Annotated in this window: 100 protein-coding genes and 2 riboswitches (1 of these 102 only partly in view); of the genes, 64 read left to right on the forward strand and 36 right to left on the reverse strand. The window is 74.2% G+C overall.

Translation table 11 applies throughout. The features are described 5' to 3' along the window. Positions 1-458 precede the first annotated feature (458 nt). Positions 459-638: a hypothetical protein gene (locus Cch01nite_RS10970; protein ID WP_203753368.1), complete on the reverse strand. Its 180-nt coding sequence runs from the start codon at positions 636-638 to the stop codon at positions 459-461. Between the two features lie 424 nt (positions 639-1,062). Between Cch01nite_RS10970 and Cch01nite_RS10975 the strand changes: the two genes are divergently transcribed. Together Cch01nite_RS10975 and Cch01nite_RS10980 are read left to right on the forward strand one after the other, a co-directional pair. Then, positions 1,063-2,307 (forward strand): hypothetical protein, encoded by a 1,245-nt coding sequence (locus tag Cch01nite_RS10975; RefSeq protein ID WP_203753373.1) that lies wholly within the window; start codon positions 1,063-1,065, stop codon positions 2,305-2,307. 39 nt (positions 2,308-2,346) lie between these two features. Next, positions 2,347-2,898, forward strand: a complete 552-nt coding sequence (locus tag Cch01nite_RS10980) for a hypothetical protein (RefSeq protein WP_203753376.1) — start codon at positions 2,347-2,349, stop codon at positions 2,896-2,898. Between the two features lie 66 nt (positions 2,899-2,964). Here the strand turns inward: Cch01nite_RS10980 and Cch01nite_RS10985 are convergent, their stop codons facing one another. Further along, entirely contained in the window at positions 2,965-4,449 is a 1,485-nt protein-coding gene (locus tag Cch01nite_RS10985; protein WP_203753379.1) for an HNH endonuclease signature motif containing protein, read from the reverse strand. Between the two features lie 138 nt (positions 4,450-4,587). Between Cch01nite_RS10985 and Cch01nite_RS10990 the strand changes: the two genes are divergently transcribed. The 4 genes from Cch01nite_RS10990 (at position 4,588) to Cch01nite_RS11005 (ending at position 10,735) form a co-directional block, all read left to right on the forward strand. Further along, positions 4,588-5,442 (forward strand): 3-ketoacyl-ACP reductase, encoded by an 855-nt coding sequence (locus Cch01nite_RS10990; RefSeq protein WP_203753381.1) that lies wholly within the window; start codon positions 4,588-4,590, stop codon positions 5,440-5,442. Beyond that, positions 5,442-7,622, forward strand: coding sequence for an FAD-dependent oxidoreductase (locus tag Cch01nite_RS10995; RefSeq protein ID WP_203753384.1), 2,181 nt, complete (start codon positions 5,442-5,444; stop codon positions 7,620-7,622). The genes Cch01nite_RS10990 and Cch01nite_RS10995 overlap by 1 nt, the downstream gene beginning before the upstream one ends. Before the next feature lie 80 nt (positions 7,623-7,702). After that, positions 7,703-9,034 carry an SGNH/GDSL hydrolase family protein gene (locus Cch01nite_RS11000; RefSeq protein WP_203753387.1) on the forward strand — a complete coding sequence of 444 codons (1,332 nt, stop codon included), beginning with the start codon at positions 7,703-7,705 and terminating at the stop codon, positions 9,032-9,034. A gap of 204 nt (positions 9,035-9,238) precedes the next feature. Further along, entirely contained in the window at positions 9,239-10,735 is a 1,497-nt protein-coding gene (locus tag Cch01nite_RS11005) for a pyridoxal-phosphate dependent enzyme (protein ID WP_203753391.1), read from the forward strand. Positions 10,736-10,817: 82 nt separating this feature from the next. Here Cch01nite_RS11005 and Cch01nite_RS11010 read toward each other — a convergent pair whose 3' ends face one another. The 5 genes from Cch01nite_RS11010 to Cch01nite_RS11030 all read right to left on the reverse strand — a co-directional run bounded on the left by Cch01nite_RS11010 (position 10,818) and on the right by Cch01nite_RS11030 (position 16,183). Beyond that, positions 10,818-11,345 (reverse strand): peptidoglycan-binding domain-containing protein, encoded by a 528-nt coding sequence (locus tag Cch01nite_RS11010; RefSeq protein ID WP_203753394.1) that lies wholly within the window; start codon positions 11,343-11,345, stop codon positions 10,818-10,820. A gap of 123 nt (positions 11,346-11,468) precedes the next feature. Next, complete coding sequence (locus Cch01nite_RS11015; protein WP_203753397.1) at positions 11,469-12,371, reverse strand: sugar phosphate isomerase/epimerase family protein; 903 nt, start codon at positions 12,369-12,371, stop codon at positions 11,469-11,471. Then, entirely contained in the window at positions 12,368-13,531 is a 1,164-nt protein-coding gene (locus Cch01nite_RS11020; protein WP_203753400.1) for a Gfo/Idh/MocA family protein, read from the reverse strand. Before Cch01nite_RS11020 ends, Cch01nite_RS11015 begins: the two co-directional genes overlap by 4 nt. A gap of 112 nt (positions 13,532-13,643) precedes the next feature. After that, entirely contained in the window at positions 13,644-15,119 is a 1,476-nt protein-coding gene (locus Cch01nite_RS11025; RefSeq protein WP_203753404.1) for a mannitol dehydrogenase family protein, read from the reverse strand. Then, positions 15,116-16,183 carry a LacI family DNA-binding transcriptional regulator gene (locus Cch01nite_RS11030; RefSeq protein WP_239070308.1) on the reverse strand — a complete coding sequence of 356 codons (1,068 nt, stop codon included), beginning with the start codon at positions 16,181-16,183 and terminating at the stop codon, positions 15,116-15,118. The genes Cch01nite_RS11025 and Cch01nite_RS11030 overlap by 4 nt, the downstream gene beginning before the upstream one ends. A gap of 182 nt (positions 16,184-16,365) precedes the next feature. Here Cch01nite_RS11030 and uxaC point away from each other — a divergent pair, with 182 nt between their 5' ends. The 3 genes from uxaC to Cch01nite_RS11045 all read left to right on the forward strand — a co-directional run bounded on the left by uxaC (position 16,366) and on the right by Cch01nite_RS11045 (position 19,695). After that, on the forward strand, positions 16,366-17,817 hold the full coding sequence (gene uxaC, locus Cch01nite_RS11035) for a glucuronate isomerase (protein ID WP_203753423.1): 1,452 nt from the start codon (positions 16,366-16,368) through the stop codon (positions 17,815-17,817). Positions 17,818-17,876: 59 nt separating this feature from the next. After that, positions 17,877-18,503, forward strand: a complete 627-nt coding sequence (eda, locus tag Cch01nite_RS11040; protein ID WP_203753427.1) for a bifunctional 4-hydroxy-2-oxoglutarate aldolase/2-dehydro-3-deoxy-phosphogluconate aldolase — start codon at positions 17,877-17,879, stop codon at positions 18,501-18,503. Positions 18,504-18,591: 88 nt separating this feature from the next. Further along, complete coding sequence (locus Cch01nite_RS11045; RefSeq protein ID WP_203753430.1) at positions 18,592-19,695, forward strand: sugar kinase; 1,104 nt, start codon at positions 18,592-18,594, stop codon at positions 19,693-19,695. Positions 19,696-19,776: 81 nt separating this feature from the next. Here the strand turns inward: Cch01nite_RS11045 and Cch01nite_RS11050 are convergent, their stop codons facing one another. Both Cch01nite_RS11050 and Cch01nite_RS11055 read right to left on the reverse strand, forming a co-directional pair. Next, the gene (locus Cch01nite_RS11050) at positions 19,777-19,965 is read right to left on the reverse strand and encodes a hypothetical protein (RefSeq protein ID WP_203753433.1); all 189 of its coding nucleotides are present in this window, start codon (positions 19,963-19,965) and stop codon (positions 19,777-19,779) included. Between the two features lie 125 nt (positions 19,966-20,090). Continuing rightward, positions 20,091-21,737 carry an altronate dehydratase family protein gene (locus Cch01nite_RS11055; protein WP_203753448.1) on the reverse strand — a complete coding sequence of 549 codons (1,647 nt, stop codon included), beginning with the start codon at positions 21,735-21,737 and terminating at the stop codon, positions 20,091-20,093. A gap of 100 nt (positions 21,738-21,837) precedes the next feature. Here Cch01nite_RS11055 and Cch01nite_RS11060 point away from each other — a divergent pair, with 100 nt between their 5' ends. Then, the gene (locus Cch01nite_RS11060) at positions 21,838-22,860 is read left to right on the forward strand and encodes a LacI family DNA-binding transcriptional regulator (RefSeq protein WP_203753451.1); all 1,023 of its coding nucleotides are present in this window, start codon (positions 21,838-21,840) and stop codon (positions 22,858-22,860) included. Between the two features lie 118 nt (positions 22,861-22,978). On the opposite strand, the gene Cch01nite_RS11065 is transcribed toward Cch01nite_RS11060, so the two are convergent. From Cch01nite_RS11065 to Cch01nite_RS11075, 3 genes are all read right to left on the reverse strand, one after another. Next, positions 22,979-23,707, reverse strand: coding sequence for a FadR/GntR family transcriptional regulator (locus Cch01nite_RS11065; RefSeq protein ID WP_203753454.1), 729 nt, complete (start codon positions 23,705-23,707; stop codon positions 22,979-22,981). A gap of 46 nt (positions 23,708-23,753) precedes the next feature. Beyond that, positions 23,754-24,623 (reverse strand): amidohydrolase family protein, encoded by an 870-nt coding sequence (locus tag Cch01nite_RS11070; protein ID WP_203753457.1) that lies wholly within the window; start codon positions 24,621-24,623, stop codon positions 23,754-23,756. Positions 24,624-24,766: 143 nt separating this feature from the next. Then, the gene (locus Cch01nite_RS11075) at positions 24,767-26,602 is read right to left on the reverse strand and encodes a gamma-glutamyltransferase family protein (protein WP_203753460.1); all 1,836 of its coding nucleotides are present in this window, start codon (positions 26,600-26,602) and stop codon (positions 24,767-24,769) included. Positions 26,603-26,794: 192 nt separating this feature from the next. On the opposite strand from Cch01nite_RS11075, the gene Cch01nite_RS11080 reads away from it, so the two are divergent. Next, positions 26,795-27,844, forward strand: a complete 1,050-nt coding sequence (locus Cch01nite_RS11080; protein WP_203753463.1) for a GGDEF domain-containing protein — start codon at positions 26,795-26,797, stop codon at positions 27,842-27,844. 122 nt (positions 27,845-27,966) lie between these two features. Here the strand turns inward: Cch01nite_RS11080 and Cch01nite_RS11085 are convergent, their stop codons facing one another. Then, complete coding sequence (locus Cch01nite_RS11085) at positions 27,967-28,431, reverse strand: tRNA (cytidine(34)-2'-O)-methyltransferase (protein ID WP_203753466.1); 465 nt, start codon at positions 28,429-28,431, stop codon at positions 27,967-27,969. A gap of 97 nt (positions 28,432-28,528) precedes the next feature. Here Cch01nite_RS11085 and Cch01nite_RS11090 point away from each other — a divergent pair, with 97 nt between their 5' ends. After that, positions 28,529-29,566, forward strand: a complete 1,038-nt coding sequence (locus tag Cch01nite_RS11090) for an aldo/keto reductase (protein ID WP_203753469.1) — start codon at positions 28,529-28,531, stop codon at positions 29,564-29,566. A 277-nt stretch (positions 29,567-29,843) separates the two neighbouring features. Here the strand turns inward: Cch01nite_RS11090 and Cch01nite_RS11095 are convergent, their stop codons facing one another. Beyond that, the gene (locus Cch01nite_RS11095) at positions 29,844-30,941 is read right to left on the reverse strand and encodes a LacI family DNA-binding transcriptional regulator (RefSeq protein WP_239070312.1); all 1,098 of its coding nucleotides are present in this window, start codon (positions 30,939-30,941) and stop codon (positions 29,844-29,846) included. Between the two features lie 257 nt (positions 30,942-31,198). Between Cch01nite_RS11095 and Cch01nite_RS11100 the strand changes: the two genes are divergently transcribed. The 8 genes from Cch01nite_RS11100 (at position 31,199) to Cch01nite_RS11135 (ending at position 42,436) form a co-directional block, all read left to right on the forward strand. Next, positions 31,199-33,634, forward strand: coding sequence for a beta-xylosidase/alpha-l-arabinosidase (locus Cch01nite_RS11100; RefSeq protein WP_203753472.1), 2,436 nt, complete (start codon positions 31,199-31,201; stop codon positions 33,632-33,634). Beyond that, complete coding sequence (locus Cch01nite_RS11105; RefSeq protein WP_239070315.1) at positions 33,631-34,716, forward strand: ABC transporter permease; 1,086 nt, start codon at positions 33,631-33,633, stop codon at positions 34,714-34,716. Before Cch01nite_RS11100 ends, Cch01nite_RS11105 begins: the two co-directional genes overlap by 4 nt. Beyond that, positions 34,710-35,663, forward strand: a complete 954-nt coding sequence (locus Cch01nite_RS11110; RefSeq protein WP_373309923.1) for a carbohydrate ABC transporter permease — start codon at positions 34,710-34,712, stop codon at positions 35,661-35,663. The genes Cch01nite_RS11105 and Cch01nite_RS11110 overlap by 7 nt, the downstream gene beginning before the upstream one ends. Before the next feature lie 76 nt (positions 35,664-35,739). Then, positions 35,740-37,404: an ABC transporter substrate-binding protein gene (locus tag Cch01nite_RS11115; protein ID WP_203753491.1), complete on the forward strand. Its 1,665-nt coding sequence runs from the start codon at positions 35,740-35,742 to the stop codon at positions 37,402-37,404. A 166-nt stretch (positions 37,405-37,570) separates the two neighbouring features. Further along, positions 37,571-39,613: a beta-galactosidase gene (locus Cch01nite_RS11120; RefSeq protein ID WP_203753494.1), complete on the forward strand. Its 2,043-nt coding sequence runs from the start codon at positions 37,571-37,573 to the stop codon at positions 39,611-39,613. A gap of 49 nt (positions 39,614-39,662) precedes the next feature. Then, positions 39,663-41,327, forward strand: a complete 1,665-nt coding sequence (locus Cch01nite_RS11125; protein WP_203753498.1) for a GH39 family glycosyl hydrolase — start codon at positions 39,663-39,665, stop codon at positions 41,325-41,327. 5 nt (positions 41,328-41,332) lie between these two features. Next, positions 41,333-42,025, forward strand: coding sequence for a DUF624 domain-containing protein (locus tag Cch01nite_RS11130; protein ID WP_203753501.1), 693 nt, complete (start codon positions 41,333-41,335; stop codon positions 42,023-42,025). A 78-nt stretch (positions 42,026-42,103) separates the two neighbouring features. Continuing rightward, on the forward strand, positions 42,104-42,436 hold the full coding sequence (locus Cch01nite_RS11135) for a hypothetical protein (protein WP_203753504.1): 333 nt from the start codon (positions 42,104-42,106) through the stop codon (positions 42,434-42,436). Positions 42,437-42,484: 48 nt separating this feature from the next. On the opposite strand, the gene Cch01nite_RS11140 is transcribed toward Cch01nite_RS11135, so the two are convergent. Next, entirely contained in the window at positions 42,485-44,515 is a 2,031-nt protein-coding gene (locus Cch01nite_RS11140) for an alpha-glucuronidase (protein WP_203753507.1), read from the reverse strand. Between the two features lie 34 nt (positions 44,516-44,549). Then, positions 44,550-45,905, reverse strand: coding sequence for a D-mannonate dehydratase ManD (gene manD, locus Cch01nite_RS11145; protein WP_239070319.1), 1,356 nt, complete (start codon positions 45,903-45,905; stop codon positions 44,550-44,552). A gap of 153 nt (positions 45,906-46,058) precedes the next feature. Here manD and Cch01nite_RS11150 point away from each other — a divergent pair, with 153 nt between their 5' ends. The 3 genes from Cch01nite_RS11150 (at position 46,059) to Cch01nite_RS11160 (ending at position 50,139) form a co-directional block, all read left to right on the forward strand. Then, positions 46,059-47,057, forward strand: coding sequence for a LacI family DNA-binding transcriptional regulator (locus tag Cch01nite_RS11150; RefSeq protein WP_203753510.1), 999 nt, complete (start codon positions 46,059-46,061; stop codon positions 47,055-47,057). Positions 47,058-47,380: 323 nt separating this feature from the next. Further along, positions 47,381-49,177 (forward strand): eCIS core domain-containing protein, encoded by a 1,797-nt coding sequence (locus Cch01nite_RS11155; RefSeq protein ID WP_203753513.1) that lies wholly within the window; start codon positions 47,381-47,383, stop codon positions 49,175-49,177. A 68-nt stretch (positions 49,178-49,245) separates the two neighbouring features. Next, positions 49,246-50,139, forward strand: a complete 894-nt coding sequence (locus Cch01nite_RS11160; RefSeq protein ID WP_203753516.1) for a prolipoprotein diacylglyceryl transferase family protein — start codon at positions 49,246-49,248, stop codon at positions 50,137-50,139. A gap of 46 nt (positions 50,140-50,185) precedes the next feature. Here Cch01nite_RS11160 and recQ read toward each other — a convergent pair whose 3' ends face one another. Then, the gene (gene recQ / locus Cch01nite_RS11165; protein WP_373309924.1) at positions 50,186-52,378 is read right to left on the reverse strand and encodes a DNA helicase RecQ; all 2,193 of its coding nucleotides are present in this window, start codon (positions 52,376-52,378) and stop codon (positions 50,186-50,188) included. 275 nt (positions 52,379-52,653) lie between these two features. Here recQ and Cch01nite_RS11170 point away from each other — a divergent pair, with 275 nt between their 5' ends. The 3 genes from Cch01nite_RS11170 (at position 52,654) to Cch01nite_RS11180 (ending at position 54,679) form a co-directional block, all read left to right on the forward strand. After that, a complete protein-coding gene (locus Cch01nite_RS11170) occupies positions 52,654-53,430 on the forward strand; it encodes an SDR family NAD(P)-dependent oxidoreductase (protein ID WP_203753519.1) in 777 nt (258 codons plus the stop codon). Positions 53,431-53,544: 114 nt separating this feature from the next. Beyond that, positions 53,545-54,120, forward strand: a complete 576-nt coding sequence (gene pyrE / locus Cch01nite_RS11175) for an orotate phosphoribosyltransferase (protein WP_203753522.1) — start codon at positions 53,545-53,547, stop codon at positions 54,118-54,120. A gap of 16 nt (positions 54,121-54,136) precedes the next feature. Then, positions 54,137-54,679: a GNAT family N-acetyltransferase gene (locus Cch01nite_RS11180; RefSeq protein WP_203753524.1), complete on the forward strand. Its 543-nt coding sequence runs from the start codon at positions 54,137-54,139 to the stop codon at positions 54,677-54,679. 14 nt (positions 54,680-54,693) lie between these two features. Here the strand turns inward: Cch01nite_RS11180 and Cch01nite_RS11185 are convergent, their stop codons facing one another. Both Cch01nite_RS11185 and Cch01nite_RS11190 read right to left on the reverse strand, forming a co-directional pair. Then, on the reverse strand, positions 54,694-55,467 hold the full coding sequence (locus tag Cch01nite_RS11185; protein WP_203753527.1) for an HAD-IIA family hydrolase: 774 nt from the start codon (positions 55,465-55,467) through the stop codon (positions 54,694-54,696). After that, positions 55,464-56,246: a DedA family protein gene (locus tag Cch01nite_RS11190; RefSeq protein ID WP_203753530.1), complete on the reverse strand. Its 783-nt coding sequence runs from the start codon at positions 56,244-56,246 to the stop codon at positions 55,464-55,466. The genes Cch01nite_RS11185 and Cch01nite_RS11190 overlap by 4 nt, the downstream gene beginning before the upstream one ends. A gap of 222 nt (positions 56,247-56,468) precedes the next feature. Here Cch01nite_RS11190 and Cch01nite_RS11195 point away from each other — a divergent pair, with 222 nt between their 5' ends. The 6 genes from Cch01nite_RS11195 (at position 56,469) to Cch01nite_RS11220 (ending at position 63,879) form a co-directional block, all read left to right on the forward strand. Further along, entirely contained in the window at positions 56,469-57,518 is a 1,050-nt protein-coding gene (locus Cch01nite_RS11195) for a LacI family DNA-binding transcriptional regulator (protein ID WP_203754359.1), read from the forward strand. 423 nt (positions 57,519-57,941) lie between these two features. Next, positions 57,942-59,309 (forward strand): ABC transporter substrate-binding protein, encoded by a 1,368-nt coding sequence (locus Cch01nite_RS11200; protein WP_203753533.1) that lies wholly within the window; start codon positions 57,942-57,944, stop codon positions 59,307-59,309. A 40-nt stretch (positions 59,310-59,349) separates the two neighbouring features. Beyond that, positions 59,350-60,300, forward strand: a complete 951-nt coding sequence (locus tag Cch01nite_RS11205) for a carbohydrate ABC transporter permease (protein WP_203753537.1) — start codon at positions 59,350-59,352, stop codon at positions 60,298-60,300. Next, the gene (locus tag Cch01nite_RS11210) at positions 60,297-61,217 is read left to right on the forward strand and encodes a carbohydrate ABC transporter permease (protein ID WP_203753540.1); all 921 of its coding nucleotides are present in this window, start codon (positions 60,297-60,299) and stop codon (positions 61,215-61,217) included. Before Cch01nite_RS11205 ends, Cch01nite_RS11210 begins: the two co-directional genes overlap by 4 nt. 102 nt (positions 61,218-61,319) lie before the next feature. Next, positions 61,320-62,861: an arabinosylfuranosidase ArfA gene (gene arfA, locus Cch01nite_RS11215; RefSeq protein ID WP_203753543.1), complete on the forward strand. Its 1,542-nt coding sequence runs from the start codon at positions 61,320-61,322 to the stop codon at positions 62,859-62,861. 316 nt (positions 62,862-63,177) lie between these two features. Then, positions 63,178-63,879, forward strand: a complete 702-nt coding sequence (locus Cch01nite_RS11220; protein WP_203753546.1) for a TrmH family RNA methyltransferase — start codon at positions 63,178-63,180, stop codon at positions 63,877-63,879. 141 nt (positions 63,880-64,020) lie between these two features. On the opposite strand, the gene Cch01nite_RS11225 is transcribed toward Cch01nite_RS11220, so the two are convergent. Beyond that, positions 64,021-65,583, reverse strand: coding sequence for an HNH endonuclease signature motif containing protein (locus tag Cch01nite_RS11225; RefSeq protein ID WP_203753549.1), 1,563 nt, complete (start codon positions 65,581-65,583; stop codon positions 64,021-64,023). A gap of 260 nt (positions 65,584-65,843) precedes the next feature. On the opposite strand from Cch01nite_RS11225, the gene fbaA reads away from it, so the two are divergent. Beyond that, complete coding sequence (gene fbaA / locus Cch01nite_RS11230) at positions 65,844-66,866, forward strand: class II fructose-bisphosphate aldolase (RefSeq protein ID WP_203753552.1); 1,023 nt, start codon at positions 65,844-65,846, stop codon at positions 66,864-66,866. A 61-nt stretch (positions 66,867-66,927) separates the two neighbouring features. Here fbaA and Cch01nite_RS11235 read toward each other — a convergent pair whose 3' ends face one another. Continuing rightward, complete coding sequence (locus Cch01nite_RS11235; RefSeq protein ID WP_203753556.1) at positions 66,928-67,374, reverse strand: STAS domain-containing protein; 447 nt, start codon at positions 67,372-67,374, stop codon at positions 66,928-66,930. Between the two features lie 171 nt (positions 67,375-67,545). Here Cch01nite_RS11235 and Cch01nite_RS11240 point away from each other — a divergent pair, with 171 nt between their 5' ends. Next, complete coding sequence (locus Cch01nite_RS11240) at positions 67,546-69,651, forward strand: SpoIIE family protein phosphatase (protein ID WP_203754371.1); 2,106 nt, start codon at positions 67,546-67,548, stop codon at positions 69,649-69,651. A 104-nt stretch (positions 69,652-69,755) separates the two neighbouring features. Here the strand turns inward: Cch01nite_RS11240 and Cch01nite_RS11245 are convergent, their stop codons facing one another. After that, positions 69,756-70,127: an STAS domain-containing protein gene (locus Cch01nite_RS11245; RefSeq protein WP_203753560.1), complete on the reverse strand. Its 372-nt coding sequence runs from the start codon at positions 70,125-70,127 to the stop codon at positions 69,756-69,758. A 255-nt stretch (positions 70,128-70,382) separates the two neighbouring features. Here Cch01nite_RS11245 and Cch01nite_RS11250 point away from each other — a divergent pair, with 255 nt between their 5' ends. Together Cch01nite_RS11250 and Cch01nite_RS11255 are read left to right on the forward strand one after the other, a co-directional pair. Continuing rightward, entirely contained in the window at positions 70,383-70,811 is a 429-nt protein-coding gene (locus Cch01nite_RS11250; protein WP_203753563.1) for a DUF3151 domain-containing protein, read from the forward strand. A 203-nt stretch (positions 70,812-71,014) separates the two neighbouring features. Continuing rightward, entirely contained in the window at positions 71,015-72,301 is a 1,287-nt protein-coding gene (locus Cch01nite_RS11255) for an adenylosuccinate synthase (RefSeq protein WP_203753565.1), read from the forward strand. Between the two features lie 78 nt (positions 72,302-72,379). On the opposite strand, the gene Cch01nite_RS11260 is transcribed toward Cch01nite_RS11255, so the two are convergent. Then, positions 72,380-73,669: an MFS transporter gene (locus tag Cch01nite_RS11260; RefSeq protein ID WP_203753568.1), complete on the reverse strand. Its 1,290-nt coding sequence runs from the start codon at positions 73,667-73,669 to the stop codon at positions 72,380-72,382. Between the two features lie 108 nt (positions 73,670-73,777). Between Cch01nite_RS11260 and Cch01nite_RS11265 the strand changes: the two genes are divergently transcribed. Genes Cch01nite_RS11265 through Cch01nite_RS11275 form a run of 3 tightly spaced genes read left to right on the forward strand, consistent with a single transcriptional unit; the run spans position 73,778 to position 76,197 of the window. Then, complete coding sequence (locus tag Cch01nite_RS11265; RefSeq protein WP_203753571.1) at positions 73,778-74,449, forward strand: winged helix-turn-helix domain-containing protein; 672 nt, start codon at positions 73,778-73,780, stop codon at positions 74,447-74,449. A gap of 51 nt (positions 74,450-74,500) precedes the next feature. Further along, a complete protein-coding gene (purD, locus tag Cch01nite_RS11270) occupies positions 74,501-75,760 on the forward strand; it encodes a phosphoribosylamine--glycine ligase (protein ID WP_203753574.1) in 1,260 nt (419 codons plus the stop codon). A 26-nt stretch (positions 75,761-75,786) separates the two neighbouring features. Next, positions 75,787-76,197 carry a hypothetical protein gene (locus tag Cch01nite_RS11275; RefSeq protein WP_203753577.1) on the forward strand — a complete coding sequence of 137 codons (411 nt, stop codon included), beginning with the start codon at positions 75,787-75,789 and terminating at the stop codon, positions 76,195-76,197. 1 nt (position 76,198) lies between these two features. Here Cch01nite_RS11275 and Cch01nite_RS11280 read toward each other — a convergent pair whose 3' ends face one another. Continuing rightward, positions 76,199-76,738, reverse strand: a complete 540-nt coding sequence (locus Cch01nite_RS11280; protein WP_203753580.1) for a P-loop nucleotide/nucleoside kinase family protein — start codon at positions 76,736-76,738, stop codon at positions 76,199-76,201. 64 nt (positions 76,739-76,802) lie between these two features. Here Cch01nite_RS11280 and Cch01nite_RS11285 point away from each other — a divergent pair, with 64 nt between their 5' ends. From Cch01nite_RS11285 to Cch01nite_RS11305, 5 genes are all read left to right on the forward strand, one after another. Further along, complete coding sequence (locus Cch01nite_RS11285; RefSeq protein ID WP_203753583.1) at positions 76,803-77,735, forward strand: phosphoribosylaminoimidazolesuccinocarboxamide synthase; 933 nt, start codon at positions 76,803-76,805, stop codon at positions 77,733-77,735. A 126-nt stretch (positions 77,736-77,861) separates the two neighbouring features. Further along, on the forward strand, positions 77,862-78,890 hold the full coding sequence (locus Cch01nite_RS11290) for an ABC transporter substrate-binding protein (RefSeq protein WP_203753586.1): 1,029 nt from the start codon (positions 77,862-77,864) through the stop codon (positions 78,888-78,890). Positions 78,891-78,955: 65 nt separating this feature from the next. Further along, positions 78,956-79,993 carry a FecCD family ABC transporter permease gene (locus Cch01nite_RS11295; RefSeq protein WP_203753589.1) on the forward strand — a complete coding sequence of 346 codons (1,038 nt, stop codon included), beginning with the start codon at positions 78,956-78,958 and terminating at the stop codon, positions 79,991-79,993. After that, positions 79,990-81,084, forward strand: coding sequence for a FecCD family ABC transporter permease (locus tag Cch01nite_RS11300; protein ID WP_239070323.1), 1,095 nt, complete (start codon positions 79,990-79,992; stop codon positions 81,082-81,084). The genes Cch01nite_RS11295 and Cch01nite_RS11300 overlap by 4 nt, the downstream gene beginning before the upstream one ends. Continuing rightward, positions 81,081-81,905, forward strand: coding sequence for an ABC transporter ATP-binding protein (locus Cch01nite_RS11305; protein WP_203753593.1), 825 nt, complete (start codon positions 81,081-81,083; stop codon positions 81,903-81,905). The genes Cch01nite_RS11300 and Cch01nite_RS11305 overlap by 4 nt, the downstream gene beginning before the upstream one ends. On the opposite strand, the gene Cch01nite_RS22720 is transcribed toward Cch01nite_RS11305, so the two are convergent. Next, entirely contained in the window at positions 81,879-82,892 is a 1,014-nt protein-coding gene (locus Cch01nite_RS22720) for a DNA/RNA non-specific endonuclease (RefSeq protein WP_239070327.1), read from the reverse strand. The two genes, Cch01nite_RS11305 and Cch01nite_RS22720, sit on opposite strands and share 27 nt — an antisense overlap. A gap of 53 nt (positions 82,893-82,945) precedes the next feature. Here Cch01nite_RS22720 and Cch01nite_RS11320 point away from each other — a divergent pair, with 53 nt between their 5' ends. From Cch01nite_RS11320 to Cch01nite_RS11375, 12 genes are all read left to right on the forward strand, one after another. Next, positions 82,946-84,421 carry an amidohydrolase gene (locus Cch01nite_RS11320; protein ID WP_203753596.1) on the forward strand — a complete coding sequence of 492 codons (1,476 nt, stop codon included), beginning with the start codon at positions 82,946-82,948 and terminating at the stop codon, positions 84,419-84,421. 161 nt (positions 84,422-84,582) lie between these two features. After that, positions 84,583-85,635 (forward strand): hypothetical protein, encoded by a 1,053-nt coding sequence (locus Cch01nite_RS11325; RefSeq protein WP_203753599.1) that lies wholly within the window; start codon positions 84,583-84,585, stop codon positions 85,633-85,635. Further along, complete coding sequence (locus Cch01nite_RS11330) at positions 85,632-86,009, forward strand: PadR family transcriptional regulator (protein ID WP_239070338.1); 378 nt, start codon at positions 85,632-85,634, stop codon at positions 86,007-86,009. The genes Cch01nite_RS11325 and Cch01nite_RS11330 overlap by 4 nt, the downstream gene beginning before the upstream one ends. Beyond that, complete coding sequence (locus Cch01nite_RS11335) at positions 86,006-86,371, forward strand: hypothetical protein (RefSeq protein ID WP_203753602.1); 366 nt, start codon at positions 86,006-86,008, stop codon at positions 86,369-86,371. The genes Cch01nite_RS11330 and Cch01nite_RS11335 overlap by 4 nt, the downstream gene beginning before the upstream one ends. Then, complete coding sequence (locus Cch01nite_RS11340; RefSeq protein WP_203753605.1) at positions 86,368-87,576, forward strand: hypothetical protein; 1,209 nt, start codon at positions 86,368-86,370, stop codon at positions 87,574-87,576. Before Cch01nite_RS11335 ends, Cch01nite_RS11340 begins: the two co-directional genes overlap by 4 nt. Before the next feature lie 42 nt (positions 87,577-87,618). After that, entirely contained in the window at positions 87,619-87,885 is a 267-nt protein-coding gene (purS, locus tag Cch01nite_RS11345; RefSeq protein WP_203753621.1) for a phosphoribosylformylglycinamidine synthase subunit PurS, read from the forward strand. Continuing rightward, complete coding sequence (gene purQ / locus Cch01nite_RS11350) at positions 87,885-88,580, forward strand: phosphoribosylformylglycinamidine synthase subunit PurQ (protein ID WP_203753624.1); 696 nt, start codon at positions 87,885-87,887, stop codon at positions 88,578-88,580. The genes purS and purQ overlap by 1 nt, the downstream gene beginning before the upstream one ends. Before the next feature lie 8 nt (positions 88,581-88,588). After that, entirely contained in the window at positions 88,589-89,590 is a 1,002-nt protein-coding gene (locus tag Cch01nite_RS11355) for a GNAT family N-acetyltransferase (RefSeq protein ID WP_203753627.1), read from the forward strand. Positions 89,591-89,831: 241 nt separating this feature from the next. Next, a complete protein-coding gene (locus tag Cch01nite_RS11360) occupies positions 89,832-90,998 on the forward strand; it encodes an LLM class flavin-dependent oxidoreductase (RefSeq protein WP_203753642.1) in 1,167 nt (388 codons plus the stop codon). 30 nt (positions 90,999-91,028) lie between these two features. After that, positions 91,029-92,429, forward strand: coding sequence for an NtaA/DmoA family FMN-dependent monooxygenase (locus Cch01nite_RS11365; protein ID WP_203753657.1), 1,401 nt, complete (start codon positions 91,029-91,031; stop codon positions 92,427-92,429). 42 nt (positions 92,430-92,471) lie between these two features. Further along, complete coding sequence (locus Cch01nite_RS11370; RefSeq protein WP_203753660.1) at positions 92,472-93,278, forward strand: DUF1684 domain-containing protein; 807 nt, start codon at positions 92,472-92,474, stop codon at positions 93,276-93,278. 97 nt (positions 93,279-93,375) lie between these two features. Continuing rightward, positions 93,376-93,855, forward strand: coding sequence for a pyridoxamine 5'-phosphate oxidase family protein (locus Cch01nite_RS11375; RefSeq protein WP_203753664.1), 480 nt, complete (start codon positions 93,376-93,378; stop codon positions 93,853-93,855). A 70-nt stretch (positions 93,856-93,925) separates the two neighbouring features. Here Cch01nite_RS11375 and Cch01nite_RS11380 read toward each other — a convergent pair whose 3' ends face one another. From Cch01nite_RS11380 to Cch01nite_RS11390, 3 genes are all read right to left on the reverse strand, one after another. Further along, a complete protein-coding gene (locus Cch01nite_RS11380; protein ID WP_239070340.1) occupies positions 93,926-94,567 on the reverse strand; it encodes a DUF1345 domain-containing protein in 642 nt (213 codons plus the stop codon). Between the two features lie 132 nt (positions 94,568-94,699). Beyond that, entirely contained in the window at positions 94,700-95,971 is a 1,272-nt protein-coding gene (locus Cch01nite_RS11385) for an O-succinylhomoserine sulfhydrylase (protein WP_203753667.1), read from the reverse strand. Continuing rightward, positions 95,968-96,387, reverse strand: a complete 420-nt coding sequence (locus Cch01nite_RS11390) for a rhodanese-like domain-containing protein (protein WP_203753670.1) — start codon at positions 96,385-96,387, stop codon at positions 95,968-95,970. The genes Cch01nite_RS11385 and Cch01nite_RS11390 overlap by 4 nt, the downstream gene beginning before the upstream one ends. 4 nt (positions 96,388-96,391) lie before the next feature. Next, a riboswitch (SAM riboswitch) is annotated at positions 96,392-96,492 on the reverse strand. Positions 96,493-96,610: 118 nt separating this feature from the next. After that, a riboswitch (SAM riboswitch) is annotated at positions 96,611-96,725 on the forward strand. 44 nt (positions 96,726-96,769) lie between these two features. On the opposite strand from Cch01nite_RS11390, the gene Cch01nite_RS11395 reads away from it, so the two are divergent. From Cch01nite_RS11395 to Cch01nite_RS11405, 3 genes are all read left to right on the forward strand, one after another. Then, complete coding sequence (locus Cch01nite_RS11395; RefSeq protein ID WP_203753673.1) at positions 96,770-98,185, forward strand: aminotransferase class V-fold PLP-dependent enzyme; 1,416 nt, start codon at positions 96,770-96,772, stop codon at positions 98,183-98,185. 181 nt (positions 98,186-98,366) lie between these two features. Then, positions 98,367-99,014 (forward strand): DUF2510 domain-containing protein, encoded by a 648-nt coding sequence (locus Cch01nite_RS11400; protein WP_203753677.1) that lies wholly within the window; start codon positions 98,367-98,369, stop codon positions 99,012-99,014. A 46-nt stretch (positions 99,015-99,060) separates the two neighbouring features. After that, positions 99,061-99,648, forward strand: a complete 588-nt coding sequence (locus Cch01nite_RS11405) for a GNAT family N-acetyltransferase (protein WP_203753680.1) — start codon at positions 99,061-99,063, stop codon at positions 99,646-99,648. Positions 99,649-99,811: 163 nt separating this feature from the next. Here the strand turns inward: Cch01nite_RS11405 and Cch01nite_RS11410 are convergent, their stop codons facing one another. The 3 genes from Cch01nite_RS11410 to Cch01nite_RS11420 are packed head-to-tail and all read right to left on the reverse strand — an operon-like array spanning position 99,812 to position 103,404. Continuing rightward, positions 99,812-100,708, reverse strand: coding sequence for a MaoC/PaaZ C-terminal domain-containing protein (locus tag Cch01nite_RS11410; RefSeq protein ID WP_203753683.1), 897 nt, complete (start codon positions 100,706-100,708; stop codon positions 99,812-99,814). Continuing rightward, on the reverse strand, positions 100,705-102,060 hold the full coding sequence (locus Cch01nite_RS11415) for a 3-oxoacyl-ACP reductase (RefSeq protein ID WP_203753686.1): 1,356 nt from the start codon (positions 102,058-102,060) through the stop codon (positions 100,705-100,707). Before Cch01nite_RS11415 ends, Cch01nite_RS11410 begins: the two co-directional genes overlap by 4 nt. A gap of 3 nt (positions 102,061-102,063) precedes the next feature. Beyond that, complete coding sequence (locus Cch01nite_RS11420; protein ID WP_203753689.1) at positions 102,064-103,404, reverse strand: acetyl-CoA C-acetyltransferase; 1,341 nt, start codon at positions 103,402-103,404, stop codon at positions 102,064-102,066. 90 nt (positions 103,405-103,494) lie between these two features. On the opposite strand from Cch01nite_RS11420, the gene Cch01nite_RS11425 reads away from it, so the two are divergent. Together Cch01nite_RS11425 and Cch01nite_RS11430 are read left to right on the forward strand one after the other, a co-directional pair. Next, positions 103,495-104,430 carry a TetR/AcrR family transcriptional regulator gene (locus Cch01nite_RS11425; protein ID WP_203753692.1) on the forward strand — a complete coding sequence of 312 codons (936 nt, stop codon included), beginning with the start codon at positions 103,495-103,497 and terminating at the stop codon, positions 104,428-104,430. Then, positions 104,427-106,520 (forward strand): acyl-CoA dehydrogenase family protein, encoded by a 2,094-nt coding sequence (locus Cch01nite_RS11430; protein WP_203753711.1) that lies wholly within the window; start codon positions 104,427-104,429, stop codon positions 106,518-106,520. Before Cch01nite_RS11425 ends, Cch01nite_RS11430 begins: the two co-directional genes overlap by 4 nt. Positions 106,521-106,609: 89 nt before the next feature. On the opposite strand, the gene Cch01nite_RS11435 is transcribed toward Cch01nite_RS11430, so the two are convergent. The 5 genes from Cch01nite_RS11435 to Cch01nite_RS11455 all read right to left on the reverse strand — a co-directional run bounded on the left by Cch01nite_RS11435 (position 106,610) and on the right by Cch01nite_RS11455 (position 110,621). Continuing rightward, entirely contained in the window at positions 106,610-106,987 is a 378-nt protein-coding gene (locus tag Cch01nite_RS11435; RefSeq protein WP_203753722.1) for a TFIIB-type zinc ribbon-containing protein, read from the reverse strand. A gap of 106 nt (positions 106,988-107,093) precedes the next feature. Then, positions 107,094-107,711 (reverse strand): dihydrofolate reductase family protein, encoded by a 618-nt coding sequence (locus tag Cch01nite_RS11440; protein WP_203753724.1) that lies wholly within the window; start codon positions 107,709-107,711, stop codon positions 107,094-107,096. Between the two features lie 76 nt (positions 107,712-107,787). Continuing rightward, positions 107,788-108,543 (reverse strand): 3-oxoacyl-ACP reductase FabG, encoded by a 756-nt coding sequence (fabG, locus tag Cch01nite_RS11445; RefSeq protein ID WP_203753727.1) that lies wholly within the window; start codon positions 108,541-108,543, stop codon positions 107,788-107,790. 38 nt (positions 108,544-108,581) lie between these two features. Continuing rightward, positions 108,582-109,370, reverse strand: coding sequence for a DUF2599 domain-containing protein (locus tag Cch01nite_RS11450; RefSeq protein ID WP_203753730.1), 789 nt, complete (start codon positions 109,368-109,370; stop codon positions 108,582-108,584). Positions 109,371-109,436: 66 nt separating this feature from the next. Continuing rightward, the gene (locus Cch01nite_RS11455; protein WP_203753733.1) at positions 109,437-110,621 is read right to left on the reverse strand and encodes a hypothetical protein; all 1,185 of its coding nucleotides are present in this window, start codon (positions 110,619-110,621) and stop codon (positions 109,437-109,439) included. 213 nt (positions 110,622-110,834) lie between these two features. Between Cch01nite_RS11455 and purL the strand changes: the two genes are divergently transcribed. From purL to Cch01nite_RS11470, 3 genes are all read left to right on the forward strand, one after another. Continuing rightward, positions 110,835-113,201, forward strand: coding sequence for a phosphoribosylformylglycinamidine synthase subunit PurL (gene purL, locus Cch01nite_RS11460; protein WP_203753736.1), 2,367 nt, complete (start codon positions 110,835-110,837; stop codon positions 113,199-113,201). A 90-nt stretch (positions 113,202-113,291) separates the two neighbouring features. Then, positions 113,292-114,014, forward strand: coding sequence for a hypothetical protein (locus Cch01nite_RS11465; RefSeq protein ID WP_203753739.1), 723 nt, complete (start codon positions 113,292-113,294; stop codon positions 114,012-114,014). Between the two features lie 144 nt (positions 114,015-114,158). Beyond that, a protein-coding gene (locus tag Cch01nite_RS11470; RefSeq protein WP_203753742.1) for a trypsin-like serine peptidase crosses the window boundary here: on the forward strand, positions 114,159-114,207 show its start. 1,517 nt of this gene lie beyond the right edge of the window; the window shows 49 of its 1,566 coding nt (coding positions 1-49); it begins with the start codon at positions 114,159-114,161; its stop codon lies beyond the right edge, outside the window.

The following is a 114,207-nucleotide window of genomic DNA, read 5'->3' on the forward strand; positions in this document are numbered from 1 at the left end:
CCGTGCCCTCCGCACGCCCGGCACGGCCGAGCAGCTCGCGACGGACCGCGAGGCGCTAGGGGGCGCAAGTGACGTGACCACCGACGCGACCCCGACGCACTGACGTCGGGGCCGCGTCGGTCGTGCTGGATGGACCTGCACGCACCGGGTCGCCCCGTGGGGACCGGCCCGCGCCGGGTCACCCCGCGGGGACCAGGCCGCGGCGGGTCGCCCCGCGGGGACCAGCCCCCCGCCGTCCGCACCAAGGTCGTGCGTGCCCGTGCGGGCACGGACGGTTCCCCATCGGACGGCCCGATGGCGCGCTCGCGCCTCGGTCCAGGACCGGAGAGTGGGTCCTGACGACCACCGAGCGGGGGACGGATGTCGCGTCACGAGGACCACGAGCCGTCCGCTCAGCGATCCTCCACCTCGCGACCCGACCCACACCTCGCGCTCGAGCGCGCGGCCCCCGACGGCACTCACGTCGGCACGGCGGCCGCCGCCGCCCACCTCGGCACGGCGCCCGCCGCAACCCAGGTCGACACGGCGGCCGCCGCCGCCCGGGTCGACATGGCCGTCGCCGCGGCCCACGCGCGCACGGAGTCCTTGTCACCGGTGGCCGACGCCCGCACGGCGTCCTTGTCGCCGGTCGCCGCCACCCGCACAGCATCGACGCGGACCGCCGCCACCCACACCCCGATGTCCAGCGTGCACGTGCTCGCCCTGCAGCGGGCGGTCGGCAACCGGCGCGTCGCCGATCTCGTCGGCCGCCGCGTCGAGCCCGTCGCACAGCAGGCGACCGGACCTGCCACGGACCCCGTGCTGGAGGCTGCGACCGAGCAGGTGACCGAGGTCCTGTCGGAGCGGATGGCCGAGATGGGCCCAGGCGCGGCACAGGCCGACCGTCCAGCGTCACCGACGTCAGCCACGTCAACCACGTCACCCAGGTCAGCCACGTCACCCGCGTCAGCCGCGTCAGCCACGTCAGCCTCCTCACCCGCGTCAGCCACGTCACCCGCGTCACCTTCGTCACCCACGTCGCTCGCGTCGCCGACGCCGGCAGGCCCGGTCGTCGTCCAGCGGATGCGGACGCTGCTGGCGGCCCTGCGCGCCGCCTTCTACGGCGCACCAGGCAACGCGCTCCGTGGCGGCATGGTCGGTCGCGCACGCGCGCCGGGTCCGGCGAACCCCGGCCTGATCGCACGGTTCTTCGGTCTGCTCGCTCGCCAGGTCGTCGGTCAGGTGCGTCAGCAGGCACTGCCCGCGCCTGGTCCGATCGCCGTTCCGGTTGCGGGGCCGGTTGCGGGGCCGGTCGCGGGGCCGAACCCGCTGACGGCCGCGATCGTCTCGACCGCGATCGTCGCCGCCGCCATGCGCTACCCCGCGCTGCGCCGCATGGCGATGATGCTGGGTCTTGACCCGGCGGCGGTCGCTCCGACGTTGACCGCCGCCCTACCCGGGGCCGCCGGGCAGCAGCCCGCCGGACCCGGCGCGGCGGGCCCGCAGGTCGCCGGCCCGGGCGCGGCAGCTCCTGGCGGCCAGCAGGTCGCCGGCCCGGGCGCGGCAGCTCCCGGAGCCCAGCAGGCCGCCGGCCCAGGCGCGGCAGGTCCCGTGGGGCAGCAGACCGCCGGCCCGGGCGGCACCGGCGGCGGGCAGAACCCGGCGCCGACGCGGACGGACGCGATCGTCCCCGGCCTCTACGCGAGCGTCGACCCGGCGGTCCCACCCACGGGCTGGACGTTCACGGACACCGTGATGCCGCGTCGCGCGGATGTCGTGAGCATCGAGACCCAGGTCGTCGCGCCGACGCGGGAGACCGGCCGCATGGTCCGGTCGTACAACCTGATCACCGGGAACCTCAGTCTCGACGAAGCGTTCCTCCAGCGGATCCCCGGCGACAAGCGGTGGCTGAACATCAGCCCGCCGATGGTGCCGGGCCGGGGGACGCCGCTGGAGACGTACATGACGATCCGCTGCATGAAGCTGTTCGAGAGCGTGGCCGGCGCGTCGTTCTTCGGCCGGACGCGGACCGTCCACATCAGCACGATCGTCAACAGGCGGTCGATGCTCCAGCTCGGGGCGGCGCGCAAGCAGGGCAGGTCGCTCCACGAGGCGGCGCGCACGTGCCACTCGACGACGTACGCGACCAACGCGATCGTCCAGAGCGGCGGGAAGATCGCCTCGGTGAGGTACTCGTTGGGCCAGGGCTCGTGGCTGCCCGCGAGCAGGGCCGTCAGCGACCCGGCGGAGCTCGCGAAGTACGGTCTGGTGCCGACCGACGAGGTCCCTTACTACTTCGACATCGACATCGACGTCGAGCAGGCGTAGCACGTGTCCGAGCGGGTCGGCCGGGGGAAGGGGGTGGGCATGGACGTCCAGAGGGTCGTGGTGGTCCCCGGCGGGGCGCGCGTCACGCGGGTCACCGACGCGGGGGTCGTCGAGGTGCCGCTGCGCGTCGAGCTGCGGCTCGACGACCTCGCCGAGGCCCTCGCCCGAGTGCTGGGCGCGACGGGCACGGTGGCGGACGACAACGCTCCGGCACCGGGTGCCGGCACGCTCGTCGTCGGATCGGTCGACGTGCTCGACGACCTCGCCGGGTCCGGCGCCGACATGGGGTGGGTCGTCGGACTCACGCTCCCGCGGCTGCGGGCGGTGCGGGTCACGTCGGCGTTCGGTCTCGCCGCCGGGGTGGACAGCGACGTCATGCACGCGTGGGCCGACGAAGGCGGAGGCGAAGGCGGAGGCGGAGGCGGAGGCGGAGGCGACGCCATCTACGGCCGTACCGACGTCCGGCTCCCTCGACCCGCCGTGGTCGCCGACGACCCCCTCGACGCGTTCGGCGCGTACGCCCGCATCACGCTCCCCGGCGTCACCGACCTCCCGACCCTGCTGGCCACCTACCTGACCGCCACGCCCTGACCGCCACGCCCTGACCGCCACGCCCTGACCGCCACGCCCTGACCGCCACGCCCTGACCGCCCGCACCTATCCAGGGCGCGGCGACGGCCCGACGGGCGCGACGACCCGCCCGTCAGCGCGGCTGAAGACATAGCTGTGCCCCGGAGGTGCCGAGGGGTCGGACGCACGGGTCGATCCGCGCCGCGGCGTGCCCCGTGGCGTCCCGCGCGCAGCGCCGTCCGGCGGACGGGGCGGCCGCCGGGCGATCGTCAGGTCCTGCCGATGGACCTCGTGGTGGTGGAACGAGCAGAGCGCGACGGCGTTGTCGACGCTGGTGGGCCCGTCGTCCCGGTCCCACCACGCGATGTGGTGCACCTCGCACCACCGGGCCCGCGCCCCGCACCCGGGCCAGCCGCAGCCGCCGTCGCGCACGAGCACCGCCCGGCGTTGCGCTCCTGAGTAGAGGCGAGCGGTCCGGCCGAGGTCGACCGGGACGTCGTGGGCGTCGACGACGACCCTGGTCAGCTCGCAGTCGCACAGGATCCGCGCGACCTCGCTCGCGGGCAGGGGAGTCCCGTCCTCGTCCGTCGGCGGCTCCACGCCGCGGAGCGCGTCCGCGATCGACGGGCGGTGACCGCCCCTGCCTCGCTCCACGACGTGCCGGCCGACCGAGGAGCTCGACCCGTTCTGCCCCGCGCTCCGCACCGGGTCGTTGCCTACCCCACCGGACGCGCGTGCTGCTCGCAGCGCGATCCAGGTGTCCTCCCGCAGCACGACCGACACGTGCGGCCGCACCGCCGCGCCGGGCGTCGTCTCCGGCAGACCCAGCACGGTGTCGGCGATCGCGACGAGGGCGTCGGCGCGGCGCTGGTCCGAGGACCGTTCGTCGTCCGCGGCCGGCCGGGGCGACGCCGCCTCGAGGGCGAGCAGGAGCCGGTGCCCGGCCACCCGGTCGAGCAGCCCCTTCACGTGGGTGCCGCCGGGGGAGTCGGTGACGTGGAGGAACCGTTCGGCTCGTTGCTGCTGGTGCGTGCGCTCGAGCCGGCCGGGGTCGACCTGGGCCGCCCAGCGCGCGACCGCCTTGCCGTAGGCGTCGGCGTCGAGCTGCTCGGCCATCGCGACGAGCTGGGCCTGGCCCTCGTCCGAGCGGATGCGCGAGGCGACCGCGTCCGACGCTGTCGAGGTGGCGCGCGCGACGACGTCGAGGTGGGGAGCGCTCATGCCGCCGGTGACGACCGCCTGCGCCACGCGCGGCAGCGAGGCGAGGGTGTCGGCCTGCCGGACCTGGTGCGAGGCCGCGCGGACGCCCGTGTGCGAGGTGCGGGCGTGCCACGACTCGAAGCTCCGGTCGCCCGACCCCGACCAGCCGTTCGCCGCGCGCTCGGCGACGAGGAGGTGGGACCGCGCCGCCGTCACGAGCGCGACCGTGCGTTCGAGGGCGCCGAGGGCCGCTCGCCGTTCGGGCTCGGTCCAGCCTGCAGCCGTCCGGGCGGTGGCGACCAGCCGCTCGGCCGACCGGACGAGCGCGTCGACGTCGGGCAGCACGGCCCGACCGTCTTCTGCGCGCTCCATCCACCCTCCTTGTTCGAACGTATGTACGAATCCTACCGAATCCAGCCCGCGGGCCACAAGGCAGGAAAGCGCTTGCCAAACGCCGGACCGGATGCCACGATCGACACAGGAACCCCGCACCACCACTGGAAGGCAACGATGCCCCCCGTCGCACTCGTCACCGGAGGGAACCGCGGCATCGGCCTCGGCATCACCCGCCGCCTGCTCACCGACGGCTTCGCCGTCTCGATCCTCGCGACCCGAGAGGAACCGGCCGACCTCCTCGCTGAGCTGCGTGCCGACGCAGGCGGCGATGACAGGGTCCGCTACGTCCGCGGCTCGGTCGCGGACCTCCACGACCACGCCCGCTACGTCGACGACGCGGTCGACGCCTGGGGCCGGCTGGACCTGCTGGTCAACAACGCGGGCGTGGCGCCGACGGTCCGGTCCGACCTGCTCGACGCGACGGCAGAGAGCTTCGACCGGGTCCTCGGCATCAACCTGCGCGGCCCGTACTTCCTCACGCAGACGTTCGCCCGGCGCGTCGTCGAGCTCCGCGACAAGGCCGCCGCGAACCGCGCCGAGGCGGGCGACGTGGTGCCCCGGCCGGAGGACCGGCCGGCGCCCGCGCAGGAGGAGAGCGCGCCGACGGCCCCCGTCGCGACGATCGTCAACGTCTCGTCCATCTCGGCCACCACGGTGTCCACGAACCGCGGCGACTACTGCGTCTCGAAGGCGGGCGTCGCGATGGCCACCCAGCTCTGGGCGGTCCGTCTCGCCCCGGAGGGCATCGTGGTCTACGAGGTCCGCCCAGGTGTGATTGCGACGGACATGACGGCCGGCGTCACGCAGAAGTACGACGAGATGATCGAGAACGGCCTGGCCCCGGTCAACCGCTGGGGGAGGCCGGCCGACGTCGCGGGCGCCGTCGCGATCCTGGCGAGCGGCCAGACCCCGTACTCGACCGGCGAGGTGTTCCACGTCGACGGCGGCATGCACATCCCGGTGCTGTGATGCGCGAGGAGACGATGCGCATCGGCGGGCACGACGTCCCCGTCGTCACCGTGAACACGGTGGTGGTCGGCACCGGCTCGGCGGGCTTCTGCGCCGCGGACCGGCTGTGGGAGCTGGGCCAGGACGACGTCGTCATGGTTGCGGACAAGGTGAACGCGGGGTCGAGCCGCAACGCGGGCAGCGACAAGCAGACGTACTACAAGCTCACGCTCAGCGGCGGCGACGGCGACAGCGTCCGGGAGATGGCGCAGACGCTGTTCAGCGGCGGCGCGATGGACGGCGACAACGCCCTCGCCGAGGCCGCGCTCAGTGCCCGAGGATTCCTGAGGCTGTGCGACCTCGGCGTCCCGTTCCCGCAGAACCGGTTCGGCGAGTTCATCGGCTACAAGACGGACCACGACCCGCGCCGTCGGGCCACGTCGGTCGGGCCGTACACGAGCCGCAGCATGGTCGAGCAGCTGGAGAAGAAGGTCCACCGCAACGGCACCCGGATCTTCGACGGGTGCCGCGTGGTCGACGTGATCACCCGCGCCGGAGAGGTCCAAGGAGTCCTCACGCTCAGGACGGACGTCCCCCACGACGGCGAGCGCAGCCCGTGGCTCCTGTTCCGCTGCACGAACCTCGTCTACGCGACGGGCGGCCCGGCGGGGATGTACGCGACGCGCGTCTTCCCGAACGGTCAGTGGGGTGCGTCGGGGGCCGCCTACCGGGCGGGCGTGCACGGCAAGAACCTCACGGAGTGGCAGTTCGGCCTGGCGTCGACCAAGCCGCGCTGGAACGTCTCCGGCACGTACATGCAGGTGGTGCCGAGGTTCGTCTCGACGGACCAGGACGGTGACGACGAACGCGAGTTCCTCACCGAGGCGATCCCCGACTACGGCCGGCTGATGTCCCTCACGTTCCTCAAGGGCTACCAGTGGCCGTTCGACATCCGGAAGGCTCGCGACGGGTCGAGCCTCATCGACCTGCTCGTCTACCGCGAGACGGTCCTGCGCGGGCGGCGCGTGTTCCTGGACTTCCGACGCAACCCGGTCCGCGACACGTTCGACGCCGAGGAGCTCGGCCCGGAGGCCCACGACTACCTGGAGCGGGCGGGCGTGCTGTTCGGCACCCCGATCGAGCGGCTGCGCCGCATGAACGAGCCCGCCTACCAGTTCTACCTGCACAAGAACCCGTACGTGGACCTGGAGCAGGAGCTGCTCGAGGTCGACGTGTGCGCGCAGCACAACAACGGCGGTCTCGTCGTGGACGCGTGGTGGCAGTCGAACGTCGCGGGGTTCTTCCCGGTCGGTGAGGCGGGCGGCGCGCACGGCGTGTACCGGCCGGGCGGTGCCGCGCTGAACTCCGGGCAGGTCGGCGCGACGCGGGCGGCGCAGTTCGTCGCGGCCCGACGGACGCAGGACCCCGTGCCGGACGACGAGTTCGCGTCGACCGCCGGGCCCGTGCTCGACGCGGCGGTCGCGCTGCTCGACGGCGCCGGCCGGCGCGCGGCGGACGGCACCCCCGACAACACGGGCGACCTCCTGCGCGCCGTGCAGGTGCTGATGTCCGCGAAGGCCGGCCCGGTCCGTTCCGCGCGGTCCATCGAGGAGGCGCTCGACGAGGTCCACGGCTGGCTCGCGCAGTACGACGGGTCCGTCAGCGCGGACCTGCGGTCCCGCCGGTCCGCCGACCGCACGTTCCTCGTCCGCGACATCCTCACCTGCGCGTACGTGTACCTGTCGGCGATGGCCGACTACGTCGCGCACGGCGGCCGGTCGCGCGGCTCGGTCCTCTACACCGATCCGTCGGGCGACCTGCCACGCGTCGGCCACGGCCCGCACGCGGACGACGAGCTCGACCTGCCGGACACGTTCCGCTTCCGGCTCGACGGGGGCGCGCTCGACGACGTCGTCCAGGAGTCCGCGTGGACCCCGCCGCGGCCCGACGCGCTCGACGTCACGGCCGACGGACCCGCGGCCGGTCCGTCGCGGCCCGACGCCCCCGGCGAGCCGAGATCCACGGCCGACGGACCCGGCACCCCGACCGGGAGCCCGTGGACCGCGGTCGTCGAACGCAAGCCCGACGACGCCGCAGGCACCCCGACCTTCCGGTGGCGCCCGCGGCGGCCGGTGCCGGAGGACGACGACTTCTTCGAGAACGTCTGGCGGGAGTTCCGCGAGCACGGCAACATCCACTGACCTGCACGCCCGCCTGCACCACCCGCCCAGCACCACCCGCCCAGCACCGCCCGACCTGCCACGCCCGACCGGGGAGCACGATGACGACCGGCACCATCCGCACCGCCACCGACGGACCCGCGACGCGCACCCTCCCGTTCACGGTCGCCCTGCCGAGCAGCCGGGTCGAGGTCCGCGGGGCGGCGTGGGTCGAGGAGACCGACCGTGGCGCGCTCCCGCACCGCCTCCCGGCGTGGACGCGTGCGCAGCTGCCCGACGACTTCATGGCGCTGTGCGACGTGCAGCCGGCCGGTGCCCGTCTGCGCTTCCGCACGGCGGCCACGAGGATCGCGCTCGACGTCGACGTGCTGCGCGTGGCCGTCGACCCGCAGCCGCCCGCGGCGGCCCAGAGGTGGGACGTGGTCGTCGACGGCGTGCTCGTCGACCAGGCTCCCGGCTTCGGCGTGGCCGCCGAGGCCGGCACGGTGGAGCTCGACCCGCTGCGCGGCACCACGGTCGAGCATCCCGGCCGGCCGACCACCGTCCGGTTCGTGCTCCCGATCGAGCCGATCGACCCGATCGAGCCGATCGACCCGGACGACCACCGCGACCCGGACGACCACCGCGACCCGGGCGACCGCGACCCCGGAGACCGCGACCCGGGGCTCCCGGCCGCGCCGAGGACCGTCGAGGTGTGGCTCCCGTACGCCGAGACGGTCCGCCTGCGTGCGCTGTCCGCCGACGCGCCCGTGCAGCCGCCCCGCCCGCTCCCGTCGTCGACCCGCCGCTGGGTGCACCACGGCTCGTCGATCAGCCACGGCGCCGCCGCGGACCGCCCGACGGGCACGTGGGTCGTCACCGCAGCCCGAGCGGCGGGCGTCGACCTGGTGAACCTCGGCTTCTCGGGCAACGCGGTGCTCGACCCGTTCGTCGCGCGCGCGATCCGGGACCAGCGGGCGGACGTCGTCACCCTCAAGCTCGGCATCAACGTCGTCAACCACGACTGCTTCCGCCGCCGCACGTTCGCCCCGGCGGTGCACGGCTTCCTCGACATCATCCGCGAGGGCCTGCCGACCACGCCGGTCGTCGTCGTCTCGCCGCTGCTGTGCCCGCTCGTCGAGGACACCCCCGGCCCGACGTCCATCGACCCGGCCTCGCCCGACGGGCAGCCGGTGTTCCGCACGCACGGCTCGCCCGACGAGGTCGCCGACGGCAAGCTCACGCTGCAGGTGATCCGCGACGAGCTGGCCCGGCTGGTGGCCGCCCGGCGCGCGGCGGGCGACGACGCGCTGCACTACGTTGACGGCCGCGAGCTGTACGGCGAGGACGACGCGGCCGCCCTCCCGATGGCGGACCTGCTGCACCCCGACCCGCCGGCGCACGCGCTGATCGGGGAGCGCTTCGCCCGGGTCCTGGGTGCCGTGCTGCGCTGACGGGCTGCGCCGGCGGGCACCACGGACGGGCACCACGGACGGGCACCACGGACGGGCACCACACTGCGAGACGACGCACCCGGGTCATTGACCGCGGCGGCCGACCGGTCCACGATCCGCGGCGTCACGGGTCCCCCCGGTCGGCTGAGCCGGCTGCCGGCGACGCTCTGCCCGAGCCCGCGCCGACCCGCACCGAGGAGCCCCATGGCCGCCTACGACTCCCTGCTCGACGCCGTCGGCGGGACCCCGCTGATCCGGCTCAACCGGTTGACCGCGGACCTCGCGCCGACCGTCTACGTCAAGCTCGAGTACCTCAACCCGGGTGGCTCCGTGAAGGACCGCGCCGCCCGGTGGATGGTGCTCGAGGCGATCCGGGCGGGCGCGCTGCGACCGGGCGGCACGATCGTCGAGGGCACGTCGGGCAACACGGGCATCGGCCTCGCGCAGGCCGCCGTGCAGCTGGGCTTCCCGATCGTCGTGGTGGTGCCGGACAAGACGGCCGTCGAGAAGATCGCGGCGCTGCGGGCCTACGGCGCGCGGGTCGTCGTCACCGGGTCGGGCTTCCCGCGCGAGCACCCGGAGTCGGTGCGGTCCATCGCGCACCGGCTCGCCGAGGAGCTCCCGGGTGGCTGGCTCGCGAACCAGTACGACAACCCCGACAACCCGCGTGCCCACCGGGAGTCGACCGGCCCCGAGATCTGGGCCGACACCGGTGGCCGGGTCACGCACCTGGTGGCGGGCGTCGGGACGGGCGGCACGATCACGGGCACGGGCGAGCACCTCAAGGAGGTCAGCGGGGGCCGGGTGACCGTCGTGGGGGCCGACCCGCTCACGTCGACGTACTCAGGCGGGGACGGCAGCCCGTTCTTCGTCGAGGCCGCCGGCCACTACCGCCACCCGGAGACGCTCGACGACGTGTGGCCCGAGTCGTTCCACCCGGCCGTCGTCGACCGGTTCGAGGCGATCGGCGACCGGGAGTCGGTCCACACCCTGCTCCGTCTGGCCCGGCTCGAGGGGATCCTCGTGGGCGGGTCGGCGGGGCTGGCGCTGGCGGCCGCGCTGCGCACCGCGCGGGACCTGGGCCCGGACGACGTCGTCGTCGCGCTGCTGCCCGACTCGGGGCGCGCGTACCTGTCGAAGTACCTGGACGAGGCCTGGCTGCGCCGGTTCGGGTTCGTCGACGAGCCCGTCGCCGACCTGCCGGGCCTCGACGACGGCCGCCCGCGGGTGCTCGACGCGCTGCGTGCCGCGGGCCGCGACGTGCCCGACGCCGCCCGCGCCGACGCCGAGCGGGTCCTCGTTCTCGACGAGACCCTCGACGCCGCCGAGGCCGCCGGGCGGGTCGAGCGGGCGCTCGCCACCGGCACGCTCGACGCGGCGGCGCCCGTCCCTGTCGTGCTCACCCGGGAGCGGCGGGACCTGGCCCCGGCCGTGACGGAGGTCCGCGGCGTCGTCGACCTGCCGGCTCTGCGCCGCGCGGCCGCCGGCACGACGGTCGGTGACGTCGCCGGCCCGGCCCTGCCGGTCGTCGGCACCGGTGAGGCGGTCGCCGACGTGCTGGAGCGCTGGCCGGACGGCGTCGGGCACGCGGTGGTGCTGCGTGACGGGCGCGCCGTCGCCGTGGTCGCCCGCGAGGTGCTCGCCCCGGCCGGCGACCTCGACGTGGTCCGGCCGGACCTGGTGGCGGCGACCTCCTCCTGACCCGGTGCCGGGCGACGGCTGCCGCGGGTGCCGCGTGGCCTGGCGGGTCGGGTCGGACGCGCCAGGCCGCACGGTCGGTCCGCTACGCGAGGTAGTGGCAGGGAGTCGTGAGCGCGTGCGACGAGGTCACCGTCGGGTGCTTCATCGCGGCGGACGTGTTGATGCCGTAGATGCCGTCCGCCCCACCCTTGGCGAACGTGATGGCCTGGACGCTCTTGACGGCGGCGGTGGTGTTCGCCCCGTAGATGCCGTCCACCGTGAGGTTGTAGCCGTAGCAGAGGTTCAGCGTCCGCTGGAGAAGACCCACGCCCGTCTCGTCGGGGCTGGTCGTGTAGACGTTGCCGGTCCAGTCGCCCTTCTGGTTGGTCCCGATCGGGATGTTGCAGCCGATGGAGCCGTAGTAGCTCGGCGCCGCGACCTGGACGGGACCGTCCAGGGCCGCCATCGGGTACGGGGACGTGAAGAAGTTCCCCCAGCCGTGACGGCAGATCGGGGGCGCGGCGCTCGAGGCGGACGCCGTCACCCCGACACCCACGATCACCAGGACGGCCGCCATGGCCGATCGGACGAGCAGCGTGACCGTGCGCGACGTGCGGGTCGTGATCTTCATGTCCCTGTCTCTCTTTGTGCTGTCGATGTGCTTCAGGGCCGTGCGCCCGGCAGGAGCCTGGCATGCGGCACACCGGGCAGAAGCGACATCGGCGCACTGTGATGCACGGCACGTCGCGGCCGGTCACAGGTACGGCAGCACGTGCTCCCGGTACCGGGCGGCGACCCTCGCGACGGTCTCGTCTCCCGGCACGTCCCAGATCTCCTGCCGGAAGATCTCCACCTCGACGTCCCCGGTGTACCCGGCCTCGGCGACCCAGCGCGTGATCGTCGCGAAGTCGACGTACCCGTCGCCGACGTGCCCGCGGGACAGCAGCGCGTCGGCCGCGAGCGGCAGCACGAAGTCGCCGACCTGGTACGACGCGATCCGGCCGGCGGCCCCCGCGCGGGCGATCTGCCGCCGCAGGTCCGGGTCCCACCACACGTGGTAGGTGTCGACGACGACGCCGACGGCCTCGGCCGGGAACGGGTCGGCGATGTCGAGGGCCTGCCCGAGCGTCGAGATGACGGCCCGGTCGGCGGCGAACATCGGGTGCAGCGGTTCGAGCACGAGGCGCACCCCGTGCCCGGCGGCGAACGGGGCGAGGTCGCCGATCCGCTCGACGACCCGCTCGCGCGCGGCGACGAGGTCCCGCGCCGCGTCGGGCCCGCCGGGAGCGGGGTACGCGGACGCCGGGCCGCCCGGGGTCGTCGCGGCGGGCAGCCCGCCGACGACCATGATCAGCTCGCGCGTCCCGAGGGTCGCGGCCTCGACGACCGCGCGCCGGTTGTCGTCGAGCGCGGCGCGGGCCGCCGTGTCGTCGGCCGCGGTGAGGAACCCGCCGCGGCACAGCGACGAGACGCGCAGCCCGGCGTCGGCGACGATCCGGGCGGCCTTGTCGATGCCCGCCTCCTGCACGCGGTCCCGCCACAGGCCGACCGCGGGCAGCCCTGCGCGGACGGCACCGTTGACGGCCTCCTGCAGGGTCCACCGCTTGGTCGTCGCGGTGTTCAGCGACAGCCGCGCGAGGCTCGCGTCCTCGGTCACAGCTCGATCTCCGGGATGTCCAGCCGCCGCCCCTCGGCCGACGACCGCAGCCCCAGCTCGGCGAGCTGCACACCGCGCGCGGCCGACAGGAGGTCGAAGCGGTGCGGCCGCCCCGCGACGACGTCCGCCAGGAACTCCTCCCACTGCAGCTTGAACCCGTTGTCGAGGTCCCCGTTGGCGGGCACCTCGAGCCACTGCTCACGGAACGGCTCGGTGACGGGTAGGTCCGGGTTCCACACGGGCTTGGGCGTGTGCGCCCGCTGCTGCGCGACGCACTTGCGCAGCCCGGCGACGGCCGACCCGTGCGTCCCGTCCACCTGGAACTCGACGAGCTCGTCCCGGTACACGCGCACGGCCCACGACGAGTTGATCTGCGCGACCACCGGGTCGCCCGCCGGCGTGACGACGTCGAAGATCCCGTACGCGGCGTCGTCGGCCGTGGCCGTGTACTCGCGTCCCTGCTCGTCCCAGCGCGTCGGGATGTGCGTGACGGTCGTGGCGGTGACGGTGCGGACGGTGCCGAGGATGCCTTCGAGGACGTAGTTCCAGTGGCAGAACATGTCGGTCGTCATGCCACCGCCGTCCTCCTTGCGGTAGTTCCACGACGGGCGCTGCGCGGCCTGCTGGTCGCCCTCGAACACCCAGTACCCGAACTCGCCGCGCAGCGACAGGATGCGGCCGAAGAAGCCCTCGTCGACGAGCCGGCGGAGCTTGACCAGGCCGGGCAGGTAGAGCTTGTCGTGCACGACTCCGGCGGTGACGCCCGTGCCCTCGCGCAGCCGGGCGAGGTCGATCGCCTCGGCGAGCGTCTCGGCGGTGGGCTTCTCGGTGTAGACGTGCTTGCCGGCCTTCATCGCCTTGGTGAGGGTCTCGGCGCGCAGGCTCGTCATCGACGCGTCGAACACGATGTCCGTGGCCGGGTCGTCGATGACCGCGTCGAGGTCCGTGGTCCACCGCTCGACGCCGTGCAGCTCGGCGATCTCGCGGACCTTGTCGGCGTTGCGCCCGACGAGCACCGGCTCGACCTGCACGCGCGTGCCGTCGGGCAGCGTGATCCCGCCCTGGTCGCGGATCGGCAGGATCGACCGGACGAGGTGCTGCCGGTAGCCCATCCGGCCGGTGATGCCGTTCATCGCGATGCGCAGGGTGCGGGTGGTCATGGGGCTGCTCCGAGGTGCGGGGACCGTGTCGGTCGGGCCGGGCGCATCCCGACGATGGAATGCGCTTTCCAATGTAGCGCACGTCAGCACGCCTGGGAACGGCTGACCGGCTCTACGCCCGGACCTGCTCCGTGAGCGCCGACCGCACCGCACCGACCAGCTCGGCCGACCCCGCGAGGTTCCCGAACACCGGCGCGACGCCGAGCATCCGCTCGGCGAGCCCGTCCTGCGGACCGCGCGCGGCCTCGGCCAGCACGGAGGCCATCGGGTCGTCGAGCGGCACCGCCCGCCCGTCCACCACGAGCTCCCCGAGCGCCGCGGCCCGCACGTACCCGATCCAGCCGGCGATCGTCCCGGCCGCCGCGACCGGCACCGCACCGGCGGCGAGCCGGTCCCGCACCGTCCCGAGCAACCGCTGCGGCAGCTTCTGCGACCCGTCCATCGCGACCTGCACGGTGGTGTGCCCGGTGTTCGGGTTGGCGAACCGGTCGAGCACGTCGTCCCGGTACCGCTCCAGGTCCATGCCCTCGGGCGCGGCGAGGGTGGGCAGCACGTCGTCGTTGACGAGTGCGCGCACGGCGGCCTCGAGGTCGGGGTCGGCGACGGCCTGCGCGATCGTCGCGTACCCGCGCAGCGCCCCGAGGTACGCGAGCGTCGAGTGGCTGGCGTTGAGGATGCGCAGCTTGGCGCGCTCGTACGGCGCGACGTCGGCGGTGAGCAGCGCACCGGCGCTCTCCCAGGCGGGCCGCGGCCCGGCGAACGCGTCCTCGATGACCCACTGCGAGAACGGCTCGCCCACCACGAGCCCCTCGTCGACCAGGCCCAGCAGGGCCGCGGCCTCGGCCCGGTGCGCGGGCGCGGTCGCCGGCACGATCCGGTCGACCATCGTCGACGGGAACCGCACGCTCTGCGCGACCCACGTGCGCAGCGCGTCCGACGACGGCGTCGCGGCCAGCACCGCGTCGACGAGCGCGGCGAGCACCGCCCCGTTGTCGCTGAGGTTGTCGCAGCACACCACGGTCAGCGGCCCGGCGTCGGCGCGCTGGCGCCGCGCCAGGCCCCGCACGAGCAGGCCGATCGGCGACCGCGCGGGCGCGTCGGCGCCGGACGTCAGCGCGGCGAGGTCGGCCGCGAGGTCGGGGTCGGTGAGGTCCGGCCCGCCGCCGGGCGCCCGCCGGTACCCCTTCTCGGTGACGGTCAGCGTGACGACGTGCGTGGTCGGTGCCGCGACCGTCGCGAGCACGCGGTCGGTGTCGGTGCCGGGGAACGCGACGCCCCGCATCGTCCCGACGACCCGCAGCGACGTCTCGGTGGCGCCCTTGGTGAGCACTCCGTACAGCCCGTCCTGCGGCGCGAGCTGCTCCGCGACGCGGGCGCTGCGCTGCGTCACGCCGAGGATGCCCCAGCGGGCGTCGCCGGTCGCCGTCGCGGCGTCCTCGGTGAGCACCGCCTGATGCGCCCGGTGGAACGCCCCGAGGCCGAGGTGCACGATGCCCGTCCTCAGGTCGGCCGGGTCGACGGCGGGCAGCGTGACGCCCGGGCGTCCGGCGGCGGACCGCCAGGTGGCGAGGGACAGGCGCGGCGTCATGCGGGTAGGTCTCCTGCGGTCGACGCGATCGGCGCGGTCGGCGGGGCCGGCGGCACGCCCGTCGAGTCGCGGACGACGAGCTCGACGGGCAGCCGCACGGGCGCCGGTGCCTCCGCGTCGGTGACTCCCGAGGCCGCGCGGCGCCGGGCGGCCCGGGGCGCGTGGTTGACGAGTGCGTCCACGGCGTCCCGGCCGAGCCGCGCGAGCGGCACCCGCACGGTGGTGAGCGCGGGTGCGACGAGCGTCGCGGCGGGGCTGTCGTCGTACCCGACCACGGACACGTCGTCGGGCACGCGGACGCCGCGGCTCGTGAGGCGGTTGAGGATGCCGAGCGCGACGAGGTCGTTGTGGGCGAGCACCGCGGTGGCGCCGCTCGCGACGACGAGGTCGGCGACGGCGACGCCGCCGTCGAACACGGGCGCGACGTGGCCCAGGTCGACGACCTCGGTGCCCGGGAGCGACGCCGCGGCGCGGTGGAGGCCCTCGCGCCGCCGCGCGTCGGACCAGGAGCCCGCCGGGCCGCCCGCGTAGGCGAGGCGGCGGTGCCCGAGGGCGTAGAGGTGTGCGACGGCCTGCCGGACGCCGTCGGCGTTGTCGATGACGACCGAGGCGGCCCCGTGGTGCTCGCGGTTCACGAGGAGCAGCGGGACGTCGCGGGCGAGGGCCTCGTCGAGCGCCTCGTCGGTCATGCGCGGCGAGCACAGCACGACGCCGTCGACCTGCGCGCCGAGCCGCCCGACGAGCTCGGACTCGAGGTGGCCGTCCTCCTCGGAGTCCGCGACGACGACGGCGAGCCCGAGCGCACGGGCGCGGGCCTGGACGCCCTTGGCGACGGCGGCGAAGAACGGGTTCTCGAGGTCCGGGACGACGAGGCACAGGTTGCCGGTGCGCCCGGTGATGAGCTCGCGGGCGGCGCGGTTGGGCCGGTAGCCGAGCTGGGCGGCGACCTGCCGGACGTGCTCGCGGCGGGCGGGGGCAACGAGCTCGGGGGCGTTGAGCGCGCGGGAGGCGGTGGCGGGGGAGACGCCGGCCTCGCGCGCCACGTCCTGCAACGTCACGGACACCGGGGGTCCCTCCGCTCGCCGCGTGCGCCCCGCGGATCGGGGTGCGGTGAAAAGGATTGCAGCACGCCTCGGTCGTCTTCGGCAAGCGTGACGGCACAGCCTTGCCAGGATGCCCGATTTCCTGGTTGGCTGGCATGAATGCGTTTGCAGTCCGTTCATCGCACGACGAGGAGAGCATCGGCATGACCTCAGGACCCGGCTGGTCGCTGCACCCGGACCGCGCACTGCCCAGCGACCCCGTCGTGCGGCCGCTGGCCCGCGAGATCCTCGCCGCGACCGAACGGCTGCCGATCGTGTCGATGCACGGCCACGTCGACGCGGGCGTCCTGGCGCGCGACGAGCCCTTCGCCGACCCGGCGTCCCTGCTCGTGATCCCCGACCACTACCTGGTCCGGATGCTCGTCTCCCAGGGCGTCCCGCACGACGACCTCGGTGTGCCGCGTCTCGACGGCGGCGCCGTGCAGACCGACCCCCGCGAGATCTGGCGGACGTTCGCGTCGCGCTGGCACCTGTTCCGCGGCACCCCGACCCGGTACTGGCTGGAGCACGTGCTCGTCGACGTGTTCGGGGTCGACGAGCGCCCGTCCGCCGACAGCGCCGACCGCCTCTACGACCACCTGGCCGACCGGCTCGCCGCGCCGGAGTTCCGCCCGCGCGCGCTGTTCGACCGGTTCGGGATCGAGGTCCTCTCGACGACCGACGCGGCCACCTCCACCCTCGCCGACCACGCCGCGCTCGCGGCCGACGGCTGGCGCGACAGGGTGGTCCCGACGTTCCGGCCCGACGCCCTCTTCCACGTCGACCGGGCGGCGTGGCGCGACGACCTGCGCCTGCTGGAGGAGCGCTCGGGTATCGCGATCCACGGGTATCCGGACTTCGTGCGGGCGGTCGAGGCGCGCCGGGCGACGTTCGTGGCCGCGGGTGCGCGGTCGAGCGACCACGGGCACCTCTCGGCCGACGCGACGCCGCTGTCGGTGCGCGAGGCCGGCCGGGTGTTCGACGAGGCGCGCCTGGGCACCGTGAGCGCCGCCGACGCCGCCGCGTTCTCCGCCCACATGCTGTTCGAGACGGCCCGGATGGCGAGCGAGGACGGTCTCGTCCTGCAGCTGCACCCGGGCGTCCTGCGGGACCACGACCACGGGGTCGTGGGCGTCCGCGGCCCGGACGTGGGCTACGACATCCCCGTCCCGACCGACTACGTGCACGGGCTGCGGCCGCTGCTGGAGGCGTTCGGCCACCACCCGGGCCTGCGGATGGTGCTGTTCACGGTCGACGAGGACACGTTCAGCCGTGAGCTCGCGCCGCTCGCCGGCGTCTACCCGGCGGTCCGCCTGGGTGCGCCGTGGTGGTTCCTCGACACCCCGGACGGCATGCGGCGCTTCCGGGAGGCGGTGACCGACACGGCCGGGTTCTACAACACGACGGGGTTCGTGGACGACACCCGCGCGTTCTGCTCGATCCCCGCCCGGCACGACCTCGCGCGGCGCGTCGACGCAGGTCACCTGGCCCGTCTGGTCGCCGAGCACCGGCTGGACCTCGACGAGGCGATCGAGACGGCCGTGGATCTCGCGTACCGGATCCCGCGGGAGGCGTATGCTTCCCGGACGACGGCAAGCGCTTACCAGAACGCCTGACGACCAACCGGACGATCGGGTCGCGCCCGACGCGACCGGACCTGTGCGAAGGAGCACCCGTGAGCGAGATCCTCCAGCGACTGTCCGCCCACCGGCTCGTCCCGGTGGTCGTCCTCGACGACGCCGCCCATGCCGCCGGCCTCGCCGACGCGCTCGTCGCGGGCGGGCTCCCCGTCGCCGAGGTGACCTTCCGGACCGCGGCCGCGCCCGACGCCATCCGCGCGATGGCCGACCGGGGCGACGTCCTCGTCGGCGCCGGCACGGTCCTGACTCCTGCGCAGGTCGACCAGGCGGTCGCCGCGGGCGCGTCGTTCGTCGTCTCGCCCGGCACCAGCCGCGCCGTCGTCGAAAGGTGCCAGGAGCACGGCGTCCTCGCCCTGCCCGGCGCCGTGACCGCGTCCGAGGTCATGGCGGCGCTCGAGCTCGGCGTCACCACCGTGAAGTTCTTCCCGGCCGGGACCTCCGGCGGCGCACCCGCCATCGCCGCGCTCGCCGCGCCGTTCGGCGACGTCGGGTTCGTGCCCACCGGCGGCGTCGGACCCGGCAACCTGCACGAGTACCTCGCGATCCCGTCCGTGCGGGCCGTCGGCGGGTCGTGGATGGTGCCGCGCGACCTCGTCCGCGCCGGCGAGCTCACCGCGGTCAAGGACCTCACGGCCGCGGCCGTCGCCCTCGCCGCCGCCTGACGTCCCCGCCGTCCGACCAGCACCGCCGCCCGACCAGCCCCGCCGCCCGACCAGCACTGCCGCCCGAGCCCCACCCGAGGAGCCCGCCGTGTCCGACCTGACGATCCGCCCGGCCGCCGAGACCCGCTACGACGCGGTCTCCCTCGGCGAGGTCATGCTCCGCCTCGACCCGGGCGAGGGCCGCATCCGCACCGCCCGCTCGCTGCGCGTCTGGGAGGGCGGCGGCGAGTACAACGTGGCGCGCGGCCTGCGTCGGGCGTTCGGCCTGCGCACCGCGATCGTCACCGCGCTCGCGGACAACGAGGTCGGCCGGCTCGTCGAGGACTGCATGCTCGCGGGCGGCGTCGACACCTCGCTCGTCCGGTGGTTGCCGTACGACGGCGTCGGCCGTGCCGTCCGCAACGGCCTCAACTTCACCGAGCGCGGCTTCGGGGTCCGCGGCGCCGTCGGGGTCAGCGACCGCGGCCACACCGCCGCGTCCCAGCTCGCCCCCGGCGACGTCGACTGGGACCACCTGTTCGGCGAGCTCGGCGTCCGCTGGTTCCACACGGGCGGCATCTTCGCGGCCCTCTCGGACGCCGCCGCGCAGACGGTCATCGAGGCCGTCACGGCCGCGCACCGCCACGGCACCGTCGTCTCGTACGACCTCAACTACCGGCCGTCCCTCTGGAAGGCCGTCGGCGGCCAGGTCCGCGCGCAGGAGGTCAACCGCGAGATCGCCCCGCACATCGACGTGATGATCGGCAACGAGGAGGACTTCACCGCGTCGCTCGGCTTCGAGGTCGAGGGCGTCGACGAGAGCCTGTCCTCCCTGGAGGTCGACGCGTTCGCCGCGATGATCGACCGTGCGGCGGCTGCCTACCCGAACTTCCGCGTCATCGCGACGACCCTGCGCACCGTCCACAGCGCCACGGTCAACGACTGGGGGGCCATCGCCTGGTCCCGCTCGACGGGCGTCGTCAGCGCGACGCACCGGGAGCGCCTGGAGATCCTCGACCGCGTCGGCGGCGGCGACTCGTTCGCGTCCGGCCTCGCCTACGGCCTGCTCGCGGGCGAGGACCTGGCCACGGCCGTCGAGTACGGCGCGGCGCACGGCGCCCTCGCCATGACGACACCCGGGGACACGTCGATGGCCACGAAGGCCGAGGTCCTCAAGCTCGCGGGCGGCGGCGGGGCGCGCGTCGACCGCTGACGGCGTGCGAGGACGACGCGGGCGGGTACGCCCCGACCTGGCGGGCGTGCTCGTCCGGTCCGCCCGCGCCGCGGGTCGGTGTCACTCGTCGACGAACCGCCACCAGCCGACCGGCGCGTACGCCGAGTCGGAGATCGTCTCGCCGGCGCCGGGTTCGAGCGGGTAGTGCTTCACGTTCCCGGCCCAGTACCGCAGGATCCGGCCGAGCTCGCCGTTCAGGTCGTCGGGCACGACGCCCGCCGACAGGTCGACCTCCAGCACGAACTTCATCGCACGCCCCTCCTGCCGATGGTCGGGCCGCGATCGGCCCGGCGAGACCACCACGAGTGTCGTCCAGCGACGGCCGTACGACACCCATGGTGGTCTCGCCGGCTCGGGGCCGCGCACCGGACCGGTCAGGTCACCGCGCCGAGCTGCCACGGGACGAACTCGTCGGCGCCCAGGTCGAGCTCCTCGGACACCGTCTGCCGGCCCGAGGCGACCTCGACGATCAGCTCGAACAGCTCCTCGCCGACCGACGCGACCGTGGCGGTCCCGTCGACGATCCGCCCCGCGTCGAGGTCCATGTCCTCGGTCATGCGCAGGTAGGTCGCGGTGTTGGTGGCGACCTTGATGGACGGCGTCGGCTTGCAGCCCAGCACAGACCCGCGCCCGGTGGTGAACACGACGACGGTCGCGCCGCCGGCGACGAGCCCGGTGACGGACACGGGGTCGTACCCGGGGGTGTCCATGAACGTGAACCCCCGCTCGGTGACCTGCTCGGCGTACTCGTGGACGGCGGTGAGCTCGGCGGTGCCGCCCTTGGCGACGGCGCCGAGCGACTTCTCGAGGATCGTCGTGAGCCCGCCGGCCTTGTTGCCCGGGGAGGGGTTGTTGTCGAGGGTCCCGCCGCCCGCGGCCGTGTACTGCTTCCACCAGTCGAGGCGGTCGAGGAGCTTCTGCCCGACCTCCCGGGACACCGCCCGCCGGAGCAGGAGGTGCTCGGCGCCGAACACCTCGGGCGTCTCGGCGAGGATGCTCGTGCCCCCGCGCGCGACGAGCAGGTCGGACGCGTGGCCGAGCGCGGGGTTGGCGGTGATGCCGGAGTACCCGTCGGACCCGCCGCAGTTCAGCCCGAGCACGAGCTCCGACACCGGGACGGGTGACCGCCGCAGCGCGTCGATCCCCGGGAGCATCGCCTCGATCGCCTCGACCCCGGCGCGCACGGTGCGGCGGATGCCGCCGGTCTCCTGGATGACGAGCGTGCGGACGGGCTTGTCGGCGGGCAGGTCGAGCCCGTCGAGGAGCGTCTGGGCGGGCAGCATCTCGCAGCCGAGGCCCAGCACGAGCAGCCCGGCGACGTTCGGGTGGTCGGCGTACCCGCGCAGGGTCCGCCGGGTGATCTGTGCGCCCTCGCTGGTCGGGACGAGGCCGCAGCCGGTGTCGTGCGTGAGGGCGACGACCCCGTCGACGTGCGGGTACGCCTCCAGCGCGCGCCCGCGGAACTGGTCGGCGATCAGCCGCGCGGTCGACGCCGAGCAGTTCACGGACGTGACGATGCCGACGTAGTTCCGCGTCCCGACGCGGCCGTCGGCGCGCACGTACCCGTCGAACGTCCGGACCGGCCCGTCCGGCGCAGGCAGCGTCACACGGGCGGTGCCGAACTCGTACGCGCGTTCGTCGTCGTCCATGCCGAGGTTGTGCGTGTGCACGTGGTCGCCGACCGCGATGTCCCGGGTGGCCCGCCCGATCGACTGCCCGTACTTGTGCACCGGCTCGCCCGCGCGCACGGCCCGCAGCGCGAGCTTGTGCCCACGCGGCACGCTCTGCCGGACGACCAGGTCCCCGGACGACGGGAGTGACGACGAGCCGGCAGACGAGCCCGACGAGCCGGCCGCCGAGGCCGATGACGAGCCCGACGACGAGACCGACGACGAGCTCGACGGGCCCGCCGGCGTCGTCAGCACCGTCCCGTCCTGCAGGTCGCGCGTGGCGACCCCCACGTGGTCGTCGGGCCGGAGCACGAGCACGCAGTCGGTGAGGGCGAGCGGAGCCGTCGTCATCCTCGAAACCCTTCACGAACGGGTGCTGACTGAGTCAGGATACCGCTTTCCCGAGCGTCGTGGCCGCTCGCGCGGGCCACTGACCTCTACCCTCCAGAGCATGGCCGGACCTGTGACCCTGAGCGACGTCGCCCGCGAGGCGGGGGTGTCGCTCGCCACCGCGTCGCGCGCGATCAACGGCAGCGCCAACCGCGTCGTCCGGGCGGACCTGCGCGAACGGGTCCTCGCCGCCGCCGCCAAGCTCCGCTACAGCCCCGACGCCAACGCGCAGGCGATGGCCCGCGGCCGCACCACGTCGATCGGGCTCGTGGTCCACGACATCGCCGACCCGTTCTTCTCCTCCATCGCCGCAGGGGTCACCCGGGCCGCCGACCGTGCCGGCCTGCAGGTCACGCTCACGAGCACGCAGCACGACCCGTCCCGCGAGGCCGGCCTCGTCGACCTGCTCAAGCGCCAGCGCGCGCGGGCCGTCGTCATCGCGGGCGGCCGGATGGACGACGAGGACGCCAACGCCGACCTGCGCACCGCGCTCGACGACTACCGCGCGGGCGGCGGCTCGGTCGCGCTCATCGGCCAGCCCGTGCTCGGGGTCGACACCGTGGTCGTCGACAACGCCCGCGGCGCCGCCGACCTCGCCCGCGCGCTGCACGGCCGCGGGTACCGGTCGTTCGCGGTGCTCGGCGGGCCCGAGCAGCACCTGACGGCCCGGGAGCGCCGCGAGGCGTTCCGCGACGCGCTCGCCGAGCTCGGCACGACGATCCCCGACGCCTGGATCCTCACCGGCGCGTTCACGCACGAGGGCGGCGAGGACGCGATGCGCGCCCTCCTGCGTGGGGACGACCGGCCGCAGGTCGTGTTCGCCGTCAACGACGTCATGGCCCTCGGGGCCCTCACCGCCGCACGGGACGTGGGCGTGCGGGTGCCGGACGACATCGCGCTCGCCGGGTTCGACGACATCTCCACCCTGCGCGACGTCGTGCCGGGCCTGACCACCGTCCGCGTCCCGCTCGTCGACATCGGCATCGCCGCCACCGAGCTGGCCCTCGCGGACCCGTCGGACGACGTCCGCCTCACCCACGTCCCGACCCAGGTGGTCCTCCGGGAGTCCACCCCCGGCATCTGACCCCCGCCCACTCGGGCGGGCACCGTCGAGAACGTGACTTCGGGGTGAGAACGGCACTTCGAAGTGACGTTCTCACCCCGAAGTCACGTGCTCACGGCCGAACGCGGGTGGGGCAGGGTCAGATCCCCGTGCCCAGGTCGACCGGCGGGCCCACGGGGACGTCGGTCGGGCGGGGGCCGGTGAACGCGTCCTCCAGACGCAGCAGGTGCATGCCCATCCGCAGCCGGGCGCGGTCGGGGTCGCGCGCCGCCAGGGCCGCGAGGATCTCCTCGTGCTCCACGAACGTGCGGTCGGCGGCGCCGTCGCGGGTGAGCTCGCGCCACAGGCGCAGCTGCGTCGAGCGCCCCGCGAGGCCGGCGACGAGGGCGGTGAGCACGGCGTTCCCGGACGCCCGGGCGATCGTCGAGTGGAACGCGAGGTCGGCGGCGGCGAGCCGCTCGGGGTCGACGGGGTCGGACGTGAGGGCACGGGCCGTCTCGTCGAGCGCGGCCCGGGCGCACGCCAGGTCCTCGTCGCCGATGTGCAGCGCGGCGAGGCCGGCGGCCTCCGTCTCGATGAGCCGGCGGACGGCGTGCGCGGCGCCGGACTCGTCGGGCAGGTCCGCGACGAACAGCATCGGCGCGAGCAGGGTGCCCGGGTCGAGGTTCGTGACGTAGGTGCCGTCGCCGTGGCGCGAGTCGAGGATCCCCAGCGTCGACAGCGCCCGGACCCCCTCGCGCAGCGAGCCCCGCGACACCCCGAGGGACGCCGCGAGCTCCTTCTCGGCGGGGAGCCGGTCGCCGGCGCCGAGCGCGCCGTCGAGGATCATCTGCTTGATGCCGTCGACGACATCATCCGAACGGGCCACCTGCGCAGTATTCCCCGTGTTCCGTCCCGCGTGCGCCTGTCGCCGCTCAGAGGTCGTCGAGCGGGAGGCGGTACACGCGGTTGGCGGTGCCGCCGAGCACGAGGTCACGGTCGCGTTCCGACAGCTGGTCGACGGTGCGACGCAGCCCGTGCCACACGTGCGAGTAGGAGTCGCCCGCGAGCAGCGCGTACGGCCAGTCGCTGCCGAGCATGAGCCGGTCCGGGCCGAACAGCTCGAGCGCGCGGTCGACGGCGGGCTGCAGGTGCTCGGCCGTCCAGGCGGCACCGGCGGCGGTGGCCAGGCCGGACAGCTTCGCGACGACGTTCGGCATCTGCGCGACGGCGCCGAGGAGCGCGGACCAGCGGGCCCAGCCGTCCCGTTCGCCGGCCCGCAGGGCGGCGAGCGGCGGTGCGCCGAGGTGGTCGACGACGAACGTGAGCTTCGGGTGACGCTCCGCGAGGGTCGCGACGTGCGCGAGCAGCGCCGGGGTGTGCGCGGTCAGGTCGAAGCTGAGGTGGCGCTCGGTGAGCAGGGTGAGGCCCTCGTCGACCGCGGGGCGCAGCAGCCAGTCGGGGTCGGGCTCCTCGTGCACGCGGTGGCCGACGCCGACCACGGGTTCGCGTCGCCAGGCGTCGAGCTGGGCGGCCGCGTCCTCCGGGTGCATCAGCGGCACCCAGGTGACGACGCCGGCGACCCGCGGGGAGCACAGGGCCTGGAACAGCATGAGCTCGGAGTCGGCCTTGTTGTCGGCGGACTGCACCAGGACGACCTTGTCGACGTGCTCGGCGGTGAGCTCGTCGGCGACGTCGCCGAGGCGGAACTCGCGTGCCACGGGCGCGACGTCGGGCGTCATCCAGGGGTAGTGCACCGCATCCGGGTTCCACACGTGCAGGTGGGCATCCACGACATCGGGCATGCTTCGGACGCTAGCAGTGGTCCGATGTCTGAATCGATGTCACATCGAATCCCTCATCGAACCCTCATGGAAAGGGTCGATCCTCGGGTACTCGTCGGATGACTTTCTGTGTGTCAGCCGACGACGACGTACTCGTCGGTACGTCAGCGACCCGCCGCGTACCCCTGCGCGCCGCGCGGGTTGGCCGCCGCCACGAGCATCCCGTCGGCCCGGACGCCCGCAGCGCTGAGCCGCCCGAGCTGCCACGGTCCGACGTCCTCCACGAGGTGCCCGCGGGCGGCGAGACCGGCGAGCACCACCTCGCCCAGCCGCGACTCCGCGACGAGCCCGTTCGGCGTGTGCGTCCGCGGGTAGAACGAGCTCGGCACGCCCGACGAGTGCCACGACGGCGCGTCGATCGCGGCCTGCAGGTCGTCCCCGCCGAGCAGGTGCCGCAGCAGGAACGGCACGGTCCACTGGTCCTGCTGGTCGCCGCCGGGCGTCCCGAACGCGAACCCGTGGCCGTCGTCGTCCAGCACCATCGCGGGGCTGAGCGTGGTCCGCGGGCGCTTGCCGGGGGCGAGGCTGTTCGGCAGCCCCGGCTCGAGCCAGAACATCTGCGCGCGCGTCGGCAGCGGGAAGCCGAGCCCCGGCACGACCGGGCTGGACTGCAGCCACCCGCCCGACGGCGTCGCGGACACCCGGTTCCCCCAGCGGTCGACGACGTCGACGTGGCACGTGTCGCCCGGGCTGAGGCCGATCGGGGACACCGTCGGCTCGCCGGTCCCGACGGCGGGCGCGACGTCGGGCGCGACGTCGGGCGCTGCGCCCGGGTGCGCGGTGAGCACCCGCGGCAGCCACGGCACCCGCCCGTCGGGAGCACCGGGCCGGACGTCCGGCACCGCCGCCGACCCCACCAGCGCCGCCCGCGCGGACGCGTACGCGGGGGACAGCAGCGCGTCGAGCGGCACGTCGGGGACGTCGCCGTACCAGGCCTCCCGGTCGGCGAACGCGAGCTTGGCGACCTCGACGGCCACGTGCACGAGCTCGACGAGCCCCTCGTCGGTCGTCGCGTCCCGCACGAGCGCGTCGACGCCGAGCGCGTCGAGCATCGTGAGCTGCTGCAGCAGGACCGGGCCCTGGCCCCATGCGAGCGTCTTGTGCACCGTGCGGCCCGCGAACCGCACCGACGCGGTCGGCTCCTCCGTCGCGTGCCAGCGGGCGAGGTCGTCGCCGCGCAGCAGGCCCCTGTGCGCCCGGCCCGACGAGTCCATGACCGCCGTCCCGGACTGGAACGCGTCCACCGCGTCGGCCACGAACCCCGCGTAGAACGCACGCCGGGCCGCCTCGATCCCGGCCTCCCGGCTCGCCGCCGACCCCGACGACGCGGCTCGAGACTCCGCGGCCCGGGACTCCGCGACGAGCCGCTCGAACGTCGCCGCCAGGTCCGGGTTCCGGAACCGCGCCCCGGCCCGCGGCAGCGGCAGGTACACGGCGGCGGACGTCGGCCAGTGCGTGGCCATCATGTCCGCGACCGTCGCGATCGTCCCCACGGCCGCCCGGACCAGCGGGAACCCGTCGCGCGCGTACCCGATCGCCGGGCCCAGCACGTCCTCCAGGGGCAGCGTGCCGTACCGCGCGAGCAGGTCGAGCCACGCGCCGAACGCCCCCGGCACCACGGCGGCGAGGTGGCCCGTGCCCGGGACGAGGCCGAGGCCGAGGTCGTCGAACGCCGCGGTCGTCGCGGCGGCCGGCGCCGGGCCCTGGCCGCAGACGACGAACGTGTGCCCGTCCGACGCCCGGTGCCCGAGGATCGGCGCGTCACCGCCCGGGCCGTTGAGGTGCGGCTCGACGACGCTCAGCGTGAACCCCGCAGCGGCCGCCGCGTCGAACGCGTTGCCGCCCGCCTCCAGGACGCGCATGCCGACGGCGCTCGCCAGCCAGTGCGTGGAGGCGACCATGCCGAACGTCCCGACGAGCTCGGGCCTCGTGGTGAACATCCGCCGATCCTGCCGCACGCCCCCGACGTGCGCCCCCGACCCGCGACCCGGTCGGGCGGGCGGCGCCCCGGCACCGCGGGCCGGACGCTCGGGTGACGTCCCGGCGGCGCGGCCGTGAACGTCCGGCGAACGGACGGCGAACCCCTGCACCCGCACCGTTTCGCGCCGCTGACCTGCGCCGATACTCGTCCGGTGTCCCAGGACCTCACCCACCTCACCCAGCGGCTGTCCCAGGCCGTCGGCGACTACCGTGTCAGCGCGGCGGCGGTCGTGGCCGACCTCGCGCACGAGGTCGACGTCGTCGACGCGGACCTGCCGGTGTCCCGGCTGGAGCTCGTCTTCCGCTCCCCGCACGTCGCGAGCGTGGCGGTGCGCGACCCCGCCGACGAGTCCCGGATCGGGCTCATCACCCGCCCCCGGTACACCGCCGCCATGACCGGCCGGCTCGGCTTCGGGCGGGCCATCCTCGCGCGCAAGGAGACCGGCGAGCTCGCGGACTGGGCCCCGATGGTCGTCGCCCCCACGGCCGCCGTGTCCGAGGTGGCCGTCCGGGCGATGGAGCGGCACGACGAGCGCCGGTACGACGACGTGCTCGTCGGCGGCGACACCTGGCAGGTCGCGAGCACCGCGGACCTCGTGCGGTCGCTGTCGACGCTGCTCGCCGTCCGGTCGCTGCACGACCCGCTGACGGGCCTCATGCACCGCTCGATGCTCATGCACTCGCTCGGGCGGCGCTGCGCGGCGGCCGCCGGCACCCGCGCCCGCACGGTCGTCGTCCTGCTCGACCTGCGAGGGTTCGCGCACGTCAACGCCTCCCACGGGCAGGCGTTCGGCGACGTCGTGCTCACCGCGGTCGGCGCCCGGCTGCGCGCCGCGACACCGCAGGGCTGCGACCCCGGGCGGACCGGCGGCGACGAGTTCGCCGTCGTCGCGACGATGCCGGGCGCGGCCGACGACGCGCACGCCACGGCCCTCGCCGACGGGCTGCGCCAGGACCTCGTCGCGGCGCTCGCCGAGCCCGCGGGCGGCATCGACCCGGCCGCGTGGCCGCCGGTGCACTCCGCGGTCACCGTGTCCGCCGAGGGTGGCGGCGACCCCGAGGGGCTGGTCCGCGACGTCCAGTCCGTGCTGCGGACCGCGAAGGCCCAGGCCCGCCAGCGGTTCGCCGAGCGATGGCTCGAGGGGTCGCCGTCGCCCGGCGTCCCCGACCCGCGGGGGTTCGTGGGGATCGTCGACCTCTGACCCGCGGGCCGCGACGGCACGACACCGTGCCGTGGTGCCGTCGTGCCGTCGTGCCGTCGTGCCGTCGTGCCGTCGTGCCGTCGTGCCGTCGTGCCGTCGTGCCGTCGTGCCGTCCTGCCCGGTCACGCCCCGCCGGGGAACCCCAGACCGCGCCACGCCTCGTAGGTCGCGACCGCGGCGGCGTTCGACAGGTTCATCGACCGGCGGCCCGGGAGCATCGGGATGCGGACCTGCGCGGTGACGCGGGGGTGGGCGAGGACGTCGTCGGGCAGCCCGGTCGGCTCGGGGCCGAACAGCAGCACGTCGTCCTCCGCGTACGTCCAGTCGGTGTGCCACCGCTGCGCGTGCGTCGTGAACGCGAGCACCCGGGACGACGGCAGCGCGGAGAGCAGGTCGTCGAACGACGCGTGCACGACGACGTGCGCGAGGTCGTGGTAGTCCAGGCCTGCGCGCCGCAGCTTCGCCTCCGACAGGTCGAACCCGAGCGGCTCGACGAGGTGCAGGGTCGCTCCCGTGCCCGAGACCATCCTGATCGCGTTCCCGGTGTTGCCGGGGATCCGCGGCTCGAAGAACACGACGTGCAGCACGCGCCGATCCTAGGCGGCGTGCACCGGCAGGCCCGGTTCGGTCGCGCGCGCGACCGCGACTAGCGTGGACGCGCACCCCACCGAGAGGACGTCACCGATGCCGACCGAGCCCGTCCACCGCGCCGCCGACACCCGCTACGACACCATGACGTACCGCCGGACCGGTCGCAGCGGCCTCGACCTGCCCGCCCTGTCGCTGGGCCTGTGGCACAACTTCGGCGACACCACCCCCTTCGACACCCAGCGGGCGGTCCTGCGCCGCGCGTTCGACCTGGGCATCACGCACATCGACCTGGCGAACAACTACGGCCCGCCGTACGGCTCCGCGGAGGAGAACTTCGGCCGGGTGCTCGCGAAGGACCTGCGGCCGTACCGCGACGAGCTCGTCATCTCGTCGAAGGCCGGCTACGACATGTGGCCCGGACCGTACGGGGACGGCGGGTCGCGCAAGTACCTGCTGTCGTCGCTGGACCAGTCGCTGACCCGGATGGGCCTCGACCACGTCGACATCTTCTACTCGCACCGCCCCGACCCGAGCGTGCCGGTCGAGGAGACGATGGGGGCCCTGCACACGGCCGTGACCAGCGGGAAGGCGATCTACGCGGGCATCTCGAACTACTCGCCGTCGCAGACCCGGGCCGCCCAGGAGGCGCTCGCGGAGCTGGGCACGCCGCTGCTGATCCACCAGCCGAGCTACTCGATGTTCAACCGGCACGTCGAGCAGGTCGCGGACGGGGAGACCGAGACGCTCCTCGACGTGGTCGGCGCCCTGGGCCTCGGCACGATCGTGTTCTCGCCGCTCCAGCAGGGGCTGCTCACCAGCCGCTACCTGTCGGGCGAGGTGCCGTCGGACTCCCGGGCCGCCCTCGGGCACTTCCTCAAGCGGGGCGCCATCTCGGAGACGTACCTGGAGCGTGCGCGGGCGCTCAACGAGATCGCGGCGGGTCGCGGGCAGTCGCTCGCGCAGCTCGCGCTGTCGTGGGTGCTGCGCGACGACCGGATCACGTCGGCCCTCGTCGGGGCGAGCTCCGTCGCCCAGCTCGAGGACAACGTCGCCGCCCTCGACGCACCGCCCCTGACGTCCGACGAGATCGCTGCCATCGAGCCCCACGCGGTCCACGGCACCGGCCGCTGACCCCCACCCGCCGGCGGAGGCGAGGCGAGCCGCCCCGCCGGCCGAGGCGGTCCCCCCGCCCTCCGCCCCCTCGTTCGTCGAGATCGTGACTTCGGGGTGAGAACGGCACTTCAGAGTGACGTTCTCACCCCGAACTCACGTTCTCGGCCATCCGGCCGGGCGGCCGGTCCGGCCGGGCGGGCCGGCCGGGGGCGCCGCCGCGCCCGTGGGTGGGCGGCGTTCAGGACGCGGGCACGACGCATCGTCGAGCCGTACCCGCGTGATCGGGGGGCGGAGGTCAGACGGCGCGCGGCGGCGCGGTGCTCTCCCGGACGACGAGCTCGGTCGCGAGGTCGATGCGCTGGTTCGTCGGCACCTCGCCGCGGGCCAGGGCGAGCACCATGCGGGTGGCGGTCGCGGCCATCTCCTGCAGCGGCTGGTGGATGGTGGTGAGCGGCGGGCCGATCCACTCGGTGACGGGCAGGTCGTCGTAGCCGACGATCGACAGGTCCTCGGGGATGTTCAGGCCGAGCTCGCGGGCGGCCCGCATGACGCCGAGCGCCTGGAAGTCGGACCCGGCGAAGATCGCGGTCGGCCGGTCGGGCCGGTCGAGCAGGTCCATGCCGTGCGTGTACCCGCCGCCGACGAAGAAGTCGCCGTACCGGATGAGCGCGGGGTCGACGGTGACGCCGGCCTCGTCGAGCGCGGTGCGGTAGCCGTCGATGCGGGCCCGGGAGCACAGCACGTCGACGGGGCCGGAGATGACGGCGATGCGCTTGTGGCCGAGGCCGAGCAGGTGCCGGGTGGCGGCGAGGCCGCCCGCCCAGTTGGCGGAGCCGACGGTCGGGACGCCGGGCGGCTGCTCGCCGGCGGTGTCGACGACGACGAACGGGATGGAGCGCGTCTCGAGCTGGCGGCGCTGGGCCGGGTCGAGGTCGGAGAGCACGAGGATGACGCCGCGGGGCCGGCGGGCCAGGACGTCGTCGAGCCACTCCTGGCGGGGGCGGTGGGCGCCGCCGAGCTCGGAGAGCACGACGCCGGCGCGCTCGGGGCCGGCGACCTCCTCGACGCCCTTGATGATCTGCACGGCCCACGCGGAGTCGAGCTCGTGGAAGACGAGGTCGATGAGCCCGGGGCCGGACGGGGTGCGGCCGCGGCGGCGGCGGTACTGGTAGCGGTCGATGACCTCCTCGACGCGCGCACGGGTCACCGCGGCGACGTCGGTGCGGCCGTTGAGGACCTTCGAGACGGTCGGGATGGAGACGCCTGCCTCGGAGGCGATGAGCGCGATCGTCGCGGTCCCGCCGGCCGGTGGTGCGTGCTCGTCGCCGTCCGCGCCCGTGGGGACGGGCTCTTCCGGCGTGCGGGGGTCGCCGCCGGTCTCCGTGATGGTCATCGTGCTCGTGGGTCCCTCGGTCGCCGCAAGTTTCGAGTCCGAACGTAGCATCGCAACTCCGTGTCGCCTACCACCTTCACTCGGATCCGCGATGTTTCGAGGTCGAGATGACTGAAAACATGCGGCGGTTTGCCAAATGTCATGACCGGATTGACGCTCTCGTCCGGCCCGACCTAGTGTCGATACTCGGTTGCTATCGACATGGATGTCGATACTTGCGGCTCACGACGACGTGGGACGGGGAGGTGTGTGGGGACATGACGGCGGATGCCACGGGGCAGGCCGAGAAGCGGTCGGAGCAGCGGCTCGAGCGGGTCGAGGACACGGCTGCGCAGGCCTGGCGCGACGCGACGCGCAGCGCCGCCGAGCGGGTCGAGGACCTCGTCGGGCGCATGACGCTCGACGAGAAGCTCTCCCAGCTCGTCGGCCTGTGGGTGGGCGCGGACGCGTCCGGCGGTGGCGTCGCCCCGCACCAGTCGGAGATGACGGCGGACGGCCTGGGCTGGACCGAGGTCATCGCGGGCGGCCTCGGCCAGCTCACGCGGCCGTTCGGCACGGCACCTGTCGACCCCGTCGTGGGCGCCCGGTCGCTCGCGCTGTCACAGGCGCAGATCGTCGCGGCCAACCGGTTCGGCATCCCGGCGCTCGTGCACGAGGAGTGCCTCGCCGGGTTCGCCGCCTGGAAGGCCACCGCCTACCCGGTGCCGCTGTCCTGGGGTGCGACGTTCGACCCGGCCCTCGTCGAGCAGATGTCCGCCGCGATCGGTGCGTCCATGCGGGCCGCGGGCGTCCACCAGGGCCTCGCACCCGTGCTCGACGTGACCCGTGACTACCGCTGGGGCCGCACCGAGGAGACCATCGGCGAGGACCCCTACCTCGTCGGCACCGTCGGCGCCGCGTACGTGCGCGGCCTCGAGGGCGCCGGGGTCGTCGCGACGCTGAAGCATTTCGCCGGGTACTCGGCCAGCCGGGCGGGCCGCAACCTGGCACCCGTGTCCGTGGGTCCCCGGGAGCGCGCGGACGTCCTCCTCCCGCCGTTCGAGATGGCGGTCCGCGAGGGTGGCGCCCGGTCGGTCATGCACTCGTACTCCGACGTCGACGGGGTGCCGTCCGCCGCGGACGTCGAGCTGCTCACCACGCTCCTGCGCGACACGTGGGGCTTCGACGGCACGCTCGTCGCCGACTACTTCGGCATCCGGTTCCTGCACACGCTGCACGGCGTCGCCGCCGACGAGCAGCACGCCGCGGCCCTCGCGCTGAGCGCAGGCGTCGACGTCGAGCTGCCGAGCGTGCACTGCTACGGCAACCCGCTGCGCCGGGCGCTCGCCGCCGGCGACGTCGACGAGGCGCTCGTCGACCGGGCCCTGCGCCGGGTGCTGACCCAGAAGCTCGAGCTCGGCCTGCTCGACGCCGACTGGCAGCCGCTGCCGGGCGACGTCGACGACCTCACGCTCGACGACGCGCACGGCCGCGACCTCGCGCTGCGGCTCGCACGAGAGGCCGTGGTCCTCCTGACGAACCCCGGCGGCGCGCTGCCGATCGCGCCCGGACGCCGCGTCGCCGTCGTCGGCCCGCTCGCCGACGACCCGATGGCGATGCTCGGCTGCTACTCGTTCCCCGCGCACGTCGGCGTCCGGCACCCCGACCACGAGCGGGGCATCGCGATCCCGACGGTCCTCGAGGCCCTGCGCGAGCAGCACGCGGGCGACGTCCGGCACGCGCGCGGCTGCGACGTGACGGACGACGACCGGTCCGGGTTCGACGCGGCGGTCGCGGCCGCGCAGGACGCCGACGTGTGCGTCGTCGCCGTCGGCGACCGGGCCGGGCTGTTCGGCCGCGGCACGTCCGGCGAGGGCTGCGACGCGAACGACCTGAACCTGCCCGGCGTGCAGGCCGACCTCGTCCGGGCCGTCCTGGCGACCGGGACGCCCGTCGTGCTCGTGCTGCTCACCGGCCGCCCGTACGCGCTCGGCGACCTCGCCGACGGGGCGGCGGCCGTGGTCCAGACGTTCTTCCCCGGCCAGCTCGGCGGGCAGGCGATCGCCGAGGTGCTCACCGGCGCGGTGTCCCCGTCGGGGCGGCTGCCCGTGAGCGTGCCCGCCGACCCGTCGGGCCAGCCCGGCACCTACCTGACCGCGAAGCTCGGCACCCTCAGCTCGGTGTCCTCGGTGGACCCGACCGCGGCGTTCCCGTTCGGCCACGGGCTGTCCTACACGACGTTCGAGTGGGACGTGCCGCCGGTCGAGCCCACGTGGGCGGTCGACGGCGAGGCCGTCGTCGAGGTCGTCGTCCGGAACACCGGGGCCGTCCCCGGCGCCGACGTCGTCCAGCTCTACCTGCACGACCCCGTCGCGCAGGTCACCCGGCCCGTCGTCCGGCTCGTCGGCTACGCCCGGGTCACCCTCGAGCCGGGGGAGCAGGCCCGCGTCACGTTCACCGTGCCCGCCGACGTCACCGCGTTCACCGGCCTGCGCGGCGACCGGGTCGTCGAGCCCGGCGACGTCGAGCTGCGGGTGTCCCGGTCCAGCGCCGACACGCACACGGCCCTGCCGCTGCGGCTCGTCGGCACCGAGCGCGTCGTCGACCACACGCGCCGGCTCACGACGACGGTCGGCGTGACCGCCGCGGTGCCCACCGACGAACCCACCGACGAACCCACCGCGACCGACGTCCCGGAGGTGATGAGCGCATGAGCAGCGTGCAGGAGCCGACCCTCGCAGGGTCCGGCCCGGACGTCGTCCCCGCCCTGGTGGCCGGGGACCCGGTGCCCGCCGACGCGGACCGGGGCACCGAGCAGGAGCAGCCGTCGAAGAACCGGAACCGCCGCAAGCAGACCTGGCTGACGCACGACGGCCAGGTCGTGCGGCCCGTCAAGCAGACGTGGCGGACGGCGCTGCGCCGTGACTGGCAGCTGTACTCGTTCCTCGTCCTGCCGCTCGTGTTCCTCGCCGTGTTCCGGTACTGGCCGATCCTCGGCAACGTCGTCGCGTTCCGCCGGTTCCGGCCGGGCGGCAGCATGTTCGGCGACGAGTGGGTCGGCCTCTACTACGTGCGGATGTTCATCAACGACCATCAGTTCTGGCACGCGTTCACGAACACCGTGATCATCGGCCTGCTGACGCTGGTCGTCGTCTTCCCGCTGCCGATCGTGCTGGCCCTCATGCTCAACGAGGTCCGCTCGCGCTCGTTCAAGCGGGGCATCCAGACGATCTCGTACCTGCCGCACTTCATGTCGGTGGTCATCGTCGCCGGCATCGTGTTCCAGCTGACGTCCGTCGACGGCACGATCAACCAGCTCATCGAGAAGTTCGGCGGCACGGCCATCACGTTCATGCAGGACCCGAGCTGGTTCCGCACGATCTACCTGACGTCCGAGGTGTGGCAGACCGTCGGCTGGGGCACGATCCTCTACCTCGCGGCGCTCACGACCATCGACGAGCAGCTGTACGAGGCGGCCCGCATCGACGGCGCGAACCGGTGGCGCCAGACCTGGCACATCACGCTGCCCGGCATCCGCCCCACGATGATCGTGCTGCTCATCCTCAACGTCGGGACGTTCATGGCGGTGGGCTTCGAGAAGATCCTGCTGCTCTCGAACCCGCTGATCTACTCGACGGCCGACGTCATCTCGACGTACCTGTACCGGGTCGGCATCGTCTCGAACTCGATCTCCTACGCGACCGCCATCGGCCTGTTCGAGGCCCTCATCGGCGTGACCCTGATCCTGTCCGCGAACGCGATCTCGCGGAAGACCGTAGGGGCGAGCCTGTGGTGACCACCGACCTCACGAACCAGCCGACCCCGGCCGACGCCGTCGCCCGCCTCGGGCGGCCCGGCAAGGGCACGCGCGTGAAGGACTCCCGCGGGTACCGGGCGTTCCGCGTCGTCAACGGCGCCCTGCTCGTGATCCTCGCGGCGCTCGTGCTGTACCCGTTCGTCAACATCGTCGCGCAGGCGTTCAGCTCCGAGGCGTACATCACGACGGGCCAGGTCAACCTGGTCCCGCGCGGGTTCAACCTCGTCACGTTCCAGGTGGTGCTGGGCGACCCGATGTTCTGGCGGAACTACCGCAACACCGTGGAGTACACGGTCGTGGCGACCGCCATCGCGATGGCCCTCACGACGACCTACGCGTACGCGCTGTCGAAGGCGCACCTCAAGGGCCGCAAGTTCTTCATCGGCGTCGCCGTCGCGACCATGTTCTTCAACGGCGGCCTCATCCCGAACTACATCCTCATCAGCCACCTCGGGTTCCGGAACACCCTGTGGGCGATCGTGCTCCCCAACGCGATCAGCATCTTCAACCTGCTGGTGATGAAGTCGTTCTTCGAGAACTTCCCGAGCGAGCTCGAGGAGGCCGCGCAGATCGACGGGATGAGCACCTACGGGGTGTTCTTCAAGGTCGTCCTGCCGCTGAGCAAGGCCGTGGTCGCGACGATGCTGCTGTTCTACGCGGTGTCGTTCTGGAACGGCTGGTTCGGGGCCTTCCTCTACATGGACGACCCGAACCTGTACCCGGTGACCGTGTACCTGCGCAACCTCATGGCGGGCGTCACCGGGGGCACCTCGATCCAGGGTGGCGGCACCGACAACCTCACCCAGATCGGCGCCAACGTGCAGGCCGTGACGATGCTCCTCACCGTCCTGCCCATCATCTGCCTCTACCCGTTCATCCAGAGGTACTTCGTGTCGGGCGTGATGCTCGGCGCGGTGAAGCAATGACGCCCGTGTTCGTCCCCCTTCCCCTCCCCATCCCCTCCGGTGCAGGACGACGGAGTTCCACCTCCCAAGGAGAATCATGAGGTCAGCAAGAAAGCGCATGGGTGCGGCCGCCTCGGTCGCGGTGCTCGCGCTCACCCTCACGGCGGCGTGCTCGTCGAACGACGACGCGACGTCCGAGCCGTCCGCCACCGAGGCCGGGCTCCCCGCCGCGCAGCGCGTCGGCGCGATGGACGACTTCAAGGTCGGCACGGACTTCGTCGCGTCGGAGCCGGTGACGTTCAGCGTCCTGTACCGCGACCACCCGAACTACCCGCTGAACCAGGACTGGCTGTTCCTCAGCCAGCTCAAGGACAAGAACAAGGTCAGCTTCGACCTGACGAGCGCGCCGCTGAGCGACTGGGACGCGAAGAAGTCGCTCATCATCAGCGCCGGTGACGCCCCCGAGCTCATCCCCGTCACGTACCCCGGCCAGGAGACGCAGTTCGTGTCCGGCGGGACGCTGCTGCCCATCAGCGACTACGTGAAGTACATGCCGAACTTCCAGGCCCGCGTGAAGGACTGGGACCTGCAGCCGGCGATCGACAACCTCAAGCAGGCCGACGGCAAGTACTACATGCTGCCCGGCCTCTACCAGTCGCCCCAGCCGCAGTACTCCATCGCGATCCGTCAGGACGCGTGGGAGAAGGCGGGCATCAAGTCCGACCCGAAGACGTGGGACGACCTCAAGGCCGACCTCGAGAAGCTCAAGTCCGCGAACCCGGGCGTGTGGCCCATGTCGGACCGGTGGTCGACGACGAACAACAACCCGCTCGGTGCGACGCTGCAGCTCGCGGCGCCGAACTTCGGCACCGTCGCCGGCTGGGGCTTCGGCAACGGCCTCTGGTACGACCAGGACTCGAAGAAGTACGAGTACGCCGCGTCGACCGACGGCTACAAGGACCTCGTCTCCTACTTCGCGTCGCTCGTGAAGGACGGCCTGCTCGACCCCGAGTCGCTCACGCAGGACGACGACACCGCGAAGCAGAAGTTCGCCAGCGGCCAGTCGCTCGCGATCTCCGGCAACACCCAGGAGATCACCTCGTACGCGAAGACGTTCACCGACGCGGGCAACACCGAGGCGAAGGTGCACCTCATCCGCGTGCCTGCGGGACCCGCGGGTGACAACGTCGCCTCCGGCAGCCGCACGGCGTCGGGCTTCATGATCTCGTCGAAGGCCGCCGAGCAGCCGAACTTCCTCGCGCTCCTGCAGTTCGCGGACTGGCTGTACTACTCGGACCACGGCCTCGAGTTCGCGAAGTACGGCGTCGAGGGCACCACGTTCACGAACGACGGCGGCAAGCGGGCCCTCGCGGCGGACGTCGACTGGAACGGCGTGAACCCCACCGGCACCAAGAAGCTCAACGCCGACTTCGGCTTCAGCAACGGCGTGTGGATGCTCGCCAACGGCTCGACGGACGAGCTCATCCAGGGCCTCAACACCGAGGCGTCGAACGCGTTCGTCAGCGCCATGGCCGACAAGAAGGAGCTGCCGCTGCCGCCGGCCGCGCCGCTCGACGAGATGCAGCAGGAGCAGATCACGCTCCTGCAGGCCGCGCTCAACGACTCGGTCACGCAGAACACGGCCGCGTTCATCCTCGGCCAGCGCCCGATGTCCGACTGGGACAAGTGGCAGACGGAGCTCAAGGGGCTCAACGTCGACCAGTACGTCGACACGTTCAACCAGGCGCTGGCAGCCAAGTGAGCTGACACCGCCTCCCTGACGGCCGGCCCCGCGCACCCATTCCCCTCCGGCGCGGGGCCGGCTGTCGCCGTCCCCCACGTCGTCGCCGTCCCCCACGTCGTCGCCGTTCTCACGTCGTCGCCGTTCTCACGTCGTCGCAGCCATCGCCGCCCTGGAGCCGCCGCTCATGACCATCTCGCCCCAGGTCCGCTACGGCGGCGACTACAACCCCGAGCAGTGGCCCCGTGAGGTGTGGGACGCCGACCACGCGGCGTTCGGCCTCGCGGGCATCACGACGCTGACGGTCGGGGTGTTCGCGTGGGCGCACCTGCAGCCCGCGGAGGACCGGTACGACTTCACGACGCTCGACGCGATCGTGGACCGCGCCGCGACGGAAGGACGGGACGTCGTCCTGGCGACGCCCAGCGGGGCGATGCCGCCGTGGCTCGCGCGGGCGCACCCGGACGCGTGCCGGGTCGACTTCGAGGGCCGCCGGCACGTGTACGGCCAGCGGCACAACCACTGCCCGTCGTCGCCGGCGTTCCGGCGGCTGTCCGTCGAGCTCGCCGGGCGGCTGGCCGAGCGGTACGGCGACCACCCGGCGGTCGTCGCGTGGCACGTGGGGAACGAGTACGGCGGCGCCTGCTACTGCAACCTGTGCGCTGCCGAGTTCCGCGCGTGGCTGCGGGCGAGGTACGGCACGCTCGACCGGCTGAACGACGCGTGGAACACCACGTTCTGGTCGCACACGTTCACCGACTGGGACGAGATCCAGCCGCCGAACGCCCTCTCCGAGCACTGGCGCGGCCCGAACCACACGGCGTTCCAGGGCATCACGCTCGACTACCGCCGGTTCATGTCGGACGCGCTGCTCGGCGGGTTCGTCGCCGAGAAGGCCGCGATCCGCGCGCACGTGCCGGACACCCCCGTCACCACGAACCTCATGGGCCTCTACCAGCCGGTCGACTACCACCGCTGGGCCGAGCACCTCGACCTCGCGACGTGGGACAACTACCCGCCCGAGGACCCCTCGCCGGTGCGGACGGCCGCCCGGATGGCGCTCGCGCACGGGGCGATGCGCGGGCTGCGCGGCGGGGAGCCCTTCTGGGTCATGGAGCAGACGCCGTCGACGACCGCGAGCCGCGACGTCAACGCCGTCAAGCGCCCCGGGGTGCTCGGGCTGTGGACGTGGCAGGCCGTCGCGCACGGCGCCGACGCCACGCTGTTCTTCCAGATGCGGCACTCGCGCGGCGCGTGCGAGAAGTACCACGGCGCCGTCCTCGACCACGCGGGCCGCACGGACACCCGGGTGTTCCGGGAGGTCGCCGAGCTCGGCGCCCAGCTCGCGACGCTCGGCGACGCGACGCTCGGCGCCCGCACGCCCGCCAGGGTCGCGCTGCTGCTCGACTGGGACTCCTGGTGGGCCCTGGAGATGTCCGACGGACCCAACCGGAACGTCCGCTACCTCGACGTGCTCGGGGCGTACCACCGGGCGCTGTGGGCGATGAACGCGCTGGTGGACGTGGTCCCCGTCACCGCGGCGCTCGACGCGTACGACGTGGTCGTCGCCCCCGCGCTGCACATGGTCAAGGGGGACCTCGCGGCCCGGCTCGCCGCCGTCGTCGAGCGCGGCGGGACTCTGCTGACGACCGCGCTGTCCGGGCGGGTCGACGAGGACGACAACGCGTTCCTCGCCGACGTCCCCGGCCCGCTGCGCGACCTGCTGGGGATCCGCGTCGAGGAGACCGACGCGCAGCAGCCCGACGTCGCCAACCCCGTCGCCCTCACCCTCGGCCGGCCCGGCGCCACCGCGGTGCACGACGCCCGGCACGTCTTCGAGGTCGTCGTCCCCGACCCGGACACCACCGTCCTCGCCACCTACACGGCCGACTTCTACGCCGGTGCGCCCGCCGTCACCAGCGCCCGCCACGGCGACGGGGAGGCCTGGTACGTCGCGACGCTGCTCGACGACCGCGGCGTCGCGCGCGTCGTGCGCCACGTGCTCGACCGGCACGGGCTCGTCGGGCCGCACGCGTCCGACGACGGCGTCGAGGTCGTCGACCGGGTCGCCCCCGACGGGACCCGGCACCGGTTCGTCCTGCACCACGGCACCGCACCCATCACCGTGACGTCGCAGGTCAGCGGGGTCGACGTGCTCACCGGCCGCGAGGTGCGCGCCGGTGACCCGCTGGAGCTCGACCCCGCCGCCGTGCTGGTCCTGCGCACCTGAGCCTCGTCCCGTCCCACCCCCGTCCCACCCCGCAGTCACCGGAGCGCACATGAGCACCGCCCCCGTCGTCGTCCCCGCCGAGCCGCTCGGGCCGCTGCCCGACGCGTGGCGCACCTGTGTCGGCACCGGCCGGCTCAACCTCGCGCTGCGCGCCGACTACCGCGAGTCCCTCGCCACCGTCCAGCGGGACATCGGGTTCCGGTACATCCGCGGCCACGGCCTGCTGTCCGACGACATGGGCGTGTACCGCCCGTACGACCACGACGGCGAGCGGCGCGTCCGGTACGGCTTCTCGTACGTCGACCAGGTGCACGACACGTTCCTGCAGCTCGGCGTCCGGCCGTTCGTCGAGCTCGGGTTCATGCCGACCGCGCTCGCGTCCGGCGACCAGACGGTGTTCTGGTGGAAGGGCAACGTCACGCCGCCGTCGTCCTACGACGAGTGGACCGCGCTCGTCACCGGTCTCGTCCGGCACCTGATCGACCGGTACGGGATCGACGAGGTCCGCACCTGGCCCATCGAGGTGTGGAACGAGCCGAACCTCGTGAACTTCTGGCAGGGCGCCGACCAGGCCGAGTACCTGCGGCTGTACGAGGCGACCGCCCGGGCGATCAAGGACGTCGACGCGTCGTTGCAGGTCGGCGGCCCGGCGATCTCGCCCGGCGCCGACGAGTGGTGGGCGCCGTTCGCCGAGTTCGTGACGAGCCGCGACGTGCCCGTCGACTTCGTCAGCCGGCACGCCTACACGTCCGGGCCCGCGCAGCACGTGCCGTTCGGCGTCTACCAGACCCTCGCCGCCCCGCAGACGCTGCTCGACCAGTTCGGGGCACCCCGGCGGCACCTGGCGGGCACCAAGCTCGCCGACCTGCCGGTCCACATCACCGAGTTCAACACCTCGTACCGGCCCGACAACCCGGTCCACGACACCGCGTACAACGCCGCCTACCTCGCGCCCGTCCTCGCGGGCGGCGGCGACCTCGTCGACTCGTTCTCCTACTGGACGTTCGCGGACGTGTTCGAGGAGGAGGGGGTGCCCACGTCCCTGTTCCACGGCGGGTTCGGGCTGCTCACCCACCGGCAGGTGCCCAAGCCGACGTACCACCTGTACGCGTTCATGGCCCGGATGGGCCGGCACGTGCTGGCCCGCGGTGACGACCACCTCGTGTGCGCCGACGACGACGGGCGCGTGACGGTGCTCGCGTGGCAGCCGGTCGGCGGGACCGAGGGGCCGGCCGCCGACGAACGGCACACGGTGCGACTGTCGCTGCCCGTGCTCCCGGGCGGGCGGCGCGGGGGGAGCTTCGGGGGGAGCTCCGGGGCAGGCTGCGGGGCAGGCTTCGTGGCCGCGGACGACGACGCGACCGTCTTCGTCGTCCGCGAGCGCGTCAACGAGCAGGACGGCAACGCGTTCGCCGCGTGGCGCGAGCTCGGCCGCCCGGCGTCCCCGACGGAGCGCGACCTCGACCTGCTGCGCGACCTCGCCCGTCCCGCGACCTCCCACGCGGCGCTGCCCGTGGCCGGCGGCCGGGTCCAGCTCGACCTCGAGCTCGCGCAGCACGAGGTGACGTTCGTCGAGGTCCGAGCGGTGCGACCCGACCGGCACGACGGGCTCGACGACCGCCGCCTCCTCGGCGTGTCCGACGACCGGCTCGTCGCCGACCCGCCCGGCCGGGGGCGCGCCGCGCGCCTCGTGACCGGCGGCACGGCATGGTGAGCGTCATGAGCCGCGACGCCGAGCGCTTCTCCGAGGTCGGCCGGGGACCGCTGTCCCGGTGGTCGGCGGTCGTCTACTGGGCGCTGGTCATCGAGGGGCTCGTCGTCCTCACGTCGCTGCCGGGTCTCGTGCTCCTGCTGCTCCTCGACCGGTCGGCGGGCAACGCCCCGCTGTTCGCCCTCGCCGCCGTGCCCCTGGGGCCGTCGCTGGCGGCCGCCGTCTTCGCGTGGCGGCAGTGGCTCGCGACACCGGCCGGCGACCGTGACCTGACGCCCGCCCGGCACTACCTGCGCGGCTACCGGCTCAACTGGCGCGACGTGCTCCAGTGGTGGGTGCCGACGCTCGTGCTGCTCGCCGTGCTCGACATCAACGCGGCGGGGGGCGGGCCGTTCGCGCTGGTGGCCGTGCTGCTCGGGGTCGCGGTGCTGGCCTGGGCCGGGAACGCCCTCGTCCTGTCGTCGGTGTTCGCCTTCCGGACCCGCGACGTCGCCCGCCTCGCCGCGTACTACCTCGCCGCGAAGCCCGGCTCGGGGCTCGGGGTCGTCGCGCTCGTCGTGATCGGGGGCGGCATCGCCGTGCTCGCGACCGACTGGCTCCTGCTGCTCCTCCTGTCGGTCCTCGTCCTGCTGCTGGTCCGCAACGCCGGGCCCGTGATCGCCGACGCGAAGGAACGGTTCGTCCGCCACGACCCGAGCTAGCATCGGGCCGAGCCTCGCGCGTCACGATCAGTGCAGACGCACGGAGCACACGCAGGTGCCGGCGGGAGGGGCGAGCAGATGTCGACCGGCCCGGCTCGTGGCCGCGTCCTCCGCGACCGGCTGTGGGACCTCGACGGTGCCGAGTGGCAGACGCACCTGGGCCGGTGGGCGAGCTCGCAGGAGGTCACCGACCAGCTGTCGCGCGGGCGCCGTGCGTTCGTTCACGGGCTCGGCCGTCCGTTCCGGTCCGTGACCGGCGCGAGCCTTGACGCGTACTGGGCGACCGCCCGCGACCACTTCGAGGTTCCCGGAGAGTCAGGGGCCGATCCGGACAGCGACGGCCTGACGTATGCCGCGCAGGTCTGGAACCGGGGAGGCGACACCGTCGTCGGCTTCGTCGAGCTCTGCTGACGCCGCGATCGCAGCAGGTCAGGTCAGGCCCGGTCAGGTCAGGTCCGGTCAGTAGATCCGCCGCCCGCGGGCGTCCGGGATGCCGCTGTGCCGGAACACGTACGTGCACAGCTGGTCGCGCCACTCGTGCGCGCTGCGGACCTGCTCGGCGAGCCGCTCGGTGACGCGTGCGTGCAGGTCGTCGGGGACCTCATCGGCCAGCGCCGTCCAGGCCGCGGCGTTCGACCCGGTGCGCTCGGCACCCGCCCAGTGGGTGTCGTACACGTGCTGCGCGACGGACACCCCGCTGTGCAGCACGTGTGACCAGGGCACGTGGTGGAAGAACAGCAGCAGCTCGTCGGGGCACGTCGCGACGTCCTCGTAGACCTCCCGCCACGGTGCCGGGTACTGGCCGGTGTAGCCGGTACCCGTCGCGCGCGTGCGGTCCACGCCGATGCCGTCGCGGTCCGCGAAGTGGTACGTGCCCCACGGGGTGTACTCGTACCCGTCGACGTCGGGGCCGTAGTGGTGGCCGGGGCGGACCATGAAGCCGACCCCGAGGGGCGCCGTGTAGTCCTCGTAGGTGCGCCACGAGTCGTCGAGGATGCCGTGCAGGGTGTCGCGGACCGGCGCGGCGGCGTCCGGGAACGTCAGGCCGATCCACTCGTCGAGCAGCGTGACGGGGTCCGCCGACGGGTCCCACGCGAGGCGGGCGAACGTGTAGAGGTTGGCCTGCGCGAGGGGGTGGCCGGTCCAGAACGGGTCGTCGCCGACGTTGGAGACGGCGACGATGCCGCCCGTGCGCGCGGCGCCTGTGCCAGCCGCACCCGCGCCCTCGGCTCCCGTGCCCGCACCCGCACCCGCGGCCACGTCCGCGACCGTCCGGCCCCCGTCACCCCACAGCCCGAACCGCAGGATCTGCGACCACTGCGGCCCGAGCCACACGGCGTGCCTCTGCTGGCCGGTGTACTCCTGCGTCACCTGGAGCTCGACGGCGAGCCGGGTCCGCGGCATCGCGGCGATCACCGGGGAGACGGGTTCGCGCGTCTGGAAGTCCATCGGCCCGTACTTCACCTGCAGGACGACGTTGTCGTCGAACCGCCCGTCGAGCGGCGCGAAGTGGTCGTACGCGGCGCGGGCGCGGTCCGTCGAACGGTCCCGCCAGTCCTGGTGGTGGTCGTAGACGAACGCCCGCCAGAACACCGTCCCCCCGAACGGCGCCAGCGCCCGGGCCAGCAGGTTCGCGCCGTCGGCGTGATCGCGCCCGTAGGCGAACGGCCCGGGCTGCCCCTCGGAGTCGGCCTTGACGACGAACCCGCCGAAGTCCGGGACCGCTGCGTAGACGCGGGCGGCCGCGTCGGCCCACCACGCCTGCACGTCCGGGTCCAGCGGGTCCGACGACGGCAGCCCGCCGACCGTCATCGGGGCCGCGAACGACACCGACAGGTAGACCCGGACGCCGTGCGGCCGGAACGCCGCCGCGAGCCGGACGACCCCGTCGAGGTGGTCGGTGAGCAGCCGCGCCTCGGTGGCGTGCACGTTGACGTTGTTCAGCCCGACGGCGTTGATCCCGACGGACCCGAGCAGCCGGGCGTACGCCTCGACGCGGGACAGGTCGTGGCGGACCTTGCCGTCGGCGTAGAAGATCGACCCGCCCGCGTAGCCCCGTTCGACCTGCCCCATCACCGGGTGCACGGTCATGTTGTCCCAGTGGTCGAGCATCCGGACCGGCTCGACGGGTGCGTGCCGCTCGTCCTCGTGGTCGGCGCCGAACGCGGCCTCACCCTGACGCACCACGTGGTGCAGGGCGTGCAGCAGCCCGGCGTCCCCTCCCGCCCGCACGGTCGTGACGCCGTCCCGCCGCCCGACGACGAACGCGTCCGCGCCGTCGAGGGCCGGGTCGACCGTCAGCACCAGGTCGGCTGCGGCGGGGTCGTCGACGAGCGCGCCGCCGTGCGCGGTGGTCGCGGCGGCCACCTCGGCGCGCACGGTGGCGACGAGCGGGCCGTCGCCCGCGACGTGCACGCGGCGAGCACCGACCGGGCGCAGCGCGGCGGGCGGCAGCCAGGCGGGGTGGACGTCGGTCGGACTGTTCGTCATGCGGTCCTCGTCGTGCGCGGTCGGATGGTCCTGGTCACCAGTCGTGGACCGTGCCGTCCTTGAGCCGGTTGAACGGCAGGTACGCCGGCTGGTACGGGTACTTCTCCGCGGCCTCGTCGTCGTACCCGACGCCGAGCCCGGGGGCGTCGCCGGGGTGCAGGTAGCCGTCCTCGAACGTGAACGTCTGCAGGAACACCTCGTTGGTCCGCGGGCCGTGCTGCATGTACTCCTGGATGCCGAAGTTGTGGATCGCGAGGTCCAGGTGCAGCGCCGCGGCCATGCCGACGGGGGAGATGTCGGTCGGACCGTGGATGCCGGACTTGATCTGGTACTGCGCGGCGAAGTCGAGGATCCGGCGCAGCGCCGTGATGCCGCCGGTGTGCGTGACGGCCGACCGGACGTAGTCGATGAGCTGCTCGCGGACCAGCGTCTGGTAGTCCCAGACGGTGTTGAACACCTCGCCGATCGCGAGCGGCGTCGTGGTGTGCTGCCGGACGAGGCGCAGCGCGTCCTGGTTCTCGGCGGGCGTGCAGTCCTCCAGCCAGAACAGGTCGTACTGCTCGAGGTCCTTGCCGAGCCGGGCCGCCTGGATGGGGGTCATCCGGTGGTGGCCGTCGTGCAGCAGCGGCAGCTCCGGGCCGAACTCGTTCCGGACCGCCTCGAACACGCGCGGGATGTGCCGCAGGTACGCGCGGGTGTCCCAGTCCTCCTCGGCGGGCAGGGGCGCGCGCTGGGCGGGCTCGTAGTCGTAGCGGCCCGACGACGACGGCTGCGCCGCCACCCCGTACACGGCGTCGATGCCCGGCACGGACGTCTGCACACGGATCGAGCGGAAGCCCTGCTCCTGGTGGTGCCGGATCGAGTCGAACAGCTCGGGCAGGTCGCGACCGCTCGCGTGGCCGTACGCCATGATCCCGGTCCGGCTCGCCCCGCCGAGCAGCTGGTAGAGCGGCAGCCCGGCGACCTTCGCCTTGATGTCCCACAGCGCCACGTCGACCGCGGCGATCGCGGCCATCGTCACCGGGCCGCGGCGCCAGTACGCGCTGCGGTAGAGGAACTGCCACGTGTCCTCGATGCGGTGCGCGTCCCGGCCGAGCAGCAGCGGGACGACGTGATCGGTGAGGTAGCTGACCACCGACAGCTCGCGCCCGTTGAGCGTCGCGTCGCCCAGGCCGACGACGCCGTCCTCGGTGGTGAGCCGCAGCGTGACGAAGTTGCGGTCCGGGCTGGAGACCAGCACCTCGGCCGACCGGATCGCGCTGCCCGGGCGGGCGGCGCGTGTCCCGGCGGGCGCCGCGCGCGTGCCGGCCGTTCCGGGTGTGCCGCCCGCGTCGGGCGTGCCGGGCGTCTCGGCGGTCGGCGTCGTCACGTCGTCGGGCAGCGGGGTCATGGCCGTGGTGTCTCCTGATCCGCGCGCCGGTCACCGGTCCCGTCGTCGTCGGCGGGGTGCGGCGCGCCCCGGCGAGCCTACGGTCGTCCGGCGTCGGGTGGCAATCGTTTGCCAGATGTTGCCAACGGGACCCCCGGGCGTCACCATGAGCCCGTGACCGACAAGCCGCCGACCCTGCGCGACGTCGCCGCCGCGAGCGGCGTCGCCATCTCCACGGCGTCCCGCGCCCTGTCACGACCGGGCCGGATCAACGAGGAGACGGCCGTCCGGGTCCGTGAGGCCGCCGCCGCGCTCGGCTACACCGTCGGCGCCTCCGGGCGTGCCCTCAGCTCGGGCAAGACCGGCACCGTCGCGCTCGTCGTCCCCGACGTCACCAACCCGTTCTTCTTCGGCATCGTCCGCGGCACCCAGGCCGCCCTGCGCGCCGCCGGCTACGCCCACGTGCTCGTCGACACCGAGGAGTCCGTCCAGGCCGAGGAACGAGCCCTGCGCATGCTCCGGACCAGCGCCGACGGGGCCGTCCTCGCCGCCCCCCGCCTCGGCGACGAGTGGCTCGTCGCCTGGTCGTCCGCCCTCCCGCTCGTCACCCTCAACCGGCCCGTCAACGGCGCCGGCGTCGTCATCGACACCCCCGGCGGCGCCGTGCAGGCCCTCGAGCACCTCGCCTCCCTCGGCCACCGGCGCATCGCCTACGCGGGCGGCCCCCGCACCTCGTGGTCCGACAGCCGCCGCCGCACCGCCCTGCGCGCCGCGGCCCGCCGGCTGCGCGTCGAGGTCGTCGTCCTCGGTCACTACGCACCGCAGCGCGAGGCCGGCGCCGCCGCCGCCGACGCCGCCTGGCAGTCCGACGCCACAGGTGTCCTCGCGTTCAACGACCTGCTCGCGTTCGGCATGCTCGAACGGTTCACAGCGCGCGGCGTCGACGTCCCCGGCCAGATGAGCGTCGTCGGCTGCGACGACGTGTTCGGCGCCGACCTCGTCCGGCCCGCCCTCACCACCGTCGCAGCCCCGCTCGAACGCGCCGGTCACCGGGCCGCCGACCTGCTCCTCGCGACGATCGACCGACGCGTCCCCGGACCGGCCGGCGACTACGAGGAGCTCCCGACGCATCTCGTGGTGCGCGACTCGACCGGGCCTGCCGCGCCCCGCTGAGCGGGTCGACCCGAACGTCGTCATCGGGCCGTGCCGCCCCTCGGGACCGCTCGGGGACGGCCGGGACGGCCATGGTGCGATCTCGGTGACGAGCTGGGGACGGCCCGGGACGGCCGGGGACGACCCCGCGGCGACCCGGCGACGGCCCGACGACGACCGGGGACGGCCCAGCGACGGCCCTGCGACGACCGGGAACGGCCCCGGGACGGCCCGGCGGCGTCCCCAGCGCGACCTCGGTGGTTGCCCTTCCGGGCAGTTCGCGCTTCCCCCTGGGGTACACCAGCGGCCCGGCGCCGGCGCGACGCTGATCCCAGCATCGGAACATGGCCGCGGATCGGCGTCTGCGGGCGGACGAGCTCGGCGAGCCGACCCGTCCGGTGGCACGCGCACGCGACAGGCCCGACGCCGCGCGCGCCGCCCCGACGCCGGCCACGCTGGCCTCGCCCGCCACGCCCGCCGCGCCCGCTGTGCGCGGTGCGCACCACGACCCGCCCGGCCTTCTCCAGCTGCAGAGCAGCGCGGGCAATGCCGCGGTCGCCGGGATGCTCGGACGTCCCCGGCCCGGCCCCGCGACCGGCACGAGCCTCGACCCGGGCACCCGGTCCCGCCTCGAGGCGGGTCTGGGGGGCGCCGACCTGTCCGACGTCACCGTGAGCCTGGACGGCGCAGCGACCGCCCGCGAGGGCGCCGCAGCGTTCACCGTCGGCTCCCGGATCGTCGTCGACCCCGCGCACTACGCACCCGGCACGGCCGCCGGCGACGGCCTGCTCGCGCACGAGGCCGCCCATGCCGTCCAGCAGAGCGACGGCGGCGGTCCCGGTGGGTCGGTCCCTGCGCTCGAAGCGGAGGCCGACCGGGCCGCCGTGGCCGTCGCCACCGAGCAGACCCCGAGCGACGGGATGCTCGTCAGGCTGCGGTCCGCCCTGTCGCTGCGCCGCTGCTCCGGCTGCACCGACGAGGAGAAGCAGCGGCTGGACGCGTTCCGCTCGGAGCGCGACCCGGCCCGGCTCGAGTCGTTCCTCCGCTCGGCGAGCGCCGACCAGCTCCGACGACTGGACGAGGTCGCCTCGTCGTCGGACGACCTCCACCGCGACGCCATCGCGTGGGAACGCGCCGTGCGGGCGAAGAGCTTCGGCGACATCGTGTCGCTCAACGGACGCAGCGACGCCGGCTTCCGCGCCGCGTACGCCGACCGCATCCTCGACCTGATCATGGCGGGGGCGACGACCCTCAAGATCGACCCGCGCCCTCCGGAGTTCGCCGACTTCGTCCGCTCGAGCCTGCACGACCTGCTGCGGCTCCCCTCGGGCTTCCGGCTCGTCACCGAGCTGATCGCCACCGGTCAGACGGTCGACCTGCGGTCCGGTGCCGGGCAGGAGACGCAGGCCGCGGACGCGCTGGCCGGCCGTGGGATCGGTGAGCCGGGGGCGCGCGTCGGCTCCGGGTCAACCGTCACGCTCAACCCGGAGCTCGCCCAGAACCAGGTCGTGCTCGGCGGACGCCCGGGCCAGGTGCAGATCATCCGGATGGACCCGTCGATCACGGTCGGTCACGAGCTCATCCACGCGCTCAACAACGCCCGCGGTCAGAACATCGCGCCCCCGTTACCCCCGGAGATGCTGCGGACGACGTTCAGCGGTGCCGGGCTGGTCCGCGACCCGGTCACCGGCGAACCGCAGAGCCCGGAGGAGCTCCGGACAGCGACGGGTCAGACGAGCTTCGCGACGGTGCGCACCGGCGGCGCCACCGGTCCGCAGCAGGACTTCGGGCCCGGTGCGGGCATCTCCGAGAACGACCTGCGCAGCGACGCCGGCCTCCCCGCGAGGGCGTCGCACTTCGGTGCCACCGACACGACCACCATCGACCTCGGCAGCACACGCACCCTGGACGCGCTGGTCGCCCGCTACCGGTTGCCGTCCGGCGCGGCGGTGCCGACGGCGGGCGTCGCGGCGATCCGCGCGTTCCTCGAGGCCGACGGATGGGGCAGGATCGCCGCCCTGGCCGACGCCGGCATGACGCGGGCCGCGGTGCCGAGCGCCGAGCACGTGGTCATGCACATCCGGTTCGTCGTGGGCAACACGACCCTCGCTGACCGGCTCGCCGGTCTCACGGTGCGATGACCGCGACCGCGGCTGCGCGCCGCCGGGCAGATCAGTCGGCCGGTCGGTCGGCAGGTCGGTCGTGGACCGTGCCCGGCCCGGACATCCACGTCGGCCGCACCACGGTGCCCGCCTACCGGGTCCTCGCGCTCGGCGGCCTGGTGCTCGGGGTCGCCACCGCGCTCACCTGTGCCGGACGGTCGGGGACGCCGCCGGCGGCAGTCCTCGTCATGGCGCTCGCAGGAGCTCTCGGGTCCGTCGCCGTCATGGTGGTCCGGGCGGCCCGAGGCTCGGCGGACTGGGTGTGGCACGAGCACGAGGCTGTCGTCCTCGTCGCTGCGCTGGTCGTCGGGATCGGGTTCGGCGGACCGCTCGGGCTCCTGGATGCCGCGCAGACGGGGCTGCTGGTCGTGCTGGGCGTCGGCCGGGTCGGGTGCCTGGTCGCCGGGTGCTGCTACGGCCGGCCGGTCGCCGGGTCGCGGCCGGGGGTGTGCTACGGACCTGGTCATGCGCGCGCCGGGTTCCCCGCGGCGCTGGTCGGGACGCGACTCGCTCCCGTGCAGGCCGCGGAGGCAGCGGGGGCTCTGGTGCTCGCGACCCTGGCTCTCGCGAGCCTGGCTCTCGCGACGCTGCCTGTCGGGACGCTGCCCGTCGCGATCCTGCCTGTCGCGACCCTGCCTCTCGCGACGGGGACGGCGCCGGGCCACGGCCTCCCGGCGGGTGCTGTGCTGGTGGCCGCGCTCGGCTCGCGCGCATGCCTCCGGCTGGTCGTCGAGACGTGGCGCGGCGACCACCCGACGCCCGCGCTCTGGCTCAGCGTGCCGCAGTGGTGGTGCGTCGGGACCGCGATCCTGGTGCTGCTGCTGTCGAGCGCTGGCGCGCTGCCGGTCGGTGCGTGGACGGTCGCACCGGCCGCCGTCGTGGTCCTGGCACCGCTCGCCGCGGTCGCCAGCCACAGGACGCGGGCCGAGGCGAGCGGCTGATCAGGGACGTCACGCCGGCGACCCCGCGACACCGGAAGCGGGTACCTCAGGCCGGCGCCTCCGTGCCCTCCAGTGCGGCGAGCAGGCCCGCCCCGTACCGGTCGAGCTTGGCCGCGCCGACCCCGCTGATCGTCCCGAGCTCCTCCAGCGACGCCGGGCGCCGCTCGACGACGGCCCGCAGGGTCGCGTCGTGGAACACGACGTACGCGGGCACGCCCTGCTCGCGTGCCGCCCCGGCCCGCCACGCGCGCAGCCGCTCGAACAGCTCCGCGTCGGGACCGTCGAGGTCCGCCGCCGCCGGCCGCCGCCCGCCGCGCTCCTCCCGTGCGCCCCGGGAGCGAGGTGCCTTCTCGACCTCGCGCCGCAGCCGCACCTCGCGCTCGCCGCGCAGCACCTCGGCGCTCGCGGGCGCGAGCCGCAGCGTGCCGTACCCGTCGGTGTCGACGCCGAGGAGCTCGGCCGCGAGCAGCTGCCGCACGACGCCCCGCCACTCGCCGTCGGACAGGTCGGCGCCGACGCCGAACGTCGACAGCGACGCGTGGCCGAGCTGCTGCACGCGCGGGGTCGACTTGCCGCGCAGGATGTCGACGAGGTGCCCGACGCCGTACCGCTGACCCCGCTGCTCGAGGCGCACGACCGTGGACAGGAGCTTCTGCGCCGGGACGGTCCCGTCCCACGACTCGGGCGGGCTCAGGCACGTGTCGCAGTTGCCGCACGCCTCGGCGCCGCTCTGGCCGAAGTAGTTCAGGAGCTGGACGCGACGGCACGACACCGTCTCGCACAGGGCGAGCATCGCGTCGAGGTGCTGCGTGAGCCGGCGGCGGTGTGCGGCGTCCCCGTCGGACGTGTCGATCATGCGTCGCTGCTGGACCACGTCGGCCAGCCCGTACGCGAGCCACGCGGTCGACGGCAGCCCGTCACGCCCGGCACGACCTGTCTCCTGGTAGTAGCCCTCGACCGACTTGGGCAGGTCGAGGTGTGCCACGAACCGCACGTCGGGCTTGTCGATGCCCATGCCGAACGCGATGGTCGCGACCATCACGACGCCGTCCTCCCGGAGGAACCGCGCCTGGTTGCGTGCCCGGACCTGCCGGTCGAGGCCGGCGTGGTACGGCAGCGCCGGGATGCCCTGGTCGACGAGGTACGCGGCGGTCTGCTCGACGGACGCACGGGACAGGCAGTACACGATCCCGGCGTCGCCGGGGTGCTCGGTGCGCAGCAGGTGCAGGAGCTGCGCCCGCGGGTTGTCCTTGGGGGCGATCCGGTACTGGATGTTCGGCCGGTCGAAGCTCGCGACGAAGTGCCGGGCCTCCCGCAGCTGCAGACGTTCGGCGATCTCGGCGTGCGTGGCCTCCGTCGCCGTGGCGGTCAGCGCGACGCGGGGGACCTCGGGCCACCGCTCGTGCAGCATCGACAGCTGCAGGTAGTCGGGGCGGAAGTCGTGCCCCCACTGGGACACGCAGTGCGCCTCGTCGATCGCGAACAGCGCGACCCGCCCCTGGTCCAGCAGCTCGACCGTCTCGCGGACGCGCAGGCGCTCGGGCGCGAGGTAGAGCAGGTCCAGCTCGCCCGACAGGTACGCCTGCTCGACGGCCCGGCGTTCGTGCGGCTGCTGCGTCGAGTTGAGGAACCCGGCGCGCACGCCGAGCGCGGACAGCGCGTCGACCTGGTCCTGCATCAGGGCGATGAGCGGGGACACGACGACACCGGTCCCCGGCCGGACGAGCGCCGGCACCTGGTAGCAGAGCGACTTCCCGCCGCCGGTGGGCATGAGGACGAGCGCGTCGCCACCCGCGACGACCGTGTCGATGATCTCCGCCTGGTCGCCGCGGAACTCGTCGTAGCCCCACACCCGGCGCAGGACCTCGAGCGCGGACGGCGCCGGGCCGTCGTCGAGGAGCGTCGCCGCAGGCTGCGCGGGCGGGACCCGCGCGGGGAGCCCGTGCCCGTCGGCGGGGCCCCGCGGCGCACGGGACGCACTGGACGCACTGGACGCACTGGACGCCCGGGACGCCCGGGACGCACCGACCGTGCCGGCCGGCGAGCTGTCCCGGGCCCCACGGGCCGGGCCTCTCCCCGAGGTGGGTGCCGCCGACGACCACGGGTCGAGGAGGTCCGGCGGCACGTCGTCGTAGGCGGGGTCGTACGGCGGCTCGTCGAGCGGCGGCTCGTCGTACGCCGCGAACGGGAGGTCGTCGACGGCGGCGTACGCGGGCTCGTCGGACGGTCGGGAGGGCACGCGCCAACCCTACGAGTGCACGCCGACACCTCGGGCACCGGATCCGCCACTCGTCGGGTTCCGCGCGACCGGCCCGGCTGTGGGCGGGTCGACGCACGACGCACGCCGCCCGGGCCGTCACCAGGTCGACGGACGACGCGCGCGGCCCGACCGACGAGGTCTGCGAGGCCCTGAGGTGGGAGGAACCGGACCCGGACGACGCTGTGCCACCACGCACCGGACCTCACGCCCGTGATGTCGTGCGACGGGTCGTTCGTGGTCCGTAGGGTGACGGCATGGGAACCGCACTCGTCACCGGCGCCAGCGCCGGCCTCGGACTGGAGTTCGCCTGGCAGCTCGCCACGGCCCGTCACGACGTCGTCCTCGTGGCCCGCGACGAGGAACGCCTCACCCGCCTCGCCGAGCAGCTCCGCGCCGCCGCGGGCGTCCGTGCCGAGGTGCTCGTGGCCGACCTCTCGGACCGCGCCGGCATGGAGCGCGTCGCGGACCGCCTGCGCAGCGACGAGAACCCCGTCGGCCTGCTCGTGAACAACGCCGGGCTCGGTCTCAACCAGCGGTTCGTCGAGGGCGATCTCGCCCGCGAGGAGGACGCGCTCGAGGTCATGGTCCGCGCGGTGCTCGTCCTGTCGCACGCCGCAGCGGGCGCGATGGTCGAGCGGGGCAGGGGAGCGGTCCTCAACGTCGCGTCCGTCGCCGCGCTGCTCGCGTCCGGCACGTACTCCGCCCACAAGGCCTGGGTCCGCTCGTTCACCGAGGGGCTCGCCGTGGAGCTGCGCGGCACGGGCGTCACCGCGACGGCGCTCTGCCCCGGGTTCGTGCACACCGAGTTCCACGAGCGCGGGCGCATCGACGTCAGCGCGTACCCCGAGATCGCGTGGCTCAACGCGGAGGACGTGGTCGCGACGGCGCTCGCCGACGTCCGTCGAGGGGCCGTGATCTCGACACCGAGCCTGCGCTACCAGCTCGCGTCGGGCGTCGTCCGGCTCGCGCCCCGGTCCGCCGTGCGCGCGTTCGGGCGGTACCGCAAGGCACTGGAGGGCGGCGCGCAGTAGCCCGCGCGACGTCGCCCGGCCGGCGGAGGTCGTCCGGCGGAGGTCGGCCGGCCGGAGCTCGCCAGGGCCGTCGGCGCGCCCGGGCACGGCACTGCGCCCGGTAACCTGTCGGCCGTGACCCAGGACCTCTCCCCGACGCCCCGCGAGCAGCTCCTCGCACTCATCCAGGACCTCGCAGTCGTGCACGGCAAGGTCACGCTCTCGTCCGGCCTCGAGGCCGACTACTACGTCGACCTGCGCCGCGCGACGCTCCACCACCGGGCGGCCCCGCTCATCGGCCACCTGCTGCTCGACCGGCTCGAGGAGGTCGGGCTCGGCACCGCCGAGATCGACGCGGTCGGCGGCCTGACGCTCGGCGCCGACCCCGTCGCGACGTCGCTCCTGCACGCCGCGGCGTCCCGCGGGCAGGACCTCGACGCGTTCGTCGTCCGCAAGGAGGCGAAGGCGCACGGCATGCAGCGCCGCATCGAGGGGCCGGACATCGCAGGTCGGCGCGTCGTCGTCGTCGAGGACACGTCGACGACGGGCGGGTCGCCGATCGCGGCCGTCGAGGCGGCCCGTGAGGCCGGCGCCGAGGTCGTCGGGGTCGCCGTGATCGTCGACCGTGCGACGGGCGCCCAGGAGAAGATCGAGGCGCTCGGCGTCCCGTACCACTACCTGTTCAGCCTGACGGACCTGGGTCTCGCCTGACGGCACGGGCACCGGCATGACGAGTCCCCACCTGCGCCGGTGGACCACGGCGGACGCGGCCGCGCTGCACGCCGCCGTCCTGGAGAGCCCCGACCTGGCCCGCCAGCTCGGCGGCGCCGACCTGGTCGACGTCCGCGCGTGCGCCGAGCTGATCGACGACGAGCTCGCACCGTCGTCGCCGTCGGAGCACCACTTCGCGGTCGTCGTCGACGGCACCGTGGTCGGCAACGTCGGCGTGGGCAGCGTCGAGCACGTCCACGAGACGGCGTGGACCTTCTACTGGCTGACCGCCAGCGCCCGCGGTCGAGGGCTCGCGACGCGCGGTCTGGCGACGGTCGCGCGCTGGGCGCTCGACGAGCTCGGCCTGTTCCGTCTGGAGCTCGGGCACCGTCTGAACAACCCGGCGTCCTGCGCCGTCGCGACCCGCGCCGGCTTCGCGGCCGAAGGCGTCGAGCGGGCGAAGCTGCGGTACGGCGCCGAACGGTACGACGTCGAGACGCACGCGCGGCTCATCACCGACCCGGCTCCCGGGGTGCCGCCGCTGCGGCTCGCCGCCTGACGACGAGGTCCCGGCTACACCCGGTCGACGAGGTCCTGGATCGAGTCGACGATCTCGTTCGGCCGGAACGGGAACCGGGCCACGTCCGACTCCTTCGTCGACCCCGAGAGCACGAGGAACGTCCGCAGGCCGGCCTCGATGCCCGCGACGACGTCGGTGTCCATCCGGTCACCGACCATCACGGTGGTCTCGGAGTGGGCGTCGATCCGGTTGAGCGCCGACCGGATCATCATCGGGTTCGGCTTCCCGACGAAGTACGGCTGACGACGGGTCGCGGCCTGGATCATCGCCGCGACGGCCCCGGTGGCCGGCAGGTCGCCCTCGGCGCTCGGGCCGGTGACGTCCGGGTTCGTGGCGATGAACCGCGCGCCACCCTGGATGAGGCGGATGGCCTGCGTGATCGCCTCGAACGAGTACGTGCGGGTCTCACCGAGGACGACGAAGTCGGGCTCGGCGGCCGTCAGGGTGTATCCGGCCTCGTACAGCGCCGTCGTGAGGCCCGCCTCGCCGATGACGTACGCGGACCCGCCGGGCATCTGGTCGGTGAGGAACTGGGCGGTCGCGAGCGCCGACGTCCAGATGGCCCCCTCGGGCACGTCGATCCCGGACATCGACAGCCGTGCCCGCAGGTCGCGCGGGGTGAAGATCGAGTTGTTCGTGAGGATCAGGAACGGCCGCCCCGCGTCGCGCAGCGCGCGGACGAAGTCGGCGGCGCCGGGCAGCGCGGTGCCCTCGTGCACGAGGACACCGTCCATGTCGGACAGCCAGGAGCGGATCTCCCGCGTCATGCCCCGAAGGCCTTGCGCTCGACGGCCTCGCGCTCGGCCGGGTCGTCGTAGCGCTCGTCGCGATCGGTGACGGGCAGACCCGCGGCCGCGGCGGCCTTGTCCTTGCGGCGCTTGCGCCACAGCTCGACGAGGATGGGCGTGACCGAGAACAGCACCACGAGGACCAGCAGGGCCTCGATGTTGTCCTTGATGAACGTGATGTTCCCGAGCCCGTAGCCGAGCCAGGTCACGCCACCGGCCCACAGCACCACGCCGATGGCGTTCCACTTCACGAAGTGGCGGTACGGCATCCGTCCCACGCCCGCCGCGACGGACGCGTACGTGCGCACGAACGGGATGAACTGCGCGACGATCAGCGTCCGGCCGCCGTACTTGTCGAAGTACGCGTACGTCTGGTCGATGTACTTCTGCTTGAAGAAGCGCGAGTCGGGCTTGTTGAACACCTTCGGGCCGAGGCCCCGGCCGATCCAGTAGCCGCACTGCGTCCCGGCGAACGCCGTCAGGATGAGGAGCAGCGACAGCGGCCAGATCCCGATCGGGATGTCCAGCGAGTCCTGCGCGACGAGCGCGCCGGCGGTGAACAGCATCGAGTCGCCCGGCAGGATCGGGAACAGCAGGCCGACCTCGACGAAGATGACCGCGAGGATGCCGATGAGCGCGGCCGTCCCGAACGAGTCGATGAGGTGCTGGGCGTCGAGGAAGTCCGGGAGGAGCGTGTGCACGGGTGCGCCCGCGTGGACGGCGGGCAGGGCGGCCGCGAGGGCCGTCGTCGTGAGCATGCGCACCAGCCTACGGTGCGACCTGTGGGCGACACGTGCGAGCGTGTGACCAGGGTGTGCGTGGGCTGTGGGCTCCGGGCGGTCGACCGGCGCATGGACAATGGGCTCGCCCGGTGACGGCACCGGCCTGTCGGTGACGCGCCGGCCGGAACGTCGGCCGGAACGTCGGCCGGTGCTCGGTCGTTGCCCGGTGAGTTCGAGCTGCTCGTGGTGGGAGGTGCGGTGCGGTCCACCGTGAAGGACGTGGCGGCGCGTGCCGGGGTGTCCCCGAAGACGGTCTCGAACGTCATCAACGGCACGGTCTTCGTGCGCCCGGAGACGCGCGCGCGCGTCGAGGAGGCGCTGGCCGAGCTGGACTACGTGCCGAACCTCGGTGCGCGTGGGCTGCGCAACGGCCGGTACGGGCTCATCGCGCTCGCCCTGCCGGACCTGTCGACCGCGTACTCGGCGGAGCTCGCGCACCACTTCGTCGAGGAGGGGCACGCCCGCGGCTGGGGCGTGCAGATCGAGGAGACGGCCGCGGAGCCACGTCGCGAGCGTGACCTGCTGTCCCGGGCGAGGTCCCAGCTCGTCGACGGGCTCGTGCTCAACCCCGTGTCGCTCGAGGACTCGGCGATCAACGACGAGGTCGACGTCGCGCGGGTGCCCCTGCCGCCGACGGTACTCATCGGCGAGGTCGTCCAGGACCGCACCGACCAGGTCGGCGTCGACAGCGTCCTCGGCGCGCGGCACATGACCGAGCACCTGCTCGCGACGGGTCGGCGGCGCATCGCCGTGGTCGGCGCACCCGGCGCGATCGAGACGGCCGCCGCCCGCCAGCGCACCGAGGGGTACCGGCAGGCGCTCGCAGCGGCGGGCGTGCCGGTCGACCCGGCCCTCGAGATCACGGTGCCGCGCTGGACGACCGAGTCGGCCGTCGACGGCGTCCGGGCCTTCCTGGACGCGCACGACGCACCCGACGCGTTCTTCTGCTTCACCGACTCGATGGCGGTCGGGGCGGTCAGCGTGCTGTGGGAGCGGGGCCTGCGGGTGCCCGACGACCTCGCCGTGGCCGGGTTCGACGACGTGGTGGCCAGCCGGTACGCGGTGCCGCCGCTCACGACGGTCGCGTTCGACCTGCGACAGCTCGTCGTGACGACGCTGGACATGCTCGCCGAGCGGATCGCCGACCCGCAGCGGACCCCGCGGCGCATCATGGTGCCGCACCGTGTCGTGGCGCGGGAGAGCACGGCGCCCGTGGGAGCCCGGCGGCAGGGTCCGCCTGCGGGCTGACGGGCTCGGCCCCCGCTGACGGGCTCGCGGTTGTCAGGCCCGCGGTTGTCGGGCTCGCGGCTGACGGGGCTGCGGCTGTCGGGCTCGCGACTGTCGGGCCCGCGACTGACGGGGGCTGCGGCTGTCGGGCTCGCGGCTGACGGGGCTGCGGCTGTCGGGCTCGCGACTGTCGGGCCCGCGACTGACGGGCTCGCGGCTGTCGGCCCGCGGCTGTCAGCCCGGCTCGAGGCTGACGGGTCCGGCACCGTGTCCGAGCCCCTGTGCAGGGTGTCCGTTCCCTCCGGGAAATCCCCTCTTGCCCACCCGTTCCAACGATGTAATGATCGACGCGCCGAGCACTCCGGGCTCCGTGGCCCTCCAGGAGCGCTCGGTTCCTCCAGGGGTACAACGATGTAACAGCGTGTCTCACGAAGGAGTGACGGCATGAGAACGCACCACGCACCACCCGGTCCCCAGGACCTCGTCGCCCGCGCCGCCAACATCGAGCTCAGCCGCCGGCAGATGCTCCTCGGCTCGCTCGCCGCGCTCGGCGGGGGCGCCGTGCTCGGCAGCCTCGCCGGCTGCGCACCCTCCAGCGCCTCCGCGTCCGGCGTCCCCCAGCTGAACTTCTGGCACCTGCTCAGCGGCGGCGACGGCATCAACATGGCCAACCTCGTCACCAAGGTGAACGCCGAGCACAACGGCTACGACGCGACCCAGACGGTGCTCGCCTGGGGTGCGCCGTACTACACGAAGCTCGCGATGGCGAGCGTCGGCGGACGGGCGCCGGACGTCGCGATCATGCACGCGTCACGCGTCGCGGGATACGCCCCGGGCGGCCTGCTCGACCCGTGGGACCTCGACATGCTCGCTGACGTCGACGTGGCGCAGGCCGACTTCCTCGACCGCGTCTGGGCGAAGGGCGGGCTGGACGGGAAGCAGTACTCCATCGCCCTCGACTCGCACCCGTTCATCATGATGTACAACACCGACATCGCCGCGAAGGCGGGCGCGCTCGGGGCCGACGGCCAGCTCGCGCCGATCACCAGCCCCGACCAGTTCCTCGAGGTCGCCCGCGCCATGCAGGCGGTCACCGGCAAGCACGGCCTCTCGTACGGGTACCTCGGCGACGGCGCCCAGATGTGGCGGCTGTTCTACACGCTCTACAAGCAGCACGACGCCGAGTTCGACCTCTCGGGCGCCACCGCCGCGGTCGACGACGACGCCGCGGTCGAGTCGCTCGAGTTCATCCAGCAGCTGCTCGACGGCACGATCTGCACCCCGAACGGCGACTACGGCACCGCGGTGTCGGAGTTCATGTCGGGGGAGAGCGGCATGTTCTTCACGGGCGTCTGGGAGCTCCCCACCGCCAAGAACGCAGGCATCCCGTTCGACGCCCAGCCGATCCCCACGCTGTTCGGCACCGCGGCCGCCTACGCCGACTCGCACGCGTTCACGCTCCCGCACCAGTCGCACCCGGACCCCGTCAAGCGCAAGGCGACGTACCAGTTCGTCAGCGACCTCCTGCACCAGTCCCTCGACTGGGCCGAGGCCGGGCACATCCCGGCGTTCCAGCCGGTCATCCAGAGCCCCGAGTACCAGGCGCTCCTCCCGCAGGCGCACTACGCACCGGCCGCCGAGATCCTCAACTACGACCCGGAGGCCTGGTTCACGGGTTCGGGCAGCGACTTCCAGTCGTACTTCCTCGAGACCGTCCAGAACGTGTACCTGCAGGGCGACGACGCAGCCAAGGGCTTCGCGGCCTTCGTCCGTCGCGTGAACGTGCAGCTCGCCAAGCCCAACCCGGTCTGAACCGGCCCCTGACAGTCCGGTCGCACGAAGGAGTCCGATCGTGTCCTCTGCAGCACTCGACATCGGCGCCGGCGCACGTGCCGCCCGCGCCGCGGCGGCCGACCAGCCGCGCATCCGCACGCAACGCTCGCGCGACACCCGGATCGGCTGGTTGTTCGTCGCCCCGTTCGTCGTCGTCTTCGCGATGTTCCTCGTCTGGCCGCTCGTCCACGGTTTCTACCTGAGCTTCACCGGCGAGAGCATCACGGGCGCCGGCGGGGACTTCCTCGGGTTCGCCAACTACATCGAGGCCCTCAAGGACCCGATCATGTGGCGCTCGATGCTCAACACCGCGTGGTTCACGGTGCTGTCGACGATCCCGCTGGTGATCGTCGCGCTCGTCATGGCGCTGCTCGTGTTCCAGGGGCTGCCCGGCCAGTGGCTGTGGCGGCTGTCGTTCTTCATGCCGTTCCTCATGGCGTCCACGGTCGCCGCGCAGTTCTGGATCTGGATGTACAACCCGCAGCTCGGCCTCGTGAACTACCTGCTCGGTGCCGTCGGCATCGAGGGGCAGGCGTGGTTGCAGGACCCGACGTGGGCGATGCTCGCGGTCGTCGTCGAGACGTTGTGGTGGACCGTCGGGTTCAACTTCCTGCTCTACCTCACGGCCCTGCAGAACATCCCCGAGCAGCAGTACGAGGCGTCCGCGCTCGACGGCGCCGGCCGGTGGCGCCAGGTCCGGTCGATCACGATCCCGCAGCTCGGCCCGACCACCGTGCTCATCGTGATCCTGCAGATCCTCGCGTCGCTCAAGGTCTTCGACCAGATCTACGTCATGACCAACGGCGGTCCCGGCGGCGTCACCCGGCCCGTCGTCCAGTACATCTTCGAGTCCGGCTTCACGGGGTACCGGTTCGGGTACGCGTCGTCGATCGCCTACATCTTCTTCGCGGTGATCGTCATCGTCTCGCTCGTCCAGGTCCGGTTCACGATGCGGAGGAGCGAGTCATGACCACCACCGTCGCACCCCGGCCCCACGCCGGCTACAAGTCGGCGGCCCGGGGCCGCTTCGCCCAGGCCGCGAACCTGCGGACCGGCGAGAAGTTCCTCAGCCCCGGCCGGATCGTCGCGATCGTCGCGCTCGTGGTCATGGCCTTCGCGTGGCTGCTGCCGTTCCTGTGGGCCGTCGTCACGTCGTTCAAGTCGGAGACGTCCGCCGCCGCGACGCCCGTGTCCTGGTTCCCGAAGGACGGCTTCAACGTCGACGCCTACACGAACGTGCTCCGCGAGGGGAACATCCCGCTCTGGACGTGGAACAGCCTGCTCACGGCCACCGCCATCACGCTGCTCACGCTCGTCGTGTCGTCGCTCGCGGCCTACGCCCTCGCGCGGATCGACTTCCGGGGTCGGCGCTGGCTGTTCTGGCTGATCATCGCGTCGATCATCGTGCCGCCGCCGGTGCTCATCGTGCCGCTGTTCTACGAGATGCTCACGCTCAACCTCGTCGACACGTACTGGGCGATCATCCTTCCCCAGCTCGTCGCGCCGGCCATGGTGTTCGTGCTGATGAAGTTCTTCCAGCAGGTGCCGATCGAGCTGGAGGACGCCGCCCGCATCGACGGCGCCGGCCGGTTGCGGGTGTTCTGGTCGATCGTGCTGCCGCTGTCGCGGCCGATCCTCGCGGCCGTCGGGATCTTCGTGTTCATCGCGGCGTGGAACAACTTCCTGTGGCCGTTCATCATCACGAGCGACGCATCGCTGATGACCCTGCCCGTCGGGCTGCAGACCGTGAAGAGCGCCTACGGCCTGCAGTACGCCCAGACGATGGCGTCCGCCGTTCTCGCGGCGCTGCCCCTGATCGTGGTCTTCCTCTTCTTCCAGCGGCAGATCATCCGCGGGTTCTCGACGACCGGCTTCGGCGGTCAGTGAGCCTCCGGTCCCACGTGCTCCACCAGTTCGACCTGTTCCATCTGAGCATCTGTTCCATCTGATCCATCGGTTCCACCTCCCCGACCTGAGGAGCCTCGTCTCATGACCACCGCACACGTGACGCTCGACCGGGACTTCACCGCCGGTGAGGTACCCCGCCGGATCTTCGGCTCGTTCGTCGAGCACATGGGTCGGTGCGTCTACACCGGCATCTACGAGCCCGGCCACGCCGCCGCCGACGAGCGGGGGTTCCGCACGGACGTGCTCGACCTCGTCCGCGAGATGGGCCCGACCGTCATCCGGTACCCCGGGGGCAACTTCGTCTCCGGTTACCGGTGGGAGGACGGCGTCGGCCCCGCGTCCGAGCGGCCGCGGCGGCTCGACGGCGCCTGGCACACCGTCGAGTCGAACGCGTTCGGCCTGCACGAGTTCGTCGACTGGGCCCGGGTCGCGGACGTCGAGGTCATGGAGGCCGTCAACCTCGGGACCCGCGGGGTCGACGAGGCGCGGGCGCTCGTCGAGTACGCCAACCACCCCGGCGGCACCGAGCTGTCCGACCTGCGCCGCAAGAACGGCCACGACGACCCGTTCGGCATCAAGCTGTGGTGCCTCGGCAACGAGATGGACGGGCCCTGGCAGATGGGCGCCAAGACGGCCGACGAGTACGGACGGCTCGCCGTCGAGGCCGCGAAGGCCATGCGGCTCGTCGACCCGACCATCGAGCTCGTCGCGTGCGGTTCGTCGAGCTCGCAGATGCCGACGTTCGGGTCGTGGGAGCAGACCGTGCTGCGGCACACGTACGACCAGGTCGACTACGTGTCGCTGCACGCCTACTACCAGGAGCACGAGGGCGACCATGCGTCCTTCCTCGGCTCCGCCGTCGACATGGACCACTTCATCGAGTCCGTCGTCGCCACCGCCGACGCCGTCCGCGCCGCCGGCAAGCACACCAAGCGCATCAACCTCTCGTTCGACGAGTGGAACGTCTGGTACCAGACGGGTCGCGACACCGAGGACCAGCCGCACGTCATCGCCGAGCGCAACATCTGGCGCGAGCACCCGCGGATCATCGAGGACGAGTACAACGTCACCGACGCCGTCGTCGTCGGGACCCTGCTCAACTCGCTGCTGCGGCACGGCGACCGCGTGAAGATCGCCAACCAGGCGCAGCTCGTCAACGTCATCGCCCCCATCCGGTCCGAGGAGGGGGGCCCCGCCTGGCGGCAGTCGATCTTCTGGCCGTTCGCCCGCATGGCGGCGCTCGCCCGCGGCGAGATCCTGCGGGCCGTCGTGCGGTCCGACCGGTACGACACGAACCGGTTCGGCGACGTCGACCTCGTCGACGTCTCGGCGACCTGGTCGCAGGCCGACGGCCGGGTCGCGCTGTTCCTCGCGCACCGCGGGCTCGACGAGGACGCCACGGTGACCGTCGACCTGCGCGGCTGGACCGCCGGCCGGGTCGCCCGCGCCGAGGTCCTCGACACCCCTGCGGGCGGCGACCGGTTCTCGTCGAACACGCAGGACCGGCAGGACGCGGTCGGGCTCCGCGCTCTCGACGGCGTCGCCGTCGACGGCAGCACCCTCACGGTCCGTCTTCCGGCCCTCTCCTGGGCGGTCGTCGAGCTGGAGGTCGCCGCCTCCTGACCGGTCGGTCGACCCGCTCGTGGGCGATGGCCGGCTGGAGGCCGCTGCCCACGACCCGGTCGGCTGACCACCGGGGCGGTGGTCGAGTGGAGGCCGCCGCCCCTCCGACCGGTCCGGTCGCTCCGCAGCCGGCCGGACCGGTCGCGGCGCGGTCGGGGGAGCGCGCACGGCTGGGCACCGTGCGCCACCCCGACCGCGCCGCGTGGCGACCGTCGCGACGTCACCCCGGCCGCGCAGCGTGGCGACCATCGCGGCCACCCCGACGGTGTGCCGCCACGTGCCGCCGCCCGCGGCCGGCGCAGCTACGGTGGCGCGCGTGGACCCCGAGCACGACGACACCCCCGACGCTTCGTCGCACGAGCCGACGCACGAGCCGACGCACCAGGCCCGTGACCTCGAGGCCGTCGGGGTCGGACCGTGGCCGGGCCCGCTGCCCGACGACCCCCGCTACGACCCCGAGCTGCTCGCGCACGGCGACCGTCGCAACGTGGTCGACCAGTACCGCTACTGGACGGTCGAGGCGATCGTCGCCGACCTCGACACCCGACGTCACCCCTTCCACGTGGCCGTCGAGAACTGGGCGCACGACCTCAACATCGGCTCGGTCGTCCGCACGGCCAACGCGTTCGCCGCCACCGAGGTGCACATCGTCGGCCGCCGCCGCTGGAACCGTCGCGGTGCGATGGTCACCGACCGGTACCAGCACATCCGGCACCACCCGACGGTCGAGGATCTCCTGACGTGGGCGGCGAGCGGCGGTCCCGACGGCACACCCATCCCCGTGCTCGGCGTCGACAACCTTCCCGGCTCCGTCCCGCTCGAGGGCTACCCCCTGCCACGGTCCTGCGTGCTGCTCTTCGGCCAGGAGTCCGTCGGCCTCTCGGACGCCGCCCGAGCAGCCGTCGTCGACGTGCTGCACATCGCCCAGTTCGGGTCGACGCGCTCCATCAACGCCGGGGCCGCGGCCGCCATCGCGATGCACGCGTGGGTCGCCCAGCACGCGCGACGCGACGACTGACCCCTCGGCCGGACGCCATGGGCGCCTCGGCGCAGCCGCACCGGTCGGCCGTCAGGGACGCCTCGGCGCAGCGGCACCGGGCTCCGTCGCGCGCCTCGCGTTGAGTGGCTCCTGAGGGCATCCGGCACCTCGCTCATCTCGTCAGGGAGGCTCGGCCAGCACACGTCCGTCGGCCGTCCTGAAGGTGTACCGAGCGGGCGTCCGAGGACCAGGTGCCGGCCCGCCTGTGATGGCAGGCCCGGGTGCCGTCCCGAGACCCGTCCTCGTCGGCGGTCGACCGCCGACGTCATCGGATCCGCTGCGCGATCGCGCCCGGGGCGACCGGCGCGGCGGCGACGTGTGACGCTCGATCGTCAGGTCCCGCCGGTGCACCTCGTGGTGATGGAAGCTGCACAGCAGGACTCCGTTGTCCACGCTCGTCGCACCGTCGTCCCGGTCCCACCATCGGATGTGGTGGACCTCGCCCCACCGGGCGGGAGTGGAGCAGGACGGCCACGCGCAGTGCCGGTCCCGCGCGACGACCGCGCGGCGCTGAGCGCCGGTGTACGTGCGGACGGTCCGCCCGAGGTCCAGCGGGACCGACTCGGCGGTGAGCACCATCCGGGTCAGCTCGCTGTCGCACAGCAGCCGCGCGAGCTCCGACGAGGGCACGGGCGTGCCGTCCTCGAGCGTCGCGGGAGCAACGGCGTCCTCGTCGGCAGGCTGGAACGCGGGGTGGACGCCAGCGAGACACCCGGCGCCTTCACCAGCGTCGTGAGCGCGGAGACCGCCGCCAGCACCGCCAGCGCCGCCCGGCCCGCCAGCACCGTCAGCGTGCGCCCCGCGCTGCCGCCGTTGCACCGCGGCGACCGTCTCGGCGTCCACCAGCACCGAGAGGTGCGGCCGCTGGGAGGTCCCCGACAGCGTGGCGGGCGCGCTCAGCGCCCGGTCTGCCAGCGCCACGAGTGCATCGGCGCGTGCCTGCTCCGGCGTCCGGTCCTCACCGGGTTCCTGCCCGGTGGCCTCGAGCGCGAGCTGCAGTCGGTGCCCGGCCATCGAGTCCAGCCGACCCCGGACGAACGTGCCGTCGCTCTGGTGGGACAGGTGCAGGAACCGTGCCCGCCGCTGCACCTCGTGCCCCTGCTCGAGCGCAGCCGGGTCGTGGGCCGCCACCCAGCCGGTCAGCGAGCGGGCGAACGCGGGTGCGTCGTGCGCGCGGGCGAGGGCGAGCACCGTGCTCTGCCCGGCGGCCGACGTCAGCAGCTCGCTGATCGCGGGCGAGGCGGCGGCGGACGCGCGGGCGACGGCGTCCAGGTGCGACACCGGGAGCGTCCCGGAGGAGACGGCGTCGGCGAGCACCGGCATCGAGCGGAGGGCCTCCGCCTGTCGCACCTGCCGCGCGGCTCCCGCCCACCCGGCGCGCGAACGACGCGCCTGCGCGGCCTCGAAGGACGCGTCGCCCGGCCGCATCGACGTCCCGGCGTCCCTCTCGGCGACGAGGAGCCGGCCCCTCGCGGCAGCGACGAGACCTTCGATCCGGTCGAGGTCGTTGAGCGCGGACCCTCGGTCCTCGGCGAGCCACGAGTCGCACACCGCGAGCTCGTCGACCAGCGCGCGCATCGCGTCGACCGCCCGCGAGGCGACGCGGGCCCGCGAGCGCTCGACCGGGCACACGGCGACCGCGGCGCCGCCCCCGGCGACCGACACTCCCGGCACTTCGAACATACGTACGATTCTGCCGATCCAGCACGGAGCGCGCGCAACCGCCAACTCGTCCCGGGGGGGTGAACGCCCCGGTCAGGGGCTGTGGGCGGCTCGAGACCGCGTCCGCCCGCGAGACGTCCCCCGGACGGACGAAAAGCCACGACACCACTGCACGCCACGACCCCACCGTCCGTAGGCAGGACGTCCCGATCGTGACCTCACCCAGTAGTGGCAAACTCAGTCCGACACCGCCCCACCACCCAACGCAGGAGATGCTGCAGATGGCCATCGCCACCCCTGAGGTCTACGCCGAGATGATCGACCGGGCGAAGGCAGGCAAGTTCGCCTACCCCGCCGTGAACATCACGTCCTCCCAGACCATCACCGCCGCGCTGCAGGGCTTCGCGGAGGCCGAGTCCGACGGCATCCTGCAGGTCTCGGTCGGTGGCGCGGAGTACGCCTCCGGTTCGACGGTCAAGGACCGCGTGTCCGGCTCGCTCGCCCTCGCCGCGTACGCGGCCGAGGTCGCGAAGGGCTACGGCATCACGGTCGCCCTGCACACCGACCACTGCGTCAAGAAGAACCTCGACTCGTGGGTCCGCCCGCTGCTCGCCATCGAGGCGGAGCAGGTCAAGGCCGGCAAGAACCCGACGTTCCAGTCGCACATGTTCGACGGCTCGGACATCCCGCTGGACGAGAACCTCGTGATCGCGGCGGAGCTCCTCGAGCTCTCGCAGGCGGCCCGCACGATCCTCGAGATCGAGGTCGGCGTCGTCGGTGGCGAGGAGGACGGCCACGAGGCCGAGATCAACGAGAAGCTGTACACGACGGCCGAGGACGGTCTCGCGACGGTCCGCGCGCTCGGCACGGGCGAGAAGGGCCGCTACCTGACGGCCCTCACGTTCGGCAACGTGCACGGCGTCTACAAGCCGGGTGCGGTCAAGCTGCGCCCGTCGATCCTCGCGGAGATCCAGAAGGCCGTCGGCGCCGAGGTCGGCAAGGAGTCGCCGTTCGACCTCGTGTTCCACGGCGGGTCCGGCTCGACGGCCGCGGAGATCGCCGAGGCGGTCGACAACGGCGTCATCAAGATGAACATCGACACGGACACGCAGTACGCGTTCACGCGTCCGGTCGTCGGCCACATGTTCACGAACTACGACGGCGTCCTGAAGGTCGACGGCGAGGTCGGCAACAAGAAGGCGTACGACCCGCGCGCCTGGGGCAAGCTCGCCGAGGCGGGCATGGCCCAGCGCATCGTCGAGGCCGCCCAGCAGCTGCGTTCGGCCGGCAACAAGCTCGGCTGACGTCCTGCATGCCGAAGGCCCCGCACCGGGCGGTGCGGGGCCTTCGTGCGTCTCGCGACCGTCAGGCGGCGCCGGGACCGGTGTCGCCGGCCGCGCTGTCGCCGACGGGCTGGAACTCGCCCTCGTCGTCGCCCTCGACGACGTCGACCAGCTCACCGATCCGGGTGACCTCGAGCAGGAAGCGCACGGTCGGCGGGACCCGCAGCAGCCGGACGCGGTGCTGCGACCGGATGGACAGGCGGGCGAGGAACGCGACGCCCGACGAGTCCATGAACGTGACGTGGTGCGCGTCGACCTCGATCGGCAGGCCCAGCTGCTCGGCCTCGGCGGTCGCCTCCTGGAGCTCCGGGCCGAGGTCCGCGTCGACCTCGCCGGAGAGCACGATGCGGGTCCGGTCGGCGCCGACGATCACGTGGACCGCACCTGGTTCGCCGATCACACCGTTGTTCTGGTCGACCGCGCTGGTGTCCCCGGGCTCCTCGGGGGTGGTGCTGTTACCGTCGCGCACGGTGCTCCTTCCGTTCTGTCCTGGAAGGCGCCGCGCCGGTGTTTCGACGTTTCGCCCGTTCGGCACGCTAGACGATCGGAGGTGGTAGTGGTCAACTCCCACACGCATCCGACGTCCGAGCAGTCGCTCGACAGGGCCCTCGAGCTCGCCCTGGCGTCCACCGCGGTGCCGATGGCGCTCCTGGACGCATCCCAGCCGGACCTGCCGGTGGTGTGGGTGAACGCCGCGTTCGAGGCGGCGACGGGGTACGGGCTCGACGGGGCCCGGAGCCGGCACGGCGACGTCGTCGAGGGTTCGGCCCTGCGCCCGTCGGACGTGGACGCGCTGACGGCCGCGGTCCGCGAGGAGCGCCCGGTGTCGCAGACGCTGACGCTGCGACGGGCGGACGGCACCCGGCTGACGTGCCGGGCGCACCTGTCGCCCGTCCGGGACAGGGAGGGTCCGGCGGCCCACTGGGTCGTCGCGCTGCAGGACCTCACGGAGCAGCTCTCGCACGACGCGGAGCAGGCCGCGCTCGTCGAGGTCGAGCGGCGTGAGCGGCGCAGCCTCGGGCTCATCGCGCAGGTGTCGGACCTGCTGATGGACGTCGACGACCCGCACGCGCTGCGCGAGATCGCCATGATGCTGCGCCGCGCGCTGGTCGGGTGGGCGGCGTTCTACCTGAACGACGGGGGGCTGCGCGCCGCGGACGGCATCGGCCCGGGGCACCCGCCGAGCGGCAAGGGCCAGCGCCACGGCGACGCCCATCCCGGTGACGCGCACCGTGCCGCGCTGCGGGTGACGTCGACGGCGACGGGTGCCCTCCCGATCCTGCGGGGCGCGCCTGCGCGGTTCCCGCGCGACGTGGTCCAGCTCCTCCTGGACGGGGAGCGGGACCGCCCGGTCGAGCTCGACCTCGACGGCACCTACGCGCCGGGGAGCGCGTCCGACTGGCTCGCGCGGCACGTCGGGCAGGACCCCGGGCACGACGGGCGGACGACGGGCGACCGGCGGGCCGTCGTCTACCCGGTCCCGGGCCGTCGACGAGTGCTGGGGGTGCTCGTCGTGCTGCCGCGCGACGCGGGCGGGCTGGCCGCGGTCGAGCCGTCGACGATGACCGTCCTGGAGCTGACGGCCAGGCGGGTGGGCCTCGTCGTCGACAACGCGCGGCTGTACGACCGGGAGCACCGGCTGGCGGAGACGCTGCAGCGCGCGATGCTCCCGGAGCAGGCGGAGGTCGACGGCCTGGACGTGTGGACGTACTACGCGCCGAACTCCGAGAACGTGCAGGTCGGTGGCGACTGGTACGACGTGCTGCAGATCGCGCCGGACGTCGTCGGCGTGGTCATCGGCGACGTGGTGGGCCACGACGTCGAGGCCGCCGCCGCGATGGGGCAGCTCCGCTCCGTCGTGCGGTCGTACACGTTCGACATCACGTCCCCCGGTCCGGTCCTGGAGCGGGTGGACCAGCTCGTCACGGGCATGCGGATCCCCCGCTCGGCGGGTCTCGTGCTGTCGACCCTGACCCGGTCGGGCGGCGGGTGGCGGTTGGAGTACTCACGTGCGGGGCACCTGCCGGTGCTGCTCGTGCGCGAGCGGGAGGCCACGCAGCTGCTCGACGCCGGAGGTCCGCTGATCGGCTTCGGCGGGCACGGTCGCGGCACCGCGGCGGTCGACCTGCTGCCCGGCGACTTCCTCGTCTACTACACGGACGGCCTCATCGAGCGCCGCGACCGGGGGCTGCGCGACGGGCTCGCCGCGCTGGCCGGTGTCGCCGCGCACGTGACGGCGCTGGACGCCGCGGGGATCGGCGAAGAGCTGCTGTCGCGGCTCGCCGACCACCCGGAGGACGACGTGGCCGTGGTCGTGGTGCGTGTGCCGGACCCGCGCGACCAGCTCGAACGGGCCCGGAGCCCCCGGCGGCGGCGGTGGTCGCTGCCGAACGAGCCGGCGTCGATCGGCCGCGCCCGGCACGCGGTGGTGCGCACCTGCCAGGCGTGGGACATCCCCGAGGCCGCGAACGCGGAGCTGGTGGTGTCGGAGCTCGTCGCGAACGCCGTGCTGCACGGCTACGGGCACGTGTCGCTGCAGCTGTACGACACGGGCGACGGGCTGCGGATCGAGGTCGAGGACGGCAACCCGGCGCCACCCGTCGCGACCGACGGGCACCCGGGGCGGGTCGGCGGGTTCGGCATGCAGATCGTCGAGCGGCTCGCCGACTGGGGCTGGCGGCAGTCCCGGGGCGGCAAGCTCGTGTGGGCGAAGATCCGGCCCGGCGCGCTGCCGCCGGGCCGCTGAGGCCACCGGGCCGCTTGAGGCCACTGGCCCGGCGAGGCGGCTGAGGCCTCCGCGGCCGGTGAAGCCACCCGGCCGCCGAGGTGAGCAGCCGAGGTGAGCAGCCGTCAGGCGGGTGTGGGTGCCCCGCTCGGCCGGACGAACCCGGTCGCCCCGGCCGTCTCGGCGCACCGGTGGTCGGAGTCGACCCGGAAGAGCTCGAGCGCGCCGCAGATCTCGAGGACGAACAGGTCCCGCGGGTCGGCGCCGCGCAGCACCGTGGCCCCGCCACGGCGCCGTCCGGCGTCGGCGAGCGAGATGAGGAACGCGGCACCGGTGGAGTCCATGAAGGTGACGCCGCACATGTCGATCACGAGGAGCTGGCGGCGCAGGCCGACGACCCGTGCGGCGATCTCGGGGAACTGGTCGCGCTCGGCCAGGTCCAGGTCGCCGGAGACGACCAGGGTGGTGGTCGTCGAGGACGTGGAGATCTCGATCATGGTGGTCACCTGTGCTCGAGGTGCCCATCTGGGGCAGTGGGCGCCGACCGGGGGTGTCGGCGGGTCGACTGTAGTTGCGCTCCCACGGGTCCGCACCCGGAACGGACACGTGTCCAGCCGGACGAGCGAACGGCCCGGCGACCGGCTCGGCGACCGGCTCGGCGATCGACCCGGCGACCGGCCCCGCGACCGGTCCGGGGATCGACCCGGTGAGCGGGCCGTGGACGATCCGGCCGACTGGGGGAGACTGGCCGCATGAGCCACGAGAACCTCCTGGACGGTCCCGCGCCCACCCTGCTCCCGGCCGACGGCCCCGACGGCGATGCCCGGGCCGCCCTGGCGGCGGGCTCGGCACCGCGTGACGTCGTGAGCGTCGCGCCGGCGTCGTCGATCGTCTGGGCGCTCCTCGCGGAGCGGGCGCTCTCGGACGACGGCGACCCCGTCGCCGCCTACGCGTTCGCCCGCACCGGCTACCACCGTGGGCTCGACGCGCTGCGCCGCGCGGGGTGGCGCGGACGCGGCCCGATCCCGGCGGACCACGCGCCGAACCAGGGCTTCCTGCGGGCGCTGCTGGCCCTCGCGGAGGCCGCCGAGGCGATCGGCGAGGGCGAGGAGGCGGACCGGTGCGCGCAGTTCCTCGTCGACTCGGGCACCTCGGCGGCGCAGGTCGCGGAGCTGCGCTGACGGGACGCGGGCGGCGGCCGGGGCCGGGGCTGCGCGGGGGTCGTGCCGAGCGGCCCGGCGATGGACCGCCCATGACCGGAAGTTGACCGTCCGGTACCCTCTCGGAGGTACTGGGTCACTGCCGCCCGTGCCCGGGTCCGCATGCAAGCAACGACGCTTCCGCCGCGGTTCCCGACCGCAGGCAGGGTGAAGGTGGTGTTCAGATGCCGGCCGTCGTGGTGCTCGGTGCCCAGTGGGGCGACGAGGGCAAGGGCAAGGCGACCGACCAGCTCGGCTCGCAGATCGACTACGTCGTGAAGTTCAACGGCGGCAACAACGCCGGGCACACGGTCGTCATCGGTGGCGAGAAGTACGCGCTGCACCTGCTGCCGTCGGGCATCCTCTCGCCGGGCGTCGTCCCGGTCATCGGCAACGGCGTCGTCGTGGACATCGAGGTGCTGTTCGAGGAGATCGACGCGCTGGAGGGCCGGGGCGTCGACACGTCCGCGCTCGTGGTGTCGTCGGCGGCGCACGTCATCGCGCCGTACAACCGCACGGTCGACAAGGTCACGGAGCGGTTCCTCGGCAAGCGCCGGATCGGCACGACGGGCCGCGGCATCGGCCCGACGTACGCGGACAAGATCAACCGCGTGGGCGTCCGCATCCAGGACCTGTTCGACGAGAAGATCCTGCGCCAGAAGGTCGAGGGCGCCCTCGACGGCAAGAACCACCTGCTGGTGAAGGTCTACAACCGGCGGGCGATCACGGTCGACGAGACGGTCGAGGAGCTGCTGAAGCACGCGGACCGCCTGCGCCCGTACGTCGCGGACACGCCCCTGCTGCTGAACCGGGCGCTCGACGACGGCAAGACGCTGGTGTTCGAGGCGGGCCAGGCGACGATGCTCGACATCGACCACGGCACGTACCCGTTCGTCACGTCGTCGTCGGCGACGGCGGGCGGGGCGTGCACGGGCTCGGGCGTGGGGCCGACCCGCATCGACCGCGTGGTCGCCGTGGCGAAGGCGTACACGACGCGCGTCGGCGAGGGCCCGTTCCCGACGGAGCTGCTGGACGAGGACGGCGAGTGGCTGCGTCAGACGGGTGGCGAGTTCGGCACGACGACGGGCCGCCCGCGCCGCACCGGCTGGTACGACTCGGTGGTCGTCCGCTACGCGAGCCGCATCAACGGCCTCACCGACCTGGTGGTGACCAAGCTCGACGTGCTCACCGGCCGGGACCGCATCCCGGTGGCGGTGGCGTACGACGTGGACGGCCGCCGGTTCGACGAGATGCCGGACGACCAGTCGGACTTCCACCATGCGACGCCGGTCTACGAGTACCTGGACGGCTGGACCGAGGACATCAGCGGGGCCCGCGACTTCGACGACCTGCCGAAGGCCGCCCAGCGGTACCTGCTGCACCTCGAGGAGATCAGCGGCACGCGCATCTCGTCGGTCGGTGTCGGCCCGGGCCGTGAGGCGACGATCATCCGCCACGACCTGCTCGCCTGACCTCACGAGCACAGCGACGGCCGGTCCCGGGGAGCTCCCGGGGGCCGGCCGTCGGTCGTCTGTCGGTCGGGCCGGCGGTCACGCCGCCGCGGGCACCGGCGTCTCGTCCGCGGTGGGGGTGCTGACGACGAGGGCCGCCTCCGCCTCGTCGACCATCCGCTGCCGCAGGACCACGGACACGTAGAGCGCCGCGAGCACCGAGACGGCCGTGGCGCCGAGGAAGACGGTCGGCAGCCCCCACTGCTCGGCGACGGCCCCGCCGAGCAGCGCACCGACGGGCATGAGCCCGAACGCGACGGTCCGTGCGGCGCCGCTGGTGCGGCCGAGCATCCCGGCGGGCACGATCCGCTGCCGCATGGACTGCCCGATGACGTTCCCGAGGGTGTTGGTCAGGCCGAGCAGGGCGGCGGTGACGCACAGGGCGGGGACGGTCGGGGCGATCACCGGGACGACGAGCAGCGCGGCGTTGCTGAGCCAGCACCCGAGCATCAGCCGCACCTCGGGGACCACCCGGCCGAGCGGCTCGGCGAGCACGGACCCGACGACGGCGCCGACGGCGAGCACGGTGAGCACGAGCGGGAAGGTCTGGGGCGTCATGCCGACCCGGGACCCGTCGCCGACGACCCACAGCACGAACACGGAGAAGTACGCGGTCGACGCCATGTTCATGAGGCCGCCGCCGATCAGCAGGGGCCGCAGGACCCGGTGGTGCAGGAGGAAGGCCACACCCTCGCGGACCTGGGCACCGACGTGCTGCGGGGCGTCGGGCGCGGCGTGCCGGTAGGACCCGCGGACGCCGAGCAGGACGAGTGCGACGGCCCCGACGGCGAGCCCGGCGGGTACTCCGAACACCCACCCGGACCCGAGCGCGAGCACGGCGCCGGCGATCGGTGCGCCCAGGAACGCGTTGGCGACCTGCTCGACGGCGAGGAGCCGCCCGTTGGCGGCCTGCAGCCGTGTCCGCGGGACGAGGTCGGGGACGATCGCGCCGCCGGCGAGGTCGGCGAAGACCTCGGTGACCCCGTAGGCGAGGCTGAGGCCGACGAGGAACGTCATCGTGAGGTGACCGGTGGCGACGACGACCACGGCGACGGCGAGGATCGCGGCGCGTGCGCCGAGGGCGGCGGCCCGCACGACCCGGCGGTCGCGACGGTCGACGACGACGCCGGCCATGAGCCCGCCGACGAGCCAGGGGAGCCACGCGGCGGCGGTGAGCAGGGCGATGAGCCCGGGGGAGCGGGTGAGCGTGAGGGCGACGAGCGGGACCCCGGTCTGCACCACGCCGTCGCCGAGGTTGGCCAGGCCGGTGGACGTGAGGTGTGCGGCGAACCGGCGGCCGAGGGGCTCGCGGGCGGCGGTCTCGGTCATGGCGTCCTCCGGGCATACGATCGACGAGGAACTTCTGCAGAGCATGTTCTGCAGAATGATTTGCAGAGCAGACTCTGCAAAGAAGACTCTGCAAAGGTATCTCTGCACATGGTCGAGGGCAAGCCCCCGTTGTTCGCCGAGCACCCGATCGGGCCCGAGGCGCTCAAGGTGTTCGCGCACCCGCTGCGCACCGCGATGTACAACCTGCTCGGCGAGCAGGGCCCGTCGACGGCGACGCAGCTCGGCAGGCTGCTCGGGGAGAGCAGCGGCCAGACGAGCTACCACCTGCGCCAGCTCGAGAAGCACGGCTTCGTCGAGGACGACCCCGAGCACACCGGCGGCCGCGAACGGTGGTGGCGGCCGGTCGGGTTCTCGGTCGACGGCCGGCAGATGCTGCGCGACCCGGCGACCGCCCCCGCTGCGCGCGCCCTGCTCCAGTCGGTCGTCGCCGACCGGGCCGAAGTGCTCACGCGCTGGATGTCGCAGCCCGAGGAGGTCCCGGGCTGGGACGACTCCGTGATCAACGACCGGATCACCACCGACCTCACGCCGCAGGAGGCGCACGACCTCATCGACGAGGTGCAGCGCGTCATGGCCGGGCACATCGACGCCGCGAAGGCGCGCAAGAAGGCCGGCGAGACGGCCGGCCGCCGCACCGTCCGCATCTACCTCGACGTGCTCCCCCTGCCGCTCCCCGGCGACACCGACGTCCCCGGCGACACCGACGTCCCCGGCGGCACCGACGTCGCCGGCGGTGCGGCCGCGTCGACCGAGGGCTGAACCCGTGGACGGTCCCGCACCGTCCGGCACGCCTCGGTAGGCTCGCCCCCCGTGAAGATCCTCGTCGTCGGCACCGGTGCCCGTGAGCACGCCCTCGTCCGTGCGCTGTCCCTCGACCCGTCGGTGACGGCCCTGCACGCCGCCCCGGGCAACCCCGGGATCGGCGCGCTCGCCACGCTCCACGCGGTCGACCAGCTCGACGGGTCCGCCGTCGCCGCGCTCGCCACCGAGCTCGCCGTGGACCTCGTCGTCGTCGGCCCCGAGGCGCCGCTCGTCGCGGGCGTCTCCGACGCCGTCCGGGCCGCCGGCATCCCCGTGTTCGGCCCGTCCGGCGAGGGCGCGAGGCTCGAGGGCTCGAAGGCCTTCGCCAAGGAGGTCATGGCCGCCGCGGGCGTGCCGACCGCCGAGCCGCGCGTCGTCACGGACCCCGCCGAGGCGGGCGCCGCGCTCGACGCGTTCGGGGCGCCGTACGTCGTCAAGGAGGACGGGCTCGCCGCGGGCAAGGGCGTCGTCGTGACGTCGGACCGCGCGGAGGCGCTCGCCCACGCGGAGGCGTGCCTGGCGAAGGACGGCGGCGCGGTGGTCGTCGAGGAGTACCTGGACGGCCCCGAGGTGTCCCTGTTCGTGCTGTGCGACGGCACCGACGTCGTCCCGCTCGTCCCGGCGCAGGACTTCAAGCGCGTGCACGACGGCGACGAGGGCCCGAACACCGGTGGCATGGGGGCGTACACGCCGCTGCCGTGGGCGCCGGCCGGGCTGGTCGAGGACGTCGTCGAGCGCGTCGCGAAGCCCACGGTCGCCGAGATGGCCCGCCGCGGCACGCCGTTCTCGGGCGTCCTGTACGTCGGGCTCGCGCTCACGTCGAAGGGTCTGCGCGTCGTCGAGTTCAACGCCCGGTTCGGCGACCCCGAGACCCAGGTCGTGCTCGCCCGGCTCGCGACGCCGCTCGCCGGCGTGCTGCTGGCGTCCGCCACGGGCACGCTCGCGGCGCTGCCCCCGCTCCAGTGGCGCGACGACGCGGCCGTCACGGTCGTCGTCGCGTCGCAGGGCTACCCCGCGTCGCCCCGGTCCGGGGACCCGATCGGCGGCGTCGACGACGCGGACGCCCTGCCCGGCGTGCACGTCCTGCACGCCGGCACGGCCACCGCGGACGGCGCGCTCGTGTCCGCCGGGGGTCGCGTCCTGTCCGTCGTCGGCACGGGTGCCGACCTCGGGGCGGCGCGCGCGGCCGCGTATGCGGGCGTCGACCGCATCACGCTGGCAGGCTCGCACCACCGGTCCGACATCGCCGCCGCAGCAGCGGCGGGCTGACCCGGACCCGACCCCGGGAGGAACGCATGGGCGCGTTCGAGACGCTGGTCTTCGGCGACGGTGAGTGGGGCGGCGACCCGGCGGTGACGCCGAGCCTGACGATCGACATCCACGACAGCGACATCGCGACCGTCGAGTACCGCCCCGCACCGGAGGGCTGCGGGCGGTTCTACCTCGGGTTCCAGCCGCGCGACTTCTTCGACGACCCGTCGGAGAGCGACCCGGTGGACCTCGACGCCGAGGCGGAGGGGTTCGCCGAGTGGGCCGCGCTCGCGGGCACGGACGACGTGGGGGCGAAGCGGGTCCGCAAGCTGCTCGCGGAGGAGCACGTCGACGAGCCGCAGGACACGTTCGTCGAGGAGACCGTCGAGCGGCTGCTGCGCCTGGTCGGCCTCCCGGTGCCGGACGAGCTGTCCGCGCACGACGGGCTCGACTGACTCAGCGTTCCCGCGCGACGAGCGCCAGCGCCGCCGCGACCGACTCCTCGGGCGTCGCCCCGGCCGTGTCGAGCACCGCCGCGGAGGCCCACGCGTCGAGCTCGGTCGTCGCGACGCCCTCCCAGGTCGGCTGCACGTGGCCGGGGATGTCCGCCTCCCGGCCTTCGACCCGTCCCCGGTGCGCGACGGGGTCCGTGCAGACGACGAGGATCTCGACGACCCTCGCGCCGGACTCGGCGCCGACCCACCGCCAGCCGTCCTGGCTGGCCGCGACCGGGTTCACGCTGTCCGCCACGACGTCGAGCCCGAGCCGCAGGTTGTCGGCGGCGACGCCCATCGCGGCGGCGTACCCGGCCTCGGCGACCGCGGGCACGCCGAGCGACGAGTGCAGCACCGCCTGCTCGACCGTGTCGACGCGGACGTGCACGGCCCGCAACGCGCGGGCGACGCCCCGGGCGAGGGTCGTCTTGCCGCTCCCGGGCAGCCCGCCGAGGACCACGAGGGCCGGGCGCGAGCCGGAGGTGCTGTGGACGTCGTGCATCGATGTGCTCCTCGCCTGGTGGACGACCGCGCGACCGGGCGGCCGCGCACGTCACACTAGGCCGGTGACTCTCGACCTCGGTGCCGAATTCGCCGTCGACCTGCCCGGCTGGGCGCACACCTACTCCGGCAAGGTCCGCGACCTGTACGTGCCGGACGAGTCCCCGGCCGGCCGCGCCGTCACGGACGCGCACGGTGACGTGGTGCTCGTCGTGGCGAGCGACCGGGTGTCGGCCTACGACCACGTGCTGAGCCCCGGCATCCCCGACAAGGGCGTGGTGCTGACGCAGCTGAGCCTGTGGTGGTTCGAGCAGCTCGCGGACCTGGTGCCGAACCACGTGGTGTCGACGGACGTGCCGGTCGAGGTCGCGGGCCGGGCGATGGTGTGCCGCCGGCTGGAGATGTTCCCGGTCGAGTGCGTCGCCCGCGGGTACCTCACGGGCTCGGGCCTGGCGGAGTACCGGGTGTCGGGCGAGGTCACGGGCATCGCGCTGCCGCCGGGGCTCGTCGACGGCTCGCGTCTACCGGAGCCGATCTTCACGCCCGCGACGAAGGCGGAGCTCGGCGACCACGACGAGAACGTGCCGTTCTCGGCGGTCGTGGCGCAGGTCGGCGAGGACGCGGCGGGGACGCTGCGGGACCTCACGCTCGGCGTGTACGCCCGGGCGGAGGCGATCGCGCGGGAGCGGGGCGTGATCCTCGCGGACACCAAGCTCGAGTTCGGCACGGACCCGGTGACGGGTGCGGTGACGCTCGGCGACGAGGTGCTGACCCCGGACTCGTCGCGGTTCTGGCCGGCGGACGGCTGGCAGCCGGGCCATGCGCAGCCGAGCTTCGACAAGCAGTTCGTCCGGGACTGGCTGACGTCGGCCGCGAGCGGCTGGGACCGGGAGAGCGACACCCCGCCGCCGCCCCTGCCGTCGGACGTCGTGGAGCGCACACGGGACCGCTACCTGGAGGCGTTCGAGCGCCTGACGGGGTCACCGCTCGCCCTCTGACGCGGGCGTCGCCCGATCGGGTGTGACGAGGTCGACAGCCGGGGCTCGGGTGACTGAGGTTAGGCTTGCCTCATCACGACCGGGGACATCGGTCCCGGTCGCCCGACCCCCGATCGGAGCACGTCCGTGCGCCTCCTGCGCCGCGCCGCCGCCGTCGCCACCGCGACCGCCGTCGCCCTGTCCCTCGCCGCGTGCAGCGGCTCGTCCGGCTCCGACGACGCGAGCGCGAGCCCCGACGCCAGCGGCGACGCCGCCTTCCCGGTGACCGTCGAGTCGGCGCTCGGCTCGGCGACGATCGAGAAGAAGCCCGAGCGGGTCGTGACCCTCGGCTGGGGCGCCGCGGACATCGCGCTCGAGCTCGGCACGGTCCCCGTCGGCATCGAGGCGGACGCGTGGGGCGGCGACGCGGACGGCTACCAGCCGTGGTTCCGCGAGGCCGTCGAGAAGCAGGGCGCCGAGCTGCCGGAGACGATCGCGGGCTACCCGCTGGACGTCGACGCGATCGTCGCGCTCAACCCGGACCTCGTGCTCGCGCCGCAGTCCGGCATGGACCAGGCGACGTTCGACCAGCTCTCCGAGCTCGTGCCCGTCGTCGCCTACCCGGGCGAGCCGTGGCAGACGACGATCCAGGACCAGGTCACGATCGCCGCGAACGCGCTCGGCGTGCCCGACGAGGCCGCGCCGCTGCTGACGAAGCGCCAGGACGCGATCGAGGCCGCGGCCGCGGCGAACCCGGGCCTCGCGGGCAAGACGTTCGCGTACGTGTACGCCGGCACCGAGCCCGGCTCGCTGTCCGTGTACCTGCCGGGCGACCCGCGCGTCGAGCTGCTCACCGGCCTCGGCATGACCCTCGCGCCGTCCGTCGCGGGCCTCACCGCGTCGCCCGGCACGTTCGCCGCGACGCTCGGCCTGGAGAACGCCGACCAGCTGAACGACGTGCAGGTCCTGTTCACCTGGTTCAACGACGAGACCGAGCAGGCCGCGACCGAGTCGCAGCCGCTGTTCGCCCAGATCCCCGCGTTCGCCAAGGGCGCCTACGTGCCGATGCTCGACCGCCAGCTCGGCATGGCCGTGTCGGTCGCGACGCCGCTCAGCGTGCCGTGGGCGCTCGACGCGTACGTGCCGCTCATCGCGGAGGCCGCGGCCAAGGCCTGACGCGACGGCCTGACGCGACGGCCCGCGCGACGGCCTGATCCAGGCACGTTCCGTACCGTGCACCCATGAGCACCGCCACGATCCCGCGAGCCCCGCGCACCGTCCGCGCCCGGGGCTCGCGGGCGTCGCTGCTGGCGGTCGGCCTGCTCGGTGCTGCCGTGCTGCTGCTGCTCGCGGTCGCGCTGAGCATCGCGGTCGGCGCGAAGCCCGTGCCGCTGGGCGACGTGTGGTCCGCGTGGCGGCACCCCGACGGGTCGTACGTGTCGACGGTCGTCGCGTCCCGCGTCCCGCGCACGCAGCTCGGGGTGCTCGTGGGGGCGGCCCTCGCGGTCGCCGGTGTCGTCATCCAGGGGCTCACGCGCAACCCGCTGGGCGACCCCGGGCTGCTCGGCGTCAACGCCGGGGCGGCGGCGTCGGTCGTGGTCGTCGCGGCGGTCGCCGGTGCCGGTGCGGGCCGGTCCGTGTGGGCGGCGATCCCGGGTGCCCTGCTCGCCGCGGTCGCGGTGTACCTCGTGGGCTCGGGCGGACGACGCGCGACGCCCGTGCGGCTCGTGCTCGCCGGCGCGGCCGTGTCCGCGGTCCTCGTCGCGCTCGTCGAGGCGATCTCGCTCGCGAAGCCGGAGGTGTTCGACTCCTACCGCGCATGGGTCGTCGGCTCGCTCGCCGGACGGCCTCCCGGGACCGTCGGCGAGATCGCGCCGTTCGTCGTCGCCGGCCTGGTCGGGTGCGTCCTGCTCGCGCGGCCGCTCAACGCGCTCGCGCTCGGCGACGAGGCGGCCACGTCCCTCGGCCTGCGCGCGGGCCGGACGCGGCTGCTCAGTGCGGCCGTCGCGACGATCCTGTGCGCCGCCGCCGTCGCCGCCTGCGGGCCGATCGCGTTCGTCGGGCTCGCCGTGCCGCACGTCGTGCGGTCCTTCACCGGGTCGGACCACCGCTGGCTGCTGCCGTACTGCGCGCTGCTCGGGCCGGTGCTGCTGCTCGGCGCCGACGTGGTCGGCCGGGTCGTGGCGCGGCCCGGCGAGCTCATGGTCGGCGCGGTGACGGCGTTCGTCGGGGCACCGTTCCTCGTCGCGGCCGTCCGGCGCGGTCGGGTGGCGCTGTGAGCACCGCGGTCGAGCCCGTCACGGCGGAGGCGGCTGTGCTGCCCGGGCCGCGGACCGTGCGCGTCGCGAGCGGGCCCGACGGGTCCCGTGGGCTCGTGCTGGTCTGGCGACGGCGGCCGCTCGTGGTGTGCGTCGTCGCGCTGGTCGTCGCCGTCGCGGCCGCCCTGGTGACGATCACGGCCGGCGAGCTCGGCATCCCCCTGTCCGAGCTGCCCGCCGTGGTCGCCGGGCAGGGCACCCGCATCCAGCACTGGGTGCTGTACACGACCCGGCTGCCGCGGCTGCTCGTCGGCGCGGGTGCGGGTGCGGCGCTCGCCGTGTCCGGGGCGATGTTCCAGTCGGTCACCCGCAACCCGCTCGGCAGCCCCGACGTCATCGGGCTCGGCGCCGGTGCGGCGGCGGGGGCGGCCGCCGCGGGGCTCGTCTGGCCCGGGGTCGTGCCCGTGCCCGTCGGTGCGGTGCTCGGCGCGTTCGTCGCCGTCGGGGCGGTGTGGTTCGGGTCGGGCAGCGGGTTCTCCCGGCCGCAGCGGCTCGTGGTCGTCGGCATCGCCGTCGGGGCGATGGCGCTCGCGTTCGTCCAGCTCGCGCTCGCCCGGGCGTCCCGCGAGGACGCGCTCGTCATCGCCCAGTGGCTCAACGGGAGCCTCGCGGCCCGGACGTGGGCCGACGTGCGGCTGATCGTCGCGGCGCTCGTCGTGCTGCTGCCGCTCGCGCTGCTGCTCACCCGGCCGCTGCAGGTCGTCGAGATGGGCGACGAGGCCGCGACGGCGGTCGGGGTGCGCACCGACCCGACCCGGACGCGGGCGGTGCTCGTCGCGGTGCTGCTGACCGCCGCCGCCGTGAGCGTGTGCGGGCCGGTCGCGTTCGTCGCGCTCACCGCGCCGCAGATCGCCCGCCGGCTGACCCGGTCGAGCGGCCCCGGCATGGTCGCGGCGGCCTGCACGGGGGCGGCGCTGCTCGTCGTCGCCGACCTCGTCGCGCAGTACGCCCTGCCGGAGCAGCAGCTGCCCGTCGGGATCGTCACCGCCGGGCTCGGTGGGGTGTACCTGGTGTTCCTGCTGGTCCGCGAGTTCCGAAGGAGTGCGGTGTGAACGTCGCCGACAGCCCCCTGGTGGCCGACGGGGTCACCCTCGCGTACGACCGGCTCGTCGTCGCACGGGACCTCGACCTCGCGGTCGCACCGGGGTCGTTCACCGTGATCATCGGGCCCAACGGGTGCGGCAAGTCGACGCTCCTGCGCGCCCTGGCCCGGACGCTCGCCCCGCGAGAGGGCCGGGTGCTGCTCGACGGTGCTCCCATCGACCGGATGCGCAGCAAGGACGTCGCGAAGCGGCTCGCGCTCCTGCCGCAGGGACCGATCGCACCCGAGGCGATCACCGTCGGCGACCTCGTGGCACGCGGCCGCTACCCGCACCAGGGGATCCTGCGGCAGTGGTCCGCGGCCGACGCCCGCGCGGTCGACGCGGCCCTGCGCGCGACCGAGGTCGACGACCTGCGCGAGCGGTTCGTGTCCGACCTGTCCGGCGGTCAGCGGCAGCGGGTGTGGCTCGCGATGGCCCTCGCCCAGGAGACCGACCTGCTGCTGCTCGACGAGCCGACGACGTTCCTCGACATCGCCCACCAGGTCGAGGTCATGGACCTGTGCGCGCGCCTGCACGCCGAGGGCCGCACGCTCGTCGCCGTCCTGCACGACCTCAACCAGGCCGCCCGGTACGCCACGCACCTCGTCGCGATGCGCGACGGGCGGGTCGTCGCGCAGGGCGCCCCGGCGGACGTGGTGACCGAGCCGCTCGTGCAGGAGGTGTTCGGGCTGGCCAGCCGGGTCGTCCCGGACCCGGAGACCGGGACGCCGATGGTGGTGCCGCTGCGGCGGACGGTGCCGGGCTCAGTACAGGACCAGGTCGTCCTCTGACGTCAGCGTGATCCACGCCTGACGACCCTCGGGCGTCGGCTGCGACGCGAGCACGTCGGCCGCGACGAGCGGACCGAGGTCGAGGCCGGTGAGGTCGGCCACCGTCTGCACGGGGACCTGGAACGTCCGGAACGGGCCGAGCGGCGGGGGAGCGTCGGCCTCGCGGGCGGCGCGGAGGGCCTCGTCCAGGTCGAGCCCGGCGATCAGCGGAGACTGGTCGAGGACGAACGCCGCGGAGACGAGCGTGCGGGCCGCGTCCTCGGTGAACGGCCGCTCGGTGAACGGCCGGCGTTCGGTGAACGGCCGCGCGGTGGCGTCCGAGGGGTCGGAGTCGGGCTCGTGGTGTGAGGTGGCGCCGTCGTCGGCGTCGAAGGGGTACTCGGACGGGTCGACCGGGGTGCCCGTCGTCGGGCTCGTGGCTCCGGGGTCGTCGGGCTCCTGCGCGGGGACGGTCCAGACGGCGACCTTCCAGAAGTGCCGGGGGATCCCGCACCCCCGGTACACCGGGTCGTTGTCGACGAGCACCGGGCCGGTGAACACGCTCACCCGGTGGTGCCACTGCCCGGCGTAGTCGAGCACGTGGTCCTCGAGCCCGACCCACAGCTCCTTGCCCTGGTTGAACTTCGCGGCCTGCGGGGCGGCGTTGGCGAACGTGAACGTCTCGACGTTGGCCCGCTGGGCCTCGTCGTGCTCGCCCCACACCGGGTCCTGGCGGCGGACGAGGTGGCCGCGGTCGAGGTCGTTGTGGTCGTACACGTGCGGGCCGGTCTGCTCGGACTCGGGCGCGCGGGCGTCGAACACCCAGTTGTCGGCCCGGGGCAGCGACAGGAGCCGGCTGCCGTCGATGTTGACGGCCGTCGACGCGGCGAGCCGGCGGACGGGGTCCAGCTGCACGGTGAAGTGCGTGGACGGCAGCACGCGGACCTCGCGTGGCACCACGGGCAGCGGGACGTCGGGTCCCAGGAAGGTCGAGTCGTAGCCGGTCATGATGCAGCCCCCTACCGTGCTCTCAGGCAGACGAGGCTAGCGAGGTCGAAGGTGTGAGCAACATCACATTTGGGACAAATCACCCGGTGGTCCTCACCGGTGCACGGCGCGTCGGCGGCGCCGGGCCGGTCGACGTGCTCGTGCGCGACGGCCGGATCGCCGCGCTCGGTGCCGGGCTCGACGCAGGCCCCCGGGCGGAACGCGTCGCGCTCGACGGCCGGTTCGTCGTCCCCGGCCTCTGGGACGCGCACACGCACCTGACGCAGTGGGCCCTCGCCCGCCGGCGGCTCGACGTGTCCGGAGCGCGGTCGGCGGCCGAGGCGGTCACGCTCGTCGCCCGACGCCTCGCGGCCGACCCGCCGCCCGCCGGCGTCGCGCTCGTGGGAGCGGGGTTCCGGGACGCCCTCTGGCCCGACTCGCCGACCGCCCGGCTTCTCGACGAGGTCGCGGCGGAGGTGCCCGTCGTGCTCGTCTCCGGCGACCTGCACTGCGCCTGGGCGTCGACCGCCGGGCTCCGGTTCCTCGGCGTCACCCACCCCACGGGGCTGCTGCGCGAGTCCGAGTGGCTGCCGCTGCAGGGCGCCGTCGACCACGTGCCCGACGACGTCGCCGACGCCCTCGTCGGCGACGCGCTGCGTGCCGCCGCGACCCGCGGCGTGGTCGGCGTCGTCGACCTGGAGATCGCCGACAACCTCGCCGTCTGGCGCCGCCGCCGCACCCCGCCGGTCCGGGTGCGCGCCGGCGTCTGGGAGGACCACCTCGACCGCGTCGTCCGCGAGGACCTGCACACCGGCGACCGGGTCGCCGACCTCGTCGAGCAGGGCCCCTTCAAGGTCATCACCGACGGCTCGCTCAACACCCGCACCGCCTACTGCCACGACCCCTATCCCGGGTCCTCGCACCGAGGCGTGCTGGCGGTGCCGCCGGAGCGGCTCGTCCCGCTCATGACGTACGCCCGCGCCCACGGCCTGCGGTGCGCGATCCACGCCATCGGCGACGCCGCCAACGGGCTCGCCCTCGACGCGTTCGCCGCGACCGGGGCCGCCGGCTCGATCGAGCACGCCCAGCTGCTCACCGCCGGCGACGTCGCCCGGTTCGCTGAGCTCGGCGTCGTCGCGAGCGTGCAGCCCGAGCACGCGATGGACGACCGGGACGTCGCCGACCACCACTGGGCCGGCCGCACCGACCGGGCGTTCGCGTTCGGCGCCCTGCACCGGGCCGGTGTCCGGCTCGCGCTCGGGTCCGACGCGCCCGTGGCGCCGCTCGACCCGTGGGCCGCGATCGACGCCGCCGTGTGGCGGGCGCGCGACGGGCGGGAGCCGTGGCACCCCGAGCAGCGGATCGACGCGCTGGCCGCGCTCACCTCGTCCGTGGACGGGCGCCCCCTCACCTTGCGGGTCGGCGACCCGGCGGACCTCGCGGTGCTCGACGAGGACCCGCTCGTGCTCGCGGGGGCGGCCGGCGCGCTGCGGTCGATCGCCGTCTCCGGGACGCTCGTCGCAGGGGAGTGGGTGCACCGCGCGATCTGAGCGGAGCGTCCCGCTCGATCGGGTGAGCGTGCGCGCGACGCCCCCGCGTCCGATGGACACCTCTTGTCCGCATATGTCGCCGCGCGATATATGTTCGCGGTGACCTCGCAGATCAGCGGCCGTGCGCGGCGCCCGGACGGGCCTCCGTCGGGCGGCCGGTCGTGACCCGGACCGCCGACGGGTCGTTCGCGCGGTCCGCGCGGTTCTGGCTCCGGGCCTACCCCGCCGACTGGCGCGAGGAACGCGGCGACGAGCTCACGGCCGTCCTCGCGGACCTCGCCGGCCCGGGGGCGCGACGGCTCGACGCCCGGTCCGTCGTCGGCCTCGTCCGCGGGGGACTGGCCGCACGGTGGCGCGTGAGCCCGCCGCTCCTGCCGTACCTCGGCTACATGTCGATGGGGACGCGCGTCGCTCCCGCGTACGCGGCGTGGGCGTGGCGCGACATCCAGCGTCCGCACTACCGCTGGCGTCGGGCGGCTCGCCCGAACGGGGCGGTGGTCATCGTCGTGGGTTCGTCGCTCCTGAGCGACCCGCGCCTCGCCCTCGGCTGGGCCGTCGTGTACGCCGCGCTGGGCGTCGCCATGGCGCTCCTCGTCGATCCCGTGCGTCTGCGGCGGAACGCCCTCGTCCAGCACCTCGGGCCCGGGCCCGGGCGAGCTCCCGCCGCCGGCTGCGTCCGCGTGGCGGTGCCGCGTCGCCGGCTGCGGGCCCGGGACGGCGCCGCCGTGCTGCTCGGCACGGTGGCCGCCTGCGCCACGGTCTGGTCGGTGACCGCGTGGACGACGGTCGGCTGGTTCGGGTCCGTGGCCGCCCGCGACACCGCCGTGCCGCGCGTGCTCGCCGCCGCACTCGTCGTCGGCCTCGTCGCGGCGGCGGTCGTGGTGGGGTGCCACCGCACGTCGCTGCCCGACCCGCCCGAGCAGCCCGACCGCGTCGTCGTCCGGCTCCAGCCGCAGGCGCCCGCGGGCCTCGCCCTGGTGCTCCTCGCGGTCGTCGCGACCGCGGTGCTCGAGGCCACCGGCATCCTGGACGCCCCGATGTCCCTCACGGGGGCCGCGCTGTCCACGGCGATGCTCCCTGCCGCGTGCGTGATCTGGCTCCGGGCGCGCCGGACGGCCGACGACGGGCGCGTGGTTGCCGCCGACCTCGTCCGCGGCGCGATCGGCCGTCCGCCCCGGGTCGAGCCGGCCCAGGCCCTGTGGGTGATGCCGTGACGTTCCGGATGAGCGAGCAGGCCTACCTCGTGCTCGTGGCGCTCGGCGAGGAGCCGCGGCACGGGTACGGCGTCGTGCAGGCGGTCCGGGCGCTGTCCGACGGGCAGGTGCGCCTCGGCGCCGGGACGCTCTACGGGATCCTCGACCGGGCCGTCGGGGCGGGCTACGTCGAGGCGTCCGGCGAGGTCGTCGTCGACGGGCGGCTGCGTCGCTACTACCGGCTCACGCCGACCGGCCTGGCCGCCGTCCGCGCCGAGACGCTCCGGCTGGCCGAGCTCGCCCAGCGCGCGCGACGAGCGCTCGGCGCAGGCCCGACCACCGGCCCGACCACCGGCCCGACCACCGGGCTGCCCGCACTCGGAGGAACGTCATGACACCGGCCCGCCCGCCCCTGGCCGTCCTGCTGCGCTACCGCCTGCTGGGCCGGCGTCCCGCCGCCACGCACGACGACTGGCTCAGGACCGACCTCGACAGCCGCTGGTACCCGGTCCGCTCCGTCCTGCTCGTCACGGCGACGTCCTTCGTCGTCGTGATCGCCGTCTGCTGGGCCGGCGCCGCGCTGGGCTGGTGGTCGCCGCTCGACCCGTTCGTCGTCGTCGCCCTCGGCGTGGTGCACGGCGTCGCGCAGACGGTGCGTGCCGTCCGGCTCCGGGAGGCCGAGCGCGAGCGGTTGTTCGGCGTGCGAGACGAGCTCGGCCGGTTCACGCCGTACCTGCACCTGGAGCGCGACGAGTGAGCGGGCCCGACCCGAGGTTCGAGCGGTCCGTCGCGTTCTGGCTGCGCGCCTACCCGCGCCGCTGGCGCGCCGCCCGCGGCGCGGAGCTCGCAGCGGTCGCCGCCGACCTGGCGAGGCCCGGGGCGGTTCGGCTCGACCTGCGCTCGGCCGCCGGGCTCGTCGCGGGCGGGTGGGCCACGCGGTGGCGGACGCGCCCGCCGCTGCGCGACTACCTGCTCTACCGGTTCGCCGACCGCCGGGTGCCCGTCGAGCACCGCGCGTGGGCGGCCGACGACCTGGAGGGCAGGTTCGCGGGGCTCCGCGTCGGGTTGTCCGGACCGGTCGGGGCGGCCGCAGGCATGCTGATCGCCCGGCGATGGGAGGGCGAGCCTCCGGACTGGGCGTTCGTCGGCCTCTTCTCGGCGCTCCTGGCGACGATGTGGCTCGTGATCTGGCCGGGTCGCCTGGAGAAGTCGCGCCGCAAGCACCTGGTGCCCCAGCAGGGCGAGCCCCTCGTCGACGGGACCCGGGTCTACGAGTGGGTGCCCCGGGACCGGGTGGCGGCTCGTGCGGGGACCCTCACGACGCTCCTCGCGACGGCCCTGCTCGCCCCGGCGGCGTCCGTCGCGTGGCTCGTCGCCCCGCGGCGGGTGGCCACGGTGGCGTGCGCGCCGCCCGACGACGGCGGCGGGTGCTTCGAGACGGTGAGCCTCACCCGGCACGGCGCGGTCGGCCCCGTGCTCGCCGCCCTGGCGGTCGCGCTGCTCGTCGGTGGCGCCGTGGCGTGGCTCGCCGCCCGACGGCTGGACCGGCAGGTCCCGGTGCGCCCGTTCCAGCCGGCCCGGCGGGTCGTCGGTCTGGGCCTGCGCCGGGCGGCCGGAACGGGCCTCGTCGTCGTGCTGGTGCTCGCGGACCTCGCCGCGGAGGCGACCGGCCGGATCGACCTGTGGGCGGGCGCCGTGCTCGCGGTCGTCGCGCTCGCCCTGCTCCCGGCCTGCGCCGTCACGTGGCGCGTCGCGTCGCGGGGGCCGTCGGACCTCGCGTGGTCCGACGTGCGCCGGATCGTGTGGACGGGTCACGCACCGGTCGTGGACCAGCACGGGACCGGCCTCGTCCCGTTCGTCCTCGGACCGGCACCGGCGACGCCCGCGGGGCAGGCCGTCGCGGTCACGGGCGGGGCCCGCGCGGACGGCGCCGAGGCCCCGCGCCCCGACTGGCTACACTGACCGCCGACCCCCCACCGCCGCGCGAACACAGGAGCATCCCCCGTGGGACGAGTCGTCGTCGACGTCATGCCGAAGCCCGAGATCCTCGACCCGCAGGGCAAGGCCGTCGCCGGTGCGCTGCCGCGGCTGGGCTTCGGCCAGTTCGCCGGGGTGCGCCAGGGCAAGCGGTTCGAGCTCGAGGTGGACGGCCCGGTGACGGACGAGATCCTCGCCGCCGCGCGCGCCGCCGGAGAGCAGGTCCTGTCGAACCCCGTCATCGAGGACGTCGTGGCGGTGTACGAGGACACGGACGCGCAGGTCGGCGCCTGATGGCCCGCATCGGCGTCGTCACGTTCCCCGGCACGCTCGACGACCGGGACGCCGCCCGCGCGGTCCGCCTGGCCGGCGCCGAGGCCGTGAGCCTGTGGCACGCCGACGCCGACCTGCACGGGGTCGACGCCGTGGTGCTGCCCGGTGGCTTCTCGTACGGCGACTACCTGCGCGCCGGGGCGATCAGCCGGTTCGCGCCGGTGATGGGCGAGATCGTCGACGCCGCGAACCGCGGCCTGCCGGTCCTCGGCATCTGCAACGGCTTCCAGGTCCTCACCGAGGCGCACCTGCTGCCGGGCTCGATGATCAAGAACGACCACCTGCACTTCGTCTGCCGCGAGCAGGTCCTGTCCGTCGAGAACGTCGACACGGCCTGGACGCGCGACTACGCGCAGGGCGAGCGGATCACGGTCCCGCTGAAGAACCAGGACGGCCAGTACGTCGCCGACGAGCGCACCCTCGACGAGCTCGAGGGCGAGGGCCGGGTCGTGTTCCGCTACCAGGACGTGAACCCGAACGGGTCGCGTCGAGGCATCGCGGGCATCACGAACGCGGCCGGCAACGTGGTCGGCCTCATGCCGCACCCCGAGCACGCCGTCGAGCAGGGCTTCGGCCCGGACGGTGCGCACGGCCCCCGCACGGGCACCGACGGGCTGCGGTTCTTCACGTCGGTCCTGCACGCCCTCGTCGGCTGAGCGCAGGCATGAGCACGACGACCGGGACCGCCACGCTCGCCGTCGTCGACTGGGACGACCCGGACGCCGCCCGGCTGCGCACCGCCCAGCAGGCGGAGCTGCGCGACCGGTACGGCGACGACGACATCGGCCACACCATGACGGGCGAGTCGATCGCCGCGATGGTGCTGCTGCGCGTCGACGGTGAGCCCGTGGCGTGCGGGGCGATCCGTGACGCGTCGGACGAGCTCGGTGCCGGCACCGGCGAGCTCAAGCGGATGTTCGTGCTGCCCGGCCACCGCGGTCGGGGCCACTCCCGGACGGTCCTCGCCGAGCTCGAGCGGATCGCGACGGACCTCGGCTGGCGGCGGCTCGTGCTGGAGACGGGTGTGCTGCAGCCCGAGGCCATCGGGCTGTACCTGCGGGCGGGCTACCGGTCGATCGACAACTTCGGCGAGTACGTCGACGTGGTCGACTCGCGCTGCTTCGAGAAGTCCCTGGTCCCGGCCGCCCCCCGCGCTCGACCGGTCGGGGCGAACGCCCTGACGGTGACCGTCGAGCACGTGACCTGGGACGACCCCGACGCGGCCGCGCTGCGCCGGGCGATGTGGGCGTGGAACTCCGTGCGGTACCCCGCGTACGTCGCGGAGGTCGAGGACGGCATCGGGTACGACGCGGACGACGCCCAGCAGGGCGTCGGCGTCGTGTCGACGCTGCTCGCCCGGGTCGACGGCCGCGCGGTCGGCACCGCGGCGCTGCGGGTCGCCCGCGACGGCTACCCGGCGGGGTCCGGCGAGCTGAAGAAGCTGTACGTGGACGACGCGGCACGCGGTGCCGGTGCGGCGAGAGCCCTCCTCGACGTCGTCGAGCAGGACGCCCGGGCGCAGGGCATGACGAGCGTCGTGCTCCAGACGGGCATCCGGCAGCCCGAGGCGGTCACCCTCTACCTCTCGCGCGGGTACCGCCCGATCGCGCCGTTCGGCCCGTACGGGGACGACCTGACGTCCCTCTGCTTCGCGAAGCAGCTCTGAGGTCCCCGCGCCCGAGGGCGTGACATTCCCGGCCTGAGCAGGGCCTTCTTCGAGCCCGGACCTGTCTCGGATGGCGGGACGACCGGCCGGATCGCTAGGCAGGACGGGCCCGGGTTCGTATCTTGCGCGCGCCCATCCCGAGCGACCGAGAGACCTGGCTCGTCGACGTCGCAGCAACCCCCCGGCCCGTGCAGAACGGATCGGGTGCGGGTGCTCCTGCCAGGCCCGATGGAGGATCCGCATGAGTCGCGCACGTCCCTTCCGCCTCGCCGTCGAGCTGTCCGGCGCGGGGGTCCACCCGGCGGCCTGGCGGCTGCCGCACGCCGACGCGGGGCAGGTGTTCACGGCCCCGTACTGGGTCCGGCTGGCGCAGCACGCCGAACGGGCCGGCGCGACGCTCGTCGTGATCGACGACACGAGCGCCCCCGTCCGTGAGCAGCCCGGTGCGCTCGTCGGCGGGCTGGACGCGATCGGTGTCGCCTCGCTGCTCGGCCCCGTGACGAGCCGCGCGGGCCTGGCCCCGGTGGTGCCGGTGACGTACCTGGAGCCATTCCACGTCGGCAAGGCCGTGCAGACGGTCGACCACGTGAGCCTCGGCCGCGGAGCCGTGCAGGTCGGGATCGCCGCGGTCGCGGGTGCGGACGGTGCGGACGACGAGGCGCGCCGGTACGACGAGCGGACCCCGCGCGACGTCGAGGCGGCATGGCGGGAGGCCGACGACGTCGTCGAGGTCGTCACGCGGCTGTGGGACTCGTGGGAGGACGACGCGATCGTGCTCGACGAGGAGGCCGACCGCTACATCGACCGGGACCGGGTGCACGCGATCGAGTTCACCGGCGAGTTCTTCTCGGTGCACGGCGCGTCGATCACGCCGCGCTCGCCGCAGGGCCGCCCGGTGGTCGTGCTCCGCGGCGACGACCCGCACGCCCTGGCGGTCGCGGCCCGGCGCGCGGACGTGGTGCGGGTCGCGCTCGACGACGCGACGCCCACCCGCGTCGACGCCGTGCGCGCCGCCGTGGCCGACGCCGGCCGCGACCCGGGTGCCGTCACGGTGCTCGTGGACGTCGACGTGCTGCTCGGTGCCGTCGACTCCGAGGCGGGTGCCCGGCTGCGCGCGCTGGACGACCTCACGCGCCGCCGCCCGACGGCGAACGAGCTGGTGGGCGGCGTCCTGGGCGTCGCCGACGGCCTCGCCGACCTGGTCGCCCGCACGGGCGCCGACGGCGTGACTGTCCGGTCGCTCGCGCACGTGACGGACCTGCCGCTGCTCGCCGACGGCGTCGCCCCGCTGCTCCGCGAGCGCGGCCTCCTCGTCGAGCCCACCCCGCAGCCGGGACGTCAGCACGGCACCCTGCGCGACGCGCTCGGCCTGGCCCGCCCCGCCAGCCGGTACGCCACCACGCGCTGACCCCCGCACGAGACCCCCGAGAGCGACACCATGCCGAAGAAGCAGATCCACCTCGCCGCCCACTTCCCGGGCGTCAACCACCACACCGTCTGGACCGACCCGACGCACCGCCCCGAGACCCAGTCGTCGTTCGCGTCCTTCCAGCACCTCGCCGCCACCGCCGAGCGCGGCCTGTTCGACTTCGTCTTCCTCGCCGAGGGCCTGCGGCTGCGCGAGCACCGCGGGCAGCTCGTCGACCAGGACGTCGTCGGTCGCCCGGACACGTACGCGGTGCTCGCCGCGCTCGCGGGCGTGACGACGCACGTCGGCCTCGCGGGCACCATCAACGCGACGTTCAACGACCCGTACGAGCTGGCGCGGCAGTTCGCGACGCTCGACCACCTGTCGGCGGGCCGGGCGGCGTGGAACGTCGTCACGTCGTCGGACGCGTTCCACGGGGCGAACTTCCGCCGCGGCGGCTACCTGGCGTACGCGGACCGGTACGAGCGGGCACGGGAGGTCGTCGAGGCGGCCCGGGCGCTGTGGGACGCGTGGGCGCCCGACGCGCTGCGCGCCGACGCCGCGACCGGCGAGTTCGTCCGCCCGGGCTCGCTCTCGACGGTCCGGACCGGGGGAAGGCTCGTCGACATCGAGGCCGTCCCGTCCCTGCCGCGGCCCCCGCAGGGGCACCCCGTGATCATCCAGGCCGGCGACTCCGACGGCGGCCGCGAGCTCGCCGCCCAGGTGGCCGACGCCGTCTTCTCCCGGCACACCGAGCTCGGCGACGGGCAGGCGTTCTACGCCGACGTCAAGGGCCGCCTCGCCCGGTACGGGCGCCGGCCCGAGGACCTGCTGATCCTGCCGGGGTCGTCGTTCGTGCTCGGCGACACCGCCGCGGAGGCCGAGGAGCGGCTGCGCGAGATCCAGCACCAGCAGATCCGGCCGAGCGTCGCCCGCGCGTTCGTCGAGCAGGTGTGGAACCAGGACCTGTCGGCGTACGACGTCGACGGCCCCCTGCCCGAGGTCGACCCGGTGACGGACGCGCCGTCGGTCACGCAGGGCAAGGCCGGCTTCTTCCGCGACCCGCTCGCCGTCGCGAAGCAGTGGCGCGAGCTGTCCGAGGCGAAGGGCCTGTCGATCCGCGAGCTCGTCATCCAGGTCGTCGGCCGTCACTCGTTCGTCGGCACGCCCGAGCACGTCGCCGCGGAGATCGACCGGTACGTGCAGGAGGACGCCTCCGACGGGTTCATCCTCGTGCCGCACCTCACGCCGCACGGGCTCGACGAGTTCGTCGACCGCGTCGTCCCGCTCCTCCAGGAGCGCGGCTCGTTCCGCACGTCCTACGAGGGCACCACGCTGCGCGGCCACCTCGGCCTCCCGCCGGCCGACGCGTTCGGCCGCACCCGCGCCGCCGACGACGTCGCCTCCGAGGACCTCGTCGCCGTCTCCTGACCGTCCGTCGCACCGCTGCACCCCTTCCCGCAGGAGGACCGCATGACCACCACGACCGACCGCACCGCCACGTTCGCCGCCGACTGGCAGGCCTGGCACGACGAGCGCGAGGCCTACTACCGCGACCCGCACGGCTGGGTCGCCATCACCGCCATCCACTGGCTCACGGCCGAGCCCGTCGCGCTCGAGGGGATCCCGGGCCGCTGGTCGGCGCCGCAGGGCGGCCCGCTGCGCCTCGAGGCCACCGACGCGGACGGCCTGACCCTGGCCGACGGCACCGTGGTCGACGGCGTGGCCGAGCTCGACCCGGTCGAGGGCGCACCGGGCCTGCACGTCCGCTCCGGGGACCTGCTCCTCGAGGTGGCCCGTCGCACCGGCCACGTCATCGTGCGGGTGCACGACCCGCTCGCGCCGCAGCTCGCCGCGTTCCAGGGCATCCCCGCGTACGAGCCCGACGAGCGGTGGGTGGTGACGGGTCGGCTCGAGCGGTTCGACGAGCCGCGCCGCGTGACGACCGGGGGTGTCGTCGAGGGCCTGGAGCACCACCACACGGCCGTGGGCGTCGTCCGGTTCGCGATCGACGGCATCGACCAGGCGCTCACCGTCTTCGACCACGGCACGCGGGGGCTCGGCGTGCTGTTCCGCGACGCGACGAGCGGCGTCACGACCTACCCGGCGTCCCGCACCCTGTCGCTCGGCCCGGTGGCCGACGACGGGACGGTGACGCTCGACCTCAACCGGGCGGCCAACCTGCCGTGCGGCCTCACGCAGTTCGCGACGTGCCCGGTGCCGCCGCCGGAGAACGTCCTGACGGTCTCCGTCGAGGCGGGGGAGAAGTGGGTGCGCTGAGCCTCTGAGCCTGACGGCCGATCCGGATGCGGTCGGGCCACGGTCGACCTACCGTGGCCCGACCGCCTCCGCCCGGGGGCCCGACGAGGAGGTCGCGATGGCGCAGGACGACGTGGCGAAGGTGGCCGAGCTCATCAAGGGCGCCCGCATCGCGATGCTCACCACGGTCGCGGCCGACGGCAGCCTGGTGAGCCGTCCGATGGGCGTGCAGGACGTCGACTTCGACGGCGACCTGTGGTTCTTCGCCGACGCCGACAGCCACAAGGTCGACGAGATCGAGCACGGCAGCCCCGCGAACGCCGCGTTCGCCGACCGCTCGTCGTGGGTCTCCGTGTCCGGGCCCGCCGAGGTGGTCCGCGACACGGCGAAGGCCCGGGAGCTCTGGGGCGCGACGGCGGCGGCCTGGTACCCCGACGGCCCCGAGACCCCGGGGCTCGTGCTCGTGGTGCTGCACGGCGAGACGGCCGAGTACTGGGACTCCGCGGGTGGGCGCCTCGCGACGGTGCTGAGTCTCGTCAAGGCCAAGGTGAAGCACGAGCGCTACGACGGCGGCGAGAACGAGACCGTCCGGCTCTGAGCGCGCCGACCGCCCGGACGGCCGGGGGCGCACCCAGGGGGACCGTGGGCCGGTCGGCCGCGGCGTCGGTTCAGAGCCCGCCGACCAGGGTGACCACGAGCGCGATGATCACGGTGCCGAACAGGTACGACAGCATCGCGTGCGCCAGGGCCGCCCGCCGGAACGCCGACGACTCCAGGTCCGTGTCGGAGATCGCGAAGCTCATCCCGATGGTGACCGCGACGTAGGCGAAGTCCGTGTACCGCGGCGGCTCGTCCTGGTGGAAGTCGATGCCGCCGGGCGTGCCGCCGAAGAACATCCGCGCGTACCGCAGCGCGAAGACCGTGTGGATCGCCGCCCAGGACGCGACCACGCTCGCCACCACCGCGAGGGTGGGCAGCGCGTCGCCGTCGTCCGGCCCGACCAGCACGACGGTCACGCCGGCGAGGCTGACGAGCGCCCCGACCACCACGACCAGGTGGGCGCCGGTCCTCGTGGGCTCCTCGCGGGTGGCGTGCGCGGAGGTCTGCGCAGAGTCCATCGGGCCGACCACCGCCCAGGTGGAGACGACGAACAGGACCGCGGTCGTCGCCCATCCCGCGAGCACCGCGACGACCAGCGACGTCCAGACGACGACGAGCGCCACCGCGACGCCGATGACGACGCCGATCCCGAGGCGGGCCAGGGGGACGACGTCGCGCGTCCGACGTCGCGGGGACGAGGTGGCTGTCACAGGGCCCAGTGAACCGCGCAGCGCGCCGCCGGGCCACGAGCCGACCTGCTCGCGCGCCGCGGCGCCCCCGAGCCCGACCTGCCCGGGCGCCGGCGGCCGACGCCGTCGGCGCGGGCCGTCGGTGCGTCGAGCTCAGTCCGGCAGCCGGTCCAGCGCCTGCGTGAGGTCGTCGATCAGGTCGTCGACGTCCTCGAGCCCGACGGACAGCCGCACCGTCGACTCGGCGATCCCCACCTTGGCCCGCCCGTCGGGGCCGAGCTTGCGGTGCGTCGTCGTCGCCGGGTGCGTGACCATCGACTTCGCGTCGCCGAGGTTGTTCGAGATGTCGAGGATCCGCAGCGAGTCGAGCACGCCGAACGTGGCCTTCTTCGCGACGTCGGCGGACGCCCCCTCGGGCACGCGCAGGTTGAACGTCACGACGGTCCCGCCGCCCGACTGCTGCGCGAGCGCGAGCTCGTGCTGCGGGTGGGACGTCAGGTACGGGTAGCGGACGAGGGCCACGCCGGGCTGCTGCTCCAGCCACGTCGCGAGCCGCAGGGCCGACGCCGTCTGGTGCTTCACGCGCAGCGACAGCGTCTCGAGGCCCTTGAGCAGCACCCACGCGTTGAACGCGGACAGCGACGGGCCGGTGTTCCGGATGAGCGTCTGGACGGGCCCGCGCACGTACTCCTCGCTGCCGAGGATCGCACCGCCGAGCACCCGGCCCTGGCCGTCGATGTGCTTGGTCGCCGAGTACACGACGACGTCGGCGCCGAGGTCGAGCGGGCGGGACAGCACGGGCGTCGCGAACACGTTGTCGACGATCACGAGCGCGCCCGCGGCGTGCCCGAGCCGGCTGACGGCGGCGATGTCGACGAGGTCCTGCATGGGGTTCGACGGCGTCTCGAAGAACACGACGTCCGCGGGGGTGGCGAGGGCCTCCTCCCACTGCGAGAGCACGTGCCCGTCGACGTAGTCGGTGCGCACGCCCCACTTGGCGAGGATCTCGTCGAAGATCACGACGGACGACCCGAACAGCGCCCGCGCGGCGACGACGCGCGACCCCTGCTGCAGGACGGCGGCCAGCGCGGTGAACACCGCGGACATGCCGGTCGCGGTCGCGTACGCGGCCTCGGCGCCCTCGAGCAGCCGGAGCCGCTCCTCGAACGTGGAGACGGTCGGGTTGTTGTACCGGGAGTACAGGAAGCGGTCCCGCTCGCCGGCGAAGGCCGCCTCGGCCTCGGCCGCGGAGTCGTAGGTGTACGCCTGCGTGAGGTAGATCGCCTCGGAGACCTCGTGGAACTCGGAGCGGACGAGCCCGCCGCGCACGGCAAGGGTGTCGGGGCGCAGCGAGTCGCGCCCGACCCGCCGGTCGTCCCAGTCGAGCGGGCCGGGGACCCGGGCCCCGTCCGGGCGGCCGCTCACTTCTGCCGCCACGGCAGGCCGGCGGCGCGCCAGCCCTCGTGCCCACGCTGGCCGTCCGGCCCGATGCCGCCCTCGAAGCCCTCGAGCACGTTGTACGCGGGACCGAGCCCGGCGGCCGTCGCGGCCTGCGCGGCGGCGATCGACCGGACCCCGGACCGGCACAGGAACACGACCGGACGCTCGTCGCCGGGCACGAGGCCCGCCTCGGCGAGCTGCGTGAGGAACAGCGGGTTCTGGCGGCCGGACGGTGCCTGCACCCACTCGACGAACGCGGCGCGGCCGCCGAGGGCGTCGGCGTCGGGGACGCCGATCTGCTGCCACTCCCCGTCCGTGCGCACGTCGACGAGCACGGCTCGCTCGTCGGTCGTGAGCAGCTCCCACGCCTGCTGCGGCGTCAGGTCACCTGCGTAGCTCATCTCGCCTCCATCGGTCCTGGCGGTAGCACCCTCGGCCGGGCACGTGGTGCCCGCGGGTTGCTGCGGCGTCGTCGAGCCAGATCTCTCGGCCGCTCTGGATGGTGCCGGTGATGCTACGCGGAGCGACCGGAACCCTCCAAGTGCTGGACACGGCGTCCCGTCATCCGAGACGCGCCGGGCGTGTCGTTGACACGACCGGGGGACCTTGGCGACCCTCGTCTCAGGTCATGAGCGCCAGCGCGAAGCCCCGGCTCGCTGGCCGGCAACCCTCCTCCGCGGCGGGGTGCCCCGGGTGACGACCTGGCTGGCCGCCGTCCGGCGTCCGGCAAGCGCGGGGTCCACCACAGGCACGGTGTCCCCCTGAGCCTTGTGGAGGACCACCATGACCGTCACCGCCGAGCGCGAGTCGTGTGCGGAGGTCGCCGCCACCGCGACGACCCTCCCGCACGTCAGCCCCCTGCTCCGCGTCGTCGGCGCCGACACCACGGTGCCCCTCGTGGACGGCACGCAGCGCGTCTACGCCAACCTCGACTACGCGGCGAGCGCGCCCGCCCTCGAGGCCGTGGCGGCGCGCGTCACCGAGGTCCTGCCCCTGTACGCGTCCGTCCACCGCGGCGCCGGGTACCTGTCCCAGGTCTCGACCGCCCTGTACGAGTCGGCCCGGCAGACCATCGCCCGCTTCGTCGACGCGCGACCCGACGACGTCGCGATCATCACGCGCAACACGACCGACTCGCTCAACCTGCTGGCCGGCGTCGTGCCCGCCGGCGGACGCGTGCTCGTCCTCGACGTCGAGCACCACGCGAACCTGCTGCCCTGGGTGCACTCCGGCGGTCGGCACGGCAACACCACGACCATCCTGCCCATCGAGAAGACCGTCGCCGCGACGCTCGACTCGCTCCGCGACGAGCTCGCCCGCCTCCCGTACGCCCTGGTCACCGTCACCGGCGCGTCGAACGTCACGGGTGAGTCCCTGCCGCTCGACGAGGTCGTCGCGATCGCGCACGCGGCCGGTGCCCGCGTCGCCGTCGACGGCGCCCAGCTCGTGCCGCACCGCGGGTTCTCGCTCACCGCCACCGACGCCGACTACGTGGCGTTCTCCGGCCACAAGACGTACGCGCCGTTCGGTGCGGGCGCGCTCGTGGGCCGCCGCGACTGGCTGGACACCGGCACGCCGTACCTCGCAGGGGGAGGTGCGGTGCGCGACGTCCGCTCGGACCGGACGATCTGGCAGCCCGCGCCGGCCCGTCACGAGGCGGGCTCCCCGAACGTCCTGGGCGCGATCGCGCTCGCCGAGGCGTGCGACCAGCTCGGCGCGCTCCCGGCCGGGGCGCTCGCCGCCCACGAGGAGGCCCTGCGCGGGCGGCTCGTGGACGGGCTGTCGGCCATCGACGGCGTCGAGGTCGCGCGGATCTGGCCGGACTCGGCCGACCCCGTGGGGGTCCTCACGTTCACGGTGCCCGGGCACGACTCCGGCCTGGTCGCGGCGTACCTCGCGGCCGAGCACGGCATCGGCGTGCGTGACGGCCGCTTCTGCGCGCACCCGCTGCTCGCGCATCTCGGTGCGTCGGGCGGGGCGATCCGGGCGTCGGTCGGCGTCGGGACGACGAGCGAGGCGGTCGACCGCCTGGTCGTCGCGCTGCGGACGTACCTCGCCGACGGTCCGGCGTCGCAGTACGAGATCGTCGACGCGTGCTGGGCGGTCGTCGACGACACCCGGCCGCTCGTCGAGGTGCACGGGCTCGACCACCTGGCCGCCACCGCGGCGGCGGCGTGCGGTCCCGCGCTCGACGACTGACGTCGTCCGCGGCAGGACCTCGGGCAGGACGCGTCGCGCCCCGGAGGTGAAGTCCGGGCCGTGACCTGCCGATGTGTGGGTGGGTGCCTCCCGGACGTCCCGACGCCGGGACGCGCGAGCTCTGACGCCCACCGACCCGTCGTCGGCGTGACGGCGACCACCCGAGACGAGGAACACCCGCATGAGCACCGCCTTCGACCAGGCAGGCAGCACGCCCGTCGCCGGGTGGTACCCGGACCCGCATGCGCCCGGCGCGCACCGCTGGTGGGACGGGACGCAGTGGACGCAGCACACGCAGCAGGAGCCCGCCCCCGCGGCCCCGACGTACGCGGCCCCGGGGTACCCGACGCAGCACGCCGACGCCGTCCCCGGGTACCCGCAGCAGCAGGCCGCCGGCACGGCCGGGTTCGGCGCTGCACCCGGTGGCGTCCCGGGGTACCCGTCCGCCTCGGTGGGCGGTGTGCCCGGCTACCCGGTGGCGGGCGGCGGCTACCCGTCCGGGGCCGGGGTGTCGTTCCCGGGCGGCGCGACCTCGACGTACCCGGGCACGTGGTCGGCGACCGGCGCGTACTCGATGGAGAAGCCGAAGAACCGGACGGCGACGTGGGCGCTCGTCGCCGGCATCGTCGTGATCCTGGTCCTGCTGTTCACGGACTACGCGATCGCGTCGTGGCTGGCGATCTTCGTCGGCATCCAGGGCGTCAAGAAGGCGCGTGCCATCCGGGCGGAGGGGTACCCGAAGGCCGTCGGCATGGGCCGTGCGGTGACGGGGCTCGTGCTGTCGGGCATCAGCGCGGCCCTGTTCGTGCTCTCGTTCGCCCTGCGCTGACGACCCGCACCGGAATGCCCTTCGCGGCCTGTGGCACCATCGCCGCATGCTGCACGACCTGACTCTCGACGGCTTCGGCGCCCGGCTCGTCCCGCTGGACCCCTCGCACGCCGCCGAGCTCGCGGAGATCATCGACGACGACCTGTGGCGTGGCATGACGTCCCCGGTCCCGGTCGGTGCCGCTGCGGTGGAGGCGATGATCGACGCGGCCACGGCCACCCCCGGCCGGCTCGCGTTCGCCGTGCTGGACGCGGCGTCGGGCGAGGTCCGCGGCAGCACGTCGTTCTACGACTGGGAGCCGCGGTTGCTGCGCGTCGAGATCGGACACACCTACTTCGCGCGGCGCTGGTGGGGCACGTCGAACAACCCGGCGTGCAAGCTCCTGATGCTGCGGCACGCGTTCGAGTCGTGGGGGTGCGCCCGCGTGGCGCTACGTGCCGACGCCCGCAACACCCGGTCCGTCGCCGCGATCACCCGCCTCGGCGCGACGCCGGAGGGCGTGCTGCGCAGCCACCGCGTGGCACCGGACGGCTCCCGCGGCGACACGGCGTACTTCTCGATCCTGTCGGACGAGTGGCCCGCGGTCCGCGACGGCCTCCTGACCCGCCTGGCACCCGCCCGCACCGACGCCTGACCGACCCGGCCCCCGCCTGCACCCCTCACCCGTCGAGAACGTGACTTCGGGGCGAGAACGGCACTTCAGACTGACGTTCTCACCCCGAAGTCACGTTCTCAGCGTCTCGGTCGCGGGCGGGGAGGGCGGGGTGCGCGGGGTGGAGGGCGGGGCGGGAGGGGCGTCAGGCGGCGAGCGGGGTGACCGTGCCGGTGAGGTGGGGCTTGCCCGAGCGGGCGTCCCACCCGGCGAACGTGAACCCGTCGGCGTCGTCGTGCGCGACGCGCACCGTGACGGTCCCCGGCAGGAGCACGGGCCCGGCGAACTCCACGGACCACACGTAGGCGTCGCCGCGTGCGGCCCCGACGTCGGCGAGCGCCCGGGCCGCCGTGTACATCCCGTGCGCGATGGCGCGCGGGAAGCCGAGCGCCTTCGCGGACAGCGACGACAGGTGGATGGGGTTGCGGTCGCCGGACACGGCGGCGTAGCGACGGCCCGTGTCGGCGGCGAGCCGCCACCGGCCGGTGGGCGTGGGCGGCACGAACGGCACGCGCTCCTCGTCGGACGCCGGCGCGCCGTCGCCGCCCAGCCGGATGCCGCGCGCGAGGTACGTCGACACCCCGCGCCACGCGAGCGTGTCGCCGGTCCGCACCTCGGTGACGAGGTCGACCTGCGTCCCGCTGCGGTGCGCGCGCAGGTCCGCGGCCCAGGCCCGGACGTCGAGCGGGTCGTCGAGCGTCACCGGCCGGTGCTGCTCGACGTGGTTGCTCAGGTGCACGAGCCCGGCGAGCGGGAGCGGGAAGTCGGTGCGGGCCATGAGGGCGGTGGCGACGGGGAACGCGAGCACGTGCACGAACCCGGCGGGCAGCCGGTCGGACGCGGGCTCACCCAGCAGGTGCTGGTACGCGGTGAGCTGCTGAGGGTCGGCGCGGACGCCGCTCACCGTGTACACGACGTCGGGCAGCGCGGACGGCGCACGGCCGAGCCGGCGCGCGACGGCCAGCCGTCCCGACGCCCCGGCCCCGCGCGCGTACACCCCCGCGAGGGCCGGGACGCCGGGCAGGACGACGGTCGACGTCACTGGCCCACCATGTTCTGCCCGCACACCCGCAGCACGCGCCCGACGACCCCGCCGGCGGCGGGCGACGCGAGGAACGCCACGGTCTCGGCGACGTCGACGGGCAGCCCGCCCTGCTGGAGCGAGTTGAGCCGCCGGGCGACCTGCCGGGTGAGGGCGGGGATGCGGGCCGTCATGTCGGTCTCGATGAACCCGGGGGCGACCGCGTTGGCGGTGCCGCCGAACGCGGTGAGCAGGGGAGCGGTCGCCCGGACCATGCCGATGACGCCGCCCTTGGACGCCGCGTAGTTCGTCTGCCCGCGGTTGCCCGCGATGCCCGACGTGGACGCGAGCGACACGATCCGCGGCGCGTCCGTGAAGTCGCCGGACGTGAGCAGGGCCTCGTTGATCCGCAGCTGGGACGCGATGTTCACCGCGAGGACGGAGTCCCACTTGTCGGGCGTCATGTTGGCGAGCAGCTTGTCGCGCGTGATGCCGGCGTTGTGCACCACGATGTCGAGCCGCCCGTGCCGCTGCAGGGCGTGCTCGAGGATCCGCGCACCGGCGTCGTCGGCCGTGACGTCGAGCTGCAGGGCGGTGCCGCGCACCCGGTTGGCGACGGTGGCGAGCTGCTCCCCGGCGGCGGGCACGTCGACGGCGACGACGGTCGCGCCGTCGCGGGCGAGCGTGTCGGCGATCGACGCGCCGATGCCGCGGGCGGCGCCGGTGACGACGGCGACCCGCCCGGCGAGCGGCCGGTCCCAGTCGTCGGGCAGCGTGCCGGCCGACGAGTCGACGACGAGCAGCTGCCCGTCGACGAACGCGGACCGCCGCGACAGGAAGAACCGCAGCGCCCCCACGGACGACGGGGCGTCGACGGGCACGCCCGCGTGCAGCACGACCCCGTTGCCGGTCGCCCCGCCGCGCAGCTCCTTCGCGAGCGACCGCAGCAGACCGTCGACCCCCTGCCGGGCGGCGGCCACGGCGGGCGCGTCGTCCGCCACCGCCTCGCGCGACACGGTGACCACGCGACCCCCGCGCGCGAGCCCCTTGAGCACACCGGCGGCGGCGAGCACGGGCGCGCTCAGCTCGGTGGGGTGCACGACCTCGGTGAGCACGAGGACGACGGCGGCGTACCGGGTGTCCGGCACCGCGTGCCGGTGCACGTCGAGGTCCCACCCGAGGCCCGGGCCGCCCGCGAGCAGCGCGGCGAGCGTGTCCGCGTCGGCGCCCGACCCGAGCACGAGCGCGGGCCCGTCGAGCAGCGGCTGTCCCGGCTGGTGCCGGCGCAGGGGCGCGGGCTGCGGCAGGCCGAGCTGCTTCGCGAGCTTCTTCGTGACCCCGCTGTTGACGAGGTTGAGGTACGTGTCGGTCATGGGTCAGGCCGCCTCGAGGATCGCGGTGAGGCCCAGCCCGCCGGCTGCGCACACGGACACGAGCGCCCGCGGGGTGCCGCCCTCGGCGGCCTTCCGGCGGTGCAGCTCCTTGCTGATGGTCGCGACGATCCGGCCGCCGGTCGCGGCGAACGGGTGGCCCGCCGCGAGCGAGGACCCGTGCACGTTGAGCCGCGAACGGTCCACCTTGCCGAACGCCCCGGGCAGCCCCAGGCGGTCACGGCCGAACTCCTCGGACTCCCAGGCGGCGAGCGTGGTGAGCACGGTCGACGCGAACGCCTCGTGGATCTCGACGTACGCGAAGTCGTCGAGCGTGAGCCCGTTGCGGGCGAGCAGCCGCGGCACGGCGAACGCGGGGGCCATGAGCAGCCCGTCGACGCCGTGCACGAAGTCGACGGCCCCGGCCTCGGCGTCGACGACGGCGGCGAGCGGCGTGAGGTCGTGCGCGGCGGCCCACTCGTCGGACCCGAGCAGCACGGTGGACGCGCCGTCGGTGAGCGGCGTGGAGTTGCCGGCGGTCATCGTGGCGGGGGTGTCGAGCGTCAGGCCGAACGTCGGCTTGAGCGTGGCGAGCTTCTCCATCGACGTGTCGGTGCGGAGGTTCGCGTCGCGGACGAGGCCGCGGAACGGCGTCACGAGGTCGTCGAAGAACCCGGCGTCGTAGGCGGCGGCGAGCCGCTGGTGGCTGAGCAGCGCGATCTCGTCCTGCGCCTCGCGCGTGATGCCCCACTGCGCGGTGGTGAGGGCCTGGTGCTCGCCCATGGACAGGCCGGTGCGCGGCTCGTCGGTCCGGGGTGCGGCGGGGGCGAGGTCCTTCGGGCGCAGGCGCGCGACGGCGGCGAGCTTCTGCTGGGGCGTCTTGGCGTGCGAGAGGTCGAGCAGCACGCGCCGCAGCCGGTCGGAGACGGCGATCGGTGCGTCCGACGTGGAGTCGACGCCGCCCGCGATCGCCGACTCGAGCTGGCCGAGCCGGATCTTGTTCGTCAGCGCGACGACCGTCTCCAGCCCGGTCGCGCACGCCTCCTGCAGGTCGTACGCCGGAGTCTCGGGCGACAGCGCGGACCCGAGCACCGACTCGCGGGTCAGGTTGAAGTCCCGGCTGTGCTTGAGCACCGCTCCGGCGGCGACCTGGCCGATCCGCTCGCCCTGCAGCCCGTACCGGGCGACGAGCCCGTCGAGCGCGGCGGTCAGCATGTCCTGGTTGCTCGCGTGGGCGTACTTGCCGCCGGCGCGGGCGAACGGGATCCGGTTGCCGCCGAGCACCAGGGCGCGGCGCGGGCCGGCCGGGTCAGCGGTCGTCCGGGACTTCGGGGTGGAGGCTGCCATCAGGCTTTCCTCTCGCATCGTCAGTGATGGAAGGGACGTAAGTCCCGGGTGTTGTGTCCAGGACCGACAGTACCTGATACCTTCGGTCCCGTGAGCCCTGTCACACCGGGCCCGGCGACGACGCCGGCCCTCACCCTGTTGAGCAGCGACGCCGCAGCCCCCGGTCGCGGCGCCCGACCATCCCCTGCCCGTGCCCCGGCCCCCACCGACGCGTTCGCCGTCGACGGCCGCTCCACGCGCTGGGCCGACCACCGCGAGGCCCGCCGCGCGGAGCTCGTCCGCATCGCCCGACGCACCGTCCACCACCAGGGCGCCGACGTCTCCATGGAGGAGATCGCTGCCGCCGCCGGCACGTCGAAGTCGATCGTCTACCGCTACTTCGCGGACAAGACGGGCCTGCAGATCGCCGTCGCCGAGGCCGTCGTGCTGCAGATCCAAGGTGCCCTCGAGGGCGTTCTCCGGGTCGCACCGACCCCGCGCGACGGCCTGCGGGCCATGGTCGCCGTCTACCTCGAGATGATCGAGTCCTCCCCGAACGTGTACGCGTTCGTCACCCGCAACGGCTCCGTCGAGTCCGGCGGCCCCCTCGGCCACTTCCTCGACTCCGTCACCGCCCTGGTGGCGGCGCCGTTCGCCCGCGGGCTCACCGAGGACGGGGGCGACGGACGTCGCACCGCCCGCCGGCCCGAGGCCGGGCCGGACGAGGTCGGACCCCACGAGGCCGGGCCCGACGAGGCCGCGCTGCGCGCCCGGGTGGCGCTCGCCGAGTCCTGGGCCGCGGGCGCCGTCGGCTTCGTGCGCGGCGCCGGCGAATGGTGGCTGGCCCACCGCGACGAGCCGGGCAGCCCCGACCGGGAGACCATCACCGCCCAGGTCGCCGCCTGGCTCTGGGCCGGCCCCGTGGGCCTGCTCGCCCGCGACCGCGGCCGCCCCCACGCCGAGGACCCCACCGCCGACACCGCACTGGACCTGTCGCACCCGCTCGCCGACGCACTCCCGGCCGATCCCACGCAGGAGACCCGATGACCACCACCACACCGCGCACCACCCCGTCGAGCACGAACGGCGAGCAGGGCGACCCCCGGCTCGACGCCGAGCTCGCCGGCATCGACGTCGCGCACCTGCAGCACGTCCTGCTCGGGCACTACCCCGAGCTGCGGCTCGCGGCCCGCACCCTCATGAGCGACGAGCGGTTCCACCAGATCCCCGGCCAGACGCTCGCCGAGCACCGCGAGCGGGTCCTCGCGCAGCTGCGGCTGCTCGCGGTCGAGGGCGACGTGCACCGCTCGTTCCCGGTGCGGTTCGGCGGCGCCGAGGACCACGGCGGCTTCCTCGCCCGGTTCGAGGAGCTCACGCACGCCGACCCGTCGCTGCAGATCAAGTCGGGCGTGCAGTGGGGGCTGTTCGCGTCGGCGATCTACCACCTGGGCACCGAGCGCAACCACGACGAGTTCCTGGCGGACGCTCTGTCCATCGCGGTGCCCGGCGCATTCGCGATGACGGAGACCGGTCACGGCTCGGACGTCGCCGCGATCGGCACGACCGCGACGTACGACCCGGCGACGCAGGAGATCGTCGTCCACACGCCGTTCCGGGCCGCGTGGAAGGACTACCTCGGCAACGCCGCCCAGCACGGCACCGCGGCCGTCGTGTTCGCGCGGCTCATCACCGCGCCTCCCGGCGGCCAGGCCGTCGACCACGGGGTGCACGCGGTCTACGTGCCGATCCGCGACCCGCAGACGGGGGAGTTCCTGCCCGGCGTCGGCGGCGAGGACGACGGCCTCAAGGGCGGCCTCAACGGCATCGACAACGGGCGGCTCTGGTTCGACCACGTGCGTGTCCCGCGGACCAACCTGCTCAACCGGTACGGCGACATCGCGGAGGACGGCACCTACTCGTCGCCCATCGCGAGCCCCGGCCGCCGCTTCTTCACGATGCTCGGCACGCTCGTGCAGGGCCGTGTGTCCCTCGACGGCGCCGCGGTCACCGCGTCCCGGCTCGGCCTGACGATCGCGATCACCTACGGCAACCAGCGCCGCCAGTTCGCGTCCGCCTCGCCGACCGAGGAGGTCGTGCTCCTCGACTACGCCGAGCACCAGCGCCGGCTGCTCCCGCTGCTGGCCGAGACGTACGCCGCGGGGTTCGCGCACGAAGACCTGCTCGCCGCGTTCGACGACGTGTTCAGCGGCCGCAACGACACCCCCGAGACCCGTGAGGACCTCGAGACGCTCGCGGCGGCCCTCAAGCCGGCGTCGACGTGGCACGCGCTGCGCACGCTGCAGACGTGCCGAGAGGCGTGCGGCGGCGCCGGGTTCCTCGCCGAGAACCGGATCACCGGGCTGCGCGCGGACATGGACGTGTACGCGACGTTCGAGGGGGACAACACCGTCCTGCTGCAGCTCGTCGGCAAGCGGCTGCTCACCGACTACGGCAAGTCGTTCAAGCACCTCGACGCCGTCAAGGTCGCCCGCCTCGTCGCCGAGCGGGCCGCCGACGCCGCCCGGTTCCGCACGCCGCTGCACCGCGCGGTCCAGACGATCGCCGACGTCGGCGACGCCCGCCGCTCGGCCGGCCAGCTCCGCGAGACGGCCACCCAGCGGTCGCTGCTCGTCGACCGGGTCGAGACGATGGTCGCCGAGATCGCGCAGGCCCTCCGCCCGGCCCAGAAGGCGGACCCGGCGACGGCCGCGGCGCTGTTCAACCAGCACCAGCACGACCTCGTCGAGGCCGCGCGGGCGCACTCCGAGCTCGTGCAGTGGGAGTCGTTCACCGCGGCCCTCGACCGGGTCACCGACCCGGGCACCCGCCAGGTGCTCACGTGGGTCCGGGACCTGTTCGGCCTCACGCTCGTCGAGCGGCACCTCGCCTGGTACCTCGTCAACGGCCGGCTGTCGGCGGGACGGGCGCGGACCGTCACGTCGTACATCGACCGGCTGCTCACGCGGCTGCGGCCGCACGCGCAGGACCTCGTGGACGCGTTCGGCTACGGCCAGGAGCACCTGCGGGCGCCGATCGCGTCGGGTGCCGAGGCGGAGCGGCAGGACGAGGCGCGGGCCTACCTCAAGGCGCAGCGGGCGTCCGGCGACGCCCCGCGGCCGGAGAAGCACGTGCGCTGACCGGTCGCACCACGACGCCCGCCGCCAGGGGCCTCCCCGGCGGCGGGCGTCGTCGTTCCCGGGGTGTCCGTGCGTCCGTGCGGCCGCCGTCAGAAGTCGAACAGCTCGCCGAGCCACGACTCCTTCCGGCGCCGGCGCGGGTCGGTGCTGCGGGAGCGGTCGTCGTAGCCGCTGCCGTCGGCGGACCTGCGCCCGTCGTCCCGGCGGTCGTCGTACCCGCGCCGGTCGTCGTACCCCCGCCGGTCGTCGTACCCCCGCCGGTCGTCGTACCCCCGCCGGTCGTCGTGCGCGCCGGACGTGCGGGTCGCCGGTGCGGTGACCGGGGGAGCGGTCGCGGCGGCGCGGTCGAGGATCTTGTCCAGCTCGCCGCGGTCGAGCCAGATGCCGCGGCACGTCGGGCAGTAGTCGATCTCCACGCCCTGGCGCTCGGACATCACGAGCTCGGCCTGGTCCACGGGGCATCGCATGAGGGTGTCCTCCGGTCGGGTCGACGGTCGGGGGTCGGTCGTCGTGTGCTGAACGACCGGGACTCCCGTGAAGTTGCGTCCCGTCGGACCCCGCCGGCGCGGCAGGTCAGGTCATGTCCCCCGTGGCGGGGTCGGCGCCCGTCGGGGCGTACCGCAGCAGGACGGCACCCGCGCTGCCCGCGACGGGCGGCTCGAGGAGGGTGAGCCCGGAGGCGCGGGCACCGTCGGGGAACACCTTCTTCCCCCGGCCGAGCACGATCGGGTACACCCACAGGGTCAGCACGTCGAAGAGCCGCTCGGACAGGAGAGTCTGGACCAGGTCGACGCTGCCGATGACGTGGGTGCTCTCGTGCCGGTCCCGCAGCGCCCGGACCTCGGCGGGCAGGTCGGGCCCGAGCAGCGTGCTCCCCGACCAGGTGAGCTCGGGCGTGCCGCGGCTGGCGACGTACTTCGGCACGGCGTTGAGCCTGCGCGCGATCGGCCCGTTCTCGCCCTGCTCCTGGTCGGGCCAGTACCCGGCGAAGATGTCGTACGTCCGGCGCCCGAGCAGGAGGGCGTCCATCGCGTCGATGCCGGCGGTCACCTCGCGGTCGACGACGTCGTCCCACAGCGGTGCCTGCCAGCCGCCGAACGGGAAGCCGCCGGAGGTGTCCTCCTCGGGGCCGCCGGGCGCCTGTGCGACGCCGTCGAGGGTGACGAACAGGTCGATGTGCAGGCGTCCCACGGCTGCTCCCCGGCTCGGTGGTGGACCGTTCGAGACTAGTCCCGGCCACGCGTGGCGGTCGGTGTCGCCCGGCGCCTCACGCCTTCGGGCCGCCCGCGACGTACAGCACCTGGCCGGAGACGTACCCGGCGCCCTCGGAGCAGAAGAACGCGACGGCCGCCGCCACGTCCTGCGGCGTCCCGGCCCGCCGCGCGGGCACGTCCCGCGCGGCGGCGGCGAAGTACTCCTCGGGCGGCACCCCGAGCCGCTCGGCGGCGGCCCGGGTCATGTCCGTCTCGATGACCCCGGGGGCCACGGCGTTGACGGTCACGCCGAACGGTCCGAGCTCGATCGCGAGCGTCTTCGTGAAGCCCTGCATCCCGGCCTTCGCCGCGGCGTAGTTCGCCTGGCCGCGGTTGCCGAGGGCCGACGTGCTGGACAGGTTGACGATCCGTCCCCACCGGGCGGCGACCATGTGCTGCTGGACGGCGCGGCTCACCAGGAACGCGCCGCGCAGGTGCACCGACAGGACCGCGTCCCAGTCGGCGGCGCTCATCCGGAACAGCAGGTTGTCGCGCAGGATCCCGGCGTTGTTCACGAGCACCGTCGGGGCGCCGAGCTCGTCGACCACCCGGGCGACCGCCGCCTGCACGGCGTCCTCGTCGGCGACGTCCGCCCCGACGGCGAGCGCCGTCCCTCCGGCCGCGACGATCTCGTCGGCGGTGCCGCGGGCGTCGGCCTCGTGCAGGTCGAGCACCGCGACCCGCAGGCCGTCGGCGGCGAGCCGCCGGGCGGTGGCGGCGCCGATGCCGCGGGCGGCGCCGGTCACGAGCGCGGTGCGGGGGTCGGTCACGGTGGGTCCTCTCGTCGTCGGGTCAGGGGTGGCAGCGGTCAGGGGTTGCACCGTGCCCCGAGCATGTCGAGCGGGCCGACGTCCGGCCGCCACGGCTCGAGGTTCCACGTCTCCTTGTCGGGTGCGCCGAGCTCGTGGCACCCGAGCTGCGCCTGCATCGTCGCCGTGCCCGCCTCGGGCTCGGCGGCGACGAGCTGCTCGCGCAGGGCCGTCTCGGCGGCGAGGCCCCCGGCGCGGGCCCAGGCGCTCGGCGTGACCGCGAGCGACCGGCCGCCTTCCCGCTCGCCCCAGTCGGCGCCCTTGACGGCGACCGTCGCGACCCACAGCTCGACGCCGGTCGCACCGGGCGCGGGCGTGACGAGCCGGACGACCTCGTCGTCGGCCCGCTCGAGCCGGCCGCCCGTCGGCGTCACGCCGGCCAGCAGCGTGCCCGCGGCGTCCCGGACCACCGCGGTGCCGTCGGCCAGCACGTCCCACACCGCGCCCTCGGGTGCCGCGACGAGCGCGACGGTCGTGTCCTGCGGCGGCACGGGGAACGTGGCCCGGACGGAGCCGTCGTCCTGCGGTGCGGGGGTGACGGTGCCGGGCGGCGTCGGGCGCACGGCGAGCGTGACGGCCCCCGACGTGACCGGGACCCCGTCGCGCCGCACCGCGGGGGCGGAGTCGTCGGGCGTCGAGGGCGTGGGCGTCGACGTGGTCGACGGTGGGCCCGGCGACGTCGGCACGGTGTCGGGGGCCGACCTCGAGCAGGCCGTCAGGACCGTCACGAGCAGCACGGACGCGGGGACGACGAGCCACCCGCGGGCGCGCAGGGACGGTCGTGCCATGCGGCCGACGGTACCGGCAGCACGGCCCCACGACCGGACGCGCCCCCGGGGTTCGGCGGCGCCCGACTACACCGACGCCGTCGCCGGCACCTCGACCTCCGGCGCGGGCGGCCCGCCGGCCGGTGCGTCCGTCGACGTCCGGTTGACGACCCGGAGCAGGACCCACGCGACCAGCCCGACCACCCACCCGTACATGAGCCCCCAGCCCGACGCCTGCCACGCGGACGACCCGACGTAGAGCGAGAGCAGACCGAACGGGTCGCCCCCTTCCGTGCCCTGCAGGTGGCTGCCGGCCTGGGCGGCGGCGACAACGGTCGCGACCATGCCGCCGACCACGGACGCCCACCACGCCACGAGCACCAGGACACCGCCCCCGCGCACCGGTGCCGTCCCACGCGCCGCGAGCACGACGGCCACCGCGACGACGACGCCGAGCAGCGCCGCGCCCAGCAGGTACGCCCGGACGTAGGGCGGGCCGAACCACGCGAGGTCCGGCCCGGCGCTGTTCGGCAGCAGGGTCAGCGCCCACTCGGTCACCTGCTGACGGGCCGCCGTGCGGGTGCCGACCTCGGTCATCACCCGCTCGAGCACCCACCCGGACGCGGCCCACCCCGTGGCGGCGACGAGCCCTGCGACGACGGCGGCGACCACGCTGCTCGGACGGGCGCCGGACGACCGCACCGCGGCGCCCCGGCGGAGCGCGAGCAGCAGGACGACGCCCACGGCCCAGCCCCACACGACACCCCAGGTCGCGCCCTGGGACACGATCCAGCGCCACGTGACGACGGCGCCCAGCTGCGCCCCGATCTCGACGGTGGTGACGGCGGCCCCGGCGACGCCCGCGAGACATGCGACGAACCAGCCGGAGAGCAGCACGGCGGTCGCGGACACGGTGCCGCGGCGGACCGCCAGGGCAAGACCCGCGGTGACGAGAGCGCCGACGACCGCCACGACGACGGTCGACAGGGCGACCGGTCCGGGGCGCGGGCCCAGGGGCATCGGCAGGAGGGCGGGGGTGAGCCGGACCGCGAGGCGGGCGGGGACGAGCCCGTCGGAGTAGGCCCACAGGAGGCCCGCGGCGAGCAGCCAGGCACCCGCGGCCGCGAGCGCCCCGAGGGCGGCGACCGACCAGGTGCCGAGCGGCGCTGCGCCGTCCCGGGGCGAGGGCCGCTCTGCCGGCGGCACTGGTGGCACGGGCGGGACGAGGTCGTCGGTCGGCGCGGGCGGGACGTCGGACGGGTCGGCAGGCATGCGCGCGACCGTAGCAACGAGACGGCGGCGCCGCGGGGTTCCGTCCGGTTCGTCACCAGGTTGTCACCGGCTCGTGACAGGGCGGCGGACCTCCCTCCGGACACCCGGCGGACCCCGTCCGGCGCGCCGGTACCCTTGTCCTCGTCTGCCGACCCGGGCGTGGACCAGCAGTGGCCTGTCGGCCCCCGGTCCCTGCCCCCACCGAGGGAATCGATGACCACCGCAGCTGCGCGCACCGCCCCCCAGACCGACACCGTCGAGCACGCCGCGGCGACGCCCGACCAGGAGCAGCCGTTCGCCGAGCTCGGCCTCAAGCCGGACGAGTACCAGCGCATCCGCGACATCCTCGGCCGCCGCCCCACGGCCGCCGAGCTCGCCATGTACTCGGTGATGTGGTCGGAGCACTGCTCGTACAAGTCGAGCAAGAACCACCTGCGCCAGTTCGGCGACAAGACGACCGACGCCATGAAGGAGCACCTGCTCGTCGGCATCGGCGAGAACGCGGGCGTGGTGGACATCGGCGACGGCTGGGCGGTGACGTTCAAGGTCGAGTCGCACAACCACCCGTCCTATGTGGAGCCGTACCAGGGTGCGGCCACCGGTGTCGGCGGCATCGTGCGCGACATCATCTCGATGGGTGCCCGCCCGGTCGCGGTCATGGACCAGCTGCGGTTCGGCGCGGTCGACCACCCGGACACGGCCCGCGTGGTGCACGGCGTGGTCTCCGGGGTCGGCGGCTACGGCAACTCCCTCGGCCTGCCGAACATCGGCGGCGAGCTCGTCTTCGACGCGTCCTACCAGGGCAACCCGCTCGTCAACGCCCTGTGCCTCGGGGTGCTGCGCCACGAGGACATCCACCTCGCCAACGCGTCCGGCACGGGCAACAAGATCGTGCTGTTCGGCGCCCGCACGGGCGGCGACGGCATCGGCGGCGCGAGCATCCTGGCGTCCGAGACGTTCGACGACACCAAGCCGTCCAAGCGTCCGTCGGTGCAGGTCGGCGACCCCTTCATGGAGAAGGTGCTCATCGAGTGCTGCCTCGAGCTGTACGCCGCGCAGGTCGTCGAGGGCATCCAGGACCTCGGTGCCGCGGGCATCAGCTGTGCGACGAGCGAGCTCGCGTCGAACGGTGACGGCGGCATGCACGTCGACCTCGAGAACGTGCTGCTGCGCGACCCCACCCTGACGGCCGGCGAGATCCTCATGTCGGAGTCGCAGGAGCGCATGATGGCCGTCGTCGCGCCGGACAAGCTCGACGAGTTCCTCGCCATCACCGGCAAGTGGGACGTCGAGACGGCCGTGATCGGCGAGGTCACCGGCACGGGCCGCCTGACCATCGACCACCACGGCAGCCGCATCGTCGACGTCGACCCGAAGACGGTCGCGCACGAGGGCCCGGTCTACGACCGCCCGTACGCCCGCCCGGCGTGGCAGGACGGCCTCAACGCCGACACGGCCGCGAACCTGGCCCGCCCGGGCACGCCCGCCGAGCTCCGCGCGACCGTCCTGGAGCTGCTGGCCAGCCCGAACCTGGCCGACAAGTCCTGGGTGACCAACCAGTACGACCGCTTCGTGCAGGGCAACACGGCCCTCGCGCAGCCCGACGACGGCGGCGTGGTCCGCGTCGACGAGCAGTCGGGCCTCGGCGTCGCGCTCGCGACGGACGCGAACGGCCGCTACGGCAAGCTCGACCCGTACACGGGCGCCCAGCTCGCGCTCGCGGAGGCGTACCGCAACGTCGCGACCACGGGCGCCCGCCCGCTGGCCGTCACGGACTGCCTCAACTTCGGCAGCCCCGAGCACCCCGACTCGATGTGGCAGCTCGTCGAGGCCATCCGCGGCCTCGCGGACGCGTGCCAGGAGCTCGAGGTCCCGGTCACGGGCGGCAACGTGTCGCTCTACAACGGCACGGGCGAGCCCGGCAAGATCGACTCCGCGATCCACCCGACCCCCGTCGTGGGCGTGCTCGGCGTGCTGGACGACGTCGCCTCGGCGACCCGTTCGGGCTGGTCGGCCCCCGGCCAGGCGGTCTACCTGCTCGGCACCACGCGCGCGGAGCTCGACGGCTCGGCGTGGGCCGACGTCGTGCACGGCCACCTCGGCGGTCTGCCCCCGCAGGTCGACCTGGCGGCCGAGCGTCGTCTGGCCACCGTCCTGCAGCGGGCGAGCCGCGACGGCCTCGTCGACTCGGCGCACGACCTGTCCGAGGGCGGTCTGGCGCAGGCGCTCGTCGAGGCGAGCCTGCGCTACGGCGTCGGCGCGCAGGTGACGCTCGACGCGCTGTGCGAGCGGGACGGCGTGACCCCGTTCGAGGCCCTGTTCTCGGAGTCCACGGCCCGCGCGCTCGTCGCGGTCCCGCGCTCGGAGGAGGTCCGCCTCGCGGACCTGTGCACCGCGCGCGGCGTCCCGGTGCTCCGCCTCGGCGAGACGGCGGAGTCCTGCTCGCCGGGTGCCGGTGCACCGGTCGACGACGCGGACCACGAGCACGGCCCCGCGGTCGAGGTCGCCGGCCTGTTCACGCTGCCCCTGACCGAGGCGCGTCGCGCCTGGGAGGACACGCTGCCGCGCTGGTTCGGCTGACGTCGCGGCGACATCCTGCTGCGGGGTAGGGAACGAGCCACGAGCGGCGATACAGGTCGCGGGCGGTGGTGAACACAGCGGAGGGTCGACATGGGTGACGACGCGAAGTCGCGCGTCAGCCTGTCCTCGAATGCCGTGGGCGCCGACGTCAGGCGGGCCGCGGCACGTCGGCCTGACGCTGCTGCCGACGTCTTGCGGTCCTTCGCGGACGACCGAGACAGGCAGGTCCGGGAGAACCTCGCCGCCAACCCCGCGTGCCCGCAGGACGTGCTGCTCGCTCTGCTCGACGACGCTCACTGGCGGGTTCGCTGGGAGGCCGCGCAGAATGTCTCGGCAGGGCGAGCGCTGCATCTGGCGGCACTGTCGGCAGCCGACGGCCAGCTCGTCTGGGCCGTCGGACAGCTGGGCGACAGGCTGGACCGTGAGGTCGTCGACGAGCTCCTGCGGCACCCGCTGCGGCACGGGCGCGAGCAGCTCGCGTTGACCTCCACGTCCGCCGACATCCTGTGGGCGCTCGCGGAGGACACCGACCACCGGGTCCGCCTCCACGTCGCCATGTCCGACGCCTGCCCCGTCGACCTGCTGCGCGTCCTCGCGCGGGACCGGCGCAAGGAGGTCCGTCAGGTCGTGGCGGCGTCGTCGCGGCTGCCGCGGGACGTCGTCGACGAGCTGCTGCACGACCGTTCGGCGGACGTGCGCTGGAACGTCGTCTGCCACCGGAGCGCAGACGGCGACATCTGCCGGGCGCTGGTCGACGACCCGGACGACACCGTGAGGGGGCATGCCCGGGTTGCTCTCGGGCTGCCGGTCTGAGCGGTTCGTGGCGATCCGTCGTGCGGGTCGTGGTCGCGCTGTCCTCCTGCAGCCGCACCGAGGTTGGCGTATCTGGACAAATCGGGCCAGGCTCCTTCCTGACGGCGCGACAGGGGGACTGTCGTCGACCGTCAGGGAGCAGCGATGCCTTCAACGAAGAAGCCAGCGAACGCGGATCTCGACAACAGCCTGT

This window comes from Cellulomonas chitinilytica, from assembly GCF_016862675.1.
Lineage (GTDB): Bacteria > Actinomycetota > Actinomycetes > Actinomycetales > Cellulomonadaceae > Cellulomonas > Cellulomonas chitinilytica.

Bases quoted from the DNA above. Each gene is read 5' to 3' on its own strand.
- Cch01nite_RS11265 (WP_203753571.1), top strand. From the start codon at position 73,778: ATGGTCGAGGGCAAGCCCCCGTTGTTCGCCGAGCACCCGATCGGGCCC.
- Cch01nite_RS11130 (WP_203753501.1), top strand. From the start codon at position 41,333: ATGAGCCGCGACGCCGAGCGCTTCTCCGAGGTCGGCCGGGGACCGCTG.
- Cch01nite_RS11415 (WP_203753686.1), bottom strand. From the start codon at position 102,060: ATGACCGACACGTACCTCAACCTCGTCAACAGCGGGGTCACGAAGAAG.
- Cch01nite_RS11180 (WP_203753524.1), top strand. From the start codon at position 54,137: ATGACGAGTCCCCACCTGCGCCGGTGGACCACGGCGGACGCGGCCGCG.
- Cch01nite_RS11140 (WP_203753507.1), bottom strand. From the start codon at position 44,515: ATGACGAACAGTCCGACCGACGTCCACCCCGCCTGGCTGCCGCCCGCC.
- Cch01nite_RS11000 (WP_203753387.1), top strand. From the start codon at position 7,703: ATGACGACCGGCACCATCCGCACCGCCACCGACGGACCCGCGACGCGC.
- Cch01nite_RS11335 (WP_203753602.1), top strand. From the start codon at position 86,006: ATGACACCGGCCCGCCCGCCCCTGGCCGTCCTGCTGCGCTACCGCCTG.
- Cch01nite_RS11355 (WP_203753627.1), top strand. From the start codon at position 88,589: ATGAGCACGACGACCGGGACCGCCACGCTCGCCGTCGTCGACTGGGAC.
- Cch01nite_RS11465 (WP_203753739.1), top strand. From the start codon at position 113,292: ATGGGTGACGACGCGAAGTCGCGCGTCAGCCTGTCCTCGAATGCCGTG.
- Cch01nite_RS11375 (WP_203753664.1), top strand. From the start codon at position 93,376: ATGGCGCAGGACGACGTGGCGAAGGTGGCCGAGCTCATCAAGGGCGCC.
- Cch01nite_RS11240 (WP_203754371.1), top strand. From the start codon at position 67,546: ATGGCGCTCCTGGACGCATCCCAGCCGGACCTGCCGGTGGTGTGGGTG.
- Cch01nite_RS11260 (WP_203753568.1), bottom strand. From the start codon at position 73,669: ATGACCGAGACCGCCGCCCGCGAGCCCCTCGGCCGCCGGTTCGCCGCA.
- Cch01nite_RS11405 (WP_203753680.1), top strand. From the start codon at position 99,061: ATGCTGCACGACCTGACTCTCGACGGCTTCGGCGCCCGGCTCGTCCCG.
- Cch01nite_RS11135 (WP_203753504.1), top strand. From the start codon at position 42,104: ATGTCGACCGGCCCGGCTCGTGGCCGCGTCCTCCGCGACCGGCTGTGG.
- Cch01nite_RS11100 (WP_203753472.1), top strand. From the start codon at position 31,199: ATGACGGCGGATGCCACGGGGCAGGCCGAGAAGCGGTCGGAGCAGCGG.
- Cch01nite_RS11095 (WP_239070312.1), bottom strand. From the start codon at position 30,941: ATGACCATCACGGAGACCGGCGGCGACCCCCGCACGCCGGAAGAGCCC.
- Cch01nite_RS11090 (WP_203753469.1), top strand. From the start codon at position 28,529: ATGCCGACCGAGCCCGTCCACCGCGCCGCCGACACCCGCTACGACACC.
- arfA (WP_203753543.1), top strand. From the start codon at position 61,320: ATGACCACCGCACACGTGACGCTCGACCGGGACTTCACCGCCGGTGAG.
- Cch01nite_RS11125 (WP_203753498.1), top strand. From the start codon at position 39,663: ATGAGCACCGCCCCCGTCGTCGTCCCCGCCGAGCCGCTCGGGCCGCTG.
- Cch01nite_RS11050 (WP_203753433.1), bottom strand. From the start codon at position 19,965: ATGAAGTTCGTGCTGGAGGTCGACCTGTCGGCGGGCGTCGTGCCCGAC.
- Cch01nite_RS11455 (WP_203753733.1), bottom strand. From the start codon at position 110,621: ATGCCTGCCGACCCGTCCGACGTCCCGCCCGCGCCGACCGACGACCTC.
- purQ (WP_203753624.1), top strand. From the start codon at position 87,885: ATGGCCCGCATCGGCGTCGTCACGTTCCCCGGCACGCTCGACGACCGG.
- Cch01nite_RS11395 (WP_203753673.1), top strand. From the start codon at position 96,770: ATGACCGTCACCGCCGAGCGCGAGTCGTGTGCGGAGGTCGCCGCCACC.
- Cch01nite_RS11210 (WP_203753540.1), top strand. From the start codon at position 60,297: ATGACCACCACCGTCGCACCCCGGCCCCACGCCGGCTACAAGTCGGCG.
- Cch01nite_RS11185 (WP_203753527.1), bottom strand. From the start codon at position 55,467: ATGACGCGGGAGATCCGCTCCTGGCTGTCCGACATGGACGGTGTCCTC.
- Cch01nite_RS11120 (WP_203753494.1), top strand. From the start codon at position 37,571: ATGACCATCTCGCCCCAGGTCCGCTACGGCGGCGACTACAACCCCGAG.
- Cch01nite_RS11430 (WP_203753711.1), top strand. From the start codon at position 104,427: ATGACCACCACCACACCGCGCACCACCCCGTCGAGCACGAACGGCGAG.
- manD (WP_239070319.1), bottom strand. From the start codon at position 45,905: ATGACCCCGCTGCCCGACGACGTGACGACGCCGACCGCCGAGACGCCC.
- Cch01nite_RS11365 (WP_203753657.1), top strand. From the start codon at position 91,029: ATGCCGAAGAAGCAGATCCACCTCGCCGCCCACTTCCCGGGCGTCAAC.
- Cch01nite_RS11010 (WP_203753394.1), bottom strand. From the start codon at position 11,345: ATGAAGATCACGACCCGCACGTCGCGCACGGTCACGCTGCTCGTCCGA.
- Cch01nite_RS11295 (WP_203753589.1), top strand. From the start codon at position 78,956: ATGAGCACCGCCACGATCCCGCGAGCCCCGCGCACCGTCCGCGCCCGG.
- Cch01nite_RS11075 (WP_203753460.1), bottom strand. From the start codon at position 26,602: ATGTTCACCACGAGGCCCGAGCTCGTCGGGACGTTCGGCATGGTCGCC.
- fbaA (WP_203753552.1), top strand. From the start codon at position 65,844: ATGGCCATCGCCACCCCTGAGGTCTACGCCGAGATGATCGACCGGGCG.
- Cch01nite_RS11020 (WP_203753400.1), bottom strand. From the start codon at position 13,531: ATGACCACCCGCACCCTGCGCATCGCGATGAACGGCATCACCGGCCGG.
- Cch01nite_RS11005 (WP_203753391.1), top strand. From the start codon at position 9,239: ATGGCCGCCTACGACTCCCTGCTCGACGCCGTCGGCGGGACCCCGCTG.
- Cch01nite_RS11070 (WP_203753457.1), bottom strand. From the start codon at position 24,623: ATGCCCGATGTCGTGGATGCCCACCTGCACGTGTGGAACCCGGATGCG.
- Cch01nite_RS11360 (WP_203753642.1), top strand. From the start codon at position 89,832: ATGAGTCGCGCACGTCCCTTCCGCCTCGCCGTCGAGCTGTCCGGCGCG.
- Cch01nite_RS11250 (WP_203753563.1), top strand. From the start codon at position 70,383: ATGAGCCACGAGAACCTCCTGGACGGTCCCGCGCCCACCCTGCTCCCG.
- Cch01nite_RS11025 (WP_203753404.1), bottom strand. From the start codon at position 15,119: ATGACGCCGCGCCTGTCCCTCGCCACCTGGCGGTCCGCCGCCGGACGC.
- Cch01nite_RS11280 (WP_203753580.1), bottom strand. From the start codon at position 76,738: ATGCACGACGTCCACAGCACCTCCGGCTCGCGCCCGGCCCTCGTGGTC.
- Cch01nite_RS11275 (WP_203753577.1), top strand. From the start codon at position 75,787: ATGGGCGCGTTCGAGACGCTGGTCTTCGGCGACGGTGAGTGGGGCGGC.
- Cch01nite_RS22720 (WP_239070327.1), bottom strand. From the start codon at position 82,892: ATGACCGGCTACGACTCGACCTTCCTGGGACCCGACGTCCCGCTGCCC.
- Cch01nite_RS11400 (WP_203753677.1), top strand. From the start codon at position 98,367: ATGAGCACCGCCTTCGACCAGGCAGGCAGCACGCCCGTCGCCGGGTGG.
- Cch01nite_RS11115 (WP_203753491.1), top strand. From the start codon at position 35,740: ATGAGGTCAGCAAGAAAGCGCATGGGTGCGGCCGCCTCGGTCGCGGTG.
- Cch01nite_RS11390 (WP_203753670.1), bottom strand. From the start codon at position 96,387: ATGAGCTACGCAGGTGACCTGACGCCGCAGCAGGCGTGGGAGCTGCTC.
- Cch01nite_RS10980 (WP_203753376.1), top strand. From the start codon at position 2,347: ATGGACGTCCAGAGGGTCGTGGTGGTCCCCGGCGGGGCGCGCGTCACG.
- Cch01nite_RS11450 (WP_203753730.1), bottom strand. From the start codon at position 109,370: ATGGCACGACCGTCCCTGCGCGCCCGCGGGTGGCTCGTCGTCCCCGCG.
- Cch01nite_RS11170 (WP_203753519.1), top strand. From the start codon at position 52,654: ATGGGAACCGCACTCGTCACCGGCGCCAGCGCCGGCCTCGGACTGGAG.
- Cch01nite_RS11245 (WP_203753560.1), bottom strand. From the start codon at position 70,127: ATGATCGAGATCTCCACGTCCTCGACGACCACCACCCTGGTCGTCTCC.
- Cch01nite_RS10995 (WP_203753384.1), top strand. From the start codon at position 5,442: ATGCGCGAGGAGACGATGCGCATCGGCGGGCACGACGTCCCCGTCGTC.
- Cch01nite_RS11420 (WP_203753689.1), bottom strand. From the start codon at position 103,404: ATGGCAGCCTCCACCCCGAAGTCCCGGACGACCGCTGACCCGGCCGGC.
- Cch01nite_RS11255 (WP_203753565.1), top strand. From the start codon at position 71,015: ATGCCGGCCGTCGTGGTGCTCGGTGCCCAGTGGGGCGACGAGGGCAAG.
- Cch01nite_RS11225 (WP_203753549.1), bottom strand. From the start codon at position 65,583: ATGTTCGAAGTGCCGGGAGTGTCGGTCGCCGGGGGCGGCGCCGCGGTC.
- purL (WP_203753736.1), top strand. From the start codon at position 110,835: ATGACCACCGCAGCTGCGCGCACCGCCCCCCAGACCGACACCGTCGAG.
- Cch01nite_RS11370 (WP_203753660.1), top strand. From the start codon at position 92,472: ATGACCACCACGACCGACCGCACCGCCACGTTCGCCGCCGACTGGCAG.
- Cch01nite_RS10985 (WP_203753379.1), bottom strand. From the start codon at position 4,449: ATGGAGCGCGCAGAAGACGGTCGGGCCGTGCTGCCCGACGTCGACGCG.
- Cch01nite_RS11060 (WP_203753451.1), top strand. From the start codon at position 21,838: ATGGCCGGACCTGTGACCCTGAGCGACGTCGCCCGCGAGGCGGGGGTG.
- Cch01nite_RS10990 (WP_203753381.1), top strand. From the start codon at position 4,588: ATGCCCCCCGTCGCACTCGTCACCGGAGGGAACCGCGGCATCGGCCTC.
- Cch01nite_RS11155 (WP_203753513.1), top strand. From the start codon at position 47,381: ATGGCCGCGGATCGGCGTCTGCGGGCGGACGAGCTCGGCGAGCCGACC.
- Cch01nite_RS11190 (WP_203753530.1), bottom strand. From the start codon at position 56,246: ATGCTCACGACGACGGCCCTCGCGGCCGCCCTGCCCGCCGTCCACGCG.
- Cch01nite_RS11105 (WP_239070315.1), top strand. From the start codon at position 33,631: ATGAGCAGCGTGCAGGAGCCGACCCTCGCAGGGTCCGGCCCGGACGTC.
- Cch01nite_RS11055 (WP_203753448.1), bottom strand. From the start codon at position 21,737: ATGACGACGGCTCCGCTCGCCCTCACCGACTGCGTGCTCGTGCTCCGG.
- Cch01nite_RS11200 (WP_203753533.1), top strand. From the start codon at position 57,942: ATGAGAACGCACCACGCACCACCCGGTCCCCAGGACCTCGTCGCCCGC.
- Cch01nite_RS11435 (WP_203753722.1), bottom strand. From the start codon at position 106,987: ATGCGATGCCCCGTGGACCAGGCCGAGCTCGTGATGTCCGAGCGCCAG.
- uxaC (WP_203753423.1), top strand. From the start codon at position 16,366: ATGACCTCAGGACCCGGCTGGTCGCTGCACCCGGACCGCGCACTGCCC.
- Cch01nite_RS10975 (WP_203753373.1), top strand. From the start codon at position 1,063: ATGCGGACGCTGCTGGCGGCCCTGCGCGCCGCCTTCTACGGCGCACCA.